At 55.7% G+C, this 115,343-nt stretch carries 81 protein-coding genes and 5 pseudogenes (1 of these 86 running past the window's edge); 38 read left to right on the forward strand and 48 right to left on the reverse strand.

Translation table 11 applies throughout. The features are described 5' to 3' along the window. Nucleotides 1-377: 377 nt before the first annotated feature. Together P3T16_RS26620 and P3T16_RS26625 are read right to left on the reverse strand one after the other, a co-directional pair. A complete protein-coding gene (locus P3T16_RS26620) occupies nucleotides 378-635 on the reverse strand; it encodes a hypothetical protein (protein ID WP_429344539.1) in 258 nt (85 codons plus the stop codon). A 550-nt stretch (nucleotides 636-1,185) separates the two neighbouring features. Continuing rightward, nucleotides 1,186-1,614 carry a helix-turn-helix domain-containing protein gene (locus P3T16_RS26625; protein ID WP_429344540.1) on the reverse strand — a complete coding sequence of 143 codons (429 nt, stop codon included), beginning with the start codon at nucleotides 1,612-1,614 and terminating at the stop codon, nucleotides 1,186-1,188. 186 nt (nucleotides 1,615-1,800) lie between these two features. Here P3T16_RS26625 and P3T16_RS26630 point away from each other — a divergent pair, with 186 nt between their 5' ends. From P3T16_RS26630 to P3T16_RS26645, 4 genes are all read left to right on the forward strand, one after another. Further along, a complete protein-coding gene (locus P3T16_RS26630) occupies nucleotides 1,801-2,433 on the forward strand; it encodes a hypothetical protein (protein WP_429344541.1) in 633 nt (210 codons plus the stop codon). 206 nt (nucleotides 2,434-2,639) lie between these two features. Beyond that, entirely contained in the window at nucleotides 2,640-3,518 is an 879-nt protein-coding gene (locus P3T16_RS26635; RefSeq protein WP_429344542.1) for a hypothetical protein, read from the forward strand. Then, complete coding sequence (locus P3T16_RS26640; protein ID WP_429344543.1) at nucleotides 3,519-3,992, forward strand: hypothetical protein; 474 nt, start codon at nucleotides 3,519-3,521, stop codon at nucleotides 3,990-3,992. A 416-nt stretch (nucleotides 3,993-4,408) separates the two neighbouring features. Continuing rightward, complete coding sequence (locus tag P3T16_RS26645; protein ID WP_429344544.1) at nucleotides 4,409-4,615, forward strand: BPSL0761 family protein; 207 nt, start codon at nucleotides 4,409-4,411, stop codon at nucleotides 4,613-4,615. Between the two features lie 630 nt (nucleotides 4,616-5,245). On the opposite strand, the gene P3T16_RS26650 is transcribed toward P3T16_RS26645, so the two are convergent. The 6 genes from P3T16_RS26650 to P3T16_RS26675 form a co-directional block, all read right to left on the reverse strand. Continuing rightward, nucleotides 5,246-6,295, reverse strand: a complete 1,050-nt coding sequence (locus P3T16_RS26650) for a 2,3-butanediol dehydrogenase (RefSeq protein ID WP_429344545.1) — start codon at nucleotides 6,293-6,295, stop codon at nucleotides 5,246-5,248. Between the two features lie 315 nt (nucleotides 6,296-6,610). Beyond that, entirely contained in the window at nucleotides 6,611-7,885 is a 1,275-nt protein-coding gene (locus tag P3T16_RS26655) for a hypothetical protein (RefSeq protein WP_429344546.1), read from the reverse strand. A 72-nt stretch (nucleotides 7,886-7,957) separates the two neighbouring features. Continuing rightward, complete coding sequence (locus P3T16_RS26660; protein WP_429344547.1) at nucleotides 7,958-8,737, reverse strand: acetoin reductase; 780 nt, start codon at nucleotides 8,735-8,737, stop codon at nucleotides 7,958-7,960. A gap of 195 nt (nucleotides 8,738-8,932) precedes the next feature. Continuing rightward, nucleotides 8,933-10,735 (reverse strand): NAD(P)/FAD-dependent oxidoreductase, encoded by a 1,803-nt coding sequence (locus P3T16_RS26665; RefSeq protein WP_429344548.1) that lies wholly within the window; start codon nucleotides 10,733-10,735, stop codon nucleotides 8,933-8,935. A gap of 91 nt (nucleotides 10,736-10,826) precedes the next feature. Then, entirely contained in the window at nucleotides 10,827-11,969 is a 1,143-nt protein-coding gene (locus P3T16_RS26670; RefSeq protein ID WP_429344549.1) for a GAF domain-containing protein, read from the reverse strand. A 1,184-nt stretch (nucleotides 11,970-13,153) separates the two neighbouring features. After that, nucleotides 13,154-13,750 (reverse strand): TetR/AcrR family transcriptional regulator, encoded by a 597-nt coding sequence (locus P3T16_RS26675; protein WP_429344550.1) that lies wholly within the window; start codon nucleotides 13,748-13,750, stop codon nucleotides 13,154-13,156. A gap of 105 nt (nucleotides 13,751-13,855) precedes the next feature. Here P3T16_RS26675 and P3T16_RS26680 point away from each other — a divergent pair, with 105 nt between their 5' ends. Next, the gene (locus P3T16_RS26680) at nucleotides 13,856-15,142 is read left to right on the forward strand and encodes an MFS transporter (RefSeq protein ID WP_429344551.1); all 1,287 of its coding nucleotides are present in this window, start codon (nucleotides 13,856-13,858) and stop codon (nucleotides 15,140-15,142) included. 347 nt (nucleotides 15,143-15,489) lie between these two features. Here P3T16_RS26680 and P3T16_RS26685 read toward each other — a convergent pair. Then, nucleotides 15,490-17,597, reverse strand: a pseudogene (locus P3T16_RS26685) (pyridoxamine 5'-phosphate oxidase family protein). A 50-nt stretch (nucleotides 17,598-17,647) separates the two neighbouring features. Beyond that, nucleotides 17,648-18,289, reverse strand: coding sequence for a glutathione S-transferase family protein (locus P3T16_RS26690; RefSeq protein WP_429344552.1), 642 nt, complete (start codon nucleotides 18,287-18,289; stop codon nucleotides 17,648-17,650). A 117-nt stretch (nucleotides 18,290-18,406) separates the two neighbouring features. Between P3T16_RS26690 and P3T16_RS26695 the strand changes: the two genes are divergently transcribed. Beyond that, on the forward strand, nucleotides 18,407-19,315 hold the full coding sequence (locus P3T16_RS26695) for a LysR family transcriptional regulator (RefSeq protein ID WP_429344553.1): 909 nt from the start codon (nucleotides 18,407-18,409) through the stop codon (nucleotides 19,313-19,315). A gap of 199 nt (nucleotides 19,316-19,514) precedes the next feature. On the opposite strand, the gene P3T16_RS26700 is transcribed toward P3T16_RS26695, so the two are convergent. Further along, on the reverse strand, nucleotides 19,515-20,720 hold the full coding sequence (locus tag P3T16_RS26700) for a hypothetical protein (RefSeq protein ID WP_429344554.1): 1,206 nt from the start codon (nucleotides 20,718-20,720) through the stop codon (nucleotides 19,515-19,517). A gap of 412 nt (nucleotides 20,721-21,132) precedes the next feature. Here P3T16_RS26700 and P3T16_RS26705 point away from each other — a divergent pair, with 412 nt between their 5' ends. Beyond that, a complete protein-coding gene (locus P3T16_RS26705) occupies nucleotides 21,133-24,702 on the forward strand; it encodes an AAA domain-containing protein (protein WP_429344555.1) in 3,570 nt (1,189 codons plus the stop codon). Between the two features lie 212 nt (nucleotides 24,703-24,914). Here the strand turns inward: P3T16_RS26705 and P3T16_RS26710 are convergent, their stop codons facing one another. The 3 genes from P3T16_RS26710 to P3T16_RS26720 all read right to left on the reverse strand — a co-directional run bounded on the left by P3T16_RS26710 (nucleotide 24,915) and on the right by P3T16_RS26720 (nucleotide 28,056). Beyond that, on the reverse strand, nucleotides 24,915-25,823 hold the full coding sequence (locus P3T16_RS26710; RefSeq protein ID WP_429344556.1) for a LysR family transcriptional regulator: 909 nt from the start codon (nucleotides 25,821-25,823) through the stop codon (nucleotides 24,915-24,917). A gap of 980 nt (nucleotides 25,824-26,803) precedes the next feature. Then, a complete protein-coding gene (locus tag P3T16_RS26715) occupies nucleotides 26,804-27,109 on the reverse strand; it encodes a MipA/OmpV family protein (RefSeq protein WP_429344557.1) in 306 nt (101 codons plus the stop codon). Then, entirely contained in the window at nucleotides 27,106-28,056 is a 951-nt protein-coding gene (locus P3T16_RS26720; RefSeq protein ID WP_429344558.1) for a GlxA family transcriptional regulator, read from the reverse strand. Before P3T16_RS26720 ends, P3T16_RS26715 begins: the two co-directional genes overlap by 4 nt. 223 nt (nucleotides 28,057-28,279) lie before the next feature. On the opposite strand from P3T16_RS26720, the gene P3T16_RS26725 reads away from it, so the two are divergent. Continuing rightward, the gene (locus tag P3T16_RS26725) at nucleotides 28,280-28,771 is read left to right on the forward strand and encodes an IS607 family transposase (RefSeq protein WP_429344559.1); all 492 of its coding nucleotides are present in this window, start codon (nucleotides 28,280-28,282) and stop codon (nucleotides 28,769-28,771) included. A 642-nt stretch (nucleotides 28,772-29,413) separates the two neighbouring features. On the opposite strand, the gene P3T16_RS26730 is transcribed toward P3T16_RS26725, so the two are convergent. Together P3T16_RS26730 and P3T16_RS26735 are read right to left on the reverse strand one after the other, a co-directional pair. After that, nucleotides 29,414-30,382: a carbon-nitrogen hydrolase family protein gene (locus P3T16_RS26730; protein ID WP_429344560.1), complete on the reverse strand. Its 969-nt coding sequence runs from the start codon at nucleotides 30,380-30,382 to the stop codon at nucleotides 29,414-29,416. Then, nucleotides 30,354-30,659, reverse strand: coding sequence for a DUF1272 domain-containing protein (locus P3T16_RS26735; RefSeq protein ID WP_429344561.1), 306 nt, complete (start codon nucleotides 30,657-30,659; stop codon nucleotides 30,354-30,356). Before P3T16_RS26735 ends, P3T16_RS26730 begins: the two co-directional genes overlap by 29 nt. Before the next feature lie 902 nt (nucleotides 30,660-31,561). Between P3T16_RS26735 and P3T16_RS26740 the strand changes: the two genes are divergently transcribed. Further along, the gene (locus P3T16_RS26740; protein WP_429344562.1) at nucleotides 31,562-31,792 is read left to right on the forward strand and encodes a hypothetical protein; all 231 of its coding nucleotides are present in this window, start codon (nucleotides 31,562-31,564) and stop codon (nucleotides 31,790-31,792) included. A 1,527-nt stretch (nucleotides 31,793-33,319) separates the two neighbouring features. Here the strand turns inward: P3T16_RS26740 and P3T16_RS26745 are convergent. Then, nucleotides 33,320-34,414, reverse strand: a complete 1,095-nt coding sequence (locus P3T16_RS26745) for a hypothetical protein (protein WP_429344563.1) — start codon at nucleotides 34,412-34,414, stop codon at nucleotides 33,320-33,322. A 1,555-nt stretch (nucleotides 34,415-35,969) separates the two neighbouring features. On the opposite strand from P3T16_RS26745, the gene P3T16_RS26750 reads away from it, so the two are divergent. Next, nucleotides 35,970-36,233, forward strand: coding sequence for a transposase (locus P3T16_RS26750; protein ID WP_429344564.1), 264 nt, complete (start codon nucleotides 35,970-35,972; stop codon nucleotides 36,231-36,233). Nucleotides 36,234-36,690: 457 nt separating this feature from the next. On the opposite strand, the gene P3T16_RS26755 is transcribed toward P3T16_RS26750, so the two are convergent. Further along, nucleotides 36,691-37,470 (reverse strand): enoyl-CoA hydratase/isomerase family protein, encoded by a 780-nt coding sequence (locus P3T16_RS26755; protein ID WP_429344565.1) that lies wholly within the window; start codon nucleotides 37,468-37,470, stop codon nucleotides 36,691-36,693. Between the two features lie 31 nt (nucleotides 37,471-37,501). Beyond that, nucleotides 37,502-38,635, reverse strand: coding sequence for a glycoside hydrolase family 88 protein (locus P3T16_RS26760; protein ID WP_429344566.1), 1,134 nt, complete (start codon nucleotides 38,633-38,635; stop codon nucleotides 37,502-37,504). A 334-nt stretch (nucleotides 38,636-38,969) separates the two neighbouring features. Between P3T16_RS26760 and P3T16_RS26765 the strand changes: the two genes are divergently transcribed. The 4 genes from P3T16_RS26765 to P3T16_RS26780 are packed head-to-tail and all read left to right on the forward strand — an operon-like array spanning nucleotide 38,970 to nucleotide 42,415. Further along, the gene (locus P3T16_RS26765; RefSeq protein ID WP_429344567.1) at nucleotides 38,970-40,253 is read left to right on the forward strand and encodes an MFS transporter; all 1,284 of its coding nucleotides are present in this window, start codon (nucleotides 38,970-38,972) and stop codon (nucleotides 40,251-40,253) included. Nucleotides 40,254-40,287: 34 nt separating this feature from the next. Beyond that, entirely contained in the window at nucleotides 40,288-41,490 is a 1,203-nt protein-coding gene (locus tag P3T16_RS26770) for a CaiB/BaiF CoA transferase family protein (RefSeq protein ID WP_429344568.1), read from the forward strand. A gap of 17 nt (nucleotides 41,491-41,507) precedes the next feature. Next, entirely contained in the window at nucleotides 41,508-41,942 is a 435-nt protein-coding gene (locus P3T16_RS26775; RefSeq protein ID WP_429344569.1) for a MaoC family dehydratase, read from the forward strand. Continuing rightward, entirely contained in the window at nucleotides 41,942-42,415 is a 474-nt protein-coding gene (locus tag P3T16_RS26780) for a MaoC family dehydratase (protein WP_429344570.1), read from the forward strand. Before P3T16_RS26775 ends, P3T16_RS26780 begins: the two co-directional genes overlap by 1 nt. 20 nt (nucleotides 42,416-42,435) lie before the next feature. Here the strand turns inward: P3T16_RS26780 and P3T16_RS26785 are convergent, their stop codons facing one another. Together P3T16_RS26785 and P3T16_RS26790 are read right to left on the reverse strand one after the other, a co-directional pair. Then, nucleotides 42,436-43,464: a LacI family DNA-binding transcriptional regulator gene (locus P3T16_RS26785; RefSeq protein WP_429344571.1), complete on the reverse strand. Its 1,029-nt coding sequence runs from the start codon at nucleotides 43,462-43,464 to the stop codon at nucleotides 42,436-42,438. A gap of 1,311 nt (nucleotides 43,465-44,775) precedes the next feature. Further along, on the reverse strand, nucleotides 44,776-46,440 hold the full coding sequence (locus tag P3T16_RS26790; protein WP_429344572.1) for an acyl-CoA synthetase: 1,665 nt from the start codon (nucleotides 46,438-46,440) through the stop codon (nucleotides 44,776-44,778). 347 nt (nucleotides 46,441-46,787) lie between these two features. On the opposite strand from P3T16_RS26790, the gene P3T16_RS26795 reads away from it, so the two are divergent. Next, the gene (locus P3T16_RS26795) at nucleotides 46,788-47,066 is read left to right on the forward strand and encodes a hypothetical protein (protein WP_429344573.1); all 279 of its coding nucleotides are present in this window, start codon (nucleotides 46,788-46,790) and stop codon (nucleotides 47,064-47,066) included. A gap of 64 nt (nucleotides 47,067-47,130) precedes the next feature. Here P3T16_RS26795 and P3T16_RS26800 read toward each other — a convergent pair whose 3' ends face one another. Continuing rightward, nucleotides 47,131-47,607 carry a hypothetical protein gene (locus tag P3T16_RS26800; protein ID WP_429344574.1) on the reverse strand — a complete coding sequence of 159 codons (477 nt, stop codon included), beginning with the start codon at nucleotides 47,605-47,607 and terminating at the stop codon, nucleotides 47,131-47,133. A gap of 456 nt (nucleotides 47,608-48,063) precedes the next feature. On the opposite strand from P3T16_RS26800, the gene P3T16_RS26805 reads away from it, so the two are divergent. The 3 genes from P3T16_RS26805 to P3T16_RS26815 all read left to right on the forward strand — a co-directional run bounded on the left by P3T16_RS26805 (nucleotide 48,064) and on the right by P3T16_RS26815 (nucleotide 51,884). Continuing rightward, nucleotides 48,064-49,200, forward strand: coding sequence for a PA0069 family radical SAM protein (locus tag P3T16_RS26805; RefSeq protein WP_429344575.1), 1,137 nt, complete (start codon nucleotides 48,064-48,066; stop codon nucleotides 49,198-49,200). A 1,098-nt stretch (nucleotides 49,201-50,298) separates the two neighbouring features. Further along, nucleotides 50,299-50,547, forward strand: coding sequence for a hypothetical protein (locus P3T16_RS26810; RefSeq protein ID WP_429344576.1), 249 nt, complete (start codon nucleotides 50,299-50,301; stop codon nucleotides 50,545-50,547). Between the two features lie 14 nt (nucleotides 50,548-50,561). Next, complete coding sequence (locus P3T16_RS26815; RefSeq protein WP_429344577.1) at nucleotides 50,562-51,884, forward strand: TIGR00366 family protein; 1,323 nt, start codon at nucleotides 50,562-50,564, stop codon at nucleotides 51,882-51,884. A 369-nt stretch (nucleotides 51,885-52,253) separates the two neighbouring features. Here P3T16_RS26815 and P3T16_RS26820 read toward each other — a convergent pair whose 3' ends face one another. Together P3T16_RS26820 and P3T16_RS26825 are read right to left on the reverse strand one after the other, a co-directional pair. Then, nucleotides 52,254-52,937, reverse strand: a complete 684-nt coding sequence (locus P3T16_RS26820; RefSeq protein WP_429344578.1) for a gamma-glutamylcyclotransferase — start codon at nucleotides 52,935-52,937, stop codon at nucleotides 52,254-52,256. A 656-nt stretch (nucleotides 52,938-53,593) separates the two neighbouring features. Continuing rightward, nucleotides 53,594-54,241 carry a DNA-3-methyladenine glycosylase I gene (locus tag P3T16_RS26825; protein ID WP_429344579.1) on the reverse strand — a complete coding sequence of 216 codons (648 nt, stop codon included), beginning with the start codon at nucleotides 54,239-54,241 and terminating at the stop codon, nucleotides 53,594-53,596. A gap of 347 nt (nucleotides 54,242-54,588) precedes the next feature. Here P3T16_RS26825 and P3T16_RS26830 point away from each other — a divergent pair, with 347 nt between their 5' ends. After that, the gene (locus P3T16_RS26830) at nucleotides 54,589-54,762 is read left to right on the forward strand and encodes a hypothetical protein (protein WP_429344580.1); all 174 of its coding nucleotides are present in this window, start codon (nucleotides 54,589-54,591) and stop codon (nucleotides 54,760-54,762) included. Between the two features lie 317 nt (nucleotides 54,763-55,079). On the opposite strand, the gene P3T16_RS26835 is transcribed toward P3T16_RS26830, so the two are convergent. Further along, the gene (locus tag P3T16_RS26835; protein WP_429344581.1) at nucleotides 55,080-55,667 is read right to left on the reverse strand and encodes a hypothetical protein; all 588 of its coding nucleotides are present in this window, start codon (nucleotides 55,665-55,667) and stop codon (nucleotides 55,080-55,082) included. Nucleotides 55,668-56,086: 419 nt separating this feature from the next. Here P3T16_RS26835 and P3T16_RS26840 point away from each other — a divergent pair, with 419 nt between their 5' ends. From P3T16_RS26840 to P3T16_RS26850, 3 genes are all read left to right on the forward strand, one after another. Further along, nucleotides 56,087-56,773: a haloacid dehalogenase type II gene (locus tag P3T16_RS26840; RefSeq protein ID WP_429344582.1), complete on the forward strand. Its 687-nt coding sequence runs from the start codon at nucleotides 56,087-56,089 to the stop codon at nucleotides 56,771-56,773. 1,886 nt (nucleotides 56,774-58,659) lie between these two features. Further along, nucleotides 58,660-60,393: a methyl-accepting chemotaxis protein gene (locus P3T16_RS26845; protein WP_429344633.1), complete on the forward strand. Its 1,734-nt coding sequence runs from the start codon at nucleotides 58,660-58,662 to the stop codon at nucleotides 60,391-60,393. 11 nt (nucleotides 60,394-60,404) lie between these two features. Next, nucleotides 60,405-60,704, forward strand: coding sequence for a hypothetical protein (locus P3T16_RS26850; protein ID WP_429344583.1), 300 nt, complete (start codon nucleotides 60,405-60,407; stop codon nucleotides 60,702-60,704). Here P3T16_RS26850 and P3T16_RS26855 read toward each other — a convergent pair. The 10 genes from P3T16_RS26855 to P3T16_RS26900 form a co-directional block, all read right to left on the reverse strand. Beyond that, the gene (locus P3T16_RS26855) at nucleotides 60,658-60,996 is read right to left on the reverse strand and encodes a hypothetical protein (protein ID WP_429344584.1); all 339 of its coding nucleotides are present in this window, start codon (nucleotides 60,994-60,996) and stop codon (nucleotides 60,658-60,660) included. The two genes, P3T16_RS26850 and P3T16_RS26855, sit on opposite strands and share 47 nt — an antisense overlap. Before the next feature lie 796 nt (nucleotides 60,997-61,792). Next, nucleotides 61,793-63,289: a monocarboxylate uptake permease MctP gene (gene mctP / locus P3T16_RS26860; RefSeq protein WP_429344585.1), complete on the reverse strand. Its 1,497-nt coding sequence runs from the start codon at nucleotides 63,287-63,289 to the stop codon at nucleotides 61,793-61,795. Continuing rightward, entirely contained in the window at nucleotides 63,286-63,483 is a 198-nt protein-coding gene (locus P3T16_RS26865) for a DUF3311 domain-containing protein (RefSeq protein WP_429344586.1), read from the reverse strand. Before P3T16_RS26865 ends, mctP begins: the two co-directional genes overlap by 4 nt. Before the next feature lie 1,048 nt (nucleotides 63,484-64,531). Continuing rightward, complete coding sequence (locus P3T16_RS26870) at nucleotides 64,532-65,689, reverse strand: iron-containing alcohol dehydrogenase (RefSeq protein ID WP_429344587.1); 1,158 nt, start codon at nucleotides 65,687-65,689, stop codon at nucleotides 64,532-64,534. 18 nt (nucleotides 65,690-65,707) lie between these two features. Then, nucleotides 65,708-66,349: an ABC transporter ATP-binding protein gene (locus P3T16_RS26875; protein ID WP_429344588.1), complete on the reverse strand. Its 642-nt coding sequence runs from the start codon at nucleotides 66,347-66,349 to the stop codon at nucleotides 65,708-65,710. After that, nucleotides 66,342-67,094: an ABC transporter ATP-binding protein gene (locus P3T16_RS26880; RefSeq protein WP_429344589.1), complete on the reverse strand. Its 753-nt coding sequence runs from the start codon at nucleotides 67,092-67,094 to the stop codon at nucleotides 66,342-66,344. Before P3T16_RS26880 ends, P3T16_RS26875 begins: the two co-directional genes overlap by 8 nt. Beyond that, entirely contained in the window at nucleotides 67,091-68,092 is a 1,002-nt protein-coding gene (locus tag P3T16_RS26885; protein ID WP_429344590.1) for a branched-chain amino acid ABC transporter permease, read from the reverse strand. Before P3T16_RS26885 ends, P3T16_RS26880 begins: the two co-directional genes overlap by 4 nt. Continuing rightward, a complete protein-coding gene (locus P3T16_RS26890) occupies nucleotides 68,089-68,985 on the reverse strand; it encodes a branched-chain amino acid ABC transporter permease (protein WP_429344591.1) in 897 nt (298 codons plus the stop codon). Before P3T16_RS26890 ends, P3T16_RS26885 begins: the two co-directional genes overlap by 4 nt. Before the next feature lie 112 nt (nucleotides 68,986-69,097). Further along, on the reverse strand, nucleotides 69,098-70,408 hold the full coding sequence (locus P3T16_RS26895; protein ID WP_429344592.1) for an ABC transporter substrate-binding protein: 1,311 nt from the start codon (nucleotides 70,406-70,408) through the stop codon (nucleotides 69,098-69,100). Between the two features lie 28 nt (nucleotides 70,409-70,436). After that, a complete protein-coding gene (locus P3T16_RS26900; RefSeq protein ID WP_429344593.1) occupies nucleotides 70,437-71,885 on the reverse strand; it encodes an NAD-dependent succinate-semialdehyde dehydrogenase in 1,449 nt (482 codons plus the stop codon). Between the two features lie 167 nt (nucleotides 71,886-72,052). Between P3T16_RS26900 and P3T16_RS26905 the strand changes: the two genes are divergently transcribed. Next, entirely contained in the window at nucleotides 72,053-72,871 is an 819-nt protein-coding gene (locus tag P3T16_RS26905) for an IclR family transcriptional regulator (RefSeq protein ID WP_429344594.1), read from the forward strand. A gap of 389 nt (nucleotides 72,872-73,260) precedes the next feature. On the opposite strand, the pseudogene P3T16_RS26910 reads toward P3T16_RS26905, so the two are convergent. Continuing rightward, nucleotides 73,261-73,416: pseudogene (locus P3T16_RS26910) on the reverse strand (IS110 family transposase); the annotation flags it as partial. Between the two features lie 1,032 nt (nucleotides 73,417-74,448). Here P3T16_RS26910 and P3T16_RS26915 point away from each other — a divergent pair. Both P3T16_RS26915 and P3T16_RS26920 read left to right on the forward strand, forming a co-directional pair. After that, the gene (locus tag P3T16_RS26915; RefSeq protein ID WP_429344595.1) at nucleotides 74,449-74,778 is read left to right on the forward strand and encodes a hypothetical protein; all 330 of its coding nucleotides are present in this window, start codon (nucleotides 74,449-74,451) and stop codon (nucleotides 74,776-74,778) included. 148 nt (nucleotides 74,779-74,926) lie between these two features. Next, a pseudogene (locus P3T16_RS26920) lies at nucleotides 74,927-75,227 on the forward strand (ArsR/SmtB family transcription factor). A 199-nt stretch (nucleotides 75,228-75,426) separates the two neighbouring features. Here the strand turns inward: P3T16_RS26920 and P3T16_RS26925 are convergent. Continuing rightward, on the reverse strand, nucleotides 75,427-75,618 hold the full coding sequence (locus tag P3T16_RS26925) for a hypothetical protein (RefSeq protein WP_429344596.1): 192 nt from the start codon (nucleotides 75,616-75,618) through the stop codon (nucleotides 75,427-75,429). A 106-nt stretch (nucleotides 75,619-75,724) separates the two neighbouring features. On the opposite strand from P3T16_RS26925, the pseudogene P3T16_RS26930 reads away from it, so the two are divergent. The 4 genes and pseudogenes from P3T16_RS26930 (at nucleotide 75,725) to P3T16_RS26945 (ending at nucleotide 81,138) form a co-directional block, all read left to right on the forward strand. Then, nucleotides 75,725-76,647: pseudogene (locus P3T16_RS26930) on the forward strand (DNA-3-methyladenine glycosylase family protein). A gap of 193 nt (nucleotides 76,648-76,840) precedes the next feature. Next, nucleotides 76,841-79,213 (forward strand): DNA polymerase II, encoded by a 2,373-nt coding sequence (locus P3T16_RS26935; protein WP_429344597.1) that lies wholly within the window; start codon nucleotides 76,841-76,843, stop codon nucleotides 79,211-79,213. Between the two features lie 249 nt (nucleotides 79,214-79,462). Beyond that, entirely contained in the window at nucleotides 79,463-80,161 is a 699-nt protein-coding gene (locus tag P3T16_RS26940) for a M15 family metallopeptidase (RefSeq protein ID WP_429344598.1), read from the forward strand. 560 nt (nucleotides 80,162-80,721) lie between these two features. Further along, entirely contained in the window at nucleotides 80,722-81,138 is a 417-nt protein-coding gene (locus P3T16_RS26945) for a hypothetical protein (RefSeq protein ID WP_429344599.1), read from the forward strand. A 765-nt stretch (nucleotides 81,139-81,903) separates the two neighbouring features. On the opposite strand, the gene P3T16_RS26950 is transcribed toward P3T16_RS26945, so the two are convergent. The 7 genes from P3T16_RS26950 to P3T16_RS26980 all read right to left on the reverse strand — a co-directional run bounded on the left by P3T16_RS26950 (nucleotide 81,904) and on the right by P3T16_RS26980 (nucleotide 92,872). Continuing rightward, entirely contained in the window at nucleotides 81,904-82,167 is a 264-nt protein-coding gene (locus P3T16_RS26950) for a DUF1272 domain-containing protein (protein ID WP_429344600.1), read from the reverse strand. Between the two features lie 588 nt (nucleotides 82,168-82,755). Then, complete coding sequence (locus P3T16_RS26955; RefSeq protein WP_429344601.1) at nucleotides 82,756-83,193, reverse strand: MarR family winged helix-turn-helix transcriptional regulator; 438 nt, start codon at nucleotides 83,191-83,193, stop codon at nucleotides 82,756-82,758. A gap of 1,320 nt (nucleotides 83,194-84,513) precedes the next feature. Then, nucleotides 84,514-85,425 carry a LysR family transcriptional regulator gene (locus tag P3T16_RS26960; protein ID WP_429344602.1) on the reverse strand — a complete coding sequence of 304 codons (912 nt, stop codon included), beginning with the start codon at nucleotides 85,423-85,425 and terminating at the stop codon, nucleotides 84,514-84,516. Nucleotides 85,426-85,772: 347 nt separating this feature from the next. Further along, entirely contained in the window at nucleotides 85,773-86,519 is a 747-nt protein-coding gene (locus P3T16_RS26965; protein WP_429344603.1) for an SDR family oxidoreductase, read from the reverse strand. Between the two features lie 457 nt (nucleotides 86,520-86,976). Beyond that, nucleotides 86,977-88,452, reverse strand: a complete 1,476-nt coding sequence (locus P3T16_RS26970) for an efflux transporter outer membrane subunit (RefSeq protein WP_429344604.1) — start codon at nucleotides 88,450-88,452, stop codon at nucleotides 86,977-86,979. Then, complete coding sequence (locus P3T16_RS26975; RefSeq protein ID WP_429344605.1) at nucleotides 88,449-91,625, reverse strand: efflux RND transporter permease subunit; 3,177 nt, start codon at nucleotides 91,623-91,625, stop codon at nucleotides 88,449-88,451. Before P3T16_RS26975 ends, P3T16_RS26970 begins: the two co-directional genes overlap by 4 nt. Next, nucleotides 91,622-92,872: an efflux RND transporter periplasmic adaptor subunit gene (locus tag P3T16_RS26980; protein WP_429344606.1), complete on the reverse strand. Its 1,251-nt coding sequence runs from the start codon at nucleotides 92,870-92,872 to the stop codon at nucleotides 91,622-91,624. Before P3T16_RS26980 ends, P3T16_RS26975 begins: the two co-directional genes overlap by 4 nt. Before the next feature lie 385 nt (nucleotides 92,873-93,257). On the opposite strand from P3T16_RS26980, the gene P3T16_RS26985 reads away from it, so the two are divergent. Next, entirely contained in the window at nucleotides 93,258-93,854 is a 597-nt protein-coding gene (locus P3T16_RS26985; RefSeq protein WP_429344607.1) for a TetR/AcrR family transcriptional regulator, read from the forward strand. A gap of 105 nt (nucleotides 93,855-93,959) precedes the next feature. Here the strand turns inward: P3T16_RS26985 and P3T16_RS26990 are convergent, their stop codons facing one another. Next, the gene (locus P3T16_RS26990; protein ID WP_429344634.1) at nucleotides 93,960-95,072 is read right to left on the reverse strand and encodes an alkene reductase; all 1,113 of its coding nucleotides are present in this window, start codon (nucleotides 95,070-95,072) and stop codon (nucleotides 93,960-93,962) included. Between the two features lie 752 nt (nucleotides 95,073-95,824). Here P3T16_RS26990 and P3T16_RS26995 point away from each other — a divergent pair. The 3 genes from P3T16_RS26995 to P3T16_RS27005 all read left to right on the forward strand — a co-directional run bounded on the left by P3T16_RS26995 (nucleotide 95,825) and on the right by P3T16_RS27005 (nucleotide 98,457). Beyond that, nucleotides 95,825-96,085: a hypothetical protein gene (locus tag P3T16_RS26995; RefSeq protein WP_429344608.1), complete on the forward strand. Its 261-nt coding sequence runs from the start codon at nucleotides 95,825-95,827 to the stop codon at nucleotides 96,083-96,085. 629 nt (nucleotides 96,086-96,714) lie between these two features. Beyond that, nucleotides 96,715-97,167: a MarR family winged helix-turn-helix transcriptional regulator gene (locus P3T16_RS27000; protein WP_243856758.1), complete on the forward strand. Its 453-nt coding sequence runs from the start codon at nucleotides 96,715-96,717 to the stop codon at nucleotides 97,165-97,167. An 825-nt stretch (nucleotides 97,168-97,992) separates the two neighbouring features. After that, nucleotides 97,993-98,457: a DUF3331 domain-containing protein gene (locus P3T16_RS27005; protein ID WP_429344609.1), complete on the forward strand. Its 465-nt coding sequence runs from the start codon at nucleotides 97,993-97,995 to the stop codon at nucleotides 98,455-98,457. Between the two features lie 743 nt (nucleotides 98,458-99,200). Here the strand turns inward: P3T16_RS27005 and P3T16_RS27010 are convergent. After that, nucleotides 99,201-99,500: a transposase gene (locus P3T16_RS27010; protein WP_429344610.1), complete on the reverse strand. Its 300-nt coding sequence runs from the start codon at nucleotides 99,498-99,500 to the stop codon at nucleotides 99,201-99,203. A gap of 682 nt (nucleotides 99,501-100,182) precedes the next feature. On the opposite strand from P3T16_RS27010, the gene P3T16_RS27015 reads away from it, so the two are divergent. The 5 genes and pseudogenes from P3T16_RS27015 (at nucleotide 100,183) to P3T16_RS27035 (ending at nucleotide 108,769) form a co-directional block, all read left to right on the forward strand. Beyond that, entirely contained in the window at nucleotides 100,183-100,956 is a 774-nt protein-coding gene (locus P3T16_RS27015) for a hypothetical protein (protein ID WP_429344611.1), read from the forward strand. A 267-nt stretch (nucleotides 100,957-101,223) separates the two neighbouring features. Continuing rightward, nucleotides 101,224-101,535, forward strand: coding sequence for a hypothetical protein (locus P3T16_RS27020; RefSeq protein WP_429344612.1), 312 nt, complete (start codon nucleotides 101,224-101,226; stop codon nucleotides 101,533-101,535). A 1,030-nt stretch (nucleotides 101,536-102,565) separates the two neighbouring features. After that, nucleotides 102,566-103,315, forward strand: coding sequence for a substrate-binding periplasmic protein (locus P3T16_RS27025; protein ID WP_429344613.1), 750 nt, complete (start codon nucleotides 102,566-102,568; stop codon nucleotides 103,313-103,315). A 53-nt stretch (nucleotides 103,316-103,368) separates the two neighbouring features. Then, nucleotides 103,369-105,958: pseudogene (locus P3T16_RS27030) on the forward strand (bifunctional diguanylate cyclase/phosphodiesterase). 870 nt (nucleotides 105,959-106,828) lie between these two features. Then, the gene (locus P3T16_RS27035; protein WP_429344614.1) at nucleotides 106,829-108,769 is read left to right on the forward strand and encodes a hypothetical protein; all 1,941 of its coding nucleotides are present in this window, start codon (nucleotides 106,829-106,831) and stop codon (nucleotides 108,767-108,769) included. Nucleotides 108,770-109,024: 255 nt separating this feature from the next. On the opposite strand, the gene P3T16_RS27040 is transcribed toward P3T16_RS27035, so the two are convergent. Then, nucleotides 109,025-110,374: a hypothetical protein gene (locus tag P3T16_RS27040; protein ID WP_429344615.1), complete on the reverse strand. Its 1,350-nt coding sequence runs from the start codon at nucleotides 110,372-110,374 to the stop codon at nucleotides 109,025-109,027. Beyond that, nucleotides 110,371-115,343: the 3' portion of an AAA domain-containing protein gene (locus P3T16_RS27045; RefSeq protein WP_429344616.1), read on the reverse strand. Its footprint extends 1,336 nt past the window's final position; 4,973 of the gene's 6,309 nt are visible here — the last part of the coding sequence; its start codon lies off the right edge, out of view; it ends in the stop codon at nucleotides 110,371-110,373. Before P3T16_RS27045 ends, P3T16_RS27040 begins: the two co-directional genes overlap by 4 nt.

Genomic DNA, 115,343 nt, shown 5'->3' on the forward strand with positions numbered 1-115,343 from the left:
CGTCAAAGGTCAGCCAGCATGACATGCGACGTTTCAGCTTTGCCCAGGTACGACATTACAGCTTTGCCGTAACACACAAAACATCGATAATTTATCTTATGTCAACTTGAATCCCTGGTAGTTTGTCTATCCAATCGTTCCCGGCTGACCCAAGCACAACATGATTGCGCATCCATCTCAGACTTGTTCCTACTAATCCCCGCCGATTTTGCCCTCCTAAACACATCCGATTGGCTATTTTGGGCTTTTTAACGCAAACGGCAGTGTTTAGTAGGGGGAGGGCAGCCACTTAAACAGCACCGCTTGAATTATCTGCTCCTCTTAATCGTAGCCTTTAGCATCCAGAAGATCGATGCGACACGCGACGATTGTCGCTGTTAGTGACCAAGAAATGCGCGCACGACATGGTCGATAAATACCTTCTGGGCAACGTCATAATTTGACATAATAAATTTGACCCCAAAAATGAGGTAAATCCGCAGTCGATTCGCAGGGTAGTCATCGGTTCCAGATGTGTTCGCCGTCGTATCGAAACGGCGGTCAACGAAGACCGGAGAGAGCAGTTTTGGCTGGAACCAAATGTGCCGCGCATGGGACGGCATTTCCGCCCGGTTGGTGAACGCGATAGTCAGCATTCGTGCGCGTGCGGAGCGAGGACGCTTTTCTGAGATTCGCTAAAGACGAGTCGATGCGCGCGCCCCGACCGCACGGATTCCGCTTGGGAGATGCCATGTTCAAGCGATCGAGGAGCTCAAAACGAAATGCCATGGGGCTCCGACGACTACGTGAGGCCTTGCCGGCGCACATGCGTCGTACTCGCGACGTCTAGTTGGCCAGATTGGAACGGTCTTGGTGGGCATACGAGGATGTAGCTGGCGTGCTTCGTAAATCTGCACGCTTCTGGGGAAAGCGAAAGTCTACAGTTGTCGGAAGCGTCGCCGTAGCTTTGAAGCAGCAAACGCGACATCAAGGGTGGCGAAGTCCAGAAATCTTCGATATGGCGAGTATTGCGCGGGAAGCAGGCCGAAAGTGCTTCCAGGCGCTCATTGCAACGGAGGCCTGTAGCAAACAGGAACAGGGGTCAGTCATGTTTGTGCAGCAGATCGCCTGATCAAATCGATCTCGCCGGCTGCCCGCCGATTCGCATTGGGCGCGAGCAACCCGGACAGGACGAAACTGGAAGCGCTAGAGAAACTCGAGGGGTGAGATGTCCAAAGCATTGGCAAATCTCTCGATAGTCTCCAACGTGACGTTTTTCTTTCCCGACTCGACGACGCTGACGCGGTTGCGGTCGACGTTGACTTTTTCGGCAAGCTCTCGCTGATTCAGATCATTGTCAGCACGCCACTGCCGGATGCGCGTCGCCATGCCTTCGGTTATCTGTTGCGCGGTCTTGTCGCTTTTTTCGCCGCCGACCATTTCGCTGACGTTGGTTTTTAAAGCGCTAGCTATAAGGACGGCTTTTGAAATCGAAAGATTCGGTGCGCTCTTCTCGATGCGACTGACCGCACTTCGGTCAAGTCCTAGCGGGGCGCCGAAGGCCTCCTGAGTCAGACCCAGTTTGTCCCGACGGACACGCATCTCTTCCGCGAACAGCTTCGCAAGTTCCGCCATGCACAGCCCTGCATTGAAAAGCAGTCATCATTGGGCTTTGCAGGCAATTCGTCTACAACATCCGAATTGTAAAGCTCGATGTTGAAAACTCGGATGTCATAAATTTTTATGTTGTAGACATTGAGATTTACAATTTATGTGTCTACAATCGCACCACCAGCATCCCTGGGCCAATGAGTGATTTCGTTGCACGCCACTGCCGTGCGCGCAGCGGCGGGGTGCCCGTCAGCTTTTGAAGATCAGATAGATATGGTTCTTGTGTTCATTTGCCTCGACTGGATTGCTCCAGGAGATTGCGCCCCGACGCTCGAAGTCGGTGGGCATGGTGGCCAGCAGCCCAATGATGCCCGCGAGGAGTGCATCTCCTTGCTTGCCTCCTGCATAGGCCGATTCGAAGGTGCGTACCCAGTGCTTGCGACGAGGCAGATGATGGGGCGCCGGCTTTCAGATATCCAAGACTGTCTCGGGGAGCTGCGCGGAAAAATCAGAGATTCGGTCAACACAACAGGCGATTCGGCCTACAAGTTGGTCAGCGACTTCCTAATGGCTTGTGATTTTGCGAATGCATGGCCGTTCGAATGGGTGTCTATCGCCGACACGCGGGCGAGCTTTCCCGAGCAACTTCGGGATCGGGTTGTGGAATTCAGCGGAGCGCCAGAGGGCTTTGAAGCGGCGTGCCGCGAACTGGCACGTCTCCTCGACGCAACCGCCGCGTCTTCCACCGCACCCACGCTGCAGGAGACATCGCGTCTGCTCGGTGACCGCCGCATGATTGATGCGATTCGAAAACGTATGACGCGCACGCGAACGTCTTCCTGAAATCTGCAGACTTCAGATCGAGCTAGTTATGGATTCACGGCCATGTTCATTGGTCGGCTGACTACCGGATTGGCAAGTGCCGCGTCATATGCAACCCGCGAGGACGCCCGGGACGAAATCGGACTCGTGCTGACATTCCGTACGAAAACGCCAACTTCGATCCGACTCTAACTATCGAGATTTAACGCACTCATCGAGGTCCTGCGATGCCTATTGGAATCTATAACTACAGCGACGATGTGGTACTCGAGCGTTGGTCTATCCGCGAAACGGAGAGTGGCGCGAGGCATTTCGTCGGATTCAACATAGTGAATCATGAGGGAAGGGTGAGTACGCCCATTGTGAATTTCGACCCTGACTCGCGTACGGGCACAACAGAAAGCGGAAGTACCTACACGCTGGTTGGGCGAGCCGGCCGCGACAGCGACGGGGAATATGTGTGGGGCCATGCAGCGAGAGCGTGGAAGGTAAAAAACTGGAGAGACGTTACGCCAGAGTTGGTACCCGACTGGCGCATGTGGCTGCCAAAATGCAAGCGAAATGATCAAGGCGACAGCGAGGGCGAACTTCTGTCGCACTGGGACCTGACTGCCCAGCCCGCTCAATCGAATGACGGGTTTCGAGTAGATGCAGTGCGATATCGAGCGAGCGTCTACACGCGACGCTACGGTGACAAGGTGAATATTTCCGAGCCAATTTCAACTATTAGTGGAAATGGTTCAGTTGTGTTTTTTCGCCCAGTTCCCGCGAATAATAAATTGCAGTTTCTGGTCGCAGCGCGAGTTCTGCTGACGGAAAGATTGAAACGAGCCCAGTCGATCGACGAAGTTTTGCATCTTCAGCCCTGCCTGACCATGATCCTCGAGAATTTGCCTCGCGTGGACGATGAAATCGGCGAGCAGGTAGCTCGACTTAATCTTACCGTCCATGACGGAAGCTTAAGCGGACGAATGGTAATCGCGGATCATCCTGACCTGAATTACGGGCCCGTATCACTACGCAGACGACGAGGAGTCTGGGATGCAGTGCTCCGGATGCTGCCGGATTGGGGTGACATTGGCTTGATTTCCCCCATGGATTATTGAATGAATCGCGATCAAGTAGTGTTCTGGCGCGCATGTGCGTATCAGGGAAGTGTGCTCGGTCCTGGCTCGCCGGCGCCTGAAGTGTCGGAGGTCCTTGGTACGGCTGCACTCGGTCCCAACTTATCGACAGGTGACAGCTTCAACGAGCGCATCGTATCGCACGTTTATCGCGTCATCGCGGCGCAGATCGAGTCCTCCCCAATGAGCAACCTCAATCCGGTTACCGCACTGAAACCCTTCATGACGGTCGCGATTGAAACGCGCAACGAAACCGACTGCGAAAGCGCAGATGCCTGGAGTCAGGTCGCACGGCTTGATCTCATTTGCGACGGTCGTGCTGCTCATGCGGGTATCTGGGTGGAAGGGGCGGCGGAGAGGCTTCTGCCAACCGTCCAGATTCAAGACGAGGATACTGTGTGGACGGCGTTTGTCCGGCTACTTGGACAACAGGGCGATGAACATACCAATGATTGAGGCAAGCCCATTATGGCGAACCGCTGGGCGTCTGAGATTGGCATCCCTCGACGCTGGGCCACTCGCGAGCGAATGTAGCGGTCTTCATGCCTTGCGCGCCTGGAGGGCAGGTTGAAGATAAGTAGAAAAATCAGCACGAGGCCACGGGTCATCCCTCAGTTCAGTTTTGCTGAAAAGCGCAAAATCCTGCGTGCTAGTCGAATGATTCTGGCTCAGCCAGAAGTCAGAGGGGCACTTTACGCAATGTCTGACGAGAAGTTGGGACGACGGTTCAAATGTGCATTGCGCCGCGCGCTTCGGATGTCCAAACGTTCGCGACAGCGTTCTCGACAGACCGCGCACCCATCACATCGTCCGGGCACAAAGACATGAATGACCACCACAAATGAACCGGCAGATTCGGGAGGAGGAATACCGTGACGATTCCGATTGAGCGTACTGCTTCCGTGTTGAGAGCACGTGATCTCCTGACTGAGTTGTCGACTGTGCCAGACGACGCTGACCTGGAGGTCTTGCGGGAGCGCGCACGCAGGCTGCTCCGGCATTATCCAGAATTCTTACATCTGCAGTCTTCGTCTGCGATGGCTCCGGAGATTTGGGGAGACCCTGGTGCGAAGTGGTAGGGCAGAGCAACATGAGTCATGAAGTGGCTATCAGGTCGGTGCTGCTGTCGCTTCTCTTTGTACCCGTATTTTTCGCGGTCGGATACACCCTCAAGACTAAACCAAAAGCCTGACGACATGGATAAACCGGCCGCCAAGAATGATGATGGGAAGTGCCACAGTCGCTGCAAGCATGAGCGAGAGAAAGGGCGCTGCGTTAATTACCAGGCAATGTGCTGTACGTTCTTGCATAAAGATCACCTTTTCAGATTGACAGACGGTTTAATTGGCAAAGCGGCAGTTCCCCGGTCGTGATCGATCTAAAACACGATCGGGGAATGGTTGTCCGCAGATACGTGTAGCCAATCTTTCTAGCCTTTAAGGAAGGTAAGGCCTCGTGGCGATACCCTATGTCGATCTGCTAGTCACGGACATCGCAGTGTCGCCCGAGACAGGGCATTAGCCTAATACCTGCCACACCAACGGATTCCCGCTTGCAATATGGCTGGCATGTATTTCTGGCTTGGTAGAGGCAGAACCTGAGGATGAACTGCCTCTTCATTTTCCCCAATGAAAACGGAGCGCATTGCGAGGCGGGTGCGCCAAAGCTACTTCCGTACGATAACTCACCCGCCCCTCGGCGACGGGGTTCTATTGCGCTGGGTCAACCAACACTTTCATTTTCCGCCCAGCTCGCAGTTCCTCGAAGCCTTCTGCGAGCACGTTCTCCAGCGGCACGGTTTCCACCCAGCCCGTGGTCCTGTAGTGTCCGCGCTCCATTAGATCGATCACGCTCTTATAGTCTTTGCCTGTGTAGCAGAGCGTCCCCTGTATGCGCCGTTCACGCATAACAGTCTCAAGCAATGGTGTCAGCATAGGTTTGTCGTAGATCGCAACACTCACAAGAGTCCGGTGTTCGCCCAACGATTTCAACGCGGACGCGATTGCTGCTGGGACGCCAGCAGCGTCGTACGCCGCATCGACTCCTTCACCGTTGGTTCTATCCGCGATAAGGGCTGGCACGTCAATGCTCGTCGGATCGATAGTGCGCGCTCCTAGCCCTTCAATCGCTTTGCGACGGGTTGCTGATGGCTCTACTACGTCGATCTCGGTTACGCCCATACCCCGCAAAGCGAACCACAGACCTATGCCAATCGGACCCGCGCCGAAAATGAGCGTACGACTCTGGGCAGTCACGTCCCCGAGGGTGGCTGCATGGTAGGCGACCGCCATTGGTTCGACTAGCGCGCCCATTTCGACAGGAACGTTGTCGGGAAGCTTGTGAACCATGTGGCTTGGCACGACCGCATACTCAGCCATGCCGCCGTCAGACGAGAGTCCCTGGAAGCCGACACAGTTGCACACGTTGTAGAAGCCGGATCTACATGGTCTGCACATGCCACAGCGAATAACCGGCTCGATCGCGACGTTATCCCCTTCCTTGATGCCGGTAACGTCGGGCCCCACTTCCACTACAGTTCCAGAAAACTCATGCCCGATCACGATGGGCAAGGTCCTGCCAGTCAGCGGATGTGGCTCAGTCTTTGGAATCAGGACTGGGCCATCGTAGTATTCGTGGATATCGGTGCCGCAGATGCCGTTTCGACTAACCTTGATTTTCACTTCGCCCTTCGATGGCGACGGCTCTGGAACATCGTCAATTGTGATCTGGCGATTGCCGTAGTAGACAGCAGCTTTCATAGTGAACGACTCCTCCTGTTAAATACAGAATTCACGTCGCACGTCATAATGCAACGCTCTTTGCCCGCGAACCTATGGGCGGCTACCAAGGTGATGACCTTTCTTTCTTCCTTTCGACCAGCCTGAAACACGACCTGTTGGAGGACGAACTTCAACCGAATGGGTAAACCGATGCGCCGGAAAATGTGAAGCGTTGCCGACTGTCAGGGTCAACCAGCGGCGAGCAATCCGATGACTTCCTTCCCGGTCGATACGGCTTTAAAAAGCTGGAACCAGTTCGGCCCTTTTATCAGGCCGCTGAGAAAGCCTTTGCGTTCAGGTGGACACGCAATTCACAGATTTCTTTTTGGAGAGACCGTAGAACTCAAAATAGACGACATAAATCAGCATGACGTAGTTAAGTAGGTCGACCCAGGTGAGCGGGTCACCACCAAAACCGGGTGCAATTTCTGCTTCATGAAGTACGGAGACGGCAAACCATCGCGTATAGATTTCGAAGGAGATCAAACCAAGGCCCCAGCAAATCGATGCGCGTATTATCCGATTCGTCAACATGCCGAATCGGTTTGGCCAATTGCCCGCAACGTTGGCCCAGAAGATCAGCCAGAAGGCAATCCACACACCTAACTGCGCGGGCCAGATTGGGAGCGTTGTGCCGAGTTTTTCAATAGCACTGGAAGGAATGAGAATCCATCTGAGCAGCGCGAGATGTCCTACATAGAGTGCTGTCCCCAGCAGAAAATTGCCGACCAGTGCTGCGAGCGCCGTGTGGCTTTTCCGTCCCAGCGCACTCCACGGCCAATTGTCGAAAATGAGGTAGGTTGTTAGCCACGCGACGATAACGGAATAGAACCAGCCGATCGCCACTGGCAGGGGAAGCAGAGTCGCGTGAGGCGCCGAAGCAGTCGTCAGGTTGGGGTATATAAGCAAAAAATAACCTAGTCCCGTGAGGCAACAACCGCTAGCCAGTTGCGCAACACGGCCTGCTACAGGTCTCATCCCGCTATCGGACCATGGCCATCCGGACATGCCTGTAGCCAGTATGCCGAATCCGTAAAAGCCGATCAGCACGATAAGGCCGGTCGCACCATACCCGACACCGCCGACTGAGGTGAATGTCGGATCCAGTGCGCCATATCCATAGACGAGTGCACCCGGCAAGAGGAATGAAAGCCCAACCGTAACAACTGTGGCGATGCAGCCTCGGGCAGGTTGTTTGAACGCCGAAAATGCCGTCATACCGAAGTTAAAGCCAATGAAAACCAGCACCAGGATGCCCCAGAACAGGTACATGCCGAACGGCTGTGGGGAATACCTCCAGACGGCCAATTTTGCATCAACAAACAGACGCCATACCCCAAGGCTTATGACGTGCACAACCAGAAAAACAGCAACTGCGAACGCGAAGGGTTGCAACACTAATCCCGTAGGCGTAGTAGAGAGTTCCTCTTGCGCGGCAATGCTGGAGCTTGTGGGTTCCATGATCGGCATATCCAATACGATAAAAGCCCGATCGAGTAGCGCGCCGGACCCGCGATGGTCAATCGCGCGCTTGAAAATCGGACAAAAGAGCTCAGCCGCGTCGGTCAACGTGGCGCTTTGGGATGAACGGGCGTGGACCAGCGACTGGCCGATCCGGCCAGGTGCGGAGGCGCCGGCACGCTATCGGTAAACCAGTCCTCCGTCGATCAGCGGCGCTTGACCGGTCATATAATCAGAATCGGGTCCGGCCAGGTAGGAAACCAATCCGGCAACATCGTCTGGCGTTTCGGCGCGACCTAGCGCTATCCCCGCCACGTATTTTTTATATGTTTCGCCGATCGGCACACCGGTTATTTCAGCCATACGCTTGTCTATCTCAACCCACATGTCCGTTCCGACCACACCTGGACAATAGGCATTGACCGTGATTCCGTCGCTTGCCAACTCTCGGGCCGCTGCTTGCGTCAACGCCCGAACCGCAAACTTCGTCGCGCAATAGACGCCAAGCAGTGCGAATCCATCATGACCCGCGATCGAAGCCGCATTGATGATTTTCCCTTTCTTTTTAATTGCCCTGAATTTCTTCGCAGCAGCCTGAATGCCCCACAGAACACCCTCGACATTAACTTTGAAAATTCGCTCCACCTCAGCCGGCGAGACATCGAGAAGCGCTTGCACTTGAGCAATCCCGGCGTTGTTCACCATGATGTCAAGAGTGCCTAGTTCGTTTGCTGCATGTTCGACGGCCGCATAGACTTCGTCCCGCTTCGATACATCAGCCACGTAGGTGGTCACCTTTCGGCCAAGATCGCTAATTTCGGCCGCGACTATCTGCAATTTCTCTGTATTGATGTCAACCAACGCGAGATCAGCACCGTCTCTCGCGAGCCGCACCGCAATGCTGCGGCCGATACCCTGTCCGGCACCCGTGACGAGCGCCACCTTCGTATGAATAGTCATCGAATCTCCTTCCTGGAAGTTTGAGTCGGCAGCTCAATTTCCCAATTTCAACAAGAACGTGCTGCCGAACCGTCGCTTTCGTCATTCGCAGAACACGCTGCGGTTCCGCCACGCGTATCGCCTTATGCGCAAATTTTTAGGCTAGATCTCCATAAACACCTTGACTTGCCTTCAGCGCCAAGCGTCCGCGTTGCGTTACGACAGATGGTGAACTTCCTGCAATCCGAATACGGGCGTTGGAATGCCCTCCATGCGCGCCTTTAGCTGCAGCGACAGATACTGCGAGTAGTGGCGTGACTGATGCAGATTGCCGCCGTGGAACCACAGCGCTTGCTGTTGCGTCGGCTTCCACATATTGCGCTGCTCGCCTTCCCATGGTCCCGGGTCTTTCGTTGTCGCGGAGCCGAGGCCCCACACCTTGCCCACCTTGTCAGCGACTTCGCGAGAGATTAGATCGGCGGCCCAGCCGTTCATCGATCCGTAACCCGTCGCATAGACAACGAGGTCCGCTGGCAACTCGGTGCCGTCCGACAGCAGCACCGAATGCGCTTTCAACTCCACCACGTCGACGCCACTTTTCAACTTGATCTTGCCATCGGCGACGAGGTCGGACGCGCCGACGTCGATGTAATAGCCCGAGCCGCGCCGCAGATACTTCATGAAGAGACCGGAGCCATCGTCGCCGAAATCGAGCATGAAACCCGCGCGTTCGAGCCGCGCGTAAAACTCCGCATCGACTTCGCGAATCTTGTCGTAGACCGGAATCTGGAACTCGTGAAGGATCTTGTACGGCAACGACGCGAAGGTCATGTCAGCTTTCCACGTCGTCATACCCGAAGCGACTGCGCGCTCCGAATAAAGATCACCGAGCGCATGCTCCATCAGCGATTCCGACTTCACGATATGCGTCGACGAGCGCTGAACCATGGTGACGTCCACGCCAGCCTCCCATAGCGCTCCGCAGATGTCGTGCGAGGAATTATTAGCGCCTATCACGACCACTTTCTTGCCGCGATACGCGTCCGGTCCCGGATGCTGCGACGAATGATGCTGCTCACCCTCGAACACATCACGGCCTTTAAACTCGGGAATGTTCGGTTTACCCGACATACCGGTCGCGAGCACGAGTTGTTCGGGGCGCAGCGTCAGCGTCTCGCCGCCACGCTCGGCTTCCACGATCCATTCTTTCGTGACTTCGTCGTAGCGTGCCGATTTGCAGGTGGTGGCACTCCAGTAGTTCAGTTCCATCACCTTCGTGTACATCTCGAGCCAGTCGCCCACTTTGTCCTTCGGCGTGAAGACTGGCCAGTTGTCGGGAAACGGCAGATAAGGCATGTGGTCGTACCAGACTGGATCGTGCAGGCACAGGGTCTTGTAGCGCTTGCGCCATGCGTCGCCCGGCTTGTCGTTCTTATCGATGATGATTGTGGGCACGTTGAGTTGCCGCAGTCGCGCACCGAGCGCGATGCCGCCTTGTCCGCCACCGACGATCAAGCAATACGGCTGCTTCGTCACACCCAGCGTTTCGCTCTCGTGCTCGCGATGTTCCTTCCAGCTCGTGCGGTTGACGCGCGCGCCGTGTTCTGCGCCCATCGGGCGCTTGAAATTCTTCGGCTCTTCGTGGTCCTTCAGCTCGCTCATCACCGTGAGCAGTGTCCAGATCCGGCCATTCTTCAAGCGGATAAAACCGTTGCCGCGCGCGACGCCGGTCTCGAACGTAATCCACGCCTGAGCGAGCCCATCCGCTTCAGTTTCGGGCTCACTGATTGCGACGCGGAAATTCGAAGGGTCAGCAGTATCCAGTTGCGCCTCCAACATCGCGGCGATCTGTTCACGGCCTTCCATTGTCTTGATGTTCCAGGTGAAGCTCACAAGGTCACGCCAGTAGCAGTCCGGCTGGAACAGTTCGACTACGGCGGGAATGTCTCGATGCGCGAGCGCAGTGTTCAGGCGCTCGAGCACACCTGCTACGACGAGGGTGGGATTGGCTTCGGCCATGGTTACTCCTCCATTAGAACGGATGATCGATACATTTGCTAAAGGTGGGTTTCTCGCCCACTCTGGAACTGGAACCACAATGCCGCGTGAATTAGCGTCGGTGTGGAGGCACGATGTTGTGCTTTGTGATGCGCCGGTAGAGAGTCGCCCGCGACATGCCAAGAAGCTTTGCCGCTTCGATCGGGCGCCATTTGGCCGTCGTCAGCGCGTTGACGATACGTCGACGTTCGGTCACATCGGCTTCGCGTACAGCGGGTTGGGCGGCACTAGGGGCTGCGGGCGGTGCGCTATGCTGGCGCAGCGTATGAGGCACCGGCGGTCGCACCCGTGCGAAAAGCGGCTCGCCGTTGCGTGCGAGCCGCAGCGATATAAAGTCGTGCCCCATGCGAGCGTCGAGAAACCGTAAGGCACGAATATCGAAGAGTTCAGACACATCGCACGGCAAGCGCTCGAGTCCTGGTACGCACTCCTTCGCCCGGCGGTTCGCGGCAACAGCCCAGCCGCGCTCATCGAAGGCAATCAGGATCTCGGGCTGCGTTTCCACGTAGTGGCGATTGCGGTGTGCGAGCATCACCCAGCGGTGCGTCGTGGCATGGAGAAAATAACTGTTTTCGATCAGCACCGCGCTTTGTCGCACGATATGGTTAACGAGGCGCTGACTTTCGCGCTCGTCCGGCGAACGTACCGCCGATGCGTCCAGCACCCCAATCAGCTCGCCGGAGAGGCCGAATATCGGCGAGGCGCTGCACGTCAGCGTAGTGAACGCGGCGCGAAAATGGTCGATCTTGTGCACCGTGATCGGTTCGCGGTCGAGTAGCACGGCCGTGACGCCGCAGGTGCCTTCCTCGCGCTCTGACCAACATGAACCCGGGTACAGTCCCGCGCGCTTGAACGCGTGGCGCCGGTCAGGGTCGACGCGATAGTCGATCGTCACGCCAGCCGCGTCCGTAAGCATCACACAATAGTCAGCTTCGCGCACCGTCTCGTGCAGCTGCGACAGGCACTGGCCGGATGCGCGCAGCACCGGTTCCTCGCGTTGGCGGACATCGCGAAGCTCAGACGCTGTGAGGATGCGGGGTCCGACCATGGCACCGGGATCGAGATGATATTGTTCGAATGAACGGCGGTACGATGACACGAGTCGGAGCGACGCACCGTCGCTCGAACGGGGTGTACGCGCCTCGATCGCATTGCGCACGCGGTCGATATGTCTGGTCTGCGGAACATAGGGCATGACGAGTCTCCGGCGGTCCGGATGCGTCGCGCACAACACATCATTGGCGCGGCATACCGATACTTAGTTGGTTTAAGCGTTGTACCATGCGCGTTCGCCAAGATCACACCGCAACGCACCATCGACATATTTGAGACTTTCGTCTCAGCTGGCAGGATGGCCTGCCGCCTTTTCATGAGGACGCCGCTGAGCAAGTCTCACGGACGTTGTTCTCGATCGAAAGAAAGTGGTGTACCGATTTTCGGAAAGATCAGCGAATACGACGTCGCAATCCATATTCTGCTGGGGCGATCATTGCAGGGACGATGGCGCTCTTCCCGTTAACGCCGCAATGCAACGCGATATTTCGGAATGAGAGATAAAGGGATCGCTATACGCGACTTCTCTCTACCTACGAGCCACACGCACATCTATCGGCCTCTGAACGGGTCTCTATCAAAGACGTCGCAATCTCCCTTATGCACGAGCTTCGTGGCTAAAACCTTGAACACCCACTCTCCGATGAGCTGCTCATTGCATGCTGGAAGTGTCAGCACGAAGAAGAGGGCGGATCCTGACTGCATTTCAGCATTGGGTACCTATCGATGCCGCATTGAGGCCGCTGACATGGAAGCGGAATTTCGACGTCTACTCAAAGTTAGGCTTGCAAAAAGGTATCGTCGAATTGGGCTAAATGATTTCGACATGACACTTAAAGTTGTCTATTTCTTCGACAAGGCTCTGACCGAAGGATGAGGTTCGGTTTGCACGGATTTCCAGCGAAAAAAATGAATCAGTTCACTGGCATTATCGCCGGGTACGGCTATACAGTTCGAACGTCAATGTACGCAAAGTCCTTGACCACGAACTGGTAGGTGATCTTCGGCTCGTCAAAGCGCGGTTCGCCATAAGCAGGCCAACGAACTCGTCGTCCTGACTTGACACCTATGTCGAGAGTTCCGATTGTCCTGGCTCTATCTTATTGACCGATTTTGCTTTGCTTCGGGTGTGTCCGTTGCTGATTGACCTTGCGCACCCTCATGCGATTTTGCACTGGCCCCAGCATGTGTCCATGGCGCGGTTACGTTGATGTCTCTTCAAATTTAACGAACTGGCGGATGGCGGCAGGTCCGCAACAGCGGCAGGCTCGCCGCGTCGAGCAGCCACGAGCGAGTTGGGTTCTGCCTGAGCCTGGCCGCTCAGGCCTACAGGCTCCCAGCGATCAGCCGATCTGCCATCTCGCGCAGATGTGGCGCCGGACCGTCGCGCCCGAAAATCTGCCCAGACATAAACGCTCCTTCCAGTAGCAACAGTAGTCCGTCGCCTAACGCGTCTGGATCGCGTGCGCCCATGTCGCGAGCCATAGTGGCCAGGCGTGCGCGCAGTTCGCGTTTATGCGCTACCGCCACCTTGCGAGCCGGATGATCGGACTCCGGATATTCAACCAGCGCGTTGCTGAGCCCGCAGCCGCGATATGGACCAGGCCGCTTGGTGCTCTCGATGAGCTTGTCGAAATAGGCGAGGATCTGCGCGCGTGGATCGCTCGGGTGGGCGGCAACGGCAGCGTCGAAACAAGCCCAGAACTCGGCCTCATAGTCATGCAGATAGGAAGCAGTCAGATCATCTTTCGATGAGAAGCTGCGGTACAGGGTGGGCTTGGTGACGCCAGCCCCTGCAACGATGGCATCCACCCCGACCGCACGGATTCCGTGATCGTAAAACAGCTGCCGTGCGCTGCGGCGGATACGCTCAGCCGCTGGCGCCGGTCGACTAACTTCAACTGACGCTGTTTTTTTTTTCATGGTGCACGTCCTCCTGAGTTGAAAATTCGTGCGATTATTTTGTTGACGATGTTACGTACCGGTACGTACTATACACCCTCTCTTTGATACGTACCGGTACGTAACGTGAATATACCCAAAGCCTTTTCTTCGCCCCGTCTCGGCCAGCGCTACGCTTTCGTCGTTGCTGGCATCATTTTCTTTGCGCTTCTGGTCTCAGCTGGCCTCCAATCTGTACCTGGGATCCTGATCGTCCCGCTTGAGAAAACATTTGGCTGGAGTCGCGCGTCGATTTCACTCGCAGCTGCCGTTGGCCTCTTTTTCTACGGGATAGTGGGTCCATTTTCCGCTGCAGCGATGCAACGTTTCGGCCTGCGGCGCGTGCTAATCACCGCTTTGCTAGTCATGTCGGCCTCCAACGTTGCTACTGCCTTCATGACCAAACCCTGGCATCTGTTGGCAACCTTGGGGCTATTCTCGGGGACGGCCTCGGGCGCTGTAGCACTCGTGCTTGGCGCGACCGTGGTCAACCGCTGGTTTGCCAAGCGCCGTGGCTTGATGATGGGGCTGCTGACTGCTAGCACTGCGACCGGCAACCTGATTTTCCTTCCTGTGTTGGCCAGCCTGGCAGAATCGGGCGACTGGACACGCGTGGTGTGGACCGTTGCAGCTGCCGCGCTTGTGATGGTGCCGCTGGTTTGGCTGTTTGTGCCCGATCGGCCTGCTGACGTTGGTCTGATGCCCTATGGAAGCGAACCCGGCGCCAAGCCGGCAGCGCCTGAGCCAAATGCTGGCATGGTGGCCGCCACGCTCGGGGTGCTGTTCCGAGCCGCAACTACTCCCGCATTCTGGTATTTGTTCGGTACGTTCTTCATATGCGGCTTCACGACCAACGGACTTGTCGGTACCCATCTAATCTCGCTATGTGGCGACCACGGTATCGCAGAGATACAGGCGGCGGGCCTGCTGGCAACAATGGGTATATTTGACCTGTTCGGCACAACTGCCTCTGGCTGGCTGACCGACCGGTTCGATCCGCGCAAACTGCTCTTCATGTACTACGCGCTGCGTGGCATAGCACTGATTTATCTCCCTTATTCGAATTTCTCGTTCTATAGCCTGGGCGTCTTTGCGATTTTCTTTGGTCTGGACTGGATCGCCACTGTGCCGCCCACGATGCGGCTGGCCACCGAGGCTTTTGGTGACCGTGACGCGCCCGTGGTCTTCGGCTGGATCGTGGCGGCGCACCAGCTTGGCGCCGCGTGTGCAGCGTGGATGGCAGGCTTCGTGCGCGACACCTATGGCAGCTACCTGATGGCATTCGTACTCGCGGGTGCTACAGGCATAGTCGCCGCGTTCCTCGCACTGTTAATCAATCGCAAGCAGAGCAGTGCAGTGCCGCAGCCAGCATAAATGCAAACATGCACGGCGGGCTTGTAGCCCGCCTGTGAGCGCAAGTGCATCGCAGCGAATCGCTCCTCGTGCAGCGAGCCGTCCACATCTTTAAGGTCGCATTGCCTGGGGAGCGGTACCTCTGCACAGGGGACGTGATTGTTCGCAACAGTGAAAAGGACAATGCTGCTCTGGGACATAACATGCCGAATCATCTTCGGGAGCTGTCTGTTCGGTGACTTCCGCTCGATGATATTGCGGTGCCCACAGCCGCTACGCCTGCCTGAAGATAGACAAAGCGATCCAGCTATCACTGGAAATCGGCAGATTGTGATAGAGGGACATGCAGGATCAGTTGAGCAAATCCTTCAAAGGTTCAGCGTCAAGCTTTGACGTGAACCGGCTTCATCATCAAGCGGGCGTGCTACACAAATCAACGCGTGCCCGGCTTCGACATTGGCTTCAACCGGGTCCTGGTAGGTCACGCTGCCGTTTAACACGCGAGTGGAGCAGGTGCCGCACATGCCTGAGCGGCAGCTTGACAGTGCGTCGATACCGCATTTCTCTGCGAATTCCAGTAGTGTGCCGTCGTTTGGCAACCATTGCACCGTGCGTTGCGAGCGCGCGAATACCACGGGTACGCCGCCGATCACTGGTTTCCTTGCGTTTTGGATTCATTGCGACGCCGGGTCGGCATAACGTCCAGCGGGGCTGAGGGCGTGCGCTTTACGCTCGCGGGGCCGAACGCTTCGAACCGGATGCGCTCTTCAGCGACGTTCAGTTCACGCAAACCTTGGTGCAGGTCGTGCATGAATAACTCGGGCCCGCAGAGATAGAAATCGTAATCGTCGAACGGAAGCAGACGTTTGAGTGCCGCAATATCGACGCGGCCCTGCCACGTTATCGAAAAATCCGTTGTGTTTGTAGCGTCGTCATATTCACTATCGCTATCGAACAGATGTATCGAAACATCGCGATGTTGCATGGCCAGTTCTTTCAGATGCGCGCTGAACGGCCGCTCGCCGTCATTACGCGCACCATGGAAGAAGTAGAGCGGTCTGGTCTGTGGATGAGCTCCGCGTGCCGCGATAGCTTGATGCAACATCGCCAGCATCGGCGTGATGCCGATACCTGCGGAGATGAACGCCACTGGACGCGCGCTTGGCAGGTCATAGGTGAAAGTGCCGCGTGGCGTCATCGCGTCGATGGTCATGCCGGCGGAAAGATGCTCATGCAACCAGCTCGACGCTGTACCCTGACGCTTCACGCTGATTCGGTATTGCCGTGAGTTGCTCGCATCGGAAAGCGTATAGGTTCGCACGAGCGGCGCGTCGGCACCGTTTGCTGGCACGCGCATTGGCAGAAACTGCCCCGGTTCGAACGGCGGCAAACGTGTCCCGTCGGTCGACTCCAGATAGAAAGAGCGGATCGATGGCGTCTCGTCATGTATCGCTGCAATCTGCAGTTTTTTCCATGGCGACTTCGCTTGTTGCTCCGGTGGTTTCGGTGGTGGAAATTGTGGCGCATATTCGACTGCTGACCAGCGGAACGGTAATGCAGCACGGCTACGCCGCACTTCTGTAATGCGAAAACGTACCAGTCTTTCTGCGAGCGGAAATTCAGACAGTTCGGGTCCTTCCCAGACGATCTCGGCCAATGCAGCCGCATACAGAAGGTCACCGCTCTCGAAGTCGACAAACAGCAAACCGGCCCGGGGATCGTGCGTCAGATTGCCGAGCGTATTGAAGAAGCGATTACCGCTGAAATCAGGCGTGGTCAGTGTGTTCGCGTCATCAATGCGGATAAAGCCTGGCATGCCGCCGCGATGCGAAACGTCCACGCCGCCCGCAAGACCTGCTTCGCTAGAGAGGTTGGCACTGGCTATAAAGAACGTGTCGGCACGCGAGAGCAGTATCCGGTCCGCCTCGCTGAATTCGGTGGCGTATTCAACGTCGGTGTTCGTAACAGCAGAATCGCGCGTGATGAACATGGGCGTACGGCCTTGAATATATTTCGCGCAATTGCCGAAACTTTGCAAAACGACGAGCGAGATGGTGTCGCCATCTACTGAGGACACCACGCCGTTGACCCGGTTGCGTCGACCGGTTTGCGGTTGTAACCCTAAGCCGCCGATCAGCGCGCCTTTCTGCCAGTGTCCGGTTAGCGGATCGCCTGGCAGCGTGCCGCCTTTGATCTGCAGCGTACGTGGGTCTGGCGACGAAACAAAGCCCGGCCTGCCTACGCGTAAAGTCGCCCAAGGTTGCCCGCCTGTATCGACGCCGCCAAACACCATGAACGGCTGCTCTGAAAAGAACTGCCGGTGCTGCTCTGGCATGTAAGTCCGGATACCGCGCCGGCCGGCTTTATCGGCCTCTTCCGCTACGCCCGCACGCTGCTGCACGGCGACTTCGGCGCGATGAAAAGGTGTGACATCGGCGCTTCGAACAGCCGGATTGATGGGAGACGGTTCAGACATGGCAACCTCTGATCATGGCGCAGGGCACGGACTTACGGGTGTGCACGCCTTTACTCGGCAAGCAGGCCTACTTTGGTTGTCGGCATTGCAATAAAGCGCGGCAATGCTTCAACGCGGCGAAGCCATGCCCGAATGTTCGGATATGGGGCGAGTGATACGCCACCTTCTGGCGCGTGCGCGATATAAGTGTGCGCCGCAATGTCGGCGATTGTCACGTGCTCGCCGGCTGCGAATGGCTTGTCGGCGAGCTCTGAGTCCAGCACATCGAACAGCTTTATCGCGATTTTCTGCGCAGTTTCAAGGTGTAATGGTGCGCCAAACACTGTTACGAGTCGCGCTGCGCACGGACCGTAGGCAATTTGCCCTGCAGCGAGCGAAAGCCAGCGCTGCACAGCCGCAGCGCCCAGTTCGTCTTCCGGTAGCCACGACAGCTCACCATAGCGCTTGGCGAGATAAACCAGAATCGCGTTCGAATCAAACAGTACGGTGTCGCCATCTTCGATCGTCGGCACCTGGCCAAACGGATTTAACTGAAGATATTCCGGGCGACGGTTATCGCCGTCGGCTATCTTCAGTTCCACCACCTCGAACGGCAGATCGAGTAAGGTTAGAAACAATTTCACGCGATGGCCGTGCCCGGAAAGCAGGCTTGTGTGCAGGCGAATCGGCTGGGTGGGTTGGGCGATGGGCATCTGGAGTCCTTGCATAATCCTGATATCAAAAATAGTACTTTAGAATAACGGTTGCCGCTTCGCGCGAGAAGACTGTTAAGCTTCAAAACACAATCAATCGAAAGTGAACAAACTGCGATGGCACGTATACGCGATGTCAATCTGAACCGCCTGATGGTTTTCGTGGCAGTGGTCGAGGCGGGCTCTCTAACAGCCGCAGCGGCACGCCTCGGGCTCGCCAAAGCGATGGTCAGCACGCACATTCAGCGTCTCGAAAGGGAAGTCGGTGCGAGTCTGTTGGTGCGAACAACGCGACAACTCAGTGTGACTCAAAGCGGCCGCGCGTTCTATGATGCGAGTTGCAAAATCCTGCAGGCGACGGAAGATGCGCTGTCGGAAGTATCGGGCGTCAGCGCGCCGGTGCGAGGCACATTGCGCGTGAGCACCCCAAACGACTACGGCGCGCTCGTGGTCGCTCCAGCACTTGTCGAGCTAAAGCACACGTACCCGGAACTCGATATCGAACTGATCTGCAACGACAGTTATGTAGACTTGATAGCTGACGGCATTGACATCGCGATTCGCCTTGGTCGGCTAGCTGACTCGAACTACCGGGCGGTGAAGGTTGGCAGCTACATCAAATGGCTTGTCGCGAGTCCTGCTTTCGTGGAAAAGTGGGGCAAACCGCGCTCGCCGGCAGCGCTGGCTAAATGGCCTTTCGTTGCGATGTCAGTATTGCCGCATTCGCTTACGCTCGAACTTCAGCGCACGAACGGCGACGTGAAAAGTGTGCGATGCGCGGGCAGCGTGGTCGTTAATACGGCTGACGCTGCGCGGGCGGCCACACTCGCGGGCGGCGGGTTCGGATTGTTAACAGACTTCTCGATTGCAGCGGACGTGGAAGCTGGCCGCCTTGTCCGTTTGTTGCCCGACTGGACAACGGCGCCCGCCGGCATTCACGTGGTGTTCCCACCAACCAGCTATCCGCCAGCGAAGGTGCGTGCTCTGATCGACGTCTTCAGGAAGCGACTTGACGTCAATCCCTGAAGCATTTCGTCCGATGCCGACGCGCGAACGCTACGGCCAAAAAAAGTCGAAAGCTGTACGTAACCAGTCAGTCGAGCCAAGCTGGCAGGCCCCGAAAGTCAGATTGACGGTCTCCATGGCTTTGAATCACGTACCTCCTCGCTGAATTCTATGGCACAAGGCTCGCGCCCAAAGCCGGCCGAGCCTGCTTGTGAGCCATTCAGTTCCTGACGGACGGCATTTTCCCCGTATTGAGACATTCCTCGATAAGCGAGGGAAGTTCGGCTAGTCGCGAGACGACCTTTACTTCCAGTCCAGCAAGCTGTCGACGGATGTGAGGGGCCATGTATCGATCGGCCCGGAAAATATCGCAGTATGGTGCGTACAGTGCATGCATCGCATCCACAGTATCACTTGCCTTGGGCGTGCGTCCCGATGCGGCGATTGCATCCCACAGAACCGAATGCAGCGTGCGCATCATGCATGACAAACCGCGACATACGCGATCAATCTCGGTAGCGGTGGGTATGGGGCGGACGCTTCCGGCCGAGGAGGCGGACATCGCAAGCTGCACCAGGAGTCGGTCCTGCTCGTGCTGCCACCAGTCCTGGCGCCAAAGATCGCCTACAGCCTCTGGGTGACGTTGCCGCTGATCCCGAACGAATCGCGCAATTTCCTCCATTCTGGCAACCATGTCTACAGCAGCGGCGCGCAGCCACTGCAGAGCTGGCGACAGTTGATCATGATGTTCTGAGAACCACAGCACCATCCATCGCGGATCACGCAAGCTCGAGAGAAACGCTTCTTCTGCATCCTTGGCGCTCGCCCGTCCATAAATATGCGACTGGAGAATCAGGGCATCCTCACGGCGCATCGGGTACATTCGCATGATCTCCGTCAGCCCCTCGGTAGACGGCGTCGATAAATGCCGCTCCATTTTCGGGGAAATGCGCGTGCCAGTACCTACCTTGCGTTTAATAAGACGGCGCTGTGCTCGATTAACGGCGTGCTTTCCAATGTTCGCAAGCATGTCGCGTCTCATGTCGGCCCATTTGATGGGAGACATGAAATCGACAATTTCGGGAAACCACGTCGCGTCGGCTGTCAACGGTTGGACCGGTTGCGGCGCGACTTGACCGAGCCTTGAGGTCTCGGCCTCCAATAGCCGATCTATCGATATGAAAGCATTGCGTTCACACAACTCCACCAGGAGATCGGTCCGTGCCAGCGCCGATGGCGTGAAGCCCGGCTCCAGCGGAGTCATCTCACTGAGATGAACACCGGAAAATGCAAACACCACTTCGCCTGAGCGCGCACGCCGAAGAAGGGCGGCTCGAATTTCGTCGTTCTCCGGGCTCTTGCGGGCAGGATCCGACAGCGTAGAGAAATCGCTACTGTCCAGGTAAACAACTATCGGCCTCTTCATGCCGTGCACCGTATCCTAGATTTTAAATTGGTTTTGTTGAAAAAGTAAATTTGTCCCGTGCCTAGCCTGAAGACCTCGGTTCTCACACCGGGAATGAAAAGCCCTTTGCATGCGGCGAGGCGACATTTTGCTGATTTTCCCAAGAGAATTGAGGATGTGCCGATGTGGAAAAACAACCGCATCGGCACATCCAGCATATCACCCGCGCTCTCCATTTTCGCATCAACGGCGAACACGAATTGGTTGGCGGCCGCCCTAATTCAATGACACTTCCTTAGACCTTGAGATGCGCGCAACGGTAAGAATGCAAATATACTTACTTGCCCCGGAGGCAGTCTAACCGAGGGAAATGAAGAATTGCCTTGACGCAGCGACAAATTTGGCAAGACCAGCCGACGGATAAACAGAAGAAATGCTTGAGAAATCGATTGCTTACGCAGCCTACTGGCGAAACTCGCTTGCCGATGCCGAGTTGGGCCGAGGTACCCTCACAAAGGATGAGGTGAGCGCGCATCATCGCGTGTCGCGAGCCGAGGCTGAAGCCGGAATCCTGCACGAGGAAACGGTCGAGGATTTCTTCTCCGGGGAAGATGAGAAAGTCCAGTTCGTCGAGGTCGTCTATCGACCATTGCTGTATGCAGTGAAGAATGAGCATGGGCAACGAGCTACCAAGTTGCCGGAATTCGTCACTCCACTAGTTACTCAGGCGTTACTTTCGCGAGACGGCTGTCTTCTACCGAAACCTGCTACGGTCGTGCCACGGGACATTCTGGAACCGCTCGAGGCCGGCTCATTTTACATAGGGACGCTAGAGGACCTTGACAGATATTTGACCAACGGACAAGTCCCTGGCATTTCGTTTGCCGATGTAAGTGACGGCCACGAAACCCAACTCGAACCATTTCGAAAAGGCTGGAATGCATACCGCAATGGCCTTAACAGCTTGCTTGAAGCGGTTTGTGGTATTTTCGTTTCGCAGACGCGTCAGTTTCTGCCAGCCGAATACGGGCTGGTGTTGAAACAGGGCGTCATCAGTGGCGCGACCCAGCATGTCGTGCGTCTGTACGACCACATGCGAAACAAGCGGCCACAATCTCCGCTCTTCGAGTCGTACGCTCGCATAGACGCCACACCGATCCAGCCGTGCCTCCCGGCTAACGCAGGCTTCGCTGCGCGACTTGGTCACTCCAGCGACAGGTTTGCGTTAGCCGACGCACAGCGGGCTGCACTGTCCCATCTTCTTGCTTCGAAGGACGGTGAAATTCTCGCTGTCAACGGGCCACCCGGTACGGGAAAGACGACGCTACTCCTTTCCGTTGTGGCATCGCTTTGGGCGCAGGCAGCTTTGGATGAAACCGAGCCGCCAGTCATCTTCGCTGCCTCGACGAACAATCAGCCGGTAACCAATATTATCGACGCCTTCGGAAAGGATTTTTCACTTGGCGACGACCGTCTTGGTGGGCGTTGGCTTCCGGACGTTCGAAGCTTCGGTGCATACTTTCCTGCGCAGGGTCGCGAAGCCGAAGCGTCAAAGAAATATCAGACCAGCACGTTTTTCGATGAAATCGAAACGCGGGAGTATGTCGATCGCGCGAAGATAGCGTTCCTATCGTGCGCGAAGGAAGCCTTTCCGGACACTGACGTTGCGGACATCAAGCTCGTAGTCGCCCGTCTACACGCCGAGCTCAGGACCCACGTCGGCCGATTGAGTGCCGCAGAAGAGGGCTGGCATCGTCTTTGTGCGGCAAAGGCGGAAACGACCGCTGAACTCGGAACCGACCCTCACAGTGCGCTGACTACACGTCGCCTGCGGGTCAGCGAGCAGAATGCGGTCGTTCTGAAGTGGAAGGCCGTGAAGGATGGATGGGAAAGCTATCGCGCTAAAGAGTCGCTTCTTTATTCGTTCTTTTCCTGGTTGCCACCTGTCGCGGCAAAGCGTTTCCGGCAGGCGCGTGAGCATCTGAAATCTTTGGTAAAGGACGAGCCCTACGAGTCAATGGGGGTGACGCTATCAGCCATCGAGAAGTCCATCGGCGACGAGCTTGATGCGAACATAGAGACTCGTGACGATGCTGTGCACGCGGTTCAACGAGGCGAAAGCCTTCTCCGGGCTCAGGATGAAGCATCGACGACTTTCGGCGAAGCAGCGCGCAGTGTGGGCGTTATCAGCGATATCGAGCACCCGTCATTTGAACAGTGCGACACAGCCGCCGACACGGAACTTCGTTTCCGGATTTTCATGCTGACAACCCACTACTGGGAAGGCCGATGGCTGCTCGAAATGGAGAGCCAGATGGCGAAAATACTGGACAAGAAAAAGAGTCGAAATCCTGGTCCAGCGACGCTTATGCCCCGATTGCGCCGGCGCATGATGATCACACCCTGTGCCGTCTCGACATTCGCCATGCTGCCAGCCCAATTGCTGAGCTACGTTCGAGGAGATGGAAAATTCGACGCGGACTATCTGTATGACTTCGTCGACCTTCTGATAGTCGATGAGGCGGGGCAGGTTCTCCCGGAAATTGCAGGTGCGTCGTTCGCTCTGGCACGCAAGGCCCTTGTCATCGGCGATACGCGGCAAATTGAGCCGATTTGGTCTGTTCCGCGTAGAGTCGACTTTGGCAACCTGATGAACCTCGGGTTGCTTGAGGGAGGCAGCAATAGCGTGACTTACGAAGACCTGGCGCGTACCGGAAAGACGGCCGCAAGTGGCAGTGTCATGCGTGTCGCACAGAACGCGACACGCTATCACGGGGACCTCGAACTTGACCGAGGTCTTTATCTGTACGAGCACCGTCGTTGCTACAACGAAATCATACAATTCAGTAACGAACTTTGCTACCACGGCAAGTTACTGCCTCGTCGTGGCGACGCGCCACGTGTATCCGAGGAGGCCACTGACCGTTTGCCGCCGATGGCTTATCTGCATATCGACGGCATTTGCCAAACCATATCCTCTGGAAGCCGTCGGAATCTACTTGAGGCGGAAACCATTGCTTTGTGGCTCTCTGAGCATCGCGGGATGTTGGAGGCGAAGTATAGTGCACCCCTGCATCAGATTGTAGGTGTCGTCACTCCATTTGCTGCCCAGGTCGCCGCTATCGAGGCGGCATGTGCAAAAATCGACATAAAGGTCGGGCGCGAAGACGAGATGCTGACCGTCGGAACTGTCCATTCCTTGCAAGGCGCTGAGCGGCACATCGTCATCTTCTCTCCTGTCTATTCCAAGCATGAAGATGGTCGATTCATCGACAAGAGCACAAGCATGCTCAATGTAGCCGTGTCTCGTGCGAAGGATAGCTTCATTGTCTTCGGAGACATGGATGTATTTGACTCGGTCCCTGCGGCAGAGCCACGCGGTGTGCTAGCGAGTTTTCTGTTCAGGAGCCAAGGGAACGCGTTGCGATTCGAACATCGACAGCGCTCTGACTTGCAGACACGGACTACAGTTTTGTCCCAACTGCGGGATGCGTCGGACCATGATGCGTTTCTGCTTCACACGTTGTCTGCGGTTAAGAACAGTTTTCAGATTGTGACGCCGTGGATTGTCCTGGCTCGAACGAAAGAGATCGGCGCGTTCGATGCGATGCAACGGGCCGTGGACCGTGGCGTGAAGGTCGAGATTTTTACGGACCCGCAACTCAACATTGGAGAGGTCAGCAAGGAGGAGGGTGTCAGAAAGGAGGCTCGACTGCTCGCCGACGCCAAGGTCTTGCGCGATGCCGGAATCACGGTGAATTTTGTCCGGCAAGTCCATAGCAAGCTCGTCATTGGCGACGAAGATGTCTACTGCATCGGCTCTTTCAACTGGTTCGGTGCAAAACGCAGGGGGCAATTCGTGCGCCACGAAACCTCAATGCTTTATCGAGGCCCCGATCTGGTGCCCGAAATTCTCTCTATGCGCAAAAGCTTACAGCAGCGAAAGATTTTGAGGGCGCCGTATGCCGATGAACGCTCACGCACGCCCACTGTGGCAACCTGAAGGTGCGCTACCTGAAATCGATATCGGCTGAGTGAAAAGCGTTGCGAAAAGCTTAGCTCCTGCGCCGCCTGAGGACTGGTTTTCGGAAACTTTTCTTCATGTCGGGCTGATGGGCAAGTCCTCCCGAGAACATTCACTTTCGGTGGAGTAACGTTGCTACCAACCGGTGGCGCCTCACGTTGTGTACGACTGGTCAGGCAGCACACTCGTCGCTATTGGTCGAAGTTCTCTCTGCGACCGCCAAAGTGTCCGGCGGCGTGATCCACGAAAGTCCTTATTTTCGCCGACAGGTGCTTCCGGCTGGCATATCCAACCTTGATTTCAACTCCACACAAACCAAAATCACCAGGTATCTCGACTAACCGATTCTGAGCAATATCGTCGTTAACAAGGTAATCTGGAAAAATTGCGACGCCAAGGTGCAATAGCGCGAGCTGATGCAACATCTCGATATTGTTCGCAACGACGACATTCCTTTGCTTTACGTGTGCAGTCTGCTGCATACCAGCGGATTCACCCGCAACACCAGTTTTCTCTGAAGGAGTTACAAGACATTGGTGTGCGCTTAATTCTTCGCGGCAGGAGGGAGCTCCGTACGTGTCAACATAATGCGGAGTTGCGCAAACGATAAGGCGTCCCGCTAGCAGAGTCCTTGCGATGAGTGTCCTGCTGCTAATTTCATGGGCAGCGAAAATTCCAACGTCGAAGCCGTCTTCGACAAGATCAATGCCCCGATCGTCCAAGGTGATGTCGGTTCGCACTTTGGGAAATCGCTTGGAATATGATTCGATGACTGGGCCTAGGGCGCGAAATCCAAACACCACGGGCGCCACAATCCGAAGCTCTCCAGCAGGCTCAAGGTTCGCAGAGTTGACCATTTTCTCGATACTATCAAGTTCGTCAACGATACCTCGCACGCGTTCCAGATATAGCTGTCCAGAATCTGTAAGCGAAAGATTTCGGCTGTTCCGATGAAATAACCGGGTGTGCAGCTTTTGCTCAAGAAACGCGACGTGTCGCGACGCGACCGCCGTCGAAACTCGCATCGCTCTGGCTGCGCTAGCGAAACCGCCCAGGTCCGCTATACAGACAAAAACCTTGATCGCATCTAGATGATCCATCAGAGAACCCCAACAATAGTCACGCTGGTCCTGATTGCGTTCACTCTTTGGGCCCACTACCCGGTTGACGCTCGGGTCGACCCATCGCCGAACTTGGATAATGGTATGCGATTGAACAAATTTCTGCATTTAACGTGTCTGCAGTTCCGATGCAGGCCTGCAACACATGATAGAAGATCACGAACCGGCCCGAGCTTTTCGGTTTTGCTTCTCGCATTGCAAGAAAGGGCATTGGTCTTCCACGGCTTCTTTCTTCACCTTTGTTGTGCGGCGTACAAGTAGACCAGACATCACACCGGCAGCAGGAGTCGCTTCTAGGGTGTCTTGATCTTGATATTTCACTGTGCCTCACGAACATGCGTTGTCTCAGGGACGGTTACGGCGATTATCGTGTCGATGCATCCGGAGTTACCTCAGGAACGATGACGCTGCGTGTGGGCAAGGAAGGAGACAGATCTGCGCCAGCCGATGCGATTCAATCTGACGCAGGTGGTCGCGTTCAAAATCAGGCAAAGCATTGAGAACGCGACGCAACCAAGGGGCATAGCGGATTTTTCCGTTGGTAGAGGCCTCGCAACCATTGGATTCTTGGGCAGAGCCACGTCAAGCGGCACCAAATCCGTTGGCATCGCGTCTGAGAACTTGAGGAAATCAGGTCAGAGGCCGGCAACTATGCTCGTTTTAGTTCACAGTATCTGCTTGCAAGCGACGAGACAGGGAGGCCGGCAATCGAGCAGGCGCTGGACGCGCTTAACAACGGCATGGATCAACCGATCGCAACCTATCAGCGGGATGGCAACGAATCGCTCCATGAGTCGCCCGGCCTCAGTGCGTTGATTCAGTTTAGGCGATCAATGCGTTCTCACACAGTCTGGTTCGATTAGAGTCGCTCGCACTTCGGCAGATAATGTCAAGGCTTACTGCCTTCCTGCGAACTATCGGACGTGAAGGTCACAAGCCGACGACAGGTCCCCGTTTCGCTAGAACCTGTAAGCGACAGAGGCCATTCCGTTCAGATCGAGCCGACGCTCGGTGATCGAACTACCGGCGGCGAATTTCTCGAGACGTCCGACTACCGCAGCGACATTCGCTGACCACTGCGGCGTGATCTTGTAACTCGCGTTTACGTTGAAATGAACGTCTCGCAATCCAGAACCAGCGGCATACTGGGGTAATTGCGAAGCTGCGCTTTCCTGTGGCGATACACCAAAGAAGGTTTGGGTGTATGTTCCGTTCGGCCACGTGAGTCCCGAGCCCAGAATCAGCCGTCGGGGCAACTCCTTCATAGCCTGAACCTTGCTCTTATCTCACTCGGCGTGATGTGAGCTTGACGCTGAAAAGCCCGTCGCATACGCTGTTCATCGCCGAATCCATATCGAGCCGCTATTGCACTGAGTGGGGTGTCGCTCTGCTCGATCGACTCGCGAGCTGCCTGGACTCGCATGATTTCAATCGCCTTCGCCGGGGCGACACCAATACGAGCCACGCACGTGCGTGCGAAGGTTCGCGGACTCATGTTAACTCTTTCCGCTAGAATCTCGGCACGAAGATCCGCGCCAAGATTATTTGCAATCCAGGCGAAGAGTGACTCTAGTGGACCGCCTGCGTCTGCTATCTGCCCCGAGAGGACCGTACTAAATTGCGACTGGCCTCCCGGCCGTTTGAGGAAGACTACCAGCTCTCGTGCCACCTCAAGCGCAATCGCAATGCCAAAGTCCTTCTCGATCAATGCCAGGGTGAGATCCACTCCTGCGCTGATGCCTGCCGAGGACCAGATTGCGCCGTCTTGCACCCAAATCCGATCTCGTTCCAGTTCGGTGTCGCTAAAGCGGTCAGCAAACTGATCGCAATATCGCCAATGAGTTGCGGCTCGACGTCCTTTCAGTAGGCCTGCTTCTGCAGCAAGGAACGCACCCGTACAGACACACGCAATCCGCTCGGAGCGGGCTGCGAGGCGCTTGACCAGACGCACGAGCGTGGCATCTTTTGCAGCCGTTGGCGCGTCGGTGCCGCCTGGGATGATAAGGGTGTCAATCGAGCCATTCGCTCTGTTCGCGCGGATGCTTCCGAATGCGAGTCCCGGGCAGTCACTCTCCACGAGTCCCCCCGGCACCGAGACAATAGTCACGCTATACCTACCACCGCCTGCTGCGGCCAGAGCCTGTGCAGGGCCGGCGACGTCGTACGAAGCGACTCCCGGATAGATGAGAAAGCAGACCCGATGGGGTTTCACAATGTCCAGCTTGTCGAAAAATTAACCAGCACCACAATTTAGTCCGAATCACCTGAAAACAGGCAAAACATTTTAGCCGAAAAGATTAGACCAAAGGCAATCGTGATTGCCGTTGAGCCGGAAGATGCATGGAGGGTTTGCAACTGCAGGCGTTGAAACTGACCAAGCCGGATCATCGCGTTTAAAAACGGGCCCTACACGGTATATCTTATGGAGATACCGGATGCGACTCTTGTCAATTGGCGAAGCGGCAGAGCAGCTGGGCGTGGTGGTGGGGACACTGCGGCGCTGGCACCGACAGGGGCGACTGGCTCCTGCCGGGCGGACCGTTGGCGATCATCGGCGCTATCTGCGTGACGCGCTGTGCTCGAGCCTGAACGAGTCGGCAACGACCGCTGGCAAGACAGTTTGCTACGCGCGCGTCTCTTCGCACGACAAGGCTACACAGCTGGAGACGCAGGCAGCACGGCTGGAAAAACATTGCGTCGATGCCGGCTTCGCAGATATTGAGGTTGTCACCGACCTGGGTAGCGGTTTGAATTACCGCAAGAAAGGTCTACAACGGCTTCCTCGCGCTCGCCTGGCGCCATTCGACTGCATTGATACGTTGAGAGTGTTGAGGCGATCAGAACGGCTTCCGTCAGGGGCGAAATGCTTTCATGTCGCTCAATGGAAAGTTGGCAAATCCGCAGAAATTCCACAATCGGTGCAGTAAAGGTGCACATCCTCTGAACTAACCCCAATCATGACCTTCCGGAAACCCTCCGGTGCTACGAAAGACAGCGGATCGATCTTGCCATGAGCAATTTCGATAGATTCTTCTTCAATAATTGCGATCTTTCCGCAATTCGTGCAGGTAATTGCTATAGACATGTCTAAATATCCTCAAATTCAATTTGGTAAGAAGCTTAAGGAGAAACTCAGCCGGAACTGGGCCTCATCCCCTTGCTGGCTATCCGTTCCCTGTCAGGCCACGGAAATATGCGGCTGTTAAATAAGGCGTACTGGTCCGTAGGCTCAGGACTATCGTGCAAGTGCGCCGGTCGGAAACTTTGGCGGCGGCAGTATGCGATTTCGTATCAGTACTCCGTCGGACAGTCACATATTTGCGAGCCGATGATTGCGACGAAATCGCAGCACATTCAGATTCCGCAACACTCGCAATGCCGAGCCGTCAGTCGATACTCGTCAGTGCGTGTTTATCGAGCGAAGACTCTCTTGCTGCGCAAGATAGAGGGGAATTTGGTGCGGCTCGATGTCCCAGTCCGTCTTGCAGACAGCACTTCAGTCTCGTCCAGCATGATCCCGGCGTTCGGTCCGGCAACATTTGTTCAACTTGAAAACTCCAACAAGATGGCTAGATGGAATCGGATATATCTCGCCCTGACACCTCGAGACGCAGCACGTCAGAGCGCGAATAATGGCCGCTCGAATCGAGCATTTGACGAGCTTCGACAACTGCCTGAGCTGATAGCTGGGCCGATACAATGCCTTCCTCTCCGATAAGAGGGCCCGCAACGACATCTCCATTCGGTGCAATGATTCTCGATCCACCGTCCTGCCATGTTTCCTGCCGGGAGAGCATGGCTTCGCGGACGGGAAACTCGTCCTCGGTGAGATGCATCATGTCGGACGATCGCAGCATGCCGCAGGCCGCGACAGACCAGGACCGACCTTCCAGGGCGATAAATCTGGTGATGTCGCGAACGAGGAAATCGCTTCCTGGCCAAACGCCAACGTGAATGAATTCGCCCTGTTGGTGGAGTGCAGCACGAGCTAACGGGAGCCAGTTTTCCCAGCAATTGAGGCTACCTACTTTCCCGATCTTCGTCTCGTGCGTTCGAAGACCTCGTCCGTCGCCGTCCGCCCAAACCAGACGTTCTAGCCAGGTCGGTTTGAGCTTGCGATGCCGTCCGAGCAGTGCACCGTCTTGGCCGATGGTCAGCAAAGTGCAGTACGTCGAACCTCCGTCACGCTCCGTCACGCCACCAATCATCATCACATTGTTCGTTTTCGCAAAGGTTCGCATGTCAGCGACCAGTGGACCATCCAGTGTGACGCACTGGTCCCAAAACTTTGCGTAGACTGGTTTTTGATTACGGGTGGTATCGACTGACGTCCAGTTGGGATAGCCTGGAATCAAAGACTCACCCCATGTCAGGATTTCAGCACCCTGTTGCACAGCACGACCACCGAACGATTTCAGCTTGTCCCAGGTTGCCCACGCATCCAGGTAGACGGGCGCTACCTGAAGTACAGAAAGTTGAACTGATCCCGCTGACAGTGGGCTCGATCGGTTATGCACCGCTTTCCTCCCAGATTTCATCGCCCCGGCTCGGGTCTGGAGTCGACAGGCATCCCCCATTCTTCACAACGCGCTTGCTCGACGCGGGATGTTTCTTTAGCCCCCCAACCGGCCCGGCATTCGGCCGTGTCGGCCGGCGCTGAAGGTCACCCAGGCAGTTAGGGCAGTGGCCGGCGAGGATGCCGGTGGTGCATGTTGGGCAGAAGGTACATTCGTAACTACAGATGTAAGCCTCATCGGTAGGGTTTAGGTCCGTGTCACAGCATTCACAGTTCGGTCTGAGGTCCAATACCGCCATAATGACTTTCTCCAGGATGCCGTTCTAAATGGCGAACGCTCCAGCTCACACTGTCAACACGCCTGTGCATGTATTCGAGCGACACGAGTTCGGGATCCATACCTGTTCGACCCTTGCCGCCCCTCCTGATTAAAGAGGCTCTGCTTCAGACGAGAAGGTACCGGGTCAGTGAATTGGCGTAAAGGTCAAGTAAGCGTCATTTTTTGCCATGACGAGGCGCATCGGAATGGTCGTTCTGCGACTTAAATTTGCCTGTGGTGGATTTATTCGCGCGTCCGATCTTGCGCTTGTCATCGTGGCTTTTCATACGCGGTGCTGCCTATGCAGACTTCAACGTAGGTCACCTCGTCGTGACACATATGCACGTAGCAATCTGGCTATTAAACTTCTCGGCAGCGACGTTATGCAGTGCAACCCAGCGTTGATGTGTCTGTTAGGGGCGCCGTGCTTGGGCTCGCGCGCAACCCGGAGGACGTGAGTCAAATTAACGATTCGGTCAGGGCGCTGGCCGAGGTCGGACGAGGCGCTTGGTGCGCCATTGTGCGGGGCACGCAAGGTAAAACGATAGGCGAGATGACGACGCTAGCTGGAATGCCGGGAAAACAGATTCTTGTGCGCATCGGCTTTCGAAGCAACGGGACGCAGTTCGTAACTGGCTTGCCACAGTCAACGAACTGCTAGGCAACGCCTCGCGTGTCAACACCAATTCAATAGGGCTCAGCCATTGTTCACTCGAGTGAACAAATTTCATAGAGGGTGGCCACTAACTGCGACAAGTCTGCGGGTATACAGCGATGCAGTTCTTGTGAGTTTGCTCGCAATCTAGGCGCGCATAACTTCGCGTTGCATAAGTTACGCAACACTCGCTACCTATCGCTTGCCATCATGAAGAAGGAAGAACCATGACCAATGCTTATGTTGAATATAGACCGAAATCGGATCAGAAAGATCACGGTGTTACGCACCACGTGGTGATCGTCAACGAAAAAGAAGTGGAAAGCTTCCGTACGCAACTCGATGGCGAAAAATGGGCTTGCGCAAAAGGCTACACGGTTCACGTAGCACGCGAACGGCACCGTCAAGATCGCCCCAATCCGGCGCACTGGCGCAAGGCAGACTGTAAGTCTTCTTGAGACATGGGGGACCCACCGAAAATCATGTAGCAAGCAGTATCGGCTACGGAGAATCAGCATGTCTTCAAAGGGTAAAGAAATAACAAAGGCGCCCACAAAACCTGACCTAAAGGACGCGAACAAGGAATTGCGGAAAGGGCACCCGTCCGGTGCGAGGACTATGGCTAATAAATCTGTTGCCTTGCTACAAGGTGTCGTCAAGAGAGGGAAAAATAGGCGCAATACTTAGTGCTGGAAATGTCAGCGAAGGACAGTCCGGACTGGTGGGCGGAAAGACCCGTAGGCCGACCTCGCAAAGGTCGGCCGTTTCATTGACAGGACCACGGTTTTATTGGTCGGAGTGGGTGCAAAAATCTTGTTGCGCAGGGCTTCGAAAACTGGAGAAAGAGGGGCTCCGTCCTTTCCGCGCCCAGCGCGCCGCAGGCAGAATGCTGCGCAGATGGTCAAATGTCCGGCCGCTGATAAAGTTCATGTCGTCGGGATGATGAAGACGAGCTAGAGTATCTTGAACGAGATGGCAATGGATCTCCTGCGTGAGTGGCTGCGCCAATGGCGACTCCGCGTGTGTCACTCGTCCGCATCAACCCGGTTATTTAAACTGACGTGAACCTAGCGGCGTGATTATCGCACCAGGTCGCAGACAAGATACCGCCGTAACGTTTGTCCCTGATGAAGGTCGTTATCGACTCAGTCCGCTCAAGGCTACTGCGGTTGTACAACCTTGGGGAGTGTGTCCGCCGAAGTGCAGGCCGCGAGCGTGTTCCCCTGCAAACAGTCCACGATTCCGCCGACGTTGAAGTGGTTCATCACGGCGAACACGCACAACGCAAGGACGACGGACGACGCAATAACCGCCCAGGTTGGACGGCCCTTGGCGAGTTTTCCAGCGAAATATCGAAGCCCACGAGCTACCAGCAGAACGACCACAATTCCAAGCGTAGCAATAATTATCCGTGGATCCACGTTCGTTTTCTCTCGTTCAAAATGCTACATAGTTCCGGTGACGTCGCTCAATCGACATCGTCACCCAAGGCGTCCTCTCACAATACCGGGTCGCTTGGAGAGTTCTGGGTGCTGACAGGATTCGATTGTGGTAGGTCAGATGTCTGGCCGGTAATCTGTATCTAGTCCGCATCTGATGCGTTAAGGATTTCCATTATAAGTCCTCGATTGCTGACGGACTACTTCACACGGCACTTCGCATCAACAGCCATCCTTATCAGGAGACGGTTGCTGGCAAATTGGGTTCCGTGTAATTTCCTCCCGGAAACGCGGGGCGCCCACACAGATCAGCAAGCCGCCTTCCTGTGCAGCGCAGATAGCTTGTCGCCATAAATCGGCTGAAGGACTAGCGATTGAGCTATCATTATTTTCGTCGAGCGGAGGAACGTCTTCGAGCTACAGCGAGATGCGTTGGCATGCATCGTTTTCCATTACGGTCCTTGAATTGATGGGGCAGAGGTGTGGCTAAGTTTCGATCTGGGGACATGGCCGCGCGCCCAAGCGTGAAGAGAGACACCACCGAGCTCACGGGTGGCTTGCCAGAACTGCTAGCTGTGCCACCGCCTGGTCCATCGCCGCAATGACATGAGTGGCGTCGATGAAATAAACGCGCCGGGCCTCCGCAATTCCCCGTACAGCCATGCCGACGAAAAAATAGATGCCATCAAACATCGCAAATACTGGGCCACCACTAACGCCATCAACAGTGACCTCGAATTCGGCACAATCTACGGCCAGCAGACCTGCTAGCGAGCCGTCAGCGAGATCGCCCCGAATGACGAGACAGTGCGGATCCAGTTTTCTGCCTTCGTAATCAACGCGCTCTTCGATACTGGGATATCCGACTATGAATATCTTCTGTCCTGCTCGTAACTCGCTGGCGGGCTTCCACAGATGGTCCATGCGCCACGACCACCAGCCAGAATCTTTCTCCTCGGTATGTCCTCCAACTTCCCACATGAAGATATCGCGTTCGTCGTCAATGTGCTTTTCTTCGCCAGCTGGTGTGAAATGCCCCAGAAAAGGAACGGGCCCTTGACGGTCCGGCACGATCAGGCGAGCATGATTCGGGTCTGCTTTTGACGCGCTGATGCAATGTCTGGCGGTGACAGCAAACTCTTTGTCTTTCCAGCGCACGAGAAAAAAAGTTCCTGTGCCCCATGGAATACCAAGCTCTTCGAGAAACTGGACCGGATGAGAACCCGTTACTAATACATCGAAGATTTCCCGTTTGACCAGTTCGTCGGCGAGAGGAATATACTTCGCAAGTGATGCAGAATGCTGATCAGATCTGATGCCGAGACGTTCGGGCGGATGCGCTCTGAGCAGGTTGACAATTTTGTATCGCGCCCCGAGATGGCCCCGTTCAATCGCATCGGCATACAGGGAGAGCGCGTCCTGCGGATTGGATTTCTCGAAATTATCCGCCAGCTCAAAAGCTGCTTGTCCGCTTCCTTTGCTAAATGCCGCGTGCATCAAGGCGAACCATCGATCTTCTTTTCCCTCGGCAAACTCGATTCTCGCAGCAACTATCAAAGCGGCTGGATTGCCTGCGTGAAATTCTTCTCGCAGTTTCGCTTCGCGCTGCGGATCGTCTTCGAGCTGCCTGCAGCAGGGCACTTGTCTCCGGCGAAAAAATCGGAGCCTGTGCGCGGGCGTGCGAGCGCAGAAGCGTTTCGGGAAGTCCGATCTGCTCGCTCATGGCATCCTAATCAGATTCTTTCTCGTACATTGGTCTTAAAGTCGATTTTGTAGTTGCGCTGGAGCCGCAGCTCGCCCGCCAGTGACGGGAGATTTCGGCCAATCGTGTGTGTCGAAAGCAGCGGGCCCCCAAAGCACTGCCTTCCGCGAGCGTGAGGGATGCGCTGCACGTTTGTGCTATCGACATTCTCTAGCTGCGAAGCCAGAATGGAGGCATGATATCCCATCTGGACCGGGCGCCTGGGTCGGCGTGCGGGCCCACTCCCAGGCTGCACTGACTTGTCGAACTGGAGATTTTCCACTGTCGTGCGGCGGACGACCAGTTTCGCTGGCAGGACGAATACATACGTCAAGCAATGATCTGCCGACGTTCATTGTTCTTCGTGAGACTCTCCAGCTACGTGCATTGCCAGCATTCTCGCTGCTGCCTCGGCCAGATTTCGCTGCACAAGCTGCGAGTCACCTTCGGGCAGCGTGTCCGGCTGCGCTAAATGCATCGTAATCATCCACGATAGGTGCCAGCCTTCTGTATGGATGGGAGTAAATCCAAGAGAGCCATCGTCAATGTCGCATAAATCCCAGCCATCGCTATCAGCAGGCTCCTCGGGAGGTCCTACATCCCGTTGTACGCGGGCCATCAGTTCGTACTTCGCCGGCGTCAATCCACCGGCATCCAGGCGAAGCGGCGATGCCAATGCGTGTGAGCAACATAAGCACGCCGGACCGGCGTACGCAAATCGCATCCCACTCGACCCGATCAGTCATCGTTGCCTATCGAGGTCATAGTCGACGCCTGAGCGCGGCGGCTCTTGCCAGCTTGACCAAGCAGCAGCCATGGAGTGTGCGAAGACGGCACTCCCGACGTGAGCGCGTCCTCGTCTCGGCTAATGCGACTGTTTAATGATAATTATTGGCTAATAAAGTCGACCAATTATTTCATTTGATTCGAACAATCTAATCTGGAAAGACGAGTGAGTATCACATGGCAGCCGGCATTCACTTGAGTGGAAACCTTCGAGATTGCCATCGCTACGAGCTTCGCCGGGCGAAGACATATCGTTGGATATGGGGCTCTGCGTTCATAACGCACACTTCATAGAATCTTTCGTCAGATCAATAGCTTAGCAGTGGTTTGGCTGAGATATCCACAGCTTTGCTAACAAAAACTGGGGATAAGTTGCGTACGGCCTGCGGTATTAGACGAGGCGATTCGACCCCTCGTCGAATACAGAGAGCGTGCCGGCATCATGAAGTGCGAATTCTTGAGAAAAAACGCGAATCATCTCAAAACGACCGTGCCGTTGTTAAAGCTGCTGCTCACCGTTATATGGTTTTACTCTATGCCTTCGCAGAATGGCATAAAGCAATCACTATTATGTGGATAATAAAGCAAATCTTCATTAGAATTCGACAAGGAGTGTATCTACGAGAGCATTACACGCGGAATGTGGTTCGATGAATAGGGGTTTACTTGATGGATATTCCTCTCTCCGACGAGGCATGGCAACGTGTTAGCCATCTGTTGCCACACGACGCGAAGCAGCGGTTTGGTCACCAAGCTCGTGATCCACGGGATGTTCTGAACGCAATTCTTTGGGTTATCACTCAGAACGAGAAATGGCATCGGCTGCCCACATACTTTCCGCCATCACAGACGTGCTACATCAAATGGTTACAATGGGAACGGGCCGGTCTTATGGCCAGGATACTCGACAAGCTGCAGGTCTGCGAAGGCTGAAAAAAATCAATATCGCGAAGAAACTGGCACTTGCGAAGCGTGGATAACTGGATCGATTGACTGGCGGGAATGTCCCTGCGGTTGCCAGACAGCGAACGAGTCCTCGCGGTGGAGGACTCGTTCATCGTTCTTGCAGGCGTTGATCCGTCTCGCGTCAGAATTGGTTGGCGGAAGAGTGTGACATGGTGGCTGACATCGATAGCTACCCCGCGAGAAATTTCCGAAACAACTCCGGCTGTCTATCCTGAAGAATTGTCGACATGTTGAGCGACGCGGGGAGGGCAGGCTCCAAACGGCTGCATTGGAGTAAATCGAGAGACTGCTCCGAGTTGAATTAAGCGTGACGTCGGCTGGTCCAGCCATTTTTGAATGTCGCTCGCTCAGCTTCGGGCTGCATTGCAGCTGCTGCCTTGCGCAGCGAGCTGCACTCGCCTTCGGCGCGGCCGCAGTGTTCTGTTCAATTGCCGCTAGCTCGAGGGCTCTTCCGACGGGCAAAGAAGGCTTCCTGTGCCTCTTTCTGCGCAGATGTTCCCCAAAGCGCGCCTACACCTCGGGCTTCCGCGTCTAGTCCTGCTGCGCGACCATCGTATATCCCGATGCGAACGACTGACTTCAACGTCGCGAGGGCTTCGCCCGAATTCTGTGCGATCAGATTCGCAAGCATGAGCGTGTGATCGAGAAGTGCGCTCGCTTCGACTACGTCGTTGGCCAGCCCCGCATTGAGCGCCCACTCAGGAGAGACGGAATCGCCCACGAACATCATCCGCAGCGCCCGCGATGGACCGATGAGCGCAGGCAGCCGCTGCGTGCCGCCCCAACCAGGGAAGCTCGCAAGCGTGATTTCAGGTAAGCCGAGCCGCGCAGTGTCCGCGACGATCCTCAGGTCGCACGCGAGCGCCAGTTCGAGGCCGCCGCCGAATGCGACGCCGTTGATGGCGGCAATCGTCGGCTTCGGAAATGCCTCGATACGGTCGAAAATCGCCTGACCCCAGCGCATATGCGCGTACGCGTCGTCGGGCGAAAAATCGCGCTGCTCGTTGATGTCCGCCCCTGCGGAGAATGCCTTCGTGCCTGCGCCTGTCAGCACGACGACGCTCGTGTGAGCGTCGTTGCCAAGACTGACCAACGCGTTGTCGAGGCTTTGCAGTAGCGGCTTGCTGAGCGCGTTCATCCGCTCGGGGCGATTGAGCGTGAGTACGGTAACCGCACCGAAACGTTCCTGCCTGATTGTTTCCATGATGATTTTCCGGTCAATGTCTTGTCGCCAGTTAGCCGGCCAATGTCTGCACGAGCGAACCATGCGCGCCGTTTTCACGTTGTTCGTGCTGATCCTTGATGTCGCGCAGCGCCAGCAGCGACTTGAGGAAATAATAATCGCCGTAGATCGTCGATTCGTCGATGCCCAGGCCGTGCGGCAGATCCGCCGTTGCATGCGCGAGTATCGGCGCGCGCTCGTCCCGTATCAGGCAGTGCGAGCAAAGCGCTTTGAGCATCGTTTCGGCGAGGTCGAGATGACGCGCGTCTGAGGTCAGATCCCAAAGCCGGATAAGGCCATACGCGGTGATCGCGCCGGCCGACGAGTCCTTGACCGCTGAAGCGCCTGCCGAATAATCCCACGGCGGGATAAAGTCTTCCGGCAGGCGCTTCTCCACATAGCTCGCGACGCGCTGTGCTGCCGCGAGATATTCCTGCGACCCCGTCATATCCGCCAGCATCGCGAAGCCGCCTAGAGCCCAGCCCTGTCCGCGAGACCAGGCGCTCGACGCATCGAGTCCCTGATAGGTATCGCCGGCAATCGGCGTGCCGTCAGCGGGGTCGAATTTGTACACGTGAAAGACCGAACCGTCGACGCGCTGATGGTTGGCGAGCGCGGTTTTGGCATGACGATGCACGACGTCGAGGAGGCGCTCATCTGCGCCATGATTGACGGCCCATACGAGCAGCGGCAGATTCATCAGCGTATCGATCAATACCGAACCCGACCAGTCTTCCCCGCCGAAGAAGCCCCAGCCGGGAATAAAGCCGCCTTGCGGGTTGAACTGCGTAGCGAGGCTATTGGCTGCGCTAAGCGCGGCGTTGAAATACCGTTCGTCGCCCGTGATCCGCCAGCCTTTGATTGCGCTCGGATAGAACATGAAGCCTAGATCATGGTTGACGGCGTCGGCGGCGCGCGGCAGGAGCCGGTCTGTGAGCGACGTTGCAGCTGTCAACAGTGCTCTGCTTTTTTGCGCTTCATAACCCAGCCAGAGCAGGCCCGCCCAGAATCCGCCGGTCCATACGCCATCGGGCGTCGTGCACCATTTTCCGTCCTGCGTGATATGCGGGAAGTCGCCGCCCCGGCTTGCCTGGGCGTCAACCTTGTTCACGGCCGCTTCAATGCCGTCGGTCAACCAGTTGCTCATATCTTCTCCTCGTACAGGTGCGTCCCGGCGTGTCGCTGAGCCGGGATAAATGTGTGACAACGTTGTCACTCTGAGGGAATTTCTCAACGAAGGCAAGTCCCATGAAATTGACGTGACCCACTTGTTTGCCGCAGGGGAATGGCTTTTATGACGGGTTCTGCCGATAAATTAGGGTTTACGAGAGCATTAAATTATCGACTGCCTCGTTGACAACGATGCCAAACAAGACCTATCTTGTCTGCAATCGTTGTCATAAATCTGTCCAGTCATGCACTGCGCTTTTTCGCGTATCGCGGCCGATTCGACAGCAAACCAAAACACAAGGAGACAAGACATGGCCGCAACACCCCTTCCTATCAAGCGATGGTGGATTATTCTGCCGGTCGCGTTCATCACGTACAGTCTCGCGTACCTCGATCGAGCGAACTACGGCTTTGCGGCAGCGGCGGGCATCGATCACGATCTCGGCATCAGTCGCTCGACTTCCTCGTTGCTTGGCTCGTTGTTCTTTCTCGGCTATTTCTTCTTTCAGATCCCCGGAGGCATGTACGCGGAACGGCGTAGCGTACGTCGCCTGATCTTTTTCAGTCTGATCGCGTGGGGCGGACTCGCTGCTCTGACGGGTGTCGTTACCAGCGTCCCGATGTTGATGGCCGTGCGTTTTGCACTAGGCATCGTCGAGGCGGCAGTCATGCCTTGCATGCTTGTGTACGTGTCCAACTGGTTCGTGAGGCGGGAGCGCTCGCGAGCGAACACGATCTTTCTGCTCGGCAATCCTGCGACCATCCTCTGGATGTCCGTTGTTTCCGGCTATCTCGTGCAATCGTGGGGCTGGCGCGCAATGTTCATTGCGCAAGGTTTGCCGGCGGTGCTGTGGGCGTTCGTGTGGATCGTCGTCGTACGCGACAAGCCTTCGCAGGTGAACTGGCTGACCGATCAGGAAAAGACAACGATCGAGAACACACTGGCGGACGAGCAGAAGGATCTCGCGCCAGTCAAGAATTATCGTGATGCGTTCAAGACGCTCGCGGTATGGAAGCTCGCGGGCGTACTGTTCTTTCAAAGTCTCGGCTTCTACGGCTTCCTGTTGTGGTTGCCGTCTATCCTCAGACACGGTGCAACGTTGAGCATGGTCAACACCGGGTGGCTGTCCGCTGTGCCGTACTTCGGCGCCGTGTTGTGCATGCTGCCGGTCGCATGGATGTCAGATCGCATGCAAAACCGTAAGCTGTTCGTCGCGGTGCCGCTCGCGATCGCAGCCCTGTCGTTCTTCGCGCTGTATTTTGTGGGCCCATCGAATTTCTGGCTGTCGTTTGCCCTTTTGACGCTTGCCGGCATCTCCATGTATGTGGTGTTCCCGCCGTTCTTCTCGATTGCGCCTGAGGTCCTGCCGCGCACTGTGGCAGGCGGAGCGCTAGCACTGATCAATAGCGTGGGCGCCTTGGGCTCGTTCCTCGGCTCCTACGCAGTGGGTTATCTGACCGGCCTTACTGGCGATCCTGCGACCTCGTATCTGTTCATGGGCGGCGCATTAATCGTAGCCGTCGCGTTGGCAAGCAGCGTGCGACGCGTTCACGCAAGTTCATCGTTGCCGCTTGCAACGACCTCTGCGTCGTGACCCAACGTTAATCTGTCGTTTTCTGGAGAATGTAATGCTTGAAGGTATGCGCATCGTCAGCTTTTGTCACTATCTACAAGGGCCGGCATCCACTCAGTATCTCGCGGACATGGGTGCGGACGTCATCAAGATAGAGGCGCGCGACGGCGCTTACGAGCGGCACTGGTCCGGCGCGGGTGTGTTCATTGAAGACGTCAGCGCATTCTTCCTCTGCGCCAACCGCAACAAACGCGTCATCGCGCTCAACCTGAAGTCGCCGGAAGGCATCGAGATCGCGATGAAGCTGATTGACGAGGCGGATGCCGTGGTCGAGAACTTCCGTCCTGGCGTGCTCGATCGCCTCGGTCTCGGCTATGACGCGGTGAAGGCGCGCAAACCCGACATCATTTACGCTTCGGCAAGTGGTTTCGGCGGGTCCGGCCCAATGCGCGACATGCCCGGTCAGGACCTGATGATTCAGGCGCGTACCGGGCTGGTGGCGGCATCGGGAGGCGGAGCGACGGCGGTCGGCGCCGCGATCTGCGACCAACACGGCGGCGCGCTGCTCGCAATGGGCATTCTCGGTGCCTATGTGAAGCGCATGAAGACTGGGCAGGGCACACGCGTCGAAGGTAATCTGTTCAACGCGGGCATTGATTTGCAGGCCGAAGCCATTACCAACTATCTGACCGCCGAAAAGAACGCGACGGTGTTTGAGCGCGATGCGCATCTGTCGACGTGGTTTCACCAGGCACCCTACGGCATTTATCGCACGGCGGACGATCGCGCGGTAGCGATCTCGCTGAACGATCCGACCGTGTTTGCCGAAGCACTCGACGACGACGGCCTGCGTGCGCTCGCCCATTGCAATCCGTATGAAGAGCGCGATACGTACGCGCGCGCGACGGCGAGCGCGGTGAAGCGGTACAACCTCGACGCATTGGCCGCCGCGCTCGATGCCAAAGCCATGTGGTGGGCACCCGTGCAGGACTATAGCGACCTGCGTGACAACCCCCAGGCGAAGCACAACCGCGTATTCGAAACCGTCGACATTCGCAGTGGCAAGGCGACTCTGATCAATCATCCGCTGCGTTACGATGGGGAAGTGCCCGCAGTGCGGCATCTGGCGATCGAGATTGGCCACGATACGCGGCAGATTCTGGAAGAACTCGGCTACGAGGGAGAGCGGATTCAGTCCCTCGCGGATGCGGGCGTGGTGTCTGGACGTGGCCTCGCGCAAGCGGCCGTGTCGGCTTGATGCCGTCGAACACGGCGATGAGCGATTTTTACCTGAGCGCGGGCGACACGGTGTCGCTCGAAAAGCGCGTTAGCGCCGATGCCATTCGTACGTTCGCAGATGTCAGTGGCGACCATTCGCCGAATCATGTCGACGAGCAGGCGATGGTCGCGAGCGCTTATGGCCGTGTAATCGCGCACGGCACGCTGATGGTGGCGTATATGTCGGCGTGCTCCACGGCAATCGTGGAGCGCGTGGGCGGTGTGCGAGAGAGCGAGACGCCGGTGTCGCTCGGCTACGACCGCGTGCGTTTCCTGAAGCCTGTTTTCGCGGGCGAGACTCTCAAGCTCGACTATACGATTCGCGATGTCGACGCGGAACGGCGCCGAACGGTGGCGGATATCCGTATCGTCAATCAGGATGGCCAGCTGGTTTGCGTGGCCGAGCACATTCTCAAATGGGTGGCCGTTTAATGAATGCAACAGGTCAAGTAACGAATACGGTGGGCCGCTATTTCGACGATCTGAATGTGGGCGATTCGATCGACCTGGGCGGCGTGACGATCACCGACGCGAGCATCGTCGCCTTCGCGGGCGTCGGCGGCGATTTCTACGAGGTTCACACGGATGACGAAGCGGCGCGCGCGCTCGGTTTCGAGCGGCGCATCGCGCATGGCCTGTTGATTGTCGCGCTGGTCGATGCAATGAAAATGCGTTGCGCGTGGCGTCTGCAAGCGGTCGCCACGCTTTCGTTGACATGGGATTACAAGCAGGCGGTGGTCAGTGGCGACCGCATCACCGCGACGATGCGCGTGGAATCAAGGCGCGAAACGAAGCGCGCGGACCGTGGCATCGTTGTATTGGCGATCGACGTGTTCAATCAGCGTCGCGAGTGCGTGCAAACGGGCAAGATCACGACGATGATGGTGCGCAGAAGCAATCAGTAGATCGATGGCTGTGTGACTGATTACGAGCTGCGTAGCTTCGAGGCGGCCGGCTGACCGGTCGTACCGCGAATGACGAGTCGCGCTTCGAGTTCGACCTTGTCGAGCGGCGACTTGCCTTCCAGCATATCGACAAGGAAGCGCGCAGCTTGCTCGCCCATTTCCACTGCGGGAACCTGCATCGTCGTAAGCGGCGGATTCAGATGCGCGGCGAAGTCGAGATCGTCGAAGCCTGTGATTGACAGCTCGCGTGGCACCGCAATACCCGCCGCCATGCATTCTGCCAAACAGCCGAACGCGAGAATGTCGCTCGTGCAGATAACGGCTTCCGGGCGCACTGCAAGATTCAGGAGCTTTCGCATGCCGTTGCGTCCTGCCGTGATCGCGTACGGGCCTTCTATGATACGTTCCCGGGCAATCGCGAGGCCATGCTCCTTCAATGCTTCCTCGACGCCTTCGATACGCGCACGCACGCGGTCGTTGTCCTTGCGCACGCCAGTGAGCATGGCGATCTCGGTATGGCCGAGACTCAGTAGATATTCGGTGACCTGCTTCGCCGTACGCTTATTGTCGAAGCCCACACAGGGATGAGTTGCTTGGGGCGTATAGACGTAAGTGTTGATATACGGAACGTTGCGCAGACTCAGAAACTCGTAGAGCGCACGGTCGTGTGCGTCACCCACCAACACCACGCCTTCCGCGCCGCGTTCAATCATAAGTTGAGTTTGCTCCAGTTCTTTACGGGCCTCGAAGCCGGAGGTCGTTACGATGAGTGAGTAACCGTCCGTGGCGAGTTGGATTTCCAGCGCATTGGCGAGGCGCGCGTAGATGGCATGCTCCAGCGTAGGGAGCACGGCACCGATCATTCGTGTGCGGCGGGAACGAAGCGCACGTGCTGCGTTGTTAGGGGTGTAACCAAGTTTGCGCACCGCCGCGAGCACTCGCTGCGCAACTTCATCGCGCACGACGTGCGGCGTGCGTAGGACGCGGGACGCCGTGGAAGCGGAACATCCAGCTTCGCGAGCGACATCATTTAAGCTAATCGGGGCCATGGATCTTGCAATCGTTGTCTGAATTTAGGTAGCCATGTCATGAAAAATCGCGCCGCAATGAAACGCTGCCATGTGGCCAGTACAAAGACATTGTGGCGCAAATTGATTAAAGAGTACCACGAGAGCGCGTCGCATTCGCCCGATTTGGCGAGCAGGTATGACAACGTTTTCACCACGACGGCGCATGGCGCGCGTGCTTGGCGTCGGTTGGCAGTGCATTTGTCTGAGAGTCGATCATTATGGATTCGAACATCCAGAGCCGCATCGAGTCGACACGGTGATCTCGCCGGCTGCTGGTCATAGCGGAAGCTGGATCAACGCTCATGAGCGAAAGTCTGCTGAGGGAGCGATGCGTGTAATGGGCGGCGACTTATCGCGCGCTTGATGCGAAGCACGGCGTGGAGCGCACTACATGGCTCGCAAACTGACCACGTTCGGGGCGCGTGGTCAAGCTCATGCCGCTCCACTTCGTGTCGTTTGTGAAGAGCACCAGGAATGACTCCATGGACGCAGAAATGATGCGTGAAGCGGTATCGCGCCCTTCGATGCACTTTGTCATCCCCAAGCTCAACACGTTAGGAGGGCGGTCAGACGCGATTGCCATCGTGGCGCGGAGAGTGAGATCCAGGGAGAAACGAGATAGATTCAGACAGGGCCAACTGTGGAGTGTGGAATCAGCGTTGCAGGAACAGGAGTAACTCCAGATTCTCCCCGGCGACTGGCGACAGTTCGAGTTATGGCTCGTCCAGCGCAGAGCTACGATTGGATCGATTTCAGGTCTCAATTTACTAGCCTAGCGCGCAGTAGCGCTTGCTTGGTACTCGCACAGCGCATTGCGACCTCTCGCTTGCATTGTGCTCTACGCAGAAAAGGCAGGTTTTGAGCGCGTTCCAGAAAACCCTGTTACTTTGCACTTGGCGGATAAACCTCCAGACTGTTGTTCTTGCTCCCGAACAGTCGTCCGCCGGCCTTGTAACCCCGGTATCCAGTGTGTCCGCTGGATACCGGGTTTTTTTGGTCAACCGTGCCATGGACGTATCCGAACATCGTATTCGCGAGAGATCTTCCGTTGAGAAAAAGGTTTTGTGGAACGGCCCATGCCCCAACGTAAACAAGAGATAGACGAGCAAAAAAGCTGCGCTTAGTGTAGGCAACATCGTCAAACTATTTGACGGATGCGCCAGTCTCACATGTGGCGCATCGTCGCTACATCAACCTGGCAGAGAGTATTGTACGTGGCGCACCGTAGCTGTCTGTTATCGCAAATCTCATTGAGTACAGGGTGAGTCCGCAGACTGACCATGGGACGCGTCACGTGTGAGGTGCTTTTTGGAATTCCATCTGGCGCAGAATGAAGCGCTGGATCTTGCCGCTGGGCGTCTTTGGCAATGCGTCGACAAACTCGATTGCACGTGGAAATGCGTGTGCTGATAGCCGTCGCTTTACGTGCTGGCTCAGTTCGTCGGCCAGCGTAGGGCTAGCCCCATAATCCCGCGACAGTACAACGAACGCCTTGACGATTTCTGTGCGTTCGGCGTCCGGGACTCCAATGACTGCTGCTTCGCAAACGGCCGGATGCTCGATCAACGCGCTTTCAACATCGAATGGGCCGATGCGATACCCCGATGAAGTGATTACGTCGTCGGCGCGCCCGATGAAGCTGATACTCCCGTCGGGTTCCAACTCGACATTGTCGCCGGTACGGTAGTAGCCACCTGCGATTGCTGGTGTCTCCTGACGCCAGTATCCAGAAAACCAGAGGAGCGGCGAGCGTGCGATGTCAATCGCGAGCTCCCCTGGCTGGTTCGACGGAAGTTCGTTGTTATCGTCGTCAAGCACTGCAACGCGATAACCTGGCATCGCAAATCCCGCCGAGCCGGGCTGCACGGGATGCAAGAGTCCGTGATGATTGTTCACTACCATGCCGAGCTCGGTTTGACCGTAATGATCATGGATGGGCGCAGAGATTGCCGAATCGAACCAGCGGACGACCTCCGGGTTCAGCGGCTCGCCCGCGCTACTGACGACACGCAGTCTTCCTTTGATGCGTGCGACGACGTCCGCACCCCCCGCCATCAAATGCCGATATGCTGTCGGAGAGCCAGCAAGGCTGGTGACGCCCAGTCGCTCAATGATGTCGCACGTGCTTTCGACGGTGAAGCTGCCTTCGTACAGCGTAGTTGCGTGGCCGAGCATCAGCGGTCCGATGATCGCGTAGTAGAGTCCGTAGGCCCAACCTGGGTCGGCAATGTTCCAGAATCGATCATCAGGACGTAGGTCAACGGCGTCACGCATATAGGCGCTGAATGCCAGCAAGGCCCGCAGTGGTACCGGCACGCCTTTGGGGAGTCCCGTTGTACCTGACGTTGACATCATAAGAAACAGGTCCGTGCCCTTGCGCATTACCGGCTCGAATGTCGCAGACTGCGCTTCAAGCGCGTCGCGGAAATCGATGTCTCCCTCAGGCAGACTCTCGCCAGACTCGAGTACTGTCCCGATCTGAGGGCAACTGATGATACCGGCGAGCTTGCCCCGGTTGGTTGTGTTGGTAATGACAAGCTTTGCGCCGCTCATGTGCAGTCGGTGCTCGATCGCCTTTGGTCCGAAAGCAGTGAAAAGCGGTTGATAGACCGCACCCGCGCGCCACGTGCCGAGAATCGTGGCAACAAGCTCGGGCGTGCGCGGCAGAAGGCCAGCCACCACATCGCCGGGCCTTATGCCGTGTGCAACCAGCAAGTTGGCTACGCGTGCCGAAAGCGCCTGCATCTGCGCGAAGCTGAAACTACGATGATGACCAGTCACGCCGACCCAGTCGAGCGACGTTGCGTCGTTGGTTGCGTATCGGTCGCAACATTCGACGCACGCGTTCAAGCCGCGCTCGAGATCACCGCACAGATGCGCGACGGCCGTTTCGATGCTGAACCCGGCCACCGCGTCGGCATAGGCCGGCACGGAACGGATAACTTCTGCTTGCATGGGGGTGTCTCCATATTATTTTCTTCATGATTTTCGCACTAGTACAACAGACCTATCTACGATAGTAGACGGCTCGAACCTTACGATCAACGATTCATGCAAACTCCCGGAGAGGCCGGCCGCACAAGATTTCACTGTGCGCGCGAACCACTGATTGCGAAGTCCGTCGTCGACGCGGGCTGAAGCATCCGGGCCCGTAAATCTCAGTCCACGCAAGCTGCGCCGCCGTTCATGCCGTGAAAGATCAACGACTGCAGTCGGCGCCGGTTTCGTGTGAGGGACTTGCTGTTCGAAGCGGTGGGCGCGCGCTCATTCCAGGCAAACCGTTGGGACGTTTGAGAGGTGGGTTGCGAACGCACAATTTCTGCATCGCTGGCAATGGTGTCGTGGGGAGCGCGCATGCCGAAGCGTTGATATACAAGCAGCATCGCATCGAGACGCTCTCAGCGAAATGTTCCCTGAATAAAGCAGGGGCAAAAATTCGCGTCGAAAAGGTGCCCGGAAGCATCTCTGGAGACGTAAGGAGCATCAACGAGCAGGCGTTTGAGTGGGGGAAACCGGGAAGCGACCCGAATGATGAAGAGGGGGAAATCAGCACGGCTCGCTACGCAAAGCCGGGCGTGTAGTAAACCGACCGTAGCCACGAAAGCTGTTGGCGTGTCAGAGCCAGTCATCGGGACTTCGACATCGTCAAGCGTAGATCGTTTCTTCGCCACGACGATCATAGTCCCAGCTTGACGCAGCTTCGGCGATCAAGGTTTCAGCAAGATCGGCAACGCGCGAATAGTTACCTCCAGTAGAGAAAGTTGAAATCTGTTGCGATCCCAGGACGACATCTGCGTCTTCACCGCGCGGCGTTAGTGTCACGGGGAGGATTACGTCCGCGATTTCGTGCGTCGCATCGAAGAAACGCACACCGATAGCGAAGAGCAGTTTTTTGCTTCGAATTGTCGCCAAATCTTGCGTTGAATTCACCTCTACCCACGAGTCGTTCCGTAGATCCATCAGGTAGATGGTCCCAGGTGATGTTGCCGGAACGCCTTCAGGAAATAGTCGCGCCTCAACTGCATTGAATAGATTTTGAGCAGCTAATCGCGCAACTTGCTCAGTCAAAGATAAGATCGAGACATGATGCTGGATCAATGCGTCGATATTTTCATATGGCATGGGTCTTCACATGTCTTGGTTGCGAGCCATCTCGATTGATCTGCCTGAAGCGAATAAATTGCCGAACTATTCGTCGAGACGCAAATAATTGAATTGTGCTGTAAACGAAGAATACGATGGCGCCAGTAGTTGGACAAGCATTTCAGTTGCGCTCAGGCACGGTCGCCCTTGTGCTGCAGCATGAGGTGCAACGCACCCCGGCTTGCGTTAAGCACATATTTCGCCATACGCGTATTCCCAAATGGCGATGCGCTTACATCCTAGGTAACAGTCTGATCGTCTAGATTATAGGATTATAAACATAATTCAACGAACAAAATTCCGTTTTGTAGAACCTCGGCCTGCGGCCGAGTAGCTTTTGCTATGGGGACTATGCTACTGTCCAACATATGTGAATTTGTACAGTATTGAGCATTGTCTGTTGTGTACTGGAGCACCGTACTTTTGCAACGCCCTATGACCAAATTCGGCACAAATATTCCCGAGTATCCAATCGCTCCGCCTGCCCGTCACAAAGGACGGGGCGCAGTATCCAACATGCAGGGCCGTTATGAGGTCGACCAGCGGGAAGCGGTCGACGACGGCTGGACCTCCTCGTCCGAAGAAGAGAGCGGACGGCCTGCGCTACGAACGCAGGTGTTCGAGGAACAGGCGAAAAGCATCTTGACGCACAATCGGTCGCCGGATATTGCGTTTAAAGTGTCGCTGAACCCCTATCGCGGATGTGAGCATGGCTGCATATATTGCTTTGCGCGTGCAACGCATAGTTATCTGGGGCTGTCTCCAGGCTTGGATTTTGAAAGTCGCATCTACGCAAAAATTAACGCCCCCGAGCTGCTCGCGCGCGAAATGGCGAAGAAGTCATATGTCCCACAACCAATTGCACTGGGCGTCAACACGGATGCGTGGCAACCAGTCGAGCGCGATCTGCGGCTGACGCGGCGGGTAATTCAGGTTATGAGTGAATACAACCAGCCTTTCGCGGCGATCACAAAAAGTTCACTGATCGAGCGTGACATTGACCTGTTGGCGCCGATGGCCGAGCGTGGTCAGATGATGGCCGCAATCACAATCACTACGCTCGATGCCGATATCGCGCGCACGCTCGAACCACGCGCAGCCACTCCAGCAAGGCGCCTACGAACGATTCGCACATTGAGTGAAGCGGGCATACCGGTCGGCGTAAGCATAGCGCCGGTAATACCATTTATCACCGAGCCAGACCTGGAGCGTGTTCTTGAGGCCTGCGCGGAAGCAGGTGCGAAGAATGCGAGCTACATTGTTTTGCGCTTGCCGTGGGAAGTCGCTCCATTGTTCAAGGATTGGCTGGCCACGCATTTTCCAGATCGTGTGGAGCGCGTGATGAATCGCGTACGCGATATGCGTGGTGGCAAAGATTACGATTCATCGTTTGGCGCGCGGCTAAAAGGGGAGGGTTTGTGGGCAGATCTCCTTAAGCAGCGCTTCGCCAACGCCGCGCGGCGGCTGGGGCTAGAGATGCGGTATCACGGGGCTCTGGATATGTCGCGCTTTCAGCAGGTCGAAGCACAACGTTCGGTGCCGCAAGACGTGTCGCAACTCAGCCTGTTTTGACCGGGCAGATCGCCGGCAGGTAGCGCCAAGGATTTCCTTTCCTGCCGGTCGCACGTGGCAATCATGGTCTGACAGGCAGAGAGAAGGGCCGCTGGAACGAAACGTTTTCCCGCAAGGCAATCAGAGTTGTCATCACACGATTGTCGCACTGAGCGATTTTTTGACTTACTCAGGAAATTCTTCGCCACGGCGCCGGTCGAAGTGTTTGAATGGGAAAGGGTGCCCGCCTAGCGGGGACCTACCAATTGGTCGGGACGATAGCCGAGGAAAACCTCATGTGCCTGGAGCCACAGTGCGTTGGGCGCATGTGACGATGAGCGGGAACGGCGGCGGCCGGTAAGCAGTCTGGTTGTGTCGCTTGCATCGCTTGGGGGAAATCGCTGCGCATTGCTAGCCAACGACCCATTGTGGCCGATGATACCGCCGGACTTTGCGATGACGCGGATATGAAAGGAGCCAATCATCAATGGGGAGCAGTCAACGAGGGCCCTGGCCGTCGGGGGTGTCGCACCATGCCACTCCAATAGACCACCGAAAAATTGCATGCGGCATGTCCGAGATGGATCGCGCAACACACATCCCGCCGCAAAGGTATCGTCCTCGAGCATAATTGCCCAAAAATCTCCCGCCAGCAGCTTCCGATTCGAGTATGGAATAAACGGAATGCGCTTCGTCGCCTGCATTAGGTGTTCCTTCGAGTCGTGGATTTTCCATCGGCAGGGAGCGAGCATATGGCTGCCGCTGATGTGCCGTTGGACTTCAAATTGGGGCATGGAGAAAATATCGTTGAACGCGACTTCACGCGTCAATAGAGATAGATAAATTTGTTACTGCGTAACGTCTGTGATGTAGGACGCGCGGCTGCTAACAGACGGCAAGGGTGATCTTGGGACCGAGTAGGAGATTCGGTCTGATGTGCTGAAGCCGCGCCGATCTCACTACAGCGGAACGTCTGCTCGCCATCTCGCATGTATTTTTCAACCGGGTCCCGTACTTGACGCGAACATGGTGCCTTCCTGACTTCGTTAGTCAGTAGATTTAGCAGAAGTCGGAGGCTGCCCAGGCCAGGAAAGAACCAAGTCGAGGCTGTTATACCTTATGCCGCAACATTTCTCGAAACCAGTTCGCACATACCTCGGTCGCTTGACGACGGGCAGAGGCGCGCTGCGGCCGCTTTGCTTCCTCACTGGCAATGCGCCCGAACGCTCGCGCACATTGTCGATGTCGCCTGATGAAGAAGGAGCAGACCTGGTGGCCGGCGCGGCGGAATTTCTTGTTGTGTGCAAAAATCTGCGCGCGCGGCTCAACACCGATAACAACGACAGCAGACCGAATCCATATGAGTGACGAGGAGTAGACAGTTGACTCAGCGAATTTCCGCTTTTTTTACCCAGGTGGTGCACCGGGTTTTGCCGGACCCCCTGATTTTTGCCATCCTTTTGACCGTTGTGACCTTCGCGCTCGCGCTTGGTCTGACGCCAAGTGCTCCCTCCGACCTCGTGATGCTATGGGGCTCTGGGTTCTGGAACCTGCTTGCCTTCTCCATGCAGATGGCGATGATTCTCGTAACCGGTCACGCACTGGCGAGCTCAGGCCCAGTGAAGCGGATGTTGGTTGCACTGGCGAGCTCTGCGCGTACACCTGGCCAAGGGGTGATGCTCGTGGCGTTTGTTGGCGGCGTCGCTTGCGCCATCAACTGGGGGTTTGGCCTGGTCCTCGGCGCGATGCTCGCTCGAGAGGTCGCGCGACGTGTTCCGGGGACAGACTATCGCCTCCTCGTCGCAAGCGCCTACATGGGATTTTTGACGTGGCATGGTGGCCTGTCTGGATCGGTTCCGCTCGTGGCGGCAACCAAGGGCAATCCTATGGAGAAGACAGTCGGTCTGATCCCGGTGTCGCATACCATATTTACGGGCTACAACGCTTTTATAACTATCGGTCTCATCGTTCTTTTGCCGATTCTGGCGAGACTCATGATGCCGAAACCTGAGGACGTTATCACAATTGATCCAGCGCTTTTGCTGGATCCTCCGAGCGTTGAGCGCAAGCTTCCGCCTGATGCGACGCTGGCTGAACGGATGGAGGAAAGCCGCGTGTTGGCGCTGCTGGTGGCGGCGCTCTGCGCGGTGTTCCTGGTCATCCGATTTATAAAAAAGGGCTTTGTCCTCGACATCGATACAGTCAACCTCGTATTCCTTGCGGCCGGTATAGTTCTTCACAAGACGCCGATGGCCTACGCTCGTGCTGTTGCCGGAGCAGCGAAAGGTGCCTCCGCTATCATGATTCAGTTCCCGTTCTACGCCGGCATTCAGGCGCTTATGGACCACTCTGGTCTGGCCGGCGTTATTACGAAGTGGTTTGTCGACATCGCGAACGTGCACACATTTCCGCTTCTGGCGTTCCTGAGCTCAGCACTTATAAACTTCGCGGTACCGTCGGGCGGTGGACATTGGGTCGTTCAGGGGCCGTTCGTTATGCCGGCAGCGCAGGCGCTTGGTGCAGATCTCGGCAAGTCAGCTATGGCGATTGCTTATGGAGAGGCGTGGACAAATATGGCGCAGCCGTTCTGGGCGCTGCCTGCACTGGCTATCGCGGGTTTGGGTGTTCGCGACATCATGGGCTACTGCGTCACAGCGCTGCTGTTCTCCGGGGTAGTTTTCGTCGCAGGCATGTACCTATTCTAGGAAAATCCGGCGGCTTGTCTCGCGAGAGGCTGGCCGCCATGCAGTCAGTACATGTGCATGCAGTTAGTCGAAGCGTAGTGCTATCCGCCATCTCTAACATCGTGTCGAATCTCTTCGAGGCCGGACGTATCGCCGAGGCTGAAAAACAGGTCCGCGCAACGGCTGCGTTTCCTGTCTTCAATGCCTTAAAGACTGGCTGGAATTTGTCCAATCGCCACGTCGTCAGGTATGCCTTTGCTCGAAATCTGACGGAACAGGTTCCAAATTGTCCTTATGTGACACGTCGCCATCGCGTTCGATGCCACCATGGCATGAAGATCCCTGCGATCGTCAATATGCTGGGAGAGAGTCAGCAGCACGAACAGACGGTCAGGCGTTCTTGGCGGCAGAAAGGCGGTCTAGTTCGGCTGCTAGCGCGTTGACATACGGATCTGGCATGTTGCAGTTCAGCAAAGAAGACTGCAATTTTCGCACGTAGTCTACGTTGGTTCCGATGGGACCCGAGGCAGCGGAAATGAGAGGAGCGATGTGCGAGACGTCCGAATTGGACTCGTGATACGGGTGAGAGGGATCTGCTACGAAGACGAGTGCCTTGATTTTACGCTCATCGACAAGAGTGACGTCTGCCCAGGTCGGGCTGTACGCGCCAGTCACCATTTCTCGGATCCAGATCATCCGGAGTTCATCGTCAATGCTTTCTTTTGGCAGACGTAGGGCAACCCCGACCGTGAATCCCCCGGGCTCAAGCGACAACATTCTCCCTGGAGCCTCGGCGGTTCCTCGACCTCCGATCGTACGTAGGCAAAAGCTTCGGTGCCATCCATGGAGGGTTGCCCTTTCCCTGGAGTCGTATTCAAAAAGAGGATTCCAGATTAATGACCCGTATCCGAAAAGCCAGACTTCACCTTTAGCCGGGCGTGATTTCATGGCCAAACCAAGCGACGCATCAATTTTCTCGAGAGACCACAAGATGTCTTCGGGAACGCCCGCGAAAGCCTCAAGGTATGCCCCCGACAGAATCGATTTTCTAGATAGCACTTTCGACTCCGACATCACTCAGTTCCTGTTGCTGTCATTGACGTTGAGGATATCGCAAATTGGTAACTAGGGTTCGCAGTCGTGCACGTGGACAGTGTTCAGACTTGAACATCGCGTTTGAAACGAGTTGCCGATCACGCTCAGAGTTCAGAAAACGTCCGGCGTGCGCGGATTAGCGTCATCGGCCAGACCGAGTGCAGTCGCTATATTTCCGGGACATAGCAGGCGTCGATTGCACACACAAAAGCAGCTTCGCTAGCAACTATTAGCGAACAGTCGTAGCGCCATGTGTCGCCGGCGCATTTGATATCTACCTGGCTGATGCCAGCTCAAGCGGCAATCGGGATCGGCGCCGTCCAAACCTCGTTGCAGACGCAGAGTAAAACAAACGACAGGGGTAAGGAGAATAGTGAGCAGCGAAGCCAGCTTCCGCTAATTTTTTGAGGCGAATCAAGAGTGTGCCCATGAGGAGAAACAGCTCTCGCGCATCATCATCGTGGCGATGACGACGCCGTCTTGCAGAAGAAATTCCCGTTCTTCACTCGCCCAGCGCTGCGTCCATAGGCTGAGGGCGAGGGGCAATCAAACCGTTTCTGTGTTCACGACGTCCTGTGTCCGCTCGATAACGCATACGTGGAGCCGTCGGATTAGGGCGCGAACCCCTCAGAACGCTATTTCTTGCTGCGCGCCTGTTTCGGTTTTTCAACGATCCAGATGCCGGAGCTTCCGCGTCTATGGCTTCCAACAAGGTGAGTGTCAACGATGCCTATGGCCTCCATGAGAGCGAACATGTTCGTCGGTCCAACAAATTTGAATCCCCGGGCGCGAAGTGCCGCGCTCAGCTCAGTAGATTCCTTCGATGATGTAGGAATATCACTAAAGTTTTGCGGCGCTAGTGTCGTAGCCGGTTTGAACGACCAGATGAACTTGGCAAGGCCGCCGTCTTCGCGTAGGCGAAGGGCTGCTGCCGCGTTACTGATCGTTGCAGAGATTTTCGCGCCATTGCGAATTATCTCGCTGTTCAACTTCAGCCTCTGAACGTCCGCATCGGTGTATCCGGCCACGATATCGGGGTCGAAGCCATCAAATGCGACTCGGAACGCTTCACGTTTTCTTAGGATCGTTGCCCATGAGAGGCCGCTCTGAAATACTTCAAGAGAGAGCCTCTCAAACATCCCGCGCTCGTCGTGGACGGGCATTCCCCATTCAGTGTCGTAGTACGTCTGTAGCATGCCTTCAGTGGCCCACGCGGGTCGCGCGAGGCCATCTGATCCGACAATTGGGCCGTCAGGGTTTGCCGGGATAGCTAGGTTGCTCATAAGTGAGGGTGGGTAGCCTGAAAGGTTGCCTGAAGAATTGACAACGGGTTCCGCTGCGTGAGCGATGGCGACGTGGGTCAGGATGATTGCGACCTGAGAATTCTATCAAAGTGTGCCTGTCTCACGCTCGCGGAAGTCCGGATGTGCCGTGAACGAATCTACGCGCCATTTTTGAATACTGCATCTATACTTGATATATTTAGGGAGCATCCGATTCGACTCATGCCCGAGGGAAAACGAGAGGATTATGCCCAGCAATCTGGCGCTACTGGGCTGCTTTGCAGCAGCCAGGAAGAGGCGATTTCTCGGATGCGAGACAGTATTTTTTCACTCGACGGGGAGATAAGATGAAAGTTTGGAACATTCGCGAGAGCAACCCTCACGGCGCATTGCTGGACGTAGTGACGTCTTCTGACGAAAAAACCGCCAAAGATGTTTGTGCTGCCTGGGCGGCATCCGCTCAGGCCAAATACATTTCGCACATGCATGCGGTTGCTGTCGCCGCTCCGCATTACGAATGATCCTGTTTTACAGGGGACACCTGAAAACCGACGCCCACGGAACGTACTGTTCGTAGATTTGTGATTCCAGAGCAGTCGAGTGAATCGGTCCAGGGCGTCGCTTTTTATGGCAGGCCCAAGGCTCACGGACCAAGGTCAGTGAGCCTTGGCGAGCGTGAGTCGACTACCCAACATGGTGCGATGTCGATTAGAGCTCCGACGACGCAACGGGGAAATCTCCGGCTCCCTAGAATGGAACTGTGTGTGGGCATCATTCAATATGCGTTCTTCCGCGAGAACCATCACGCTGATCTCTCTACTCACGGAATTGTCATCATCTAAATCTCGCCATAACTAGAAAGCGGTTGCAAGAGAACTGTCTGTAGCGAAATCGGTACCTCGCTCAGGCCCGCGCACTGAAAAGTCTCAAATGACATCCGCTCAAACGCGGGTTCAACCTTCCTCAACTCATAAATCGCGCCTTGATGTGCAGCCAGAAGCTCGCAGACACATCGCGCCGCCTCCTGTCCAGGGGCAGACGCAATCTGTGCGTGCAGGCCAAACTCAGCCACGTAATCGTCTGCAAATACCACCGCCGCTCCTTCCTGTAGCACTGAGCGTCTATCTGGCTTTGTACGAGAGAGCAGATGAACACATCCGTAAGCAAGCTCATAGAGTGTCCGGGAAAACGAATCTTCCGTGCGCAATGACAATAGTATTGTCGCCTCCGGGACGCTTCCATCCAAGAACTGAATGCAAGGTCCTCTAGGGTCAACCTCGACATTCAGCAGGGTCCAGTGCCGTTCGGGGGGGCCATATCTGCCTTCAAGTTCTTCGAAAATATGGTGCGTTAACGTCGCCATCGAGTACTGGCCGACGCGATCGTGGCTGTTAAACCTGTTTGACATCGAAGATTTGTTCGTCATTGCAAGCTCGAAGGCTAAAAAATAGATCGCGGGCGTGACGTGTATGTGCAGTATCTTACGACTGAGGAGGCATTGCTTCAGCGACAGATCTCAGTCCATACATCGTTGAAATCTGGTCGTGGTGCGGTTCATTGCGCATCTGGCTGTCCGCCAAGATTGTGTGTAGGGAAAGACGGCGCACAGGATAAAGTCAGATGTCAATCGGTCACTTCGCAACGACATACGATCGATTCCAGCGTAGATGCGCTGGCGCTTCATATTTGCAGGCGGTTACGCTGCATATCGCGGTGAACTGGAATGATACTGCGGGAGCGGTGGTTCGGAAGTTATGAAGGATTGTTTTTTTTCTATGAAGCGGCGACCTTGACTGTTGGGCTTCGCTGATGTCATATCTGCTCAACAAGCGAAAGGAGACGACGGTGAAATCAGTGAAGATCTGTATCTTTGACGCGTACGGTACGCTATTTGACGTGCACTCAGCAGTCATGCGAAACGCAGAGGAGCTCGGCGAATGCTCGGAGCCATTGTCTGCATTGTGGCGTCAAAGACAGCTTGAGTACTCATGGACCCGTACATTGATGTGCAGGTACACCGATTTCTGGGAAATCACAGGGCACTCGCTGGATTTTGCTCTTAAAACTTACAAACTGGAGCGGGTCGAAGGTTTGAAGGGCCGCTTGATGAATGCATACCGGGAGTTGAGCGCGTACCCAGATGCTGCGGAGACACTGCGTGCTTTGAAAGCGATGGATCTCCAGACTGCCATACTGTCAAATGGAACGGCCAGCATGCTCGATGCAGCGCTGAAAGCAAGCAACCTCTCGATACTCCTTGATGCCTGCCTATCAGTTGACAGCTTGAAAATCTACAAGCCCGATCCGAAAGTTTATCAACTGGCGTGCGACAGGTTTCAGGTTCGTCCTGACGAGATTTGTTTCATATCATCCAATGCATGGGATGTAGGTGGCGCTGCTTCTTTCGGATTCAATGCTGTGCGTATCAATCGTCAAGGTGCTCCTCTGGAGTATGAATTTGCACCGTCATGTGATCAGCTTCAGTCTCTCAGTGAACTGCCTGCGCTTTTGCTTCGCAGCAACAGTATCTAGGTCACGTGCGGCTATCCAGATGCTGTTGACGGCATCCTCGCCACCGCCTGTGATCGCGGTACCGCACATGGAGAGAGTCGGGCTCCTTTTGCCGGGCAGCAACGTTCGAGCGCCTGGTTGCCCTATACCGAGTCGATACCGCAATGAAGGTGTGCGTACGCCCACTCTCACATTTCAGCCTCGCCCCGGTTTTCCAGCCGGTGCGCCTCTTGCAGCAATAGCAGATATTAGGTGAATGCGCCTCCTCGACATCTCCAGGCCTTAGGTCGGCACAACGCTCTTGAACTGCAACAAGGTCCGGAGCAAGCCCGAGCTAGCGTCGACCACTGTCTTCGCCATCCTTGCACGCAGTGCCTTCGCCAGTTCTTCCGAGCTACCTGTGGTGGCGCCGCATGCCAACTGTGTGTTGGTCGTCAAGTGCAGCAAAGTCCTTCAGTCCTGTGTCTGCACCAACAGAGCTCATAGTGTCGCTGGGGCGAGGCTCCTGCTTCGGCCTCGATTTCACAGACATTGCCATACAACCGGCTGCGCATGTCTTCGCAGACGTTGCCGGCGCCTGGTTCACCGTCAGCAAGGCCATAGTTGTCCACAGTGACAGGGTCATCTTGCCGACGACGGCTGCTCATTGCGATATTGGACTGCGTTCTCTCGGACGAGATCCAGCCACGTGAACGGTGTTCGTCGCCCAACGCTCCGGGAGACTGCACAAGACAGCCTTTTGTCTTGTGGGTGGCAACTCCTCAACCGCCGGATGCAGTGACCAGTGAGTTACCAGGCCTCATCTCCGACATAGGAATTGCCCGACCGGGCACGCTGGGACGACTGGACTGGAATCGCGGTCACGAGGCATGGGATTCGCGCGCGGCGCAATCAGTTCGCCAGCGACGGTGCAGATTATCAGTGGATGAGCCAGGGGATGCAGCACGCCTGCATCGCATCGTTCGCCAGCATGCCTACTTCCCGCTGTGCCGTGAAACGATGCGCACGATGGTCGACGAAGGAGCGGCGGATGTGGTGGTTGCCTGCTTCAATCCAGAAAATTCTCAGGCAGCGGCGCCATGTTGAATTGGCAGCCCCTTTACTTGCGAAGCATCGTTGCACCAACGGAAAACCGGCCCCCTACAGCTTGTGTTCATCGCCGATTCAAGGGCAGCAGTTTTTGCTTCATTTGATCATCTTAGCGCTGACCGCGATTCGTAGAATGCTGAGACAAGAGGAGGGATCGAGAGGGCGATGCAGCGAATGAAAAATTGACTGATGGAATCGATCGAGAAGCTCTACTAAACAAATGATGCAAGCTTCAGCCGAGACGACAACCGCGATTTGGAGGCAACGGTCGAGCAGGGCGAGGTTGAGACCGGGCTCCGAAAGCCAATCGTCTCCGTACAGGCTCCCGGAATCTGGAAATTTGAGCTGGTCTTGTTACTGCGTAACGGTCGAATGAGATTAAGCGATTACAAAAGTGCGCCGTTAATGAAGTGTCTGCAGACAAATAGATTGACCGTCTTTCAAAAACAGACAGTTGACAATACAAGAATCATCCATGGCACTTTCAAATTCTGAGCGGCAGAGACGATATCGCAAGCGACGTCTCGGACTGGGGGGGAAGCATGAGCGCATAAGTTGCTTGGTGTGCATCTCAACGAAACGAAATCTGGAACGCCTTGCTTGTTATTTCGGCTGCACGATCACTGAAATGATCGAGCGTCTGATTAACGAGAGGACGTCCGATGTGCTGAGCAAACTTGATGAGGAAAGTCAAGATCGGTTCCTTGCGCAGAGCGAGCTCGCCGAGGACACCTAGTCAGCAAATTTCGTTCCCTCACTACCGGATGCAAGTCTGCAGAAGAACACTCGCAGATAACCACTACTTGATACCTATGAACATGACAATTTCTCGGCGCTTGGTGCTTACGCTGGCCTTCGCCTTGATTTCGATGCTCCTCGTCGGAGCTTTCGGAATCTGGCAACTCAGCCGGTCTCAGCAACGATTCGAAAGCTTTCAGAATAACGTTGCGCGTAATGTAGACACCCTATCAGACGCCGTCGCTTCGCTTTACCAGTCCCGCATTCTTGTGTTTCGGTACGCGACCCAGACCGATCCGGGTCTCCGCGCAAAAATTGGCGTGCAGCTGACAAGTGCCGTCGACGGTATGAACTCGTCGTTGGACAAATATGGCCGGGAAGATGTCACAGATGACGATGACAGGAACTTGCTGGAGAAAGATAAGGCAGCCGTCGCGCCGTTTCTCAAAAGCCAGCAGCAATTTCTCGATCTGGTAAAAAATAATGAAATGGCTGCTGCCTATGCCCTGCAGGAGGACGGAGCGCCTCTACGCGTCACCACACTGGCGCTCCAGCAGGCGTTGACGGCACACATCAAACACAGCTTTCAGTCAGGCGAGAAATTGCGTGCTGAAAACACCTCGGCATATTCGCAGTCTCTATGGGTTCTGATCGAGGCGATATGCTGCGCGACGCTGTTCAGTGGCGGGATGGGCCTAGTCCTGCAACGAACGATTGGCCGAAGCCTGAGCGGTATACGGCGGGCTCTGACAACTGCACAGGCTAATCTTGATCTCACCTGTCAAGCCCCTGTTGAGAGAATGGACGAGGTGGGACAGACCGCCAGCGCATTCAATGAACTCCAGAGCCGGATCAGGAGCGTTCTCGAATCCGTTCGCCTATCGGCTGACGCAGTTGCAGTAGCGTCAAAAGAGATCGCGAGCGGCAATACAGACCTTTCTGCCCGGACGGAAGAGCAGGCGGCCTCGCTGGAGGAAACCGCCTCAAGTATGACTCAGTTGACCGAGACCGTTAAACAGAATACCGATAATGCCCGGCAGGCAAATATGCTCGCCGGCAACGCGACGGAACTCGCAGATTCGGGTGACGCGTCAGTGACCGCGATGGTCGATACCATTCGCAGGATCACTGAGAGCTCTGACAAGATATCCGAAAATACAGGCGTCATTGAAGGGATCGCGTTCCAGACCAACATACTTGCGTTGAATGCGGCAGTGGAAGCCGCGCGTGCTGGCGAGCAAGGGCGTGGTTTCGCGGTTGTGGCGAGCGAAGTGCGTAGCCTTGCGCAGAGGTCATCAACTGCTGCGAAGGAAATCAAAGGGTTGATTGAGGCATCTGCAGCTACGGTGCACGGGGGCGCGCAGCAGGCCACGGAAGTGGGAGTGACCATGGGGAAGGTCAAACACGCTATCAAGCAGGTATCCGATATCGTCGGCGAAATTGCTGCAGCCTCAGAAGAGCAGAGTGCTGGGATCGAGCAGATAAATCGGGCAGTTAGCCAGATGGATGAAGTTACACAACAGAATGCGGCGCTTGTTGAACAGGCAGCTGCCGCTGCGCAATCACTGGAGACGCAGGCTGGCGCTCTCAATGGCTCCGTCGGCCAGTTCAAGCTGGGAGACAGTCGGACATTTGATCAGCCAGCCCGACCCGTACCTCCCGATCCGCGCAGGTCTATCCCTGTGAAAGCGATCTCACGTCCGCCTGTCGCGCGAGAGGTTACCCCGTCCGCACGTCTAGCAGCAGAGGGAAATTCCCGACAGGGCGTCGCTAATGTGAGCGCTGAGTCGGCTGGTGAATGGCAGTCATTTTGAGGGGGCGTAAAATGCAGGACATTGATGGGTTGGTAGAGTCGGTGAACAACCTTGCGGCCCACAGCAAGCGGGTATCGTCATCGTTGGGTGCGCGTGCGCTGGTATTGGGAAAATTCTTGGAGGTGGCGACGCCGCACCTTACCACTACCCAGTGCAGCGTGATCGGTCAGGCGTTTAAACGAGGTATTGAAGATGTCATGGCGTTGATGGATGACACTGCGCTTCCCCAGGAATTCCATTCTGAGCTTTTATCGTTGACCAACACTATCGCTGCAGATCTGGAGGGGCAATCTGGACGCGTCGGGCGCTGAGTTGCGCACCGGGATGATGAATCGCTTTTGCGAGACTCCGGTGTTCTTCATGAATCAGTTCGCGCGTGCCATCGATGAGGCCCTGTCGCCCGAGGGCCAACGCGCTGAACGTGCGCGCGGAGATGTCGTACTGCCGGTAGAACTCAGTCTTGTGCGAATTCGCCTTGCCGCCGTCAGCCGCGACCCGCGCATAAAGCTTGTGTTTCATCGTGCCGTACAGCCCCGCAATCCGATTCGGCAGCTGTGAATCGACGTCGGACAGCCGCAGACGTGTTTGCAGCGTCGACTGCATTAGGCCGGCAGCGTCCGCAGATTCCTGCGACTGAGCGCCTCGTACAGCTGTGACGGGAAGCCCATCAGTATTTCGACCAGTTCTTCGGTCAGTTGCAGCTCATCGGATACAGCCGGAGGCGCGTCGAGGGAAGCACCCCGATTCGAATTTCGCGCGTCCTGCTGGTAACGTCGGTGCTCGCCAACGGTCCTGCTAGCGCCAGTCGTCCCTGTCGATGCGAGCGCCGCAGCGTGCCTATCGCTACGCCCAGTTCCGTCGCCGTCTCGCCAATTGACGGAAGGAAGTCGTATCCGATATCTCCCTGAAGATACCGGGTGTAGAACCCATTTCTAAACGCGATGATCAGGCTTGCGCGGACTCAATGTTTACTGCTGCAAACCCTCAGGGCTTATGGCTGGCAACTCAAGCAAGCTTCGGCACATCCTCTTCGGGGCCCGGATTGGGCCAGACGTACCGAACCAAGCCGTGGCCACCAGTTTGCGCCGTCCACGCACCGGCCGCCCGCCTATGTACGCCGGGGTGGGGCAGCGATGTTGACCGCGTTCGGGTGCTCAAGCTTTGACACGAACGGTGCATGAAGATGTTCACATATTTGTCTGGTACAGCCAAATAACCGGTCTTGCCGAAACGGATCGCTCGAAGGCGTCCAAGCGATTGTTTCGCACCGCCGCGAGGCTAATTTTCTTATATCAAACTCTGCGGCATGGTCCTTTACAATGACCAGCCGAAGTTGGAGCGCTCGCGTGCGAATTGTTCGCCCTCGCGCGGAGCGCCCCGAATGCCACCGATTGGGCGTTCACTCGGCAATTTGTCGCGTACTCACGAATCTCCCGTGCGGCAGAACGAAAGATGCCACGAAGGAGATGACAATGTTGATTGAGAGTGCGATCAGACCTATGTACAGCGGCCATGTTTCACCGCCGGCATGGAGCGGATACACAGGCTTTAGCCCCTGTGAAATCGCGAGACCTGTTCCCAGAACAATCCCTGCCAGCCAGCCAAGAAACAGGCCGGGTGTGCTAAGGCGGCGCGTGTAGAGCGAGAAGACGATGGCAGGAAAAATCTGCAGAATCCAGACCCCACCTAGCAACTGCAGATCAATCGCATACTGCGTCGGCAGAAATACAATAAAGAGCAGCGCGCCGAATTTCACGACCAGCGAAACAATCTTTGCCGTCGATGCTTCCTGCGCCGATCCCATGTCAGGTGAGACGAGCGGTCTCCAGAGATTGCGCGTGAAAAGATTGGCGGCGCCTATGGACATGATCGCCGCCGGCACTAGCGCACTGATCGCGATCGCCGCTGCAGCAAAGCCGACGAACCATGACGGAAACAGGGTATTGAACAACGCCGGCACGATATCTGATGCTGACTTCACATGCACGCCCGCCGCGATTGCCATATAACCAAGCAGCGCAATCAGACCCAGCAGCAGTGTGTACGCCGGCAGGAAAATTGCATTCTTGCGAACTGTGCTCGCGGACGATGAAGACAGCACTGCCGTCATCGTATGCGGATACATAAAGGCGGCAAGTGCCGAACCTAGGGCAAGCGAGGCATAAGCGGTGAATTGCGAGGGCTTCAGGATGATGCCTGTCGCGCCACCCTTGGCCTTGAAGTACGTGTCAGCCGTGTCGAATACATGCGCATAGCCGCCGAGCTTGGCTGGAATCAGCCATATAGCTGCAATCACGACGATGTAGATCATGATGTCCTTCACGAACGCTATCATCGCTGGTGCGCGCAGGCCGCTCGCGTACGTGTACACCGCAAGAATCACGAAAGCGACGATCAGAGGAGTCTCGCCGCTCACGCCCAGACCTTTGATTACTGCCTGCATTCCAACCAGTTGCAATGCGATGTACGGCATGGTCGCGACAATGCCGGTTAGCGCGACGGCGGCGGGGAACCACTTGCCGCCGTACTCACCCTGCACATAGTCGGCGGCGGTGATGTGATTCTTCTCTTTCGCCACGATCCACAGCTTGGGCATCACAGCGAACACAAACGGATACACAATGATGGTGTACGGCAAAGCGAAAAAACCGTACGCTCCAACCGAATACACCAGTGCGGGCACCGCGATCACGGTGTAGGCGGTATAGAAATCGCCGCCCACGAGGAACCACGAAATGACGGTGCCGAACTGGCGGCCGCCGAGGCCCCACTCATGTAATTGCGTCAGGTCACCTCGCTTCCAGCGCGCGGCGAAGAAGCCGATCACGGTGACGAGAACGAAGAATGCGATAAAAACGTTCATCGCTACAGGGTTCACAGGGGCCAGTTCGTTCATTTGATGCCTCGGTACACGATGTAGATCAGCAATGAGGTCAACGGAACCCACAGGAACTGATACCAGTAGAAAAATGGGAAGCCCATAAGGGACGGGTGCGTGTCGTTGTAGAACGGCAGCCACAACAGCGCAACGTAAGGGATGAGTAAGATTATCCATAGCAGGGGGCTGCTGGCTGGTTGCCTGAAATCCATGATGTCTCCTTTGTCGAGATGAAGTGCTTGAGTTGTTATTAAGTGGCGGGCCGGAGTTGCTTCGTCACATGGTCTGCTTATCGAGTCGGCAGGCGTGCTATGTACTACTCGGACTGCGTTTAGCGCTTGGCTTGGCGCGAAAATTTACTTGTTGCTCAGCGAACAGGCGGTCTAACTGTGCAACGCGCGATGGCGCGTGCAAGCAATGCCAGGCAGATTCCCTCTGCTTACCCACCAATGTCTTGAGATTTAGGATTGTGCATGTTATCCAGATAAAAAGTTACCACCAATCGAAGGTAGGTGACTGGTTCTATGGCATTCGGCACGAACCCATCCGATCTCAGTCCGCCGGATACAGGCAGTGACATTGCCTGATGGTCGATGAGTCAGGCCGTTTTCTTGCCAACTCCGGCATGCGTCTGGTCGGTCATTGTCGGCAAATACTTCGCGATCGTATTGGACCAGCGCCCGAATTTAGATGACGACTAAAGTTGCATTTTTGCAACAATTCATTACCTGGTCGCGAACGACGGCAAAGCGTCGGCTCGGTACAAGAGGGCGATGCGCTGGCAATCTGTGCAGTAGAAGAGTGCGGGCAGATACTGCTTTTGTCTCCCAGGTTCAGGTCGCCAGCAAAACACCAGAACCTTTTAACGCCAGCGAATGATGATGGTTTTTCTTTTTGACGAAAAACTGCATCACGTTTAGAAATGAATTCTACGGTCGGCATCCTTGTGCAGATACCGACCGCGCCCCTCATCGCTTGGTGATGCGACGGACCAGTTGGGCGTAGTAGTGGCCCGTGGTGGCCGAGGCGACGACAATTGGATGGGCATCCGCTCAGCGCCGCACGTTGCGCGCCAGCATGGGCGTAGCGCTTTCGTGTGCGCTAAGTGAATCATGACGTGTCGCCCATCTGTGCAGCGGAATGTACATCCAGACTAGTTCGAAAATGTGCACGCTGTTGCTGGAGCTCCCAATTGCGGCTACTGGGTGCACAGACGATTGATGCGCATAGGTCAGTGCACGTTAGAACGAGCATAGTGTGTCAGAACGCAGCACTGTAGATCGCGAAAGCGTCAGATTCATTCACAGGACGCGGATTGTTCATCAAAAGGCGAGTTTGCAGCATTGCGTCGCTGGCCATACGTTCAAGATCGCTCTTCTGCACGCCCACCTCGCGCAGCGTACGTGGGATACCGGTGGCAGTAATCATTTCATCGATTTTATTAATCAGCGATACGGTTTTAGCTTCATCGCTGCCCGTTGCGTCAGGAACGATGACGGCAGCCAGTTCTGCATATAGGCCTGCTGCGATCGGTGCGTTGAAGCGCAAAACGTGCGGTAAGACCAATGCATTGGACAGTCCGTGAGGTACATGGAAAATCCCGCCGATCGGATAGGCCAGCGCGTGCACAGCGGCGACTGGCGAGTTTGAGAACGATTGGCCAGCAAACATGGCGCCGACAAGCATTGCTTCACGTGCCTTTCGATCGTTTCCGTTTTCACAGGCAAGAAGCAAGTTTTTTGAAAGCAACTCTAGCGCCTTGACGGCAAGCATGTCTGAAATGGGATTTTTAAGATGCGCCGACGTGTATGCTTCAATAGAATGCACCATCGCGTCAATGCCCGTCGCCGCCGTAGCAGCCGATGGCAAGCCAAGTGTCAAATCAGCATCAAGAATGGCCAGATCAGCGAATAGTTGCGGTGCTACGACGCCCATCTTTGTTGTCTCGCCCGTCGTGACGATCGATATCGCCGTGACTTCGGACCCTGTTCCGGCAGTGGTGGGCATTTGAACCAGAGGCAGACGTTGTCCGCTGATCTTCTTGATGCCATACATTTCCTGCAGAGATTGCGTCCCCGGAAGCAGGACCGCAAGCAGCTTCGCGACATCCATCGATGAGCCGCCGCCCAGCCCGAGCACCACCTCAGCATTAGCCTTGCGTGCCCTTGTAGCTGCTTCCAGCACGATGTGCTCGGGTGGGTCTGCGACGACGTCATCGATGACAGTCACGTCCCATTCGTGGCCAGCGAGATCTTCGAGCGCAGGATTAAGCAGGCCGCTTTTGTGCAGAAAACTGTCGGTAACTATGCACAGACGCTTTTCCGTAGGAAAGTGTTCGCGGAGAATTGTGCCGAGGCGGCGTGCGGCCCCCGTTTCGACGACCAGCGTTGGGACAGTCTGAAAGCGAAATGGATTCATAGTTACTATTTCCTTGTATCAAGCGGCCATCTGGCCGCGATCGATGCGATGAACGACATCAAGCACAGATCCGGCATGCTGCAGGTCCGCACCCGATAGAATCACGGTTAACCCAGCGCTGCGTAACTGACCGATCACTTCAGCGATGCGTTTCGATAGCGCGGGTGCCACGCCTTCGAATGGTTCGTCGAGCATCAGTAGTCGCGAGCCAGTCATTAACGCTCGACCGATCGCTACGAGTTTCTGCTGTCCGCCCGACAACGCCAGCGCACGTCGCGGGCCGAACTGGCGAGCCTCCGGGATAATCTGATATACATTCTCCAGACGCGCGTCGACGTCTTTCGCCTTGAGTGCCCAGGCGGGAACGCAGAGATTTTCTTCGACAGTCATGTCCGGGATCAGGCGTCTGTCTTCCGGGGCGTAACCGATGCCGAGTGCAGTGCGTTCATGCGCCGCTCTTCGCATAAGATCGACACCGTCAAATGTCAATGTGCCGGCGTTGGGTTTTACTAGACCCATTATTGCGCGAAGAGTCGTCGTCTTGCCGGCTCCATTGCGACCGACCAGTCCAACTATTGAACCCTTTTCGACGGATAGGCGAATCCCGCGCAGGATCTCTGTTCCGCCAAGTCGGACATTGAGGCCGTTGATTTCAAGCATGGGCCGCTCCATGTTCGCCGGAGACGCTTACTGCTGTTTCGCCGATGATTAGTTCGCGTACCTTGGGGTCAGCGAGTACTACCTCGGCCGTGCCGTCGGCGATGATAGTGCCATCGAAAAACGCCAGTACCCGGTCGCTGTAGCGCCGTACAATTTCCATGTCGTGCTCTACAAACAGGACCGTGACATCCAATTCCCGCGCGGCATCGAGCACACGATTCATGACATCAAATTTTTCTTCAGCAGCAACTCCCGATGTCGGTTCGTCCAGCAACAGCACTTTGGGCTTGCAAACCATCGCTAGCGCGATATCGAGAAGCTTGCGCGTTCCCTCGGGGAGGGTACCGGAGGGCGTTTCCGAAAATTCAAGCACACCGAGACGAGCGAGACTTTCGTCTGCAAATGTCGCAGGGAAGCCGGATATCGCAAGTGCAATTTCGACATTCTCACGTGCAGTCTGTGAGGCAAACAGCTGGGGAATCTGGAACGAGCGAGCGATACCAAGCTTTGTGATGTTTCGTGGCGCAATACCCGTGATTCGTTTGTCATAGAAGTGGATGTCGCCACTGTCAGGGCGGATATATCCCGTCAACATGTTGACGAACGTCGTTTTCCCGGCGCCGTTTGTGCCTATCAGTCCAACGATGCTGTGCTCTTCGATACTGACGGTGATGTTACGGGCAGGCATCACGCTGCCGAAGGATTTTTGTAGCCCGGTTGCACGGATGATCGTCTGTTTGTTCATGTCGTCATGTCCTTTGCAGGGGCCGACGCTGCCGAAACGTCGCGGGTGGTCCCGATGGAACGAGCGCGGCGGATGGAACCAAGGCTCGTCAGTCCGCCCGGCAAGAAGGCAATAATGATGAGCATGATGGTGCCCATCACTATCTGCCACGCGTTTGGCGCATATCGATAGGCCATCGCTCGTGCAATCTCGAGCAAAAGAGCACCGAGAAACGGCGCGAACGCGAAACGCGTACCCGAGAGGACCGCGATGAACACGAATTCACCGGAGGTGGTCCAGAATGCCATGTCTGGGTCGATGTGCCCGATATTGAAAGCCGACAACGCACCACCAAGTCCTGCTAGCGCTCCTGCGATAACGTAGCTCAGATGGATGTTGGCCCGTGCAGACGTACCCAGATATTCGACGCGAATCTCATTGTCCTTGATTGCCGGGCCGAGACGGCCCGGTGTTGAGCGCATGTACAAACCAACGGCGATTACGCACAGTAGCGCCGCAATGAATACGGCGGCGAAAAGGCTGGCGCCGGCAACTGAGAATTGCATGCTTTCAAGGCCGAGCGTTGGTGCCTTGACATTGAAGCCGTCACTTCCTCCAAGGCTTGCATTGTTAAGCAATGTCCCGTAGACAATCATCGACAGCGCGAGCGTGAGCATCGCAAAGAAGATGTCACGATATCGTGCGAGCAGAAACCCAAGCAACCAGGTGAGCAGGGCGGACGTGACTGTCGCGATAATGAGCAAGGCGAACAGGTCAGTAAGACCGAAAGAATTCATTGCGAAGCCGACGCAATATGCGCCCACCGCGTACGTGAGAGCCTGCCCAAAAGAGGCGAGACCGGTGCGCAACAGCAGAGCAACGCCCAGCGCAACGATACCTTTGGACAAAGCCACCGATATGAGGAACTGCCATTGCGGTAGCGCGAGCCCAGCTATACCAATCGCCACGATGCCGATAAAGGTAAGCAACGTGCTTCGCGAAAGAAAATGCTGTTTCATATCTTGCGAGCCTCTAATGGGGCGAACAAACCTTTCGGGCGCACGGCCAGCACCAATGCCATAACGATGTAGATCGAGAACAGCTCGCTTTGTGGCCAATAGTGCACAGCCAGCGCGCGCACCAGTCCTACAAGTAAGGCACCAAGCGCCGCGCCTGGCAGCGAGCCGAGACCACCAATAACGACAACAGCGAACGTGAGCACGACAATTTCGACACTCATTCCGGGGGCAACGGAGATAGTTGGCGCGGTAAGCGCTCCGCCGAGCGCAGCAAGGACAGCGCCGGCTGAGAAGGTCCACACGAAGTACCGATTAACCTGGATGCCAAGCGCTTGACTCACTTCACGATCGTGGATGACTGCGCGCAATAGACGTCCGGCACGGGCGTAGCGCAAGAACAGCATCAAGCCCGTTCCAGCGACGATTGCCGCACCGACGATGATGAAGTTGTAGCGAGGATACGACAGATCGCCGAGCTCGAAATTGCCAAGGAAACTGTACGGCTCGGACACCGAGTACGGATCGACGCCCCAGACGAGCTTGATAGCATCTTCGATGATGAGAAATAGCGCATAGGTGACGAGCAACAGTACAACGGGATCCTGGTTGTAAAATCGCTTGAGTACTCCGCGTTCTACGGCGACGCCCACGACGCCGCCCGCAAGGATGGCTGCGACAACCAGCAACAAATAACTTAGCCAAAGATTTCCGCCGTGAGCGACCCACGGACCGATAAGCGTCACGCCAGCATATGCGCCTATCGCATAGAAGCTGCCGTGCGCCATGTTCAGGATTTTGAGTACACCGTAAACAAGCGTTAATCCTAATGCGACCAGGAACAGCCATGCAGCGTACATCACCCCGTCGACTAGGACGGCGTAGAAGGAGGACATCTTTGCATCTCCATAAGCGCCAGATCGGGCGCAGACTCTAACGCGAAACAGAGCCAGACGCCCGATGTTTGCTGTACTAACAAGACATTCAGCTTAAGGAAAACATCTGGTCCTAATGTTTCAGACCGCCCTTGATCCAGTCCGCAGACTTGACACCAGGGGGCGGGGTGACTTCATCGACGCTGTATTGCTTGACATCAGTTACTGTCACCGCACCGTTCACGTTCTTGACGATGCCGAATGCCGTGCCCTGAGCAGCCTGATGCCCGTTGCCGAGCGAAAGATTGATCTTGCCGGCAGGTGAGTCGAAAGAAAGATGCTCGAACGCGGTGATAACCTGCTCCGGCGACGGCTGTTTGCCGCCATTTGCAGCCTGAGCCTTTTCATATGCGGCTTTGAGGCCAAGCAGGCTTTGCGTCATCTTGTACGAGGGGTAGCTTGGCGTATCTGCAAACTTCGCGCTGTACGATGCACGCAACCAGTGATTTAACGCGTTGTCTGGTGCGAACATGCCGTACATGCCTCGCGCGCCCAGGATGACACCGTCAGGCAGACGAGTTTTGCCGTGGGCAGCTGTTTCGCCCGCCGTCAATACGGTCAAAGACTTCTTGAACAGATCGCGCGGACCAGCCTGCACGATCAAACCTTCAAGATCGCCGCCCCAGAAGCTCGAATGCAGCACGTCAGGATGTGCTCCGAGAAGGCTCGAAATCTCAGCGTTATATTGACCTGCCCCCAGATTCGGCATTTGTGAACTGACGGCTTTGGCGTTCGGCTTGAGCACCTTCAGCGTTTCTCCGAAATCGTTCCATGCGTCCTGGCCCCACGCGTAATTCTGGTTAATACCCGCGTAGGTTGCCAGATCAGGCTTCCGCCAAGCGACATAACGGGCTGCCCCTACGTTGTCCATGGTTGCAGTGGCGACCGGGCGGAACACGTACTTGTAGCTGGCGTCCTCGAACACTCGGGGTGTGCCACAATCAAACAGCAGAGTGACCTTTTTCATCTCTTCTGCGACGGGTGCCACTGCCAGACAGTTGCCGGATGAGGTGTAGCCCACTACATAGTCGACACCCTGGTTGATCAGGTTTCGGTATTCACTGACTTGCTTGCTTGTGCTGCCAGCTTCGTCAACATAGACGAGTTCAATTGGTGTCCCACCGAATCCTTTGGTGGTGTATGGCGCTGGAACTTTCCCGTCATTGAGATCGGCGGTCACGACCTCGGCTGCGTGCTTTGCAGGCACACCGAAGGGACCAGCGGCGGCTCCGGACATGAACGTGACAATACCGATCTTGATGGATTTGCTCTGTGCAAAAACACCGTGTGCGCTGAACAGGGAGCTGCACGCTACGGCCAAAGCTAGTGGCTTCATACCACGGCTAACAACACGCTTCATACTGGTTTCCTTGAGTGGTTTCATGGCTCTTTTTTTGATAAAAGGAACGGATTCAAACCTGCAAACAGAGGTATTTGAGTTCCAGATATTCGTCAATCCCGTAGCTCGAGCCTTCCCGCCCGATGCCTGATTGCTTCACGCCGCCAAACGGCGCGACTTCGTTTGAGATCAAGCCGGTGTTCACACCAATCATTCCGTATTCGAGCGCTTCAGCGACACGCCAGGCTCGACTAGTATCGCGAGTGTAGAAATAAGCGGCGAGCCCGAATTCAGTATCGTTTGCCATCGAGATGACCTCTTCATCGCGAGAGAATCTGAAAAGCGGCGCTACAGGGCCAAAGATTTCTTCCCGGGCAAGACGCATATCGGCCGTTGCATCAGCGATAACCGTCGGCGCGTAATAGTTACCGCCCAGCGCGTGGGAATGACCGCCTACCAATAACTTTCCACCTTTGGATTTTGCGTCATCGACCAAAGTGCTGACCTTCTCGAGTGCCGTACCTTCAATCAACGGACCGATCGCTACGTCCGCATCAAGGCCGTTGCCAACCTTGAGGTTTGCAACTCGCGCGGTGAACTTCTGGGCAAATTCGTCATAGATGCTTGCTTGCACGTAGAAGCGATTTACGCACACGCAAGTCTGGCCACCGTTACGATATTTCGCCGCGAGCGCACCGTCGACCGCTGCGTCGATGTCAGCGTCATCGAAAACAACAAAGGGGGCATTGCCGCCAAGTTCGAGGGACATCCTCTTGATGGTCGGTGCGCATTGGGCCATCAGCAGTCGCCCGACTTCCGTTGAACCGGTGAAAGACAGTTTGCGCACTGATGGGTGCGACGTCAGGATGGCGCCTATTGCCCGTGCGTCGCCGGTCAAAATCTGGAACACACCGCCCGGGATGCCGGCTCTCGCAGCTAGTTCAGCCAGTGCGAATGCAGACAGCGGAGTCAATTCGGACGGCTTGAGCACTATTGCGCAGCCCGCTGCAAGAGCAGGGGCAACCTTGCGCGTGATCATCGACGCTGGGAAATTCCAAGGTGTGATTGCAGCGCACACGCCGACCGGTTGCTTGATCGTCACGAGCCGTTTGTCGGCAGCAGGCGATGCCAACACGTCGCCATTGACACGTTTCGCTTCTTCAGCAAACCATTCGACAAAGCTTGCGGCATAAATGACCTCCCCGCGCGCCTCGCTGAGAGGCTTGCCTTGTTCACGCGTCATCAGATAAGCGAGATCGTCAGCATTTGCGAGTATCAGGTCATACCAGCGCCGCAGCATATTCGCACGCTCTTTGCCGGTTCTCGCAGCCCATACTTTCTGTGCGATCTCGGCAGCGGCAATTGCCCGTAGGGTTTCATCGACACCGAGATTGGGTACTTGCGCGAGCACATCGCCAGTAGCGGGGTCGGTCACCTGGAAGCTCGCGCCAGTGTCAGCACTGATCCATTGGCCGTCGAGATAAGCGTGTTGCTTAAGGAGGGTCGGGTCGTTGAGTTGCATGGAATTCAGATGTCTCTTGTTAGAATGACGTACCGTTCAATCTATTGAACGGCATTCTATAGGCTGGATTATGAGCAGTCACCAGGTAATTCCACCAAGACCCGCTCTGGTGATATTGTCCGTAACATGTTGTTTTGTTTAGCTGACGTGCGTTTACTAAATTGCCAATGCCGAAGCACAACTCCGAAAAATCTGCCCCACCTGGCCAGCTGGAATTGAAATCAACTTCACCCGCTGTCGTTCGGGCGGTGCAGGTTCTCGATGCGATAGCCAAGGCAAGCCAGGCGTTGTCACTGGCAGATCTGGCGCGCGAGACGGGTTTTCCCAAAAGTACTCTTCATGGGTTGTGCGAGACTTTGGCGCATATGCGCCTCGTCAAGCGTCAGGCGAGTGGAGCCATGGCGCTTGGCCCGCATGTAATGACGTGGGCCAGTGCGTTTCTATCGCAAACAAGCATCACCGATGAGTTTCAGGCAATGTGGGCGCAGTCAACTGTGTTCGCGGACGAAACGGTAACCCTGTCGGTGCTGGACGGACCCGACGTGATTTATCTGGCATGCCATAACGGTAATCAGCCGCTTGGGATTACGTTTCGCCCAGGGATGCATCTGCCGGCCCCGTATACGGCGACGGGCAAAGCCATGCTTAGTACTCTGCCTCCGGAGGTGGTGACGGAGCTTTTGAGTGAACAGTGGCCCCAACCGCTGACGAAGGCGAGCGTGGCTGATTTCGACACGCTTTCGGACGAGCTGGCGCAGGTACGTCAAACGGGGTATTCAGTCGATAATCAGCAGATGCGGGAGGGCATGATTTGCTTCGGCGCGCCTGTATTCGATACATCCGGCACGCACGCCGTTGCGGGCTTGGCGGTCAGTTTCCTCACCAGCGAGATTGATAGCAGAGGGGGAGATCGCATTGGAAGAGACATGCGCGAGTTGGCTGATCAACTTTCGGTGCGGCTGGGCGCATCACTGAAACGTTTCTAACGTGATTGATATAGGTGATCTTGGTCCAAGACGACGCTGTCCATGACGAGATATTGAGGTCGTCAAGGGCTGCAGCCGGCTCGGCACACGGGTCGTCAACGGATATGTTCAGGCGCCCGTTTTCTGCAGACGACACAGTGATTGTCTGTTGTCTCCTCTTTTGAACCGATGAGGAATGCCGGGCGTGAACGGCTGATCTGCTATGCGGCAACCTGCTTGAGACGGACCGGTTCTGGTTGCTGCGTGAGGATGTGTCGTCAGGTCAGGTCAGTGCATCGCGGCGTCATCTGATGGGCCCCAAAATGCTGTAGCCTGAACGAAAACGATGTCTCACGGCTCAGTCCGAAGGGGAGGCACGCATGCTCGGGGGAGTGCCCCTATGTGATTCGTCAAGCGTCAAGAGCGGACTTCGGTTGATAGAGGGCACAGTCGCGCAGCATGGCGAACAGCACGTCGCACCGTCGTCTGGCAAGAGCGATGAGCGCCTGATTGTGACGCTTGCCCTGCTGGATCTTGCGCGCGTAATAGTCCCTTGAGATTGGGTCGCCGTGACTTAACCCGAGTCTCTGCGCAAAGAGGCTGGCACGACAATGGCGCATCAGAGAATGTAATCCGGTCAAACAGGAACAATGACAGGTTCGGCTAAGAAATCGTTGTCTAACGTTGAGTCCAGGCGGCTATCGTGCGTTTGCTCGCGGTCTGCGCAATACAGCGTTGGAACTCTGCTGATACCCCGACCACCCCGACGGCAATTGAGCATGTGACGGGGGAGTCTTGGGAAGATCAAAGCAAGCTGTCAGGAATTTGGCTTCTTCTGAAGGCCTGGACCCTGCTCAACGTACCATCGATCGACGGTCGAGTGCGCCCTCGAGAACGCACATGTGCTGTCGTTCTTCACGATAGAAGATAGCGCTGCATCTTGGCTATAGGTGAAAAACAGGCAAAACGTAGAGGTGTCTGCTTGGCATAGCCCGTGACGGATTAGTTATGCAGTAACGCTATTTTTGCTGCTGCTTGGTATATGCTCGATAGACGGTTGCATCTACGCGGAATCAGTGTGCACTTTATCGGAGACGAAAATGCATAGCAGGGATTCTCATTCGGGATGAGCACTTCTTAAGTTGGCGGCTCAAGACAGGGGCGAAATCTGTTCTACATTGTGAGAATATTTTCGAGAAAATTAAAGAAGCCTCTGACATGGAGTGAACAGAGCGTGGCTATATTAAGTTGACAGGCAGGCGAGCTGATTGAACCATTTAAAATGGTTAAATCAGCTGGATAACCGAACTAATCGGTATCTGCTTCAATTAATCGTCGGATCAGAGGTTGGGCGCATGAGTCAGGAGAAGTCCAACGTCCCGGCTCTGGATAATTTAATGAAAATAATATGAACCGGTGCGAAAATGCCGCGTCATAATATATAACGCTCTAAGGTGTGGTTCAATAAATAATTGAAATAATTCGTGAATTGTGTGCGGGCTCTACTTAAGAAGGTCTTGCGGATGTGTAGGTAGTGGCGCTGAAATAATAGCGCACCAAAGCCGGTAGCTATCTCTTGCTTGGATACAGGAGAATATGTGAACACGATCCAACTGGTAAACGGCGATCTGCCGTACCCGTCGCAAGGCAGCCAGCCTTCAAAGCTTGAAATCGACGAATTATGCATGATCCTCTTCAATAGGTGGTGCGAGAGGAGAAGCGTAACGCCGCTCGCATATCTGATGCACAGCTGGCCAATGCCTAGTCGAGCATCTCATGTCATTCGGCGATTGTCGGAGACGCTCAAGGAGTTGGAAATGTCCCATGCGGATTCACTAACCTTCGAAGAGCGCCGACTCCTCGCCAAGCTTGTCGATCTGACAGCTCAGCCTCTTTTTGCGAACTCCCGAAGCGAACCACGTATTTAATGGCTCTGAAGAGGTGATGATACACAATCGTTGTCTCTTGCTTCCGTCAACCGAGCACGTGTCAATCGGCGGGGGCGCGTCTCATTCACGCACTTCTGGATTGTGATACGATTCCACTTTGGGTTGAGTTCGTAAGGCGATGTTCGCCATGGATAACGTTGACGAGGTCTACAAAGTATTGGCGAATCCGGTCCGACGTCAGATCCTGACGTGGTTGCGCGAGCCTTCGCTGCACTTTCCGAACGCATTGCTTCCCTTGGAGCAAGGTGTTTCCGTGACGGACATTTTGCGAGCAGACGGGACTTTCCCAAGCCACGATATCAGTGCATCTCGGCGCCATGACTCGATAAGGACTCTTGATTCGCAAGCGTGTCGGTCAGTGGGTGCTTTTCCGCCGAAACGAGTCGCTTATTCGAGCCTTCGTCGACCAAGTAAGTATTCAACTATGATCCGTGTCTGCTGGAGCTCGAGAGCCCGGCAGTGACAGCTGTTGCGTCGATACATCAATCAATCTGCTGTTAGGTCCGCGACGCTTGCGTGGCGACTCAAGCCTTCGCGTATCGATCTGGTATTTCTGCATCCATGGTCGCACGGCCTACGATAGATGCGACGTCCGTTGCAATCTGTCAATCTGCTGCCTACGGAAGACTAATCAGGCCGAACACGCAGATTTTTTGACCAGCGTACCTGGACACGCTGCACCCGAATCTTTTCGGAAATGCCGCGCGATACGGGATCAAGAGCTCGGAAACCGAGCAACGACTTCTCCAATCCGGCATTGGTCGGCCCCGAAACTAGAAGCATGTCATAATCTAAAATATTACCTTCGAGGGTTGGCATAGTTCAATTCCGCGAAGCAGTCTGGCTGAACACATTGAGACGAAGATAGACCTTGGCCGTTCGGATCGAGCTATATACCCCATAGATTTGGCTTTCGGAAGTCGCCATGAAACGAGATTCGCTGCCTGTCGATGTGATCATTGAGTTGCCGTTCAAAGAGCCTTTTGACTGGCTGAAAATGTTGCAGTTTTTTGATAGCCGCTCCTCCGCTGGTGTAGAAGCAGTTGAAGACGGGGTATATCGTCGGGCCATCGACTGGATGGGCGACAGCGGCGTCCTGGAGGTTCGCTTGCATCAGCGGAAGAAGTGCCTGGTCGCGGGAATCTCGGGTGCTGCCGCTCGTCACGCCGACCATCTGATTGCGCCAATGAGCCGAATGTTCGATCTTGAGGTCAACCCGAAGGAAATCCACAAATGTTTTTCAGCAGATCCATGGTTGGCTCCTTTGGTGGCCTTGTCTCCGGGTCTTCGTGTCCCGGGGGCGTGGTCCATATTTGAATTATTGATTCGGACAATCGTTGGGCAGCAGGTGAGTGTGAAAGCTGCCGCGACTCTGATTGCGCGGATTGTCCAACGGACAGGAAAACGCGTAGACGGTCATCCGCACGAAGGAACTGCGTGGCGATTCCCAACAGCGTCCGACTTGGCCGAGGCTGATCTGACACAGATTGGTATGCCCGGCAAGAGAGTCGCGGCTATGCAGGCGGTTGCGGCCGCTGTCGCATGCGGAAGTCTACCTATCGACAAGGCTGATATTGACTCCGCCGTCATTCGAAGTTCCTTGCTCTCGATGCCTGGCATTGGCCCATGGACGGTCGAATACGTAGCAATGCGCGCTTTGCGCGATCCTGACGCCTGGCCAGGCTCGGACCTTGTTTTGACGCAAGCGATCGCGAGGCGCGACCCATCGCTCACGCGCGCGTCGCAACATCGGGCGCGCACAGAAGCATGGAGGCCTGGCGGGCATATGCAGCGATTCACCTATGGAACAATTTCGCTGCGGAGGCAGGGGCAGCGCGAGGCGGCTAACCTGCGAACCAGGAGGCGCCCGGGCGCCATCGCAGCCGCCGTCCCTGATGGGCAAATCGTGAATCTAACTGCAAGAGAAAGGCTGGATCGGTTGGACGACGGAGTGTGATCTCCGCCTCACAAGGCGCGATACGACTTTGAAAGTCGTCTGGAGTGAGCGTCACGCTATGCGATTTTGTTTCGAGGTCAGGTCATGGAGTTGCCTCAACCATTGAAAGGTTTCATTCTTACCCGTCATTGGCGGGACACAGCGACTGGCTCCGAAATTGAATTCTGGATCGCCACCGATGCTGGCGCACGAAAGGTCAAGCTCACTTCGCAAGACTCAGTCGCGTTCGCAGCTGCAGAGTTTAAGGCCCAGATTGCAGCCGTGGTTGATAACCTATCCGGAGCGAGCGTACGAGACCTTGCTCTCAAAGACTTCGAGCATCGCGATGTGGTAGGTGTGTATTGTCCTCGATATCGACAGTTGACCGCACTGGAAAAGAATCTGAAGGAGAAAGGCATACCGTTATATGAGGTAGACATACGTCCACCGGAGCGGTACCTCATGGAACGGTTCATCACAGCGTCGATAGAGATCGACGGCGGAACTGTAGACGGTACGACTATCACTGATTGTAGGTTGCGATCTGATCCTGAGTATCGCCCGACATTATCAATGGTCTCTCTTGACATTGAAACGAGTGCTCACGGCGACTTATATTCCATTGCGCTTGAAGGTTGTGGCGAGCGGCAGGTCTACATGCTTGGCGAGCCAGCGGCGGGCGCTCCTCCAGCCGACTTCAAGCTGGACTATTGTGCAAGCCATCGACAGATGCTCGAGTGCCTCAACGAATGGTTCAGTAAGTTCGACCCAGACCTTATCATCGGATGGAGTCTCATTCAGTTTGATCTTCGCATCCTACAGAACCACGCAGACAAGCTAGGTGTGCCGTTGGCACTTGGTCGTGACGGAAAGATAATTGAATGGCGCAGACACGGCACAAAAGAAGGCTATTTTTTCGCACCTACGGCTGGTCGGCTGGTCATCGATGGTATCGAAGCGCTTAAGGCCGCGTCATGGACATTTGCAACGTTTAGCCTTGAGGCTGTCTCACAGGCGCTCCTTGGCGAGGGTAAAGCAATTTCGGATCCCTACGATCGCATGGACGAAATTGATAGACGCTTTCGTGAAGACAAGCTGGCTTTGGCGCGATATAACCTGAGAGATTGCGAACTCGTGACCAGGATATTCGCCAAGACAAAGCTTGCTGAATTCCTCATTGAACGTGCAAATGTCACCGGACTGCAAGCAGATCATTTCGGCGGCTCAATTGCAGCATTCAATCACCATTATCTTCCCCGGATGCATCGTGACGGATATGTGGCCCCGAATGTAGGGCAGGTCCCGGAGACGTCATATCCGGGTGGCTTCGTCATGGACTCCAGACCCGGCTTGTATGACTCCGTTCTGGTACTGGACTACAAAAGCCTGTATGCCTCGATTATCCGGACATTCCTCGTCGATCCTGTCGGAATGATCGAAGCAGAGATAGAGCTCGATAACGCTGCAGTAGTACCAGGGATGCTGGGCGTGTTTTTCTCAAGAAAGAAGAGGGGTTTGCCCGATATTGTCACCCGGCTGTGGGAGCGCCGCGACGTCGCGAAGCGAACCAAAAATGAACCGCTGTCGCAGGCACTTAAACTATTGATGAATTCGTTTTGTGGCGTGCTCGGATCGCCGGACTGCAAGTTCTTCAATCCGCCTCTAGTATCATCGGTCACGCTACGCGGGCACCAGATTATGCGTCAAACGAGAGGGCTCGTGGAGAAGGAAGGTTATGAGGTGATCTATGGGGACACGGACTCAATCTTCGTGTGGCTGAAGAAAAAGCATACCGATGCGGAGGCTATGGGCGTCGCTGATCACCTGGTTACGACAATCAATCGGTGGTGGGACAAGCATCTTGCAAAGACCTTGAAGCTGAAGAACTCCCTGGAGATCGAGTTCGACACCTATTACCAGCGTTTCTTCATGCCTACCATCCGGGGGACAGAGCAAGGTAGCAAGAAGCGTTATGCCGGCCTTGTGAAAACGCCTGATGGCGATGAAACAATCGTCTTTCGTGGTCTTGAGACTGCGCGCAGTGATTGGACGCCTCTTGCACAAAAATTTCAGCGCGAGCTGTACATGAAGATATTCAAAGCCGAGCCATATCGCGACTTCGTTCAGTCGTATGTGCGAGATGCAAGGCAAGGGAAACACGACGACCTGATGGTGTACAGGAAGCGCTTACGGCATAGCATCAGTAGCTATAATCGGAACGTTCCGCCGCAAGTTCGGGCGGCTCGTCTGGCCGATGAGTTGAATACAAAGCGTAAGCGTCCATTGCAGTATCAAAACGGAGGCTGGATCAGCTATCTTATGACGCGTAACGGGCCTGAACCGGTCGAGGCCGTCACGGCTCCCATTGACTATGATCATTACATTACTCGCCAATTGCAGCCAGTCGCTGACGCGATTCTCCCTTTGGTCGCTGATAGCTTTAGTTCGTTGATCGATCAGCAGGGTAGTCTGTTCTAGCCATGTGACGGCTGGACGCATCCTGCGCTATTTGTTTCCGAACACGATTGATTTGAGCCGATGCGGCCGCCAAACCCTATCTGCCGGCAGTATAAAAAATGACGCGTAAATAGCTGATACAACTGGTCATGCCATGCTAGATTCTCGCGTATGCGGAGAGGCATCGTAGTATGCCCAACTGCGCAATGTTCTCACGGCCTGTGGCGTTGCATTCCAACGCTGCGCGACGACGCTTGCCGGATTTCGACCATGTCACGAACACTAAATGAACGGGAGCTTACTGGACGCACACGGACACATGTCGTTCAGTTTTCTGAGCCCAGATTTGCAGCGCAGCCCGAGGTCGGTAAGGCATTTTTAGCAATGCGTGCAGACGCACGTCGCGCTGGAATTGATTTGCTTCCGTACAGCAGTTTCAGGGATTTTCATGCCCAATTGCGGATCTGGAACGGAAAATTCAGCGGAAAGAAGCCGCTGTACGACATCGATGGCCGCCAACGTGATTTCGGTTCGCTGTCGCCGTCCGAGATTATTGATTGCATTCTCAATTGGTCGGCACTACCAGGAGGCAGCCGTCACCAGTGGGGTACTGAAATCGATGTAATTGATGGCGCGACCATGCCGGACGGATATGTTGTGAAATTGCTCCCGGAGGAGGTGGCGTCCAACGGTGTATTTGCACGTCTGCATAGCTGGCTTGACGATAACGCGTACGAATATGGTTTTTTTAGGCCGTACAAAGTCTACAAGGGAGGCATGTACCCGGAACCATGGCATCTCAGCTATGGGGCGCTATCAATGCCGGCGATGCGGCAGGTAACACCAGAACTGCTTACGGAGGTCGTTCGAGGAACGAGCATCCTTGGAAAAGAGCTGATCCTTGAGAGGATTCAGCATATCTATCAAAACCACATTCTTAATATCTCACTGCCAGTGGAGCAGTGGTGAATCAGTTTTGGGCGAGGCATGCATCCCCGAGAAGAGTCATTTCCTCGGGAAACGCCTTGTTCAATCAGTTGGTCTCAAAAAATGCCGGACGATACCAGGGAGTGAAACTCGGCTGCGTCCTTCACCTGGCCACTCGCCGCGAACTCGGCGATCAGCGAACGGCGCGCTGGAGCATGCGGTAATCGGTGTTTCTCAGGGTCTCGATGTTGTGGACGCTCCGGCGTCGATCCGGCGTTGCAGCTCCTCGGCCGCGAGCACGATCCGTTCACCGCTGACTGGTAGTACTCTCTGTTGAACAGGTTTGGTCAGTTTCAACGCATGCAGTTGCAAACCCTGCTTGCTGCTAGCGGAAACTGCTTGCTTGCTCTGTGCCTTTTCCGCGTATGTCTACTGTATCCGATATTCAAATATAGCCGAAATGTTGTCGCGCAAAAAATTCTCTACATGGACGCCCTGTAGAGTGAGGTCGGTGAGCCGGCTGGTCGTAGCCGGGGGGGAGTCGGCGAGGGTGCCTAGCGGCTGGCATAATAGTTTTCGCAATAAAACTAATGGCGACATAGATGATGCATGCAATCAATGGCGATTCTGATTTCGACGCAATCTTTCTCGAGGAAATCGATACGTTTTTGAGTTGGACAGCGACCGTAAGTAGCCTCGCACAACGCACGGGCGCGAGCACGCCCAGATGGTTTGACGGCGAGGTTATTCGAGTTCGTGTGCAGATTGGTGCTCAGAAGCTTTGCTCCGGAGGAAGCTGGGCGATCTGTCTCGCGGACGTTTCTGTTCATTCAACCTATCGCGGGTCCGGGTTTTTCACAATGCTCCTGAATGCAATCGTCGGAGATGAAAGCACCTCCTTCGACTGCGTCGAGATCGGGTCTCGATGTAACGATCGGTTTTCAGGCTGGCTAGTCAGACATGGATTTGAAATTGACGAGACGTCAGAAAAAAGCAGATTGAGGAAATCTTTGAAATAGGTCGCTCTTTGTCGGAGGCATCGCTAGGCTTTGACGTGGCCGCTTAGAGTTTGCTGCCACATTGCCTGGGCAAAAAAACTGGCTGCGACAAGGCACAGATGAGTCGATGTGAGATTTGAGGAACTATCGTGGCCAAGGCCCGCTGCGCATTTAGATCGGCAAGATTTGGTGGATCAAGGCGGCTCGCCTGAATCACTTTCCCGATACATAAGCCAGAGTCTCTCCCAGACACAGCGTCGGGCCATTTGGCAGCCGTTGCGGAAAGACCCTGGCGTTCAGGTCGATGTTGAAAAGCTCTCTGTCGACGCCGAAACCATCCAACGCCTCGCGGTCCTCTCACGCCTCGAGACTGATTACACGAAGATCATTCAAACAGACGTCTCCGTGGCGATCGAGAAGGTGGCCGCCCTAGCGAGACGACACCGCCGTGGTCAACGGTTGCGCTGTTGCGTCACTCGCTGGCACTACTTCAGATGGGACAAGAGGGGGTGTTGCTACGCTTTTCGTTGTTGTGGCTGGTTTGACAGCATCTGCAATGGCAGGCGCCGCAACGTAGGGAATAAACGTCGCTACAGCAACCATGATGACGAATGCAAACATGTCGATTCACCTATCATTCCGGTTGTGCGATCGCGACCAGGAGGACCGCTCTGATCCAATCGTGATGCCCTCGTGTGAGTATGTCCCTGGATTGAGCCGTACAGTATTTCGTACGGGCGATCTAATTGAGGGGAGGGCGGAGTTCTCACATCACATCTAATACCATTAATGCCCCTTGCTGGTAGCGTGCTGCTCTTGGCACGTCGGGTTGAAAACCCGATCTGTTGACACTGGAAACTTCTCCAACTTGCCGCTCGGACGCCTGGGGCGAGCTACCAGTTCACCCTCACAGTTTGGACATTTGCCCCCCAACAGATTTTGCGTACAGTCTCCGCAAAAAGTGCACTCGAACGAGCAAATAAATGCATCTGCGGAATCAAATGGCAGGTCTTTGTCGCAGCATTCACAATTAGGTCGTATGTCGAGCATCCTCCGTCTCCTTCAGCCAGCATTGACGTTTCAGAAAGCCGCCGGTCTCCAGGAAGAAGAGCGCGACGACGCACCATCCACAAAGATACTTTACATCATCCAGAAAGTATCGATATGTTACCTACCGTGCGCACGAGCTTCGATCATATCGCCAAGTGAAAAAACTTGCGTCGCGACCCCTCTTTTACGAGTTGGAAAACTTTGAAAGCCGGATCGCGACAAAGACGCTCAAGGGTATCTGCTAGGGGCTGTGCCACTGCAGCAGAGGGGTGTGGTCCATGGGGTGGGGCCTCTAGCCGCTTCATCGACAACCTCATCCCCTGCCCAAGGTCTGCTATTGCTTGAAAAAAAGGAACCCAATCGTCGGATCAAGGAGCGCGTACCTTTTGATTGCGTCAAGCGAAAGCGACGCGAAAAACATTCTCCAACCAAAGGCAGCTAGTATGGGCCCGAGGAAATGTCTGTGAAATCTCACTCCAAAGCGCTCGCTGGCGCAGCGCGAATTTGATTATTAGTGTCGCAGCGTTCACATTTCCTGGATCTAAGACGATTAGTCTTGTCCGCAAACGCTAGTTTGAAAACATCAAGTTAAATAATTGAATCTGATTCCGGGCGCGATGCGTTAGCGACAGGTAGCAAACTGTTGCGAATTGTCAGAATGCAATGACGCGCGAAGATTCCCTCAATCTCCGACTCCGCAGATCGGATGCAGGCTGAAGCGGCCTCCACATGTTGATGTCCCTTGTCCGCGAGTTGGTACAATAAGCGCTTCTTGCGAGACGGGTCGGCTATCGCCTGAACGAAGCCTGCTGCAATAAGAGGCTTCACCGTTCGAAGCAGGGCAGTCCGTTCGATCACAAGTCGCTCCGCAAGTTCTTGCACGACAATTGGACCGGACTGCGCGATTGACACCAGAATTCCATATTGACTAACAGTCAGTGATACATCTGCGAGGTGACGGTTGTATATCCGCGAGATATAACGGGTCGCGCGCGCAAACACAAAGCCATATCCTTCGTAATGCATGGTCGTCTCCAATTATGGACGTCTCAAATGCCAAATGCGCTGGCTTGCTTTCTCAGTTGTGCAATCTCTACCGCGTGCATTTGAAGGCCGGCCGAGGAGCTGCTAGCCGCAGTGCTTTGTGTTCAGTGGGCTGAACCGGGCCACGCTTCAGTCTCGATCTCATAGCGGGAAGCAAGCGATCCGTCAGAACTGGTATCAGCGCATGTGCGAGTCCGAGAAGAATATTCGGCTGCGCAATTGTCACGAGCTCAATAAAGGCAACTGCTCTCATGATGCTCAACAATACTTGCTTGCGTGAAAAACCTATCGAACGTGCAGCAATGACACTAGCACAAAGTGCGTATAAAGAAGCGTAGACGGGCAGTTTCTGGTCAGCGCTGATGACGCGACGAAGAAAGCGCCGGACCAGCGGAGGAAAGGCCCGGAGAAAGACGGTGTTGTCAATTCCCAGCGCTGGAATTCCTGACGAAAGAAGCAGAACAAAAAGGTACATGTTGATTTCTCTTGTCGTGAATTGCACGATGCAATGGTGTAGCTAAACTATAGAAAAACTGGTGTGAACGCGCTACTGGGATAATCTGGGAAAGAGCTCCCCAGAATTTGAACAAGGCTTGACGGCGGCGGGTCGGGAAGGCTTGCGAACAAGGGAATAGAAATGCACCATGCAGCGCACTGTAGGGGCGTGACATCAATGCGTAGCGAGACGCTCTCGCGGCCGGCAATGACCGGTGCGCATGAAGAAACTCCATCCTTGCGAGCTTAAAGGACGTCAAGATGAAATGCGTATTTTGCAGGTCAAGAGGCAGGGGCTATGTGAACGCCGCATTTGAGATGGCACACATCTCGTCACAGCGTTGACGCAGGTGAATATATCTAGCGCAAAAAACTTAGCTAATAACTTGCTATCCGTAATGCTAAGATCAACCTCATCAGGCGTTTGCAGCTTCCTCCAGGTTCTGGTGAAGACTGTCAGCCAGGACATTCTCAGCCGGCCCGCGAGGCCGGTTTTTTTGTAGCGCGAGTCGTATCACTGAAGGCCGAGAGCCGGATTGCAATGCCTCGATGGCTGCTAGTCAAAGGCTTGTTGTATCAGAAGAATACCTGCGTCACTGTTAGCCGTAAGAGTACAGAGACTGGAGCAATCCGTCGGCAAATACGCAGGTCAGATTTAATGATGTTCCAGTCAGTGTGGGCAGCGGCGATGGTCGGCCGGTTTCGCGGTCGTGAGAGCGGCAGCTTCTGACTTTGTCGCAGGGAGCTAGCCTAGACCTCGGCGTGACTCTTTGGCATGAGAGCGCAGTTTCGGCGTCCTTGAGGAGGCTATTGCTTACCGAACCGAGACAGTGACTCTCGAAGCTTGGGAGCGGCGAAATCAATAAAATGGCGCAACTTGATTGCCATTATGCTGCGCGATACATGAACGATATGGACCGGAATTGGCTCTATCTCGAATTCCTGGAGCACAATCTGAAGCTGCCCCGACCGAATTGCCTCGTCCGCGTCGTGTTCCAGGACAAGCGTTATGCCGACGCCGTCGACAGCTGCGGCCACTGCCGCGTCCGGCGCGGAAACCTGGAGCCGAGGTTCAACCGTTAGAGTAAGCGGCGTGCGCGTCACCGGCAACCGGAAACGCCAAGGCGACAGGTAAGGGCTGTTAAACACGACGCACGGTAGCTTTTTGAGATCGTCCAGTTCGCGGGGCACCCCGTGCTTATTCAGAAACGCAGGGCTAGCACAGAGAATCGTGCGTAGCGAGCCGATACGTGTTGCGATCATGCTGCTGTCTGCCAATTGTCCAATACGCACTGCAAGGTCAGCGTGTGCATCGATCAGATCGAGATTGCGATCGGACTGGAGCAATCGAACGGTGATATCCGGAAACAGGGTCAGAAACTGATTGATGATCGGCAACACATGTTGACGACCAAGTTGCACTGGCGTCGTGACGACTAATTCGCCTCGTGCGGTGGTAAATTCACCTGTCGCTGCTCGTTCCTGGTCAGCGACTAAACTCAGAATATTCCGCGCTGCAGCGATGTACTCGACACCCGCATCTGTTAGCGTCAGCTTGCGTGTGGTACGCATGAGCAACCTCGTACCCAGGAGTTCCTCGAGTTCGGTGACCTTACGAGTAAGCGTTGACACTGGAATTTTCAGTTCACGCGCGGCGGCCGAGAGGCTGCCCTTGTCGACTGCGCTCAGTAACAACTCCATGGCTTCAAGGCGGTCCAAGTCATTCTTCCATTGACTATAAGACGCCATTGTAGGGGATTTATCACTTTTATGGGGTAGCAACACATCTTCCGCCGGGGCGGAACACTTGGCTCCTTTCGCCGTCATCCTCTTTTCGCAACGCGCATGCTCCAAGACAATGCGTCGTCTTTGGCTTCAAGGCGAATTGCGACAAGGAAAAAGTCGCCCAAAAGGCTGACGACTTCCCTTTGGGCAAAGTTGCGCTCATGTCTTTGCCGATTATGTATGGCCCAACGACATCCGCTGGCGGCGCATCTAGGCGTGCAGGTCGTTCGTGTCAATCGTCCCGGAGAAGCACACGCACCAGGACGATTAAACTGAGCACGTTAGAACTGGGTCAATCCACCATCAACCACCAGCTCAGTGCCGGTCGTGTATGACGAATCATCGCTCGCGAGGAACAGGGCTGTTTTCGCAAGTTCAGCTGCCTCGCCAAAGCGTTTCAGTGCGACTTTTTCCTGAAGCCCAGCGGCAACTGCCGACAACTGCTCTTCACTCAGACCGACTTTGCCGTAGAACGGCGTGGAAATCGCACCTGGGCTGATAGCGTTCACGCGAATGCCACGCGGAGCGAGCTCCGCGCCCAGTGTCCGAACTAACGAGCGCGCAGCGGCTTTAGTCGCGGCGAGGATCGACAGACCAGGCATTCCGATGGTGTTCAGAAACGACGTCGTCACAATGATGCTCCCGCCGCTGGGGATGAGCGGGGCGGTCTTCTGAATTGTGAAGAACGTGCCAGTGAAATTCAAGGCCAAGTTGTCTTCGATATATTCCGGCGTCACGGCTTCGAGCGGAGCAACGGTCGAGGCACCAGCATTTGCGAAGACGATGTCGATCCGACCGAATTTTGCGCGCGTTTCCTCGACAGCGAGCTCGATGTCTGAAACCTTGCGCAAATCTGCCTGAATCAGCAACGCCTCATCGCCAAGTTCTTTCCCGGCTGTTTTCAGGCGTTCGGCGTTAGAACCCAGGATAACAACCTTGGCACCTTCCGCGCGGAAGAGCTTTGCCGTCTCCAGTCCGATTCCTGACGTGCCACCAGTGATGAAAGCAACCTTGTTACTCAGTTTCATGTCAATCTCCTCAAAGCAAGCAAAATAGGGATGGCAAACAGATGAGAGTCTTCGGTTTCGACTGCGTCCAAAGATCCAAAGCGCAAGTCACGTGCGTAAATCTCAACAAAAAAACATAAGTATAGCTAACGGAACAACGAAGACTTCAACCTCAATTTCAGCTCGTGGACAGCGTAACGCACATGTGGTCGAGCCTCGTTGTTTTAGCTCGCCCGCCCAGTTTCGTCACGTTTGCTGCACTTGCCTGAGGGGAATCATGCCTCCCAGCAGGCTTTTGCGGAAGTCATCGAAACTGGGCAACATCTAACCAAAAAGTGGTTAGTCGGAGTTCAGATATCTCAAGCGAGCCGCCGGTCGATCTCAATGAGGCCTCAAAGCTCGACTAGCGCTCGCCAGTTGACTATGCCAGGAGCGCCCGTCCTCGCCACAACCAACGCATAGACGGGCATTCCGATTGTCAATTCGCTTGAGCGACCTGCTGTGGCAAGTCCCAGCCGCCTCCTAACGAGCGGAATGTACGAACCGCTGCTCGAGCGGCGTCTGCCTTCGTAGCATCAAGATCATCCCGCGCAACAAGAAGCTGTCGATCTGCGTCCAGCACGTCTGTAAGCGTGATAGAGCCGGCACGGTAAGCTCTCTCGGACAGATCCCGGGCCCGCGTAAGCGCAACAACCTCCTGTTGGAGCTCTTGGGACCGAATCTCCGTTTGAGAGAGAGCCATGAACGCATTCTCCACATCCTCTGTGGCTTCTAGCGCTGCTTCCTTGTACTGCGCCAGCGCTTCTCCATATGCGCCGCGAGCCTGTTTGACCTCGGCGTCCACCTTGCCAAAGTCAAACAGTCGCCATTGGAGCGCACCTGTGCCGACAGGCTGAAATGACTTGGCACTGAAAAGGTGATTGCTCGTTATGCTGTCAAAGCCCAACGCCCCCGACAAGGATATCTTTGGATAGTAGTCGGCAATCGCGACGCCTATTTGTTCATTGGACGCGGCGAGATGACGCTCCGCCGCGATGATGTCCGGACGTCGACGCAGAACATCGACAGGCTGATCTCCCGTGCCGATTGCGGGCACATCCGGGATAACGGCCGCGTTTTCGCCCAGCTCCGTTGCGTACGTCCCGGGTTGTGCGCCCATCAGCACATCAAGCCGGTTCAACTGGGCTTCAAGGGATACCCGCAGCGAGGGCATCGATGAACGAGCCTGTCGCATCAACGCCTCGGCCTGTGCGACCTCGCGCTCGTCGGCCGCGCCCAGACGCTTGCGCGCCTGCACGAGTTCCAGAAGACGCGCATCGGTGTCAATCTGGTCCTGCGTGACTGCAATTCTTGCCTGCAGCCCCCTGACCTGCAGATAGGCATCTGCCGCATCGGCTGCAACCGTGATGCGTGTTCCTAGCTGTGCTGCTTCTGCGGCTTGCTCCTCGTCCCGTGCGGCTGCATGGGCACGTCTAAGTCCGCCTGCCAGATCAATCTCCCAGCTTGCCGTTGCGCCAACGATGTACTCCTTTTGGTCCCGACTGTAGTTCGGGAACGCGCTGGCCAATGCCCCAAGTGGGCTTGTCGTGCTCTGATGCATCGCTGTGGCAGACGCGCCGGCGTCGACCGTGGGAAGCAGTTGGGCGCCAGCCGCCTGGGCGGCCGCTCGAGCCTGTGCCACCCGCGCGATCGATGCCTGGAGGCTAAGGTTTTGGTCAAGCGCACGCTGAACAACCTTTTCCAACATCGGATCATTGAACCCGGTCCACCAGTTGTCCAGGCGAGGGGCTGCTAGCGTTGTTTGCCGGCTAGCGACTGCATCCTTATTGTGAAACGGCACCAACTCCGTCTTCGGTGCAACGTAGTCGGGTCCGACGGCGCAGCCGGCGAGGGCCGCGCCGACAATCAGGCTGCCTATGACTGCCTTAGATGTTCGGGATAGAAAGTGGCTCATTTTGTCTCTCCGCTACCAAGCTTCTGGGGCAGGGGTGAAATGTCCTTGGTACCGAGGTTGCGGACAAAGGTGTAGAACGCCGGCGTAAACAGAAGGCCGAAAATGGTCACCCCGAGCATGCCAAAGAACACTGTGGTTCCGAGCGATTGCCGCATCTCTGCGCCTGCGCCGGTGGCCACGGCGAGCGGTGCTACACCCGCGATGAAGGCGAAAGAAGTCATCAGGATCGGCCGCAACCGCACATGCGCCGAATGCACCGCTGCTTCCTCTGCTTCAACTCCATCCTCGTCCTGCCGTTGTTTCGCAAACTCTACGATCAGAATTGCGTTTTTGGCCGCTAGTCCGACGAGCACCACGAATCCGATCTGCGCGAGGATGTCGATTGGCATACCCCGGATATCAAGACCGATCGCTGATGCAAGCAGACACATGGGTACGATCAGCACGATTGCCAGCGGTGTCTTCCAGCTCTCGTACTGAGCTGCAAGCACGAGGAACACAAACAGCGCGGAAGCCGCAAAAATCATCAACGGAGACGTGCTCTGTTGCTCCTGCTGATGAGCGAGGTCGGTCCACTCAAAGGTGATGCCGTTCGGAAGCACCTGTGTAGCGAGTTCTTCCATCCGCTTTATTGCATCACCCGATGCGGTCCCCGGAGCAGCTGCACCCATGACCTCGGCCGCTGGGTAAAGATTGTAGCGAGGCACGCGATACGGGGCCGTAGTGTCCTTGAACGTCGCCACTGTACCAATCGGCACCATCTCGCCAGAAGCATTACGCACTTTCAGTCGAGATATGTCCTCGGGTGTTTTCCGGAACGCCTCGTCGCCCTGAACGAGCACCTGATAAGTGCGGCCCAGATAGTTGAAGTCGTTCACGTATTGCGAACCGAGGTACAGTTGCAACGTCGAAAATACATCGGTCGGAGTCAGTCCAACCTTTTCAGCTTTCAGGCGGTCGATGTCCGCGTAGACAGAAGGCGCACCTGCGTTGTAAAGGGTGAACACCCCCCCAAACGTCTTGTCCTTGTTAGCCGCTGCGACAAGTGTGTTTGCAGCATTCGCAAGCGCCTGAGGTCCAAGACCAGCGCGGTCCTCCAGCATCATCTTGAAGCCCCCAGCAGCACCCAGGCCTTGAACCGCTGGTGGGTTGATCACGATGACAACAGCGTCCTTGATGCCTGATAGACGTTGACGCAGTTTCACCAGCATTGTTGCGGCCGTAATACCGGGAATGTGCTTGCCGTATAACGATGGTAAAGCTGTGAAGATCGTGCCAACGTTGGGCGCTATGGTGCTGGTCGTGACATCAAAGCCCGTTGTCGGCGAAGTGTGTTCGATGCCCGGTGTCTTAAGAATGATATCGTTCACCTCTCGAACAACTTTGTCGGTGCGCTCAAGGCTGGAACCAGGCGGCAGAAAGACAATAACCGCCTGATAGCCGATATCCTGGTCAGGAATAAAGCCTGTAGACATTCTAGACATCTGCAGCCCTGTTGCAGCGATCAAGCCAGCATAGATCACCAGCATGACAGTCGTAGCACGGACGAAGCGTCCTGTCATCTTGCCATAGTGCGACGATAGCCAATCAAACGCTACGTTGAATCGACCAAATATTGCATCGTGAATGCGGCCGATTCCGTGCGATTCGCCGTGTGTCTTCCCAATCTCATGCGGCTTCAGAAGAACTGCGCATAGAGCAGGGCTCAACGTAAGCGAGACGAAACACGAAATCACCGTGGAGGCTGCGATAGTGATTGCGAACTGCTTGAAGAACAGCCCCGTGATGCCGGACATAAGTGCCGCCGGTCCGAACACTGCGCACAGCGTGAGCGCGATGGCGATGAGCGCAGTCGATACCTCGTTCATCGTCTGGTGGGCGGCCTCCCGTGGTGACATGCCAAGCGCCATATTCCGCTCGACGTTCTCAACAACCACGATGGCATCGTCCACGACGATCCCCACCGCTAGCACCAGGCCGAACAACGACAGATTGTTAATTGATGCGCCGAAGATAGCAAGAATGGAGAAGGTGCCGATAAGCGATACAGGTATGGCAACGACTGGGATCAGAGTTGCCCGCCAGTTTTGCAGGAACAGGTAGACGACGCCAACAACAAGCAGCACTGCAATGAAAATCGTCTTGATGACTTCTTCGATGGAACGGCTAACAAAGGTGGTCGGATCATAGATGTTGATGTAATCCATGCCGGGCGGAAATTTCTTCTTGAGCTCGGCCATCTTGTTCCAGACAGCATGCTCAACCTGCACGACATTCGCACCAGGCGTGGCAATGACCCACCAGGGAGCTGATACATAGCGGTCTGCATAGGCTTTGGAACCGTAATCCACCGAACCTAATTCAACGCGGCCAATGTCACGGATGCGTGTGACGCGTCCCTGCGTGTCTGACTTTACGATGATGTCGCTGAACTGCTCGGGCGTGGAAAGACGACCAAGCGCTTCAACGTTGATCTGGTAGGCCGAGCTACTGGAAACTGGCGGCTGATTCAGCACGCCCGCCGAGACCTGGGCGTTTTGTGCCCGTAGTACGTTAAGGATTTCGCTCGCGCTGATGTTATACGAAGCGGCCTTGTCAGGATCGATCCATATACGCATGGCGAATTGCCGGTCGCCCAGTACCCAGAAGTCAGCTACACCTGGCAGTCGTGCAATTTCGTCTCTGACATGAAGCATGTAGTTGGACATATATTCAGCACTGCGCGATCCGTCCGGGGAATAGACGTGCACACCCAGCAGCAAAGCCTGAATCGTCTTCTTGACCTGGACACCCTGTAGCTGGACTTCCTGCGGCAGCCGCGACAACGTATCCTGCACACGGTTGCGTGTCAGCATGAGGGCGACGTTTGGATCGGTGCCGACCTTGAAGATCACCGTAATCGTGAGCTGACCATTACCAGTCGATTGGCTGGTGATGTAATCCATGTTCTCGACGCCGTTTACTGACTGTTCGAGCGGAGTTGCGACGGTCCGAGCAATCGTCTCGGCAGATGCGCCAGGATAAGTGGTCGTTATCTGTACGGTTGTGGGAACAATGTTGGGATACTGCGCAACAGGTAGGGACACCATTGTTGCCAGACCCAGCAGGACAAGGAAAATATTGAGCACCGCTGCGAAGCGCGGATGCTCAATGAAAAAGTGGGTCAGTTTCATGATTTCGCCCCACCGTCGTTTTGCTCAGACGTGAACTGGACCGACCCAGCGTGCGGCGATACCTTGGAGCCCGGTCTGACCGTAGGAATGCCGTCAATGATTACCTTGTCGGTCGGAGTAAGGCCCGAACGGATGACTCGCAGACCCCCGCGAAGATCGCCAATCTCGACGTGCTTCGGCGTTGCGACATCGTCCGGACCCACGACGAAGACCATATGTTCTGACTGGTCCGCGAGCACGGCAGCATCCGGTACGAGCAAAGTCGGCTGCGGCGTCGATACTGCCAGACGAACTCGGGCAAAGCCGCCTGGCGTCAGGAACAGGTCACTGTTCGGCACAGTAGCTCGTGCATGAATGGTGCCGCTCGAGCGATCGAGTGCGTTGTCGATGAAGTTAAGTGTGCCTTGCCGATTGAAATCTTTTTCATCGCCCAGCGAAATCTTCACAGAATTAGCGAGTGCGCCCTTTTCATTTTCACGCGCTCTCTGGAACGCGATGTAATCGGCCTCGCTCATGTCGAAATCAAGATAGATGGGATCGAGCGAGACAATTGTCGCGAGGAGCGTAGTAGGGCTGGTGGCGGCCCGGCTACCAGCCACAAGATTTCCAGTCGAGACGAGGTGGGTGCCAATGCGTCCAGTGAACGGCGCCGTGACTTTGCAATGGTCCAGGTCAAACCGCGCATCGTGAACTAGTGCTTTTGCGCCATCGACCGCTGCTTCGGCTGCATGCTGCTCTGCGACGCGCTGGTCAACATTCTCAACAGTTCCGGCGTCAGCCTTCTGTAGTTCCTGGGCGCGCGTCAACTGGCGGGTCGCAAGCGACAGCCGGGCATTCGCCGATTCGAGTTCTGCCGTCGCCTGACTCATCCTGATTTGATAAGGCTCTGGGTCGATTTCGAAGAGAAGATCGCCTTTGTGAACGATGTCGCCGTCCTTAAAGTGAATCTGCGTAAGCGTCCCACCCACCTGGGCGCGCAATTCAACGCGATTGACCGCTGAGAACTGGCCGAGGAAACCGAGTCGAGACTCAAGGTCGCGCTGGATGGGCGCGCTAACGGCGACGGAAGGCGGCGGAGGCGCCGCAGCTGCAGCAGAACCTGATCCACGCAGGTGATACGCCGCTGCAATCGCAACGGCAAGCACGGTCAGCGCGACGATGGACCCTACCCGAATCCGGCGTCCGGAGTTGACAGGTCTCTGGGGGACAATTGCTCCGGCTTCGGACCGGTTAATGCTGTCGTTCATGGCATTCCTCATAGAGTTTATTGAGAAGTCCGCGTCGCTACACCAAGGGTGTGGCACTGCGATCAATGCGTCGGCACAACCTCACAACCGTCCGTAGCTCGCTCGCCGTTTCGCTCAACGTTAGATGATAAAGTGATACTATCCGCAATCAAGATAATACTCATAATCTAAAATGTCAAGCGGTGGTGAGATGATCAAAGCGTCAGCAGACCGACTAGGTTTCCCGAATTGTCCCTGCTTTGACGACACGATAGATGATCGTCTACCGCTAAAAAATAGATTATAGTTACAATCCTAAGTAGGGAGATTTGAAATTCTGTAAGCGGGCACTACCATAAGTGACAGGCGACAGGTAACCGCGAAACATCGCGGGAAGGACTAGCTGATGAAGAAGTCGAAGGTGGAAACTGCGGAAACACGGAAGCGGATTGTGGAAGCTGCCGCCCGAGCGTTTCGCAACAATGGAATTCATGCGACAGGTGTCGCGGAAATCATGTCGGCTGCGGGAATGACACATGGCGGCTTCTATCGGCACTTTGCGTCCAAAGACCAATTGGTCGCCGAAGCGTGCGCTGCCGGTATGGAGACAATCGTCCACTCGGCTGAAGCCGCAGGCAAAGGAGGCGAGGAAGCTTTCCTTAAGCATTTGGTGACTTTTCTTTCGGACGAGTATCGTGACGATTGCCTGGGCGGCTGTCCGCTCGTTGCCGTGGGTAGCGAGCTGGCTCGAGCCGACATGGAGACGCGTCGCGCAGCGTCCCAAGGTTTTCGAGAATTGATAGATGTCATAGTCAAACAGATCTCCTTCGATGACCCGGCAGCAGCAAAAGGCGAAGCCATATTCGCTGTTTCGGCGATAATCGGCGCAGTAACCCTGTCGAGAATCGTTGACGATCCCGAGCTTTCCGACCTTGTTCTCGAAGAGTCCAGAAAGCGCGTGGCCGAATTCTGGGCGAAATCTCCACAAGGCGCCTTGGAATGACAATGATGAGTTGACTGCATGCCTGCCTCGCTGCCTCTTCACGTACTGCTCTTCATGAAATTGCGACGGCAAGCCTCTGCTCTAAGCAAGTTATGCCGTACTCGATTAGGCCGTGGTTTCTGCTTCCTCACCAAAGAACGGATAATCTATGTAGCCGAATTCCGTTCCGCCGAGGAGCGTCGAACGATCGTAAGGGTTGAAGGGTAAGTTGCGGCGGATACGTCGTGGCAGGTCCGGGTTGGCAGCGAAGTGGCGTCCGAATGCAACCAGATCTGCGTCTCCTGCCTGAATGATTGCTTCTGCAGAATCGCCGTCAAAACCACCAGCAGCGATGATGGTGCCCGGGAAGTGTCGTCTGAAGTACCGGGTGGCAACCGGATTTTGGTCGACACTTTCGTCCTCAGCAACACCATTGATGCGCGGTTCGATCAGGTGCAGGTATGCAATATTTAGCTTGGCAAGCTCTTGTACGACATAAGTAAAGAGGGCAGTCGGGTCGCTATCGCACATCTCGCCAAATCTGCCGCTCGGGCTAAGACGAACCGCTACTCGGTCATTGCCCCAGACAGAAATGAGAGCGCGTGTGGTCTCAATAAGCAGCCGCGCGCGATTTTCAAACGAGCCGCCGTAAATATCGGTCCGCTTGTTGCTTCCATTCTGAAGGAATGCATCGAAGAGGTAGCCGTTTGCTCCGTGCAATTCAACGCCATCGAAACCGGCAGCGAGGGCGCGCCGGGCGGCAGTGCGGAAACCTTCTACGATTGCTGAAATCTCGTAGATACCAAGCGCACGATTTGGTGTAGCGGCAACCCATCCGTCTTCCGTAAAGGCTACGCCGGTGTGAGTCACCTCCGATGGTCCAGCAGGCCGACCGCCATTCGGCTGCAAATCTGCGTGCGACTGACGGCCGGCATGGTAGAGCTGCGAGAAGATTCGACCACTTTTGGCGTGGACTGCATCGGTTACGCCGCGCCAACCGGCGATCTGGCTGTCGTCGTACATACCCGGGGAGCCTAGATAACCATTCCCGTCCGCCGTTGCAGCCGTCCCTTCAGTGAGAAGAAAGCCGCCGAGCGAAGTACGTTGGCCATAGTACTCAGCCATCAGTGGACCCGGAATACCGCCATCTTCTGCCCGCATCCGCGTCAGTGGCGCAAGAACGACACGATGTGAAAGTTCGTACGGGCCGATCCTAACGCTCGTAAAAAGTCTGGACATAATTTTCCCGCAAAAATAGAGTCGCTGGGTCATGACGAGGATGATGGTTATCCAGATGCGATTTCAGGTAATTTGTCCAGCCGGTCTTGTCGCGAACTCAATGAGCAGAGTTTATGTGCACAGTTGCGAAAACTGTATCCAGCCATGCTAGGAAACAGCTCCCCAGATTTTGGGGATATCATGGGCAAGTTGACTAAATTCCACGTTCGGGAAGTTAGGTCATTCCAAAGTGTGCCGCTTGTTTTAAAGTGCACAAACCTGCTCACGCAGTTTGTCTTCGCAGGGCAAACGGTTGTCGCTGCTGATGGGCGCGGCGCGAGCGCCGGTACCAGGGGTGCCTTTCGCACTCCGCCGCGCCGCGCCGTGTGGCGAGCCAGCGCTCACGCACCACACCTCTGTACGCTGCATGAACGTCGCGCCAGGCAGTCACACGCGAATCTCAGCTTTTCCTTGCAGGTAGCACGAGGGCGTGGTGACCGCCTCGTACCGGAACACGGACAGCCGTCCCGGCACGTTGCAGACATTCAGTCAACTCCTGCCCGCGACTGGCGATGGCGCCCGCCGCCGCAGCATGCCTACTCCAGCTGCGTCGTGATGCGTACTTCACCGCACCGATAGTCGCCGTGTAGGCTGGGTCAATTCTGATCAGTTCGATACCTGCCCGGAAGCACTTCGCTTCGAGCAGTTGCCGGGCTGCCGCTGTCACTGCGCGACCTGACGTTGCGGACCGGATGGACGAGTTCTATAGCACGATGAAACGTAAGCTGTACACGCGCGTCACTGCCGACGACGGCAAGGCGAAATCGCACAAGGTCGCCTTGTGCCGTGAGCGCGGCATTTCGGCGCGCATGTTCAATGCAATGGCCATCGATCTGCAAGGGTCCATCGATGACACGCGCGAGCTGTTCAAGAAGAAGCGCAGGGGTGTTCGTGCGGGCATCCGTCGGCTCAAAAGGCTGCTGGCGCACGGCATGCGCAACTCGAAGAACCGGCAGCCGACCGTCTACACCTGAAGCCGCAACGCGAAGCGAAGCTACGTCGCGCAACACATCGAACCGTCGTCCGCCTGGCGCAACTCAATGCCCGGCTGGCAACTGTGGAGCGGCGGTTGGAGAGCAACGTGCCCGGCATCTGCTTTGGTACGCGCAATCTGTTCAGGTAGCAACACCGCCTGGAGCTTGCAGGCTTCGACAGTCTCGAAGCATGATGGGTGCGTATGGCAGGCGAGCCGCTCGCACCAGGTTTTCTTCGTCAGTTCGAAGGACAAAACAGCGGGAAAGCAGCTCTGCCAGTTGCGCACGACTGGTGACGGAAACTATGCACTGAAGATCTTCGTGCAGGGCAGTCTGCACTGCCTGCCGATGATAGATGCGCTCCGGATACCATCGCTCGAGACATCTCAAATCGTTGGGCGTTGACGCGCAGACCTGTCAGTTATTGGGTCGGTAACATTTACTGGATTATAGTTGACATCCAGGGTATTTGATTGGAAGGCAACGTAACGATGTACAGCTTCGCATAAGAAAAAATTAAGCAACTACATCCAAGCGTGTAAGCCCAATCCTTGGTTCGAATTAACACAATCAAGAGCATCTATTTGCGGTTTGAGCGATAATCAGCAGCAAATTCTTTGTTCAGGAAAATTGTGGACAGTTCACATCGACCATATCCAGCTGGATATCGCTTCTCGGAGCAAGTGGGCCATCTACTGCGCCGCGCCTATCAACGGCATATGGGGATTTTCCAGCAGGCGATCCCGGACGCACAGCTCACTGCCGCTCAATTTATTACACTCTGCGCGCTTCGTGAGTTGGGCGCGAGTTCTCTGAACGATATCGTCAAGTTTACGGCCATTGATCAGGCGACGCTACGCGGTATAGTCGATCGACTGAAGGTGCGCGAGCTGATCACGGTCGCCGCAGACCCGTGGGATGGGCGCAAGGTGCTTGTGACTAACACGCCCGCCGGCGAAGATCTTATAGACCAGATCACTCCGTTTGGCTTCCAGATATCGGAGCAAACGTTTGGAGAGTTGAATCCTGCAGAGCGCGTGGCGTTGCTGTTTCTACTCAGAAAAATGATCGAGACGGACTGATAGACGCTATCGCTCCCGCACGCGCTGCGCATCATCAATTGACTATAAATTAGTCGAATTTCTTCGGTAGCCGGCTGGACCACCCGTTGGCTGGTGCGGTCTATCCCGATGTATCCAACCAGTCACACCTCGAACCGCCGATAAGACGCTACGCCTGGGTCCTGTCAGATCAGTCTGTCGGCCTTCCTACGAGTGCGCTGAACCATGCGTGGTGGAGCCAATTGTCTATTGTTCAATTCTTCGGAAAAAGAGAAATAGAAAATCGTTCTCAGCAAATTTTATTGGATTTATATTCAACAATTGTAATCGCTATGGCATATTAAATTGTTCGTGTTCTTGCGGAGATAAGGTGTATGCACTAGGATGTCGTGACGGGATCGTTCAGTTTCATCGGTGCACTTCGCGTTTGTACAGCACGCGGTGAACGAAGAAGACGTCAGCTACTGAGCTGGAAGATCAGACGGAATCAAGTCTGGGAAGCTCCATGGAAGAGCACAGCCAGATGAATCGGTAAGCAATCTGTCATGAGCAGATTGAATCGGTGGGGGGATGTTTGTGTTGCATTGCGTCGTCGTTCAATTGGCCCTGGACATGGCAATACGACGCGGGGAACCTTCTACGATACGAGCTGAAACGTGAAGATGTCTGTTTGATCTATACGCATCACTGCGGCAAGGTCGAACTTGATAACTGAGGTAGAGACTCGAATCGCTTTGGGTGTTGCCGCGTTGCTCTTTGCTAAGTCTCGGTTGGCCGTTTAGGTGTCCTAATTGAGATCAATTTTCGATCCGAAAAGATCGGAAAAGTACTGGCGGAGAGGATGCTATGAGAGAAGATCAGACAACCAGTGTCTGGCAGCGGATTTTGGATGATATTTGCTCAGTCGGTTACCCTGACAGGACAGGTTCTGAGCCGGTCCAACGGCCCACTGTTCGAGTAAAATGTGGTCGCCCGCCAGGCAATACGTCACGCGACGAAGAAAGTCGAACATGGGATGCTGGTGGGATTGCTGACATAGAAAGGCGTAGCCGAGGCACTATCGCAATGGACTGGGCTGATGCAACACTTGGCCACTATGGTGAACAACTCTGGTCTCTCGGCGTGGCGCGTAGGAAGGCGATATGTGCGCTCTCTGGAGAGCCGATCAAACGCGGCGACAGCATTTACAGACCACGTCACATGGGCGGAAAAGCCCCGTCGAACGCGACAGCAATGATCCTCGCTTCTTTCCTGGATGCACGTTATTTTTCGAGCAACAGATCGAAGGATTACATGGAGGCAAGTCGTTAGTCGCCGACGGATGTGTAGCTAGCTAAGAGAAATAGACGGGTTTTCTGCGTGATTTTCGCGAGGCTGGCATACTGAATCAGCTCGCTTCCACAGGAGTATTTCATCCCCTCTTAAGCCCGCTCTTCCCGGAGCGGGCTTTTTTTACCCGAAGCGTGGCCTGACGGCCTCGGCCTTCAGGCCGGGGATGAAAAGCGCGTGTAGACAGCGCAGCCCGGATGCTGTGATTTTTTAAGGGAAATCCCAGGTGTGCCTATACGGAGAAACAACCGTACTGGCACATGCAGAAGACTACTCGCGTTCTCCCCTCCGGCTCAAAGACAGGCACGCCCGTGCGCTGCAGGAGCAGGCACGGGCAGTAAATTCCGTCTGGAACTACTGCAACGAGCTTTTGTTGAAGGTGTGGGAACGTGAGCGCCGGTTCCTTTCAGGCTACGACTTCCAACCCTTCATTAAAGGCGCCAGCAAAGCCTGACTTGAACTTCACTGGAGCGCGATACAGGCCGTCGCCGAAGAATACGCTTCGCGAAGAAAACAGGCCCGGAAAGTGAAGCTGCGCTGGCGCGCGTCAGGCGGTTCGCGGCGCTCGCTGGGCTGGATTCCATTCAAGGCAACGGCGACCCGATATCGGAACGGGTAGCTGTTTTTCGGCCAGATGGCCCTTTCGCTGTGGGACAGCTATGGTCTCGCAGACTATGAACTGGGCGCGGGCAATATCAGCGAGGACTCGCGCGGCAGGTGGTATATCAACATCTGTGTGAAGCTGAGTCCGCAGCACGGCCCGCGTCGTAGCGAGGCAACGAAGTCACGTTGCCGATGAAGATGACGCCGTACTCCTCTATGAGCGCCGTGGAAAGCTTGTGCAACTGGTCTTTCCGTGAATTCTTTATCTTTACATGAAGCGCACGCACGCGTGCCTTCTTCTTCGCGCGCTGCGCCTTCGCAAGCTCGCCTTCGAGCTTGCGATAGTGCCGCCCGGAACCCACCACGTGTCCGTCGCTCAGGGAGGCGAAGTCTTTCAACCCGAGGTCAATACTGACGGTCAATGCAACTCCGTTGCGACAGAGAGGGTCTTCATTGCGTGGTGTTTGTGCCACTTTGGGAGAAAATGCAGGGTTTTCTGCTTTAACTTCCGAATAGCGCTAGGATCAGTACAAGGCCGTTTCTTGATGCTGTTCAGCATGCTAAGCAAGACAGAGTTGAGACGTTATGCCTCGAAGCTTAAAACCACTAGGCGCGTTACTCGGGGTTGTTGTCAGCATTTGGAAAATTCGTGTGTGACCCGTTCGTTGCCGACGACGCTGCCTGTTTCGCAGCGGGCGCTCACGAAAGAGGGGGAACTCACTCTGTCGGTCTAGCGGTCGGGTCGATGGGCCCGCTGGTCTGGCTGCAAGTCTACAGTTCAAGGTGTGTGTCGAGATGCTTAAAGAATATGATCTTCGGTCAGATGTTCTCGATACGCTTATTGGGTCTGCTGCGGTATCGCCGCGTCACGACCGGCTCCGTTCGCGCTTGGCGGAACGCTTAAGTTTTGATCGAATTGCGTGTGTCAAATCGTGCACTCAATATTCTCCGCGACCCGGGCGGATACTTGATGCTAAACACAGAGAAGTCGCTGCGGATTTTCGAGCATGGTTACCAGGCGAGCTCGAGGCACAGGGAGGCGATGCGGACTCGGCCAGAAACCATTTTCATCAGTCAGGTCTCACCCTCACCGAGATACGAAGAGTGCTGCATTACTTTACGCACGACCGGGGCGGTGATCAAGATGACTTTGTCCAGTTTCGAGTTTGGGAAGAACAGGAGTTCCTCGCGCAAGAACCGTTTGAGCGCAAGATCTGGTGGCAGTACGGTGGTGTAGACGATTCCGAAATCGCTGCCGAACACAATCGCCGGCGCCTCGATAAAGTGCCGCTCGGGGCGCCCAGATATCGTCTGCACGATGCTGTCGACATCAAGGTATTCAACGTCATAGTCAATAGTTGGTATGCATATGAGAGGGCGGTACGCAGCGGAACCTGCATCAGTTTTTCCCCCATTGATGTTGCGGTAGTCTGTGCGATGGCCCGGGAGAGTCCGAGCCGAGATTTTTACCGCTGCGCTAGAGATGGCCAACGATTTTTCGATGACTGGTCCCAATCAAGCCTTGCTTCGGCTGGAGCGTGGATCGGTAGTCGCTGGTGCTTCGACATTCTTGAGTACATGGACGCGCGTAACATCCGCTCTTTGACGTTTTTCCCCCAATGGACTCACAGCCAAAATATTTCGTCGATAAAGAAATGCACTGCGAGTGACATTTGCGGTTTGTATGCGCGCTTGCAACGATTCGACGGGCGGGTTGGTGGGCCGTTCAGTTGGTTTTTCCATGGGTTGCAAGGCGATCTGGTCAAGCAGAAGCAGATAGATCTGATCGGAAAGGGTGCGGAAGCGGGACTCATCGTTCTTCCACCAGAGAATCAGCGCATCCTGCAACGATGGATGGAACAGCCTTACGGGTTCTAAGAGATACGAAGCTGGTGCAATGTCTTCTTCGGACCTGCTTCACTACCTCTGAGAGCGCTTATGGAAATGGCAGTCACTGTAGCAAAGCAATGTTCGGTGCGCATGGTATCGGCAGGCTTTCAACGAACCGGTCATGGGTCAATGTGTGGCTGTGGCAAGTGTTGATCGTCAGAAATATCACGAGTTCTGCATCATTAGACGGTTGCAGCTAGCATGGAATCACCCTCAATTTTCTAGCCCTTAAATTTACCAATCTGTAAGGATGGCATGATGAAGAGACAAACTTTTGGTCACGTAAAAATTCATCGCTGGGTTGGAATCACAAAAATGAGAGTGGAGGAAGGTGAGACACACAAAGAGCCGAACCCCAGCTCAGCAGACATTGATGAACTTAGGCGTCGGTTGAGTGCGATGACCCATCGCCTGCAGGAAATTACGATGATAACGATAAAGATGGAGATGTTTGGCACCGGAGTACGAGGCGATCAAAAATATGATGACCTCAACCGGGAGTACGATCGGCTTGTGAATGACTCGCAATCTGTTAGGGAGCAGTTGACCGCGCTCAACGATGCGTAGCAGGGCGCGATAGCAATGGCGTGCTCGGTTTTGCGGAATAACTACTGCGAGTAAGGTCGTGTCTATTCGGACCTGACCGGGGGCGCGCAGGTGCCCGGCAGGAATTTGGCGGGCGAACTGCGATGGAACTCTGCTTGCAGTCGTGCCGTAGGAGGGGCGCGTTCAATCCTGATTGCAGAGGCGCCCATCATTCCCCGACTCGCGACCAATGCCAAGTGAATGGTGGCGAGCCGTAAGCAACGAGTCTAGACATTCCCGGCCAATCTCGTGAAACGCAAGGTCTTTGCAACGAGGATCTGTTCCGACGCTGGACTATTCAGGTGTGGTGTTCGGTGTTAGGATTATGATCACTTACCACAATTTGTGGGCCGTTTAGTTATCTGGCACTGGGGCTGAGGGAGGCATATCATGGCGTTATATCAGGATGTTAGCGTTGTAACTCAGGTGGACGATGCCGCGTTTACGGCAACTTACAAGCCGGGAACGAGTGCGCCGTATGCGGGTATTTACCGGTGCACCAAGTGCAGTCATGAAATCGGGATTGCGGAAGGGCATATACTTCCCACTCAGACACATAGCAAACACCCGCCGGCGCTTGGCGACATCGTGTGGCAGCTAGCAGTCTTTGCGCAGCATAACCGATGATGTGCAAGGCTCGCGAGATGTTGGTTTCCCCCAAAACATAGAGCCACGCTTCTGAGCGACAGGCTTACTGCGTCACGACAATCACGAAACGGGGCTTGAACGACGAAGCTATGCTTCCGGCAAAGAGCACATCAAAATACAACGCCCCCCTCAAGAACGCCAGCGCACTGCCGATATTGCGTGAAGGACGCTTTGATCAAAAGGTGTGCGTTGGATGATCTGCAACAGACAGCACCTCAATGGTCGCACTAAACGAAGTTCAATGTCAGTGAGCGGCATGAGCGTCACGTCTGAAAAATAGAATACGATATTAAATTTATCTTCGTACGGTGGAGACGCTGTGATTCGACATGGTCTTTTGGGGTTAGCGATAGCTCTACTTTTTATGACCAGCGCTGTCGCCGCAGGCCCCGAATGTTCGCGTTCTCTCACGCTGGCACTACACGATCACGGTCTGCTCTATTCGGCCGAGACCGGCACCGGGATTGACAGAGACTTTGCGACCGAGTTGATTCGTCGTAGCGGTTGCCCGATCAGAGTTAGTCTTATGTCGCGGGCCCGGATCTGGAAGTTGATTGAATCAGGTGGGCTGGATTTCAGCCTATCGGGCATCGCCAACGATGAGCGTAATCAGTACGCCGACTTCGCTTGGTATTTCAGCGATAAATACTATCTGTTGGTACGCAAAGATGCAGGAATCCATCGTTTGGCCGACTTCGAGCGCAACGGCCAGTTCCAGCTAGGCGTCATCCGTAGCTTCCGGTATAGCGACTCGGCCAATCGACTAGTCGACACGCTGTCGGCTGAAAATCGTGTGAGCCAGGCTGGCGGCCTAGACCCACTGTACGATGCGCTGATTCTGCGACGTATTCAAGGCATGATTATCGAACCTTTCGATTATCCTGCAATTGACGAACGGAAAATTCGCGACGTGACTACTGTTGTGGACTTTGGCGACGCTGCTGTACCTCACGGCCTCATCATGTCGAAGAAGTCGCTGTCGCCAACTGAACGAAATAAGTGGCGCGTTTTGGTCCACGAGATGCGTGCGGACGGCACCGTTAGGCGAATATTTTCCAAGTATTTCAAACCAGACCTCGCCAATGCAATGGTCGACTTCCCGACGCCTCCGTGAACTGGACACGCCTTGTCATTCTTCCGTTTCTGGTTTTCGCAGCAGCGCTCAGTGTGACTGGAGTGCTGTGGAACCACGAGCGACAAGCCGCCCGACATGAACTCCTGTCCCAGTTCGAGTTTTCGCTGGGCGACGTTGTCAGCCGGATTGAGCAGCGGATAGGCACATACGAGCTTTTGCTGCGTGGCGTACAAAGCCTTTTCTCCACGACTGGAGAAATGAATCGAAAGCGCTTTCGTGACTATGCCGACACGCTCAATCTCGACGCAAGCTTCTCAGGCATGCAGGCGATCGGCATGATTGTGTGGGTGCCGGCGACGCGAAAGGAGGCTCACGTTGCATCCATGCGGAGAGAGGGGCCGCCAGACTATTCGATCGAGCCCAAGGGCTCACGGGAAAACTATGCGCCCGTTATCCAACGTGCGCCAGATATTGGCATCAATCGTCGGTCGCTTGGCTTCGACGGATGGGCGGATCCTGTACGACGGCGAGCCATGGAACAGGCGCGAGATTCCGGTATTGCGACCATTTCTGGGAAAGTTCGCCTTGCTGTTGACGCTGGAAGCATTGGCCGCCCCGGGTTCATCATGTATATGCCGTGCCGACTGTACAGTTAACTGGGAAGTCTGGTGGGGACCCGACGGCAAGCCGCGTTGGATTAATTCGGCGGTGGAGAAGTACATCGGATATACGGTCGATGAGTGTATGGCCTTGTCGGATTTTAAGGGCGCTGTAATCTATCCGGAAGATATTCCCCGCGTTGCACCTGAGTTTCAGAAGGCGCTACAGGGCTTGCGCGGCGATGATCTCGAGTTTCGCTGCGTTCGCAAGGACGGCTCGCTCATGTGGCTGTCCGCGTCGTGGGTTCCGATTACCGATTCCAGGGGCGAGTTCATCGGCTTTCGTACGAGCGGCCGCGACATTACCGAGCGCAAACAGGTCGAGGGCGAACTTCGAATTGCCGCTGTCGCATTCGAGTCGCAGGAACCGATGATGATTACAGACGCGAACGCCACCATTCTGCGCGTGAACTCAGCCTTCACTGAATGCACCGGCTATACGACTGAGGAAGTCGTGGGCCGGACACCGCGCGTACTTCGATCCGGCCGTCACGACGCGGCCTTCTTCCAGGAGATGTGGAAATCGATTCACCGTGCCGGTGGCTGGCAAGGAGAAATATGGGATCGTCGCAAGAACGGTGAGGTATATCCGAAATGGCTCACAATCTCCGCCGTGATGAGCGAACACGGAACCGTCAGCCACTATGTCGGCACGCACCACGACATTACCGAACGCAAGATTGCGGAAGAGAAGATCAGGGAGCTGGCCTTTTTCGATGCGCTGACCCGATTGCCCAATCGCACCTTGCTGCTGGATCGCCTGAGGCAGGCGATCACGGCCAGCGCGCGGAACGAAGCCTGTGGTGCCTTGCTGTTCATCGATCTTGACCACTTCAAGACATTGAACGATACCTTGGGCCACGACAAAGGCGATTTGCTGCTGCAGCAAGTGGCACAGCGTCTCACGGCAAGCGTGCACGTGAGCGACACCGTTGCCAGAGTGGGGGGCGACGAGTTTGTGGTGGTACTGGGGAATCTACATGAAAACCCCTCGGAAGCTGCCGACCAGACTGAGGTGGTGGGCGAAAAAATCCTTACCGTTCTTGGTAATCCATACCGGCTTGGCGACATCGAGTACCGGAGCGGAGCAAGCATCGGCGCTACGGTGTTCAGGGGACACAATGCCCCAATAGACGAGCTTCTCAAGCAGGCTGACTTGGCAATGTATAAGTCCAAGGAAGGCGGGCGCAATGGCATGCGTTTCTTCGATCCGGACATGCAGACCGCCGTGGTACTGCGAGCAGCTTTGGAGGCAGGGCTACGCAAGGCAATCGATGAGGATCAGTTTCTCCTTCACTACCAAGCCCAAATCGACGGTCATCGAATAACGGGAGCGGAGGCGCTCGTTCGCTGGCAGCACCCTGAACGTGACATCGTCCACCCTGCTGAGTTCATTCCGCTGGCCGAAGAGACTGGGCTCATTCTTGCATTGGAACGTTGGGTCCTGGAGTCTGCCTGCGCGCAACTTGCGCAGTGGGCAACGCGACCAGCGATGTCACATCTCACAATTGCGATCAACGTCAGCGCCCGGCAGTTCCGGGAAGCTGACTTTGTGAACCGCATGTTGACCATCATCGATCGAACTGGCGCAAGGCCTGACAGGCTCAAAGTGGAGCTGACAGAAAGTGTGTTGATTGACAATGTGCGGGACGTTATTCAAAAAATGGAGGCGCTGAAAGCACATGGCATCGTCTTTGCAATCGACGATTTTGGTATCGGATATTCGTCACTATCTTATTTGAAACGCCTGCCTTTGGATCAGCTAAAAATAGATCGATCATTCGTTCGCGATGTCCTGGTCGATCCCAATGATGCTGTGATTGCGAAGTCCATCGTGGCGCTTGCGCACAGCCTCGGCTTGGGCGTGATTGCTGAAGGCGTTGAGACCGAAGCTCAGCGCGACTTCCTGGCTGCTGCTGGATGTTACGCCTATCAAGGCTATTACTTCTCCAGACCGCTTCCCGTTGATGCCTTTGAAGCGATGCTGAGCAGACTCGAGACGGATCAGTGTATGGCCGATTGATCGGACACCGCGTCGAACTATGGTCGACTGATTTCGATTGGAAGGGCGGCCTGATCTTTAGCAGCCGCTCAGAGCAGCATTTAACGCTGTGCGTGCAGCGCAACACGGGCGGGACAGCGACGCGGGCACAAACGATAGTAGCTGCCGTCATATAATCAGTCGACCGGGGCCTCCTGCTAAACTCAAGAAGCATGAATCACTGGACAAGTGTTAGAAGCATAGTGCGCGGACTCAAGTCTGTTGCGGCGTCAGACCCAAAGCACCTTGCATCTGTCGAACCATATTTCGAGGACGCGGTGGACCTACTGGCGAAACTCCCATTGGTTGAGGCACTTGATTAACTCGAATATTTGCTGAAGCTTGCACAGGAATTCGTTGCCAAGTGGCGTCTGCCCCTGAAACCTTCAGGATTCGTCTACACCCACACCCAGTGGGTAGCGATTTTGGACGCGCAGGCGGGCGAACCGCTGACTTTGCTCAAACAATATCGAGATGGACAGTCGTTCGACGCTTTATCCTCGATGCCACAATGAAAGCCTTCGTTAGTCGGAGCAATGCAGACGCAAGAGTAGCCGAAGCGCTGATCGACCTGATTCGTGCAGCGTTGAATGTGAGCGCAAAAGACATCCGGTGCACTAGCATTGACGGCTGCAAACTATCCGCTGTCGGGCATCGATTCGATCAGTGGCACACTCCACGCAGACCTGCATCAGCTCGGCGGGCGACCTTGGAAAGCTTCTCGACATCGAGCCTGAGCGGTCGGCAACATACAGCAAGTCCATGAAAGTATTTGTTATCTTGGCGGCGATGTCTGCGGAGTGACTTCCGCCGCCGCATCGAAAACATAAAAAAGTTAGGGGAGAATCTCTTATGGCAAGTTCAGTACGTAACGGGGGCTCGTTTGATGAGCATTTCGAGAGGAACGGGGCGCGAGAGCTGCGCATCGACGAACTCTTCGATGTAGACGAACCTGAGCGTGTCCCATTGCTCGATCCGCTGGTTGATGAGCTACCTTATTTGAAGATCGCCTGGCAGAAATTCGAGAAGCTTTGTGCGCATCTGTTAGCAGACTCTGCGGAGCTTCAGGTCAGCCAGGCGTTCCAGTACGGTGACTCCGGGGATTGCCAGGACGAAATCGACATTCTGGCAAGGCGGGCAGGAAGCGCCAAGTTTGTGATGGCGCAGTGCAAGCGCGTCCAGACGATACCGCCATCACTGATAAACGACTGGCTGGCCGCCTTTGAAAGTAGCAGATCTGTAACACGCTGTGAAACTTACATACTATGCGTCGGTTCTCATATCACGAAGCCCGATGTGGTGAACGTCTGGAACGAGTTCGCTGCGAGAATGGAAGCTCAGAATGTCTCCGCCTGGCTTTGGGACGCAGCAGAGATGGACAAGCGTTTGCGGATCCTCCCCGGTATCGTGAGCCGGTTTTTCGGGCGACACTACGCGGAGCGGTTTTGTCATTCCGAGTATCCAACTGATGCTTTTCCCTCACAATTTGCACAAGAAGCGGAGCACATTTACGAATCGCAACTGACTCTGCAGAACAAGTCCATCCACGCTAGCATTAGCCTGCCGAGTGAGCGATTTCCGCACTGCGGTGCGATCCTCAGCTTCGCCAGACGAGATCTGACAGGTGTCTCGTTTTCTGTAGCCGGTTCGGAGTTTGTGGAATGGATGCGCTGGCGATCGCGCGCAGACAACAATGATGAGAGACCGTATGCACGCAGATCCACTGTAAGTGCTGGCAAATATGTTCTTGCCGCTGGCGGTGTGCGGCTGACTCTCACTGGGGATGAGGTTGAGCACCTCGACTGGATTATCAGAAAAGCCTGGATGCATTTTCTTGGGTGCGCCAACGGCTTGGACCGTAAGTGGAAATTTCTGCGATTTCCGCGACTATCGGACGCTGAGGCAGGCTTTTCTATGATCAAAGCGTCGCGCGAGACCTGGTCTGCCATGCTTCAGTTCGCCCGTGCGCATGATTGCAGTAACGGAACGGGCGAGAAGTATATATTCGATGCATCAAGTGGCATGTTGAAGGTCTACGTGGACGGCCCACGGCATGGCCTGAACAGCGGCTATCATCTTCTGCTAAAAGCGTTTTCCGAGCCTGGCATGACTCTACCTTGGGAGGGCGATGTGATCCTTGGATGGGAATCACCGCTGGACGTGTCTGGTCTCGCATCGAGAATCGGACCGTCAGATATGTGGGACGCTGAATTCACGCACGATTGGTTGCTCAATGTGTTGAGTAGGTGGGTAGAGGAATGGGTTGCCGCACAACAAGTAGAGCCCGAACGGTTTCTTCGAAATCGGCGAAAGGATACGCCGGCATTCAAGTGCGAGATGACGTCGGTTCCAGTGCTCGACGAACGCGATATTGCGCGGATTTCAAGCGTTGAAGATCTGAAGGATAGGGTCCGTTTTTATCAGGCCTTTTTCTACGGTTATCGTGGTGTTGCACGCGCGGATCCGGCATTGGTCGCGGATGTCCTGACGCTTGTTGCGCGGTATGCAACGCACGCAGATACTGATGATGCAAACTACATTAGAATGCGGCTGCAACTGAAGGGCGCCAATCTGGCAAACGAGGTTTGGGCTCTGGCTACGTCGGTGCCGCAGCAGGAGCGCAGAGCGGTTGATCTGGACATTGCTTTTCGATGTCTGCTGCTTATCGTTGAAAATGAACCTCCTTTGCCACGTTCTGAGCTCGAACACGCGTCGGAGCTTCTCCGTGTCGTGGCAAGTCGCGTTCGGGAAGATTTACTTTGTGCCGCATTTTCGACACGGCTCACTCAGTGAAATCTACGCGACATAGCTGCGAAGCAGATCTTCAACGGAACTTTCTGATGCTGTGACGAAAGCGATAGCCGGCCGCACAAGCAAGATTGGGCGCTTCCGGGAACTCGAAGTGGGAGAGATCGAGGACTATTGGCTTGCTATGTGCCGGCAAGCTACGCAGACGGCGACCTTGATAGTATCGCCGGGCAGAATGCTGCATCTATCAGGCGGGGCGGGTGGCTTTGCGCCGAAGGTACCTTCTTCGGGCGAGCATAGTCAGCCTATACTACGTTTCGCGGAGTTCGACTCTGCAGTTTGAGTTCTGTCTTCGACCACCTTAAGTGGTATCTGTCCGACGCCCAGTGCCCGTTCGATCACCAGGTTGTTTCCATTCTCGGCGACGAGCTGCTGAAGCCGGCTGAATTCGCCGCACCAGATTGTTTCGACATCCTTGTCCCGATTGACGTCGCGATTTTCGCTCAGTGCGACTGCGCGAACCTGAAGCCGACTCGTTTCCGCCTGCCCGCCAACCTCGACGCCGTAACCAGGCAGGGACGGTTTTCGCAGCACAACCCGTCCGTCTTTCGCCCATGCGGTTGTCATGCCCTCATGGACTTCGTATCCAAGCTTGGCAAGCCCCTGAAGGATGACGTCCCGGCGGGACTGGGCGGCTTTGCGTTGCGCTTCAGCACTGACTAGCGCGCGGCATTCTTCTGCCAAAGCTGCTAACTGGTCCGCCGGGGTGGTAGCATCGCATGCGGCGATTGCGTCCTGCATGATTGCAGTCGCGGCGGAATCGACACCAAGGAGTTCCAGTGACAGTTCGGCGAGCTGCGCCCGCACTGCGCCTTGGCTTCGTACGGTTTTGACGTCGCTGGACAGATCGAGAATCAGGCTATCGAGCAACAGGGACTGACGCGCCTCATTGGCTCCAGACTCAATGGAGCGCAGGCGCTTCATGTAATCAGCTGTCCTCTCGCCGCCCAACACCGTTTGCGCTTCGGCTATCTGAACGTCGACTCGATCGAGCAGGAGGTCGAGAGGTGAGGGCACGCGCTGTCTCGCCTTCCATGCGTCAAAACCTTGTTCTGCGTTCGATTCTTTGAGCTGGGTAGCCAATTCTTCCTGTGCTGCGCTGAGTCCAGTCGGGCCGCTCGGGACAAGCAGGTTGAAGCCTTGCGCCAGAATCGATTCGATATTCTTCACCTCGCCGCCGGTCGCGACCGACTGAAGTTGCTCCTTGAGCGTGAACGGTACGGATGCTCCCCGGGCTTCAAGCGCCTTCAGAAGGGTGGATGCGTTTTCGCGCCCCTGACGCTCACGCTTCAGGGTGATTGCCGCCTTTTCGATGGCGGCGCGCTCGCGCCGCGCCAGGTCGTTTGTCAGAAAAGCGATTTCGTCCGGAACGCCTTTTTGCAACTCCATGAAGGCATCTCGCGCTATCAGACCGGCAAGGGCGTCCCGTCGCCTGAGCGTCGCAGTCACCTCCTCGTCGGCGAGCTCGCGCACGCGCCTCCCCTCGCTGGTCCAGTGAGCAATGGCGCGATCAAGGCGTCGGAGGTGACCCTGACAGATGGCGAGGATTTCCTCGCGCGTCACGATACGTACAACTTTCGGGCCACTCATGCCTCTACCTCCATGCTGAGCGACGCTTCAATCGCCGCCTTCAGACGTTCGCGCTCTTCGTCCCCCTTGTGATACCAGGCTTGAGACGATACGCGATGTAAACGCGAAATTGCTCGCCTCAGAACCGAAGGGCGCCAGATTTCCCGGGCGCGTGCCCGCTGCAGCAGGACGTGTCGGGGTGCGTCACATTCAATCCCGATCGCATAAAGCCCAGTCTCGGGGTCCGCGATGGCGAAGTCCATGCCGAAAGCGTCACCATCCTGAGCAGATACAGGCAAAAAGCCCAGCGAGCGGATGTACTGAAGGACATCGTTCGCGAAGCCGTCAGTCTTCTTGCTATCGTCAAACCTTGCGTGAGCCCGCTCGCTCGACAGGCGACCGAGGAGCGCTCGGCCCGCAGGCAGCTCACCATTCGAGATCGCACGTGCATACTCCATGTAGCCTTGCAGGTAATCGCGTGGAATTGCGGGCTTGCGCTGGGTGTTGAGCATGTCGGAAATGTCACGGATCGGCATGGACGTCACGAGCACAACCTTCTTTCGCGCGCGGGTCACCGCAACGTTCAGCCGGCGCTCGCCGCCTTTCTGTCCCAACACCCCAAAGTTACGACGGAACGTCCCTTGGCCGTTGCGTCCAAAGGTCGTTGAGAAAACGATAACGTCACGTTCATCACCCTGGACGTTTTCCACGTTTTTCACGAACGCGCCCATATCTTCTCCGCCCTCAACCCGATCGCGTTCTTCCAGGTAGGCATCGCGGAAATCAGTGTCCTCCTCAGCACGCAGCGCCAGCTCTTCTTCAATGAGGTCCGCCTGCTTGCGGTTGAACGTCACGACACCGACTGACGGACGCTCGGCGAACGGCTGCTGCCAGAGCTTAGCGAGGTACTCGACCACGCGCTTCGCCTCTGTCTCATTCGTTTGCTGCTCATACAGTCCGTTCACCTGGATGAGCTCGATTGGTTTCACTTCGCGAATAGTTTCGTCCGGATGGCGGACGGGAACGCTCAGGTTGTTCTCGTAGAACGCCGCGTTGGAGTAGCTGATCAGCTCGCGATACGCCGAGCGGTAGTGAATCTGGAGCGTCGACGTGGGCAATGCCGTACGGGCGAGCTGCAACAGGTCAGGGCAATCCTTGATTTCGCGCCGGTTCCACGTGTCTTCAAAGAGCTCGCGCTCTTCCTCCGTCGCATCCTCTTCCGGCTGCTCGCCGTCGAAGAACTCCGTTTCATCGCTCTCGGCACGACTGGAAAAGAACGTTGTCGGCGGCATCTGCTTCTCGTCGCCGCTTACAATGGAGACGCTGCCACGGAAAAGCGTCGGAAGGGCGAACTCAACGGGCATCTGCGATGCCTCGTCATAGACCACCGAGTCGAAGAGGTTGGACTTCAGCGGCAACACGCGGCTGGCCACGTCCGGATTCATAAGCCAGACAGGCCTGAGCGTCATCAATCCGAGACGCGCGCCCAATTCGATGAATTCGCGCAGCCGCCGTGAGCGCTTTCCGGTGAGGCGCGTGACATCTTCCCAGTCGCGCAACGAACTGAGCTCGCCTCGTTCAATACCTTCACGCAGAACATCACGGTTAAGGCTGCGCATCTGTTCGTCTGCCGCTGCCAGCGCTTCAACCTTTGCCGCCGTCTCACTTTGGTCCAGCAACAGCTCGGGATTTTCCTGCTCCATCCGGCGTTTCCAGCCGAGCCGGGCTTCCCGACTGATTAGTCGCCGAACTTCGAAATCGAGGTCTTCCGGGCGTATCGCGCTCAGAGACGCCTCGTGACCACGCATCAGGGCGAAAATTTCCAGGGTTGCATCGCCCAGGTGCCGCGCGCGGGTACGGAACTGCTGGTAGGCGGCAAGCGAAGGCAGGGCGTCCTTGATGCGGTTCAGCGGCGCCTGGTGGCTGATGTTCTGCGCGATGGCGACCGCGCAAGCTTCGAACAGTTCTGGGGAGAACCAGTCCTCCAGAGCCGCCAACGCCTGCTGGCTGTGCTTACGCGCGTTATGACGCACAAAGGCCGTCTCAAAACCGTCAAGAAGCTGTTCGACCGGAGCACGGTCGCCTGTCATGACGGCCGAGTCAAATTCATCGCCGCGCGGCGCAATCGCCAGATGCTGGGCAAGCTCCCGGATCTCCTCAAACTGGCGAAGGCGGGTTAGACATTCATCGGCAAGAGTCGGGCCGCAGGTGTCATTGACCGTGGCAAGCCGAAGCGACTGGCTAATCGTGTTCAACGATGTGCGCAGCGGACGCCACTTTTGCTCCAGACGGGCCGCATCGCGGATGCGCTGGAGTGTGCCGTCGGTTGCGGGCGCGCCTTGAGCGGCCGAGAACTTCAGCAGCGCGCTGCGCCGAATGTAGGTTGCAGGGTTAATGCGGCTGAAGAAGGTAGGGGCACGCGTAGCGAGCGTGGCCCGCGCTTCGGTGTCCACGAGTTCTGGTACGGGCAATTGCGCAAGGGCAGGCGAGAGCGCCGCATCAAACGCTCCTCCGTCCGTCTGAACGAGGTTGCTGTGCAAGTCCCTGAGCGACGCGTAGTAGATGTGCCCTTGAGCATCAACCTTGTCCGCAGGGCGGAACAAAGGTAGCCACTGGGCAAGCGATTTGCGCTGCACATCGTCGAGATCGACAAGCCGACGTGCGTTGGCGTCAAGCCATGCGCGATAGGGCGCCGGGTCGTCGATATCAAACCTGGCAGGATGCGCGGCCAGGATGTCGATGCGGAGCTGTTCGGCCTCAAGGAAGGACGCAAATGCAGCCTGAAACTCCTTGATGGTCGCCGGGTCGGTAGCAAAATGTTTCAACTGGGCGAGCGCACTGCCTTCATAGCGTGCCGGCAGCCAGTACCGGGCAAGGGGCGCACATTGCTCTTCCAGCGTGGTGAGCGATGAAATGTCCATCGCAGAAAGCTTGGTTCGAAGCTGCGGCACATCGATGGGTGGCTCTCCGGCCTCGAGCTGAATCAGTTCTCCAAGAAGCACGCGGTAGCTCAGACCAGTGGACTCATCAACAGCATGGAGCGCTTGATGATGACGATCCAGTTCGCCCTCGAGGGCTTCAATCCGGGCGGCCATCCGCTCTCTTTGCCTGACCCATCCGTTATCAAACGCGGAGCCTTTAAAAATGGCATCGAGTTGCTCGCGAACGGCGCGAATGGTCGGCTCGCGGTCTTTGTTGACGTCGTTGACCATAACGATGCGGTCGCCAAGGCCTTCGGCGACAAGTCGCTTGTGAACGACTTCAAGGGCCGCGTGCTTCTGGCAGACGATCAGCAGGCTCTTTCCCCGTCCGATAGCGTCGGCGACCATATTAACGATCGTCTGGCTCTTGCCCGTTCCCGGAGGCCCCTCGACCAGCAGGCCGGGACTCTGGCGAGCCTGCAGTACGGCTGACTCCTGTGACGGGTCGCTTGCTACAGTCAGGAAGCGGTCAATCTCTGCATTGTTGGCCTCGGCGGGTTCGGTGGAACCGCGCTCCTTGAGTCGCAGCATTGACTCAAGTGCAGTGCCGGCGGGCGACAGCGACTTCAATTGCCGCAGGTCTTCGCCAATGGCCTGTCCCATGAACGTGACATGGAACAGTACGCCTGAGCACGCGAGTTGCGATTGCCCGGCTCCAATATCGACCGTAGAAGGCGGCAAGCCGGACAGCTTTCTACGCTCGGCCGGGGCCAGCACGCCGAAGGCGTCCATCACGTCTGGAACCTTGAGCGCCGAACGGCCGAGCACTTCATCGGCGGCCACACGCCATGGCTTGATGGCTTCGCGCCCCAGCAATCCTTCGAGCGCCGGGTTCAGTCTCACTTCTTCCCGTTCACTGTCAAAGGCGAGCGAGACCTGCCCGCGCGAACCAAGCTCCATGAGCAGCTTGATAGGCCACAACAGAACAGGCGCGATGCGAGGCCGGGAGTTGCTTCGGGCGTCCTTGAAAAGCAGGAAGGGGAAACCCAAGTACAGGCCGTCGATTCCCGTGTCGCGCTTATAGAGCGATGTTTGTCTCTGCAACGTGTTGAGACGGTTTTCCAGCGTGACCCCGCCTCCAAATACGGCGGGGTCGATGGCAACCGACTGCGAATTGCGCTGAAGAAGGTGCTCGAGAATCGCGGCGCTGGTGTGACGTTCGCCATTCAGTTCGTTCACGTCGACGCGACCGGTCGTCTTGCCTATGGTCATCCGGACGAGCGGTCCGCGCAACACGGCCGTCGAAACTTTCTTCTCGAAAAAATCGAGGATTTGTGACACGTACTGCTGCTTCTGCGGTTCCAGCCACTGTTCGGCCGGTACGGACAGCAGGACGATGACCTCGTGTAGCGGCAGGCGTCGCTCCAGACGGAATTGCTCCGCCCAGTCGTCAATGGTCGCATTACCTGTAAGTGCGAACCCAGCAATCCGTTCATCAACCTTACGAAACAGATCTGCTCGCGGCGACATCAGTTCTTCCCGCGCCGCCTCGGCGTCGAAAGCCAGTATCTGCTCTTTCGCGGCGAGCTCCGTGGCCTGTTCGACGATTGCGTCGACCGACCGGAACTGATTGATGGATGCGCTCAACAGGACGATGAGGTCCTCTTCGCTTATCGCCCGGCGTTCGGACAGCGACTGGAGGCCCGGGTGGTCCGAATCTGGGAGCAGTCGCCGCCGTTCTTCCCAAAGAGCGGCCAGGCGCGCCCGCGAAGTGGAAAGGAGGTTGATACGAACCGTATCCTCGTCCAGTTCAATATTGTGTCCGTGCGCGCGATTGCGGACCTGCTCCGCGCGAAGGCGTAGGCGGGAAAGCCATGTCTCCGTCTCCAGCCGTTCGAGGAACGGCGGTACGGGTCCGGTTATAAGATCGTATCCAGAAAGTGCGTGTTCGAGCAGCCAGCCTGGCGTGACAATGTCACCGCGCAGAATCAGCGGCATTTCTGGGTTCAGCAGCTTCAACGCAATCATCAGGCGGCAGTCGTCATCGACACCGTCAAGCTGAGCAACCT

Source organism: Paraburkholderia sp. GAS42, from assembly GCF_050436565.1.
In the GTDB taxonomy this organism is placed as follows: Bacteria; Pseudomonadota; Gammaproteobacteria; order Burkholderiales; family Burkholderiaceae; genus Paraburkholderia.

Excerpts from the sequence above, each read along its gene's own strand:
- P3T16_RS26955 (WP_429344601.1), bottom strand. The coding sequence starts at position 83,193 with ATGCATTACGAAGGATATGGCTTTGTGTTTGCGCGCGCGACCCGTTAT.
- P3T16_RS26895 (WP_429344592.1), bottom strand. The coding sequence starts at position 70,408 with ATGAAACCACTCAAGGAAACCAGTATGAAGCGTGTTGTTAGCCGTGGT.
- P3T16_RS26690 (WP_429344552.1), bottom strand. The coding sequence starts at position 18,289 with ATGCCCATCGCCCAACCCACCCAGCCGATTCGCCTGCACACAAGCCTG.
- P3T16_RS26675 (WP_429344550.1), bottom strand. The coding sequence starts at position 13,750 with ATGAAAAAAAAAACAGCGTCAGTTGAAGTTAGTCGACCGGCGCCAGCG.
- P3T16_RS26945 (WP_429344599.1), top strand. The coding sequence starts at position 80,722 with ATGATGCATGCAATCAATGGCGATTCTGATTTCGACGCAATCTTTCTC.
- P3T16_RS26985 (WP_429344607.1), top strand. The coding sequence starts at position 93,258 with ATGAAGAAGTCGAAGGTGGAAACTGCGGAAACACGGAAGCGGATTGTG.
- P3T16_RS26950 (WP_429344600.1), bottom strand. The coding sequence starts at position 82,167 with ATGCTCGACATACGACCTAATTGTGAATGCTGCGACAAAGACCTGCCA.
- P3T16_RS26890 (WP_429344591.1), bottom strand. The coding sequence starts at position 68,985 with ATGTCCTCCTTCTACGCCGTCCTAGTCGACGGGGTGATGTACGCTGCA.
- P3T16_RS26785 (WP_429344571.1), bottom strand. The coding sequence starts at position 43,464 with ATGGCCCCGATTAGCTTAAATGATGTCGCTCGCGAAGCTGGATGTTCC.
- P3T16_RS26640 (WP_429344543.1), top strand. The coding sequence starts at position 3,519 with ATGAATCGCGATCAAGTAGTGTTCTGGCGCGCATGTGCGTATCAGGGA.
- P3T16_RS26620 (WP_429344539.1), bottom strand. The coding sequence starts at position 635 with ATGCTGACTATCGCGTTCACCAACCGGGCGGAAATGCCGTCCCATGCG.
- mctP (WP_429344585.1), bottom strand. The coding sequence starts at position 63,289 with ATGAACGAACTGGCCCCTGTGAACCCTGTAGCGATGAACGTTTTTATC.
- P3T16_RS26965 (WP_429344603.1), bottom strand. The coding sequence starts at position 86,519 with ATGAAACTGAGTAACAAGGTTGCTTTCATCACTGGTGGCACGTCAGGA.
- P3T16_RS26830 (WP_429344580.1), top strand. The coding sequence starts at position 54,589 with ATGAAAGTTTGGAACATTCGCGAGAGCAACCCTCACGGCGCATTGCTG.
- P3T16_RS26820 (WP_429344578.1), bottom strand. The coding sequence starts at position 52,937 with ATGTCGGAGTCGAAAGTGCTATCTAGAAAATCGATTCTGTCGGGGGCA.
- P3T16_RS26940 (WP_429344598.1), top strand. The coding sequence starts at position 79,463 with ATGTCACGAACACTAAATGAACGGGAGCTTACTGGACGCACACGGACA.
- P3T16_RS26995 (WP_429344608.1), top strand. The coding sequence starts at position 95,825 with ATGAAACGTAAGCTGTACACGCGCGTCACTGCCGACGACGGCAAGGCG.
- P3T16_RS26705 (WP_429344555.1), top strand. The coding sequence starts at position 21,133 with ATGCTTGAGAAATCGATTGCTTACGCAGCCTACTGGCGAAACTCGCTT.
- P3T16_RS26780 (WP_429344570.1), top strand. The coding sequence starts at position 41,942 with ATGAATGCAACAGGTCAAGTAACGAATACGGTGGGCCGCTATTTCGAC.
- P3T16_RS26715 (WP_429344557.1), bottom strand. The coding sequence starts at position 27,109 with ATGAAGGAGTTGCCCCGACGGCTGATTCTGGGCTCGGGACTCACGTGG.
- P3T16_RS26670 (WP_429344549.1), bottom strand. The coding sequence starts at position 11,969 with ATGCCCTATGTTCCGCAGACCAGACATATCGACCGCGTGCGCAATGCG.
- P3T16_RS26700 (WP_429344554.1), bottom strand. The coding sequence starts at position 20,720 with ATGAAGAGGCCGATAGTTGTTTACCTGGACAGTAGCGATTTCTCTACG.
- P3T16_RS26710 (WP_429344556.1), bottom strand. The coding sequence starts at position 25,823 with ATGGATCATCTAGATGCGATCAAGGTTTTTGTCTGTATAGCGGACCTG.
- P3T16_RS26800 (WP_429344574.1), bottom strand. The coding sequence starts at position 47,607 with ATGCCATATGAAAATATCGACGCATTGATCCAGCATCATGTCTCGATC.
- P3T16_RS26885 (WP_429344590.1), bottom strand. The coding sequence starts at position 68,092 with ATGAAACAGCATTTTCTTTCGCGAAGCACGTTGCTTACCTTTATCGGC.
- P3T16_RS26755 (WP_429344565.1), bottom strand. The coding sequence starts at position 37,470 with ATGGAAACAATCAGGCAGGAACGTTTCGGTGCGGTTACCGTACTCACG.
- P3T16_RS26760 (WP_429344566.1), bottom strand. The coding sequence starts at position 38,635 with ATGAGCAACTGGTTGACCGACGGCATTGAAGCGGCCGTGAACAAGGTT.
- P3T16_RS26935 (WP_429344597.1), top strand. The coding sequence starts at position 76,841 with ATGGAGTTGCCTCAACCATTGAAAGGTTTCATTCTTACCCGTCATTGG.
- P3T16_RS26805 (WP_429344575.1), top strand. The coding sequence starts at position 48,064 with ATGACCAAATTCGGCACAAATATTCCCGAGTATCCAATCGCTCCGCCT.
- P3T16_RS26980 (WP_429344606.1), bottom strand. The coding sequence starts at position 92,872 with ATGAACGACAGCATTAACCGGTCCGAAGCCGGAGCAATTGTCCCCCAG.
- P3T16_RS26695 (WP_429344553.1), top strand. The coding sequence starts at position 18,407 with ATGGCACGTATACGCGATGTCAATCTGAACCGCCTGATGGTTTTCGTG.
- P3T16_RS26750 (WP_429344564.1), top strand. The coding sequence starts at position 35,970 with ATGGATATTCCTCTCTCCGACGAGGCATGGCAACGTGTTAGCCATCTG.
- P3T16_RS26825 (WP_429344579.1), bottom strand. The coding sequence starts at position 54,241 with ATGAGCAACCTAGCTATCCCGGCAAACCCTGACGGCCCAATTGTCGGA.
- P3T16_RS26635 (WP_429344542.1), top strand. The coding sequence starts at position 2,640 with ATGCCTATTGGAATCTATAACTACAGCGACGATGTGGTACTCGAGCGT.
- P3T16_RS26660 (WP_429344547.1), bottom strand. The coding sequence starts at position 8,737 with ATGACTATTCATACGAAGGTGGCGCTCGTCACGGGTGCCGGACAGGGT.
- P3T16_RS27005 (WP_429344609.1), top strand. The coding sequence starts at position 97,993 with ATGAGAGAAGATCAGACAACCAGTGTCTGGCAGCGGATTTTGGATGAT.
- P3T16_RS26835 (WP_429344581.1), bottom strand. The coding sequence starts at position 55,667 with ATGACGAACAAATCTTCGATGTCAAACAGGTTTAACAGCCACGATCGC.
- P3T16_RS26790 (WP_429344572.1), bottom strand. The coding sequence starts at position 46,440 with ATGCAAGCAGAAGTTATCCGTTCCGTGCCGGCCTATGCCGACGCGGTG.
- P3T16_RS26845 (WP_429344633.1), top strand. The coding sequence starts at position 58,660 with ATGACAATTTCTCGGCGCTTGGTGCTTACGCTGGCCTTCGCCTTGATT.
- P3T16_RS26870 (WP_429344587.1), bottom strand. The coding sequence starts at position 65,689 with ATGAATCCATTTCGCTTTCAGACTGTCCCAACGCTGGTCGTCGAAACG.
- P3T16_RS27020 (WP_429344612.1), top strand. The coding sequence starts at position 101,224 with ATGATGAAGAGACAAACTTTTGGTCACGTAAAAATTCATCGCTGGGTT.
- P3T16_RS27040 (WP_429344615.1), bottom strand. The coding sequence starts at position 110,374 with ATGAGTGGCCCGAAAGTTGTACGTATCGTGACGCGCGAGGAAATCCTC.
- P3T16_RS26810 (WP_429344576.1), top strand. The coding sequence starts at position 50,299 with ATGCCGCAACATTTCTCGAAACCAGTTCGCACATACCTCGGTCGCTTG.
- P3T16_RS26880 (WP_429344589.1), bottom strand. The coding sequence starts at position 67,094 with ATGAACAAACAGACGATCATCCGTGCAACCGGGCTACAAAAATCCTTC.
- P3T16_RS26875 (WP_429344588.1), bottom strand. The coding sequence starts at position 66,349 with ATGCTTGAAATCAACGGCCTCAATGTCCGACTTGGCGGAACAGAGATC.
- P3T16_RS26765 (WP_429344567.1), top strand. The coding sequence starts at position 38,970 with ATGGCCGCAACACCCCTTCCTATCAAGCGATGGTGGATTATTCTGCCG.
- P3T16_RS26865 (WP_429344586.1), bottom strand. The coding sequence starts at position 63,483 with ATGGATTTCAGGCAACCAGCCAGCAGCCCCCTGCTATGGATAATCTTA.
- P3T16_RS26735 (WP_429344561.1), bottom strand. The coding sequence starts at position 30,659 with ATGGCGGTATTGGACCTCAGACCGAACTGTGAATGCTGTGACACGGAC.
- P3T16_RS26850 (WP_429344583.1), top strand. The coding sequence starts at position 60,405 with ATGCAGGACATTGATGGGTTGGTAGAGTCGGTGAACAACCTTGCGGCC.
- P3T16_RS26625 (WP_429344540.1), bottom strand. The coding sequence starts at position 1,614 with ATGGCGGAACTTGCGAAGCTGTTCGCGGAAGAGATGCGTGTCCGTCGG.
- P3T16_RS26970 (WP_429344604.1), bottom strand. The coding sequence starts at position 88,452 with ATGAGCCACTTTCTATCCCGAACATCTAAGGCAGTCATAGGCAGCCTG.
- P3T16_RS27025 (WP_429344613.1), top strand. The coding sequence starts at position 102,566 with ATGACCAGCGCTGTCGCCGCAGGCCCCGAATGTTCGCGTTCTCTCACG.
- P3T16_RS26990 (WP_429344634.1), bottom strand. The coding sequence starts at position 95,072 with ATGTCCAGACTTTTTACGAGCGTTAGGATCGGCCCGTACGAACTTTCA.
- P3T16_RS26925 (WP_429344596.1), bottom strand. The coding sequence starts at position 75,618 with ATGCCAACCCTCGAAGGTAATATTTTAGATTATGACATGCTTCTAGTT.
- P3T16_RS26650 (WP_429344545.1), bottom strand. The coding sequence starts at position 6,295 with ATGAAAGCTGCTGTCTACTACGGCAATCGCCAGATCACAATTGACGAT.
- P3T16_RS26665 (WP_429344548.1), bottom strand. The coding sequence starts at position 10,735 with ATGGCCGAAGCCAATCCCACCCTCGTCGTAGCAGGTGTGCTCGAGCGC.
- P3T16_RS26855 (WP_429344584.1), bottom strand. The coding sequence starts at position 60,996 with ATGCAGTCGACGCTGCAAACACGTCTGCGGCTGTCCGACGTCGATTCA.
- P3T16_RS26975 (WP_429344605.1), bottom strand. The coding sequence starts at position 91,625 with ATGAAACTGACCCACTTTTTCATTGAGCATCCGCGCTTCGCAGCGGTG.
- P3T16_RS26740 (WP_429344562.1), top strand. The coding sequence starts at position 31,562 with ATGACCAATGCTTATGTTGAATATAGACCGAAATCGGATCAGAAAGAT.
- P3T16_RS26775 (WP_429344569.1), top strand. The coding sequence starts at position 41,508 with ATGAGCGATTTTTACCTGAGCGCGGGCGACACGGTGTCGCTCGAAAAG.
- P3T16_RS26730 (WP_429344560.1), bottom strand. The coding sequence starts at position 30,382 with ATGAAATCTGGGAGGAAAGCGGTGCATAACCGATCGAGCCCACTGTCA.
- P3T16_RS26725 (WP_429344559.1), top strand. The coding sequence starts at position 28,280 with ATGCGACTCTTGTCAATTGGCGAAGCGGCAGAGCAGCTGGGCGTGGTG.
- P3T16_RS27035 (WP_429344614.1), top strand. The coding sequence starts at position 106,829 with ATGGCAAGTTCAGTACGTAACGGGGGCTCGTTTGATGAGCATTTCGAG.
- P3T16_RS26770 (WP_429344568.1), top strand. The coding sequence starts at position 40,288 with ATGCTTGAAGGTATGCGCATCGTCAGCTTTTGTCACTATCTACAAGGG.
- P3T16_RS26900 (WP_429344593.1), bottom strand. The coding sequence starts at position 71,885 with ATGCAACTCAACGACCCGACCCTCCTTAAGCAACACGCTTATCTCGAC.
- P3T16_RS26905 (WP_429344594.1), top strand. The coding sequence starts at position 72,053 with ATGCCGAAGCACAACTCCGAAAAATCTGCCCCACCTGGCCAGCTGGAA.